Origin of the sequence: Foliimonas ilicis (assembly GCF_039939195.1) — a bacterium.
GTDB lineage: Bacteria > Pseudomonadota > Alphaproteobacteria > Rhizobiales > Rhizobiaceae > Foliimonas > Foliimonas ilicis.
The window spans coordinates 1-111,610 of record NZ_JBDUUH010000006.1 but is presented as its reverse complement, the minus strand read 5'-3'; the positions used below and the strand labels follow the sequence as shown (position 1 = coordinate 111,610).

The following is a 111,610-nucleotide window of genomic DNA, read 5'->3' as shown; positions in this document are numbered from 1 at the left end:
AGCTCACGGAAATGCCGGAACATCAGCACTAACTTGAACGAATATCGAATTTATGTTGGGGCAGTCGAACAGGCTGCCCCTTTTTCTGGAACCCATTCGCAGCTTGCGCACCTCCAAGTCATCCAGCGTACAAATTATGACCTTTTAGCGCTCTTCAGCCAGCGACCCCGTGGCGCGAATGGCGCCCATTGATTAAAATGCCAGATAGATTGTTTTCCGGCATTCGATGCATCCGAAGAGGGCCGCCCAATGAAACGCATGTTTGTTGCGATCGCATCCTTCGGCGCGATCCTTGGGACGAGCAATGCGACGTCGCTTATGGACCGTGATCCCGACGCGATTAGCGACAGCCTCGCGAAAGCTCGCGGTCGCGGCATTCTACTGTGCAGGTAACTTCCGCATTCGCCACAACGTCGTTGATCTCGTGTGGGACATTTTGCAATTGAAGACGGGCATTGACCCGGACAGTGACACAGGCAAACGGCTTCGAGCCGATCGGGCAAACGCTATTGAGGCGGTCGCAAAGAATGAAGTGCGTTCCTTTTGTGAAGGAGTACTCGTGGACTACGGCCCTCAAGGCAAATCTATTGCAGGACTTGTAAATCCTCGCTAACCGCAAAAAAAGCGCCAGCCAGCCCCTTTTCTTATCTCGGCTCGTTTTGCAAACAAAGATAAGTAGGGTCGAACTCCGCCAGGGTGGAGAGTCGATCCCATGAACGGATTATGACCGTTCCATTCTTCGCGCTGATCAAGCCGGTGCGCCTCAGGGATTGCATCGATCGGTTGAGATGGACAACAGAAATGCCAAGAATATCGGCAAGCTCCGTCTGCCTGAGTGGCAGATCGAAACTGAGCTCCGTGGTTTTGCCAACGATCTGAAGTCGCAGAAACATCTCGCAGAGGAGATGAGCCAAGCCGGCGTCCGCCGACAATCGGCCCATCGCGAGAATCCACTCACGGTGGATCGAGGCATCAATGACCGTGTCCAGCTAAGCATGCGGCCAAGATGGGGAACGGTTTCCGTTATCTTCCTGACAGTCTGATGATCCATGTAAGCCACACGGCAGTTTGTCATTGCAACGAGACCGTGAGGGATGGTTTTCAGCAAAAATCCGTGAAGGTCGGCGAAATCACCCGGCAGGCTAAGGGCTGTGATCTGCCGTGCACCGGATTCCAGGACTTTGAAACGACCGGCAATGCCTTCCAGGATCAATTGACAATAGGTAGGCCTACTTCCGTCAACAACAATGTCGGACCCGGCATTAAAGGTCTTTTCGCCGGAAAATGAACCCAGCAACAAAGCCTCTTCATCTGACGACAGCGTATCGCGACGATTAAGTTGAAGCAGTAAAGAACGCATGGACAACCCCTTCATGGGCGAACCGCAAAGATTCGTTTGAAGCGGGTCGGCATTTGTTCGTACAGGTAGAAAGATACGCGCAAGGTCATCCTACGCGCTTTATGACGATTGGCCATGTCTATTCGCAAAGAATCAATCCCGGCATAACAATTGTTAATGCCAAGCGGCTGCCTCCGTATTTTACTAGAATAAGGAGGACGTCAGATGAGAACGAAACGCTCTGTAGAGGAACTTATTGAAGCCTATATGCAATCCCGGTCTCGGACTGCGAGTCCTGTTTCGGTAACGCAGGCAACGCGCGCCATACTGGCGCTGTGTGAACGGTCAGACGTCCTCGATGAAAATATTCTGCGAAATCGCATCGCGGAGGTAGCAATTCGCCATCAATATGCTGTGCACTTTGATCGCGAGAAACTGAAGCAACCTCAAATCTAGAGCACTTCCGTTTTCAGTTGCAAAGATGCCTGGAAGATGAATCGTCCATTGGCATCACGTACTTTAACCCAAAACAGCCGGTCGTTTCCATCGGGCAATTTTTCAACTGCTATGGAGGGCAAGACCGCTATCGCTTCTCTGCGCATATCATCCAAAGACGCGCATTCCATGCCTGTCGCATCGTCTGTGTATTCCTCACCGTCATGTATATCGAAATAATAGCGCATCGTGTGTTTCCGATCCGTCAAAACGACAATTAATTCACCGGTTCATCACCACTTGGGCTGCTGCCCTGCATTTCTCCACCTGAACCGGTGTCAGGCGTCGGATCTTGATCGACAGGAGCAGATTGTGGCGCTTGCGTTCCTTGCCCTTCCTGCTGCTGCTGAGTGGGCTCGTTGCAGCCCGATAGCAACAACGCAACAAATCCAACTGCTACTCCACGTTTCATCGTCATTCCTCCATGCCCTGCAACGGAGATGAACGACGGCAGTTCCAAAGTTTCTGAACGCAAAAAAGTGCCGCCGACCCCTTTCGGAGCGGCGGGCGCATTCCAGTGTTAATCTTGGTTCCGCCAAGTTTACGGAGCGGTCAGGCCGCCTCAGCTAATTGAACCTGATTGCGACCAGCAATTTTTGCCTTGTAAAGCGCAACATCGGCGGCCTTGAGAACGCTTTGAAAGTCGTTAAAGTTTAGATTGGTACCAGCGATCCCAGCGCTCAACGTCACTGTCAGTGCCGCATCAATGTGAGAAAAATCCAAACTGGAGATGCGCTCTCGAATTCGCTCGGCAGTTGCTGTTGCGGCTTCTATTGAAGTTGATGGCATCACGATCACCATTTCTTCGCCACCAAAACGTGCCACAAAATCCGTACTCCGAACAGACGTGCTTATAGCCGCCGCAACTTTGACCAGAACCTCATCGCCTACGTGATGACCCCACCGATCATTGACACGCTTGAAGTGATCGACATCGAGCATCACCAACGCTGCAGGTTTCGATGCCGACGAAGTGGACGCGAATATCGGCAATGCCCGGATTTCGAGGGCTCTCCGATTGGCCAGTTTGGTAAGCGGATCCGTGCTCGCAGCATCCTCCAGTGTTCGTTTCAGGCGCATTCTATTGCGCTCATTGTCCAGAAAATACCCCAAGACAATCACGCCTATGACATTGGCTGCAACAATCGAGACTAGTATTTCAGCGGAAACCGGACCGGATAAAAAGCCGCTAAGAAGAAACAACAAAAGAGGTCCGGCAGAGCCAGCTAACCCCAACACAGCAAGTCGCAGCCATTTTCGACGAAATAGACGTTTAGGCAATTGGGTGACCGCAACCGCAGCGAGCCCTGTCAATACGATCCCAATCGCACCAAACATTGCTCCGTCACCGCCAATTACCAAACGGTAAACCACCAGTACCACACCTGAAACTGCTGCGCCGATTGGACCGCCATAAGCTGCGGCTACCACAACCACGATTGTCCTGGCGTCGGTGATGCGTCCGGACGTTAACGTAATCGGGTCACTCATCGAGACGACGCCAGCGATTGCGAAGAGTGCGCCAATCGCTGCACCTTTTGCAATTCCTCGTGGGAGGTGGCCAACAACCCATGCAAAGCCGAGCGCGAGAAGCGCCGCATAACCCAGACTGCGTACCAAGCCCAAAATAAGGTGTGTCTCGTCCATCAATTTATCCGTACAGATTCAGTTTCCGACAAGCGGATTAAAAAGCTTCCTGTCCGAGCAAGAGGAGCTGACATCTGAGTTGCCACAGACTTGACCGCGGCGCACTATAATCTTTTTGATGGCGTTTGGTTCGGCCCCGTAAACTGGCGGCCCTTTCACTTCTCGCTACTTGAAAGGACACAGTTCAATTCGAGCACATCAGACAGGTGGCGTCGCACTTCCTCGGTTTCGCCGATCAACTGCACAAGCGCAACAGCTCGGGCGCGTCGTTGTTCAATGCTTTCCATAAGAGGTGGAGCTGATTGGTTGAAAAGAATCTGGATCAGATCATCGTCCGACAGTTCTTTGCCGAGCCTTGCCCGGATTTCGTTGAGCGGCATTGCTTCTATCCCTTGGGGCGAAAGCATGCTAGTCGCTCACAGCCGACAATGCCCTTAAAAGGTTGCCGATAAACTACTTTATACTAATTTCGATAAGGCATGGCGCATTTTTATGCGTGCTCGTGAAATTTGATCCACGGTAAGATTCAGACAGAGATCAACTTCGTCCATCTCCGGAAGTCTTAGACCACGCATTTCCCGCTTTGCTACATCCAATGCATCGCACAGTCTGTTCGGACTAGCGTCGATTTTTACATTGCCGGTCATTGAATCTCCAGTGCACAGCAACAAAGCCGGAGGATATTGGTTCCAAAAAGGATATGTCATTTGGTACAACGAAGTTGCGAAAATCATGAGATATTGATTCGTGGCGTATTCGCTACAGGAAGCCCGGTACCTACTTAACCCCAAAACCCGCCGGGCCTCTCTATCACATTGCTCTGCACTGCCCAACCGTTGATGTCCTGCAGACGCAAGAACGCCCGCCAACCCCTTTCGGAGCGGCGCGCCTGTAGTATATTGCGATTGCTGCTTCACGGCGGCAAGAGACCCGGAAGCCTAAGCCCCCAAGCGGATGCACCGGGTCTCACCTAATCGTGCTAAATTCGCGTGGACGCGGATTTTGTGAGGGCCTGAATAAGTTTTTCCTGGTCATGCTCTCCCGCAACGAAAAGACGAACCAGTTCTTCTGCACGTTTCCGCCTGGTTTCCTCGGTTTCGGCATGTCGCGCAGTCATATTGAAGATGGATTCCAGGAGATCCGCGTCACTAGGCTGATTTCTACGTCTTGCAGGGAGCGTTTAAGTGGCATTGTGACCCCAATATCTGGCGGGAACACATCCCATTTCAGGAGCTTTAGATTACAAGTTTCTTTTCGATCCACCAGACCCTGACATCGATAAAAGAACACGCGCCTTGCGCACTTCATCGAAGGCTGGATTGAGACAGACTTCCGCATCACCAAGTTCGGGTCGCACAACCTCTCGAATTAATCGACGCGCCTCATCCAGTGTGTCGCATAACTGCAGAAGTCGAGTGTCAATCTCTGAATTTTCGGCCACCGGTGTCTCCTGTGTGACCAGAAAACCAGACAGATCAGTTTACGTTCCCCAATCAGACCGGTGATAGCTACGTCATTTGATACAGACCGGTTTCGCTGTCTACGCTATTGTTTTATTGCTGCCTCGACCACAGCACGAGACCCGGCTGACGAGCCCCAAGCTTGCGTTGCCGGGTCTCACCCTTTGCCAGATTCCGGCTAAAACGTAAGCGGCAACTGATGGTACATGAGATACATCAACGACAAAAACACGCTGATGATAACCGCCAGCGAGGCAAATCGGCGAATGAGCCGAATTTTGCGGGTACGTTCTCCGCTCCAGTCATATCGAGAATTGTAAGCCATGTTTCGTTTCTATCCCGGACAGGGTCCTGCCTTCGGATGATGAACAGAGCGTGAGGCTCGGTTGCACTGCATCAACCGTTCTGACTTCGGCCAGGGCTACACCCGGACCGAGCGCGGTGGCCAAGGACGGATACGCCGTGGTCCAGTGTTAGGTCAGCCTAACCTTGATGTCGCTATCACGTTGAGAAAACGTTAAATTCTCCGTTTGCCGTCTTTCAGCTCTTTGTTTTCGGGTAGATTTGCAACTCTTGAATGACGTGTGTCACATGTCGGAAAACTCATCCTCACCCAGGACGGGACGACAGTGCGCGTTATGATCGACGCCGCCAGATGAAGCAGTCCATCGCAATGATCCAGGTTCAAGGCAGTGTCGATGCCGCGATATCCAGGCATGATGGGAAAATCCCTTGGACTGCGCTCGGGCGAGCTTCAGCTGCTGCCCGTCTATTCGGCTGCTAATTTGTCAAACCGTTTTTCGTCCCTGCAACCAACTTTGCAAGCAAACATTGTGCTAGCGAGCGTATTACTTTCGCTGAAGACGTCGCTTGACGATATGCAGATATTTAAAGTGAAGGATAAATGATCTCACGGCGCAAATATGATGGCTGGGAGGTGGAGCTTGGCAATTCGCCGGTCATCGGGACAGCCATTCATGCCGGGTCGCAACTGCGGAAGGATTGGCGGGAACTGATGTGTATTTCAGATTCCGACAGGTTGCGCGAGGAGGACCCATTCACCGACAGTCTCATCGAAGATTTTCCCAATCGGGTTGTTGTTCACCGCTCCCGGTTTGAGGTTGATTTGAATCGTGCCCGAGCAGATGCTGTTTATCAAAGACCTGAGCAGGCTTGGGGTCTTCAGGTGTGGTCGAATCCGCCGGACGAATCTTGCATTTCGACCTCATTAGGATTCCACGACGATTTTTATAATCGGCTTGAAAATATCCTTTCCGATATCGAGGCGCTTTTCGGAAAGTTTGTGGTGATCGACGTCCACAGTTACAACCATCGGCGAGCTGGACCCAACGGCCCATCGACTGCTCAGGAAATAGCGCCCGACGTGAACATTGGAACGTACTCCATGGACCGAAAACGTTGGTCGTTTGTTGTCGATCCATTAATTGAAATACTAGGGAACTTTGAATTTCGCGGGAGACCGCTAGATGTTCGCGAGAACATCGCCTTTTTCGGGAAAGGAGAGCACACGCGTTTTGTCCATCACCGATTTCCGCAGACCGGCTGCGCGATCGCCGTCGAGTTTAAAAAGGTCTTCATGGACGAATGGACCGGCGAGCCTGACGATGGTGCCATCTGCGAATTGCGCCGGATGCTGGCTGCAACTGTGCCGCTGTTGGAGACAACATTGTTGGCGGGCCGATGAAACCCGACCTCGTTTCATCTGCTCAACCGATGATCACCGACATCAAGCAAGAAATCGCCGCGCTGATTTCTGAAGGCAAACCGATCCGTCGCGATTTGCCCGATGGTGGTCGGCTTCACATTGATCGGCCGCTTCCGTTTCTTTGTGTGCATATTGGGCTGGAACCGACCGCAGCACGCGACGTGGTCTCTTCCAATGCGTCTTACCTGTTCACTTCCGACGCCACCCTTGCAAAAGAAATTTGTTGCCTGATCTCACGAATGCTCACTGAGCATTGTCACGCATTTCTGCTGCTCGATTTCGGCGAACTGGAAAAAGACCGCTTCCTTACCGATGACGCGCCGGTTTTGACCGCTTTTGAAATCGCTGTCACGACGGGAAGCAGCGCCCCTGAACATGCTGCAATGGAGGCGTTCACGGCTGCCGCCGTAGACCGAAAATCTAAATACCGCACACCCAGAATCGAGAAGCTGCCGAACCATTCGGTCCATGCGACCACTCCATTGAGTGGTCTGGCAGGCGTCTCGACCCTCACCGTACGTTTTGCGCCGATTTATCGTGTTCCCGGACACGACGGGATTTATCCGGATTTAAAGGACCGGGTCGTCGCCAACATGATGGATTCGGGGCTACGCGCAGTAGCCGCTTACGTCGAGGCCAGTGGATTGAAAGCGCCGGCGTCCCATCGTTCGCTTGGTCGCCGGGCGTTCATTGATGCCGTCACGCGAGCGGACCGCGCCATGGACAAGGTGGCTCGTGCTTTCGACCTCTTGCTTGCTGTGACACCCATCAATTCGGAAGCCGCATGGGGAGAGTTCGAGGCTGGTCGATACAGTGAGACACCAACGTTCCTCTACCGTCCCCTGGAATTCGAAGTCTCCGCACAAAAGAGAAAGCTCTTCGCGATATCACTCGACCAGTTGGAAGACCCCCTGCTCACGGAGCTATATCTGGAAAAACAGCAGGAACTAGATCTTCAACTCTCGATGATCGCTCTGCGCGAAGCACCTAAATTTGTCGAGATCGGCCGCGCCGTCTACGGTGCGGTGGAGCCAGAACTTCTTCATGTCGCGACAGCGATACTGGAGGATGAGGCGATGCGGGACAGGGCAAACAAACGGAAAACCCTGCTCATTGATTGCAATACGGTAGCTACAGCGGCGCGTGAGATGATCAGCGACTATAGACGGATGTATCCCCGTTTCGATGCGAGTATCGAAATCCGTAGCGATCTTCCAACTGGCCTTCTTGTTTCCGCTAACCGCTTGTTGGTATCACGGGCGACTACCATGCCGGCTGAACGCCTTGCAGCGCTTCTAAGCCACGAGATCGGCGTTCACCTGTTGACCTATTATAACGGCTCCGCCCAAGGTCTACACATCCTCAGTTCCGGCCTTGCCGGCCATGAGGGCATGCAGGAAGGACTTGCTGTATTCGCAGAATATCTCACTGGCGGTATGACACCCGAACGCCTTCAGCTGTTGGCGGCGCGGGTAGTGGCTTGCAACGCGATGCTTAAGGGCGCTATTTTTCCAGATACCTTCAGGTTACTGACAGCCGATTATGGTCTTGACGAGCAAAGGGCATTCAATGTCGTGCTACGGGTCTATCGGGGTGGCGGCCTCGCCAAGGACGCCATCTATCTTAGGGGATTGCTGGAGGTTTTGAGCCACCTCAAAAACGGCGGCAGCCTCACGCCTTTCTGGATGGGCAAGATCTCGGCAGGGCATTTTGCTGCCGTGGAAGAGCTGCGGACGCGAGGGCTTTTAAAGCCTCCGGCCATCCAGCCGACATTCCTGGCGAGCAATACGGTCAGGCAAAGGTTGAAGAAAGCTATGGCAGGGCTAACACCCATGGATATGATCGAGACATGAGGAAGGACTATGCGCATTGCGTTCTTCGTAAATTCCGTCGAGGGCGAGACCCCGGCATATACGACGACTTCGTTGGCCATTGCGGCGCAAGCCCGTGGCCACTCCGTCGTATACGTGACCCCGGGAGATTTTGTGCTGAAACCCGACGACAGTCTGGCGATTCTTTGCGTTGAGGCGCCCACGGCCAGACATGTGGAAAAATTCGTAGAGGCGCTAAAGGCCGCTTCGGATCGGCGAAGAACTTATAACGCCCCCGACATCGACATACTCTTTTTGCGAAGCGACCCCTCACTCGACGCCGCGGACCGCCCTTGGGCCGCCTATGCAGGCGTGTTGTTTGGTCGGTTGGCGGCTGAGCGTGGCATCCTGGTTGTCAATGATCCCGATGGATTAGCGATTGCGCAAAACAAGCTCTACTTGCAGAGCTTTCCTGAGCAGGTCCGACCACCGACCCTTATCTCGCGCGATCTTAGCGAGATTCGTGCCTTCGTGAAGGATCACTCGCAGGGTGTGATCATCAAGCCGCTTCATGGATCGGGAGGCAAAAACGTCTTCCATGTTGCCAAGCCGGACGATTCTAATCTCAATCAGATTGTCGAGGCAACAAGTGCCGAAGGATACCTCATCACCCAAGCCTATCTAACAGAGGCTAAATCCGGCGACGTGCGACTTTTCCTCATGAATGGAGAACCCCTCATAAGCGGTGGCAAATATGCTGCTCTCAAGCGAGTACCGGCGAAGGGAGATATTCGCTCCAACATTCACGCATCTGGCACAGCCCGAAAAGTAATAGTTACGGACTCGATGCTGTCCGTGGCGGCGACAGTCCGTCCCAAGCTACTCGAGACAGGGATGTTTCTGGTCGGGCTCGACATCGTCGGTGACAAATTGCTGGAGATAAATGTCTATACACCAGGGGGCCTGGGTAGATTGACGAAAATGTATGGCGTGAATTTCGAGGAAGCCGTCATCCTATCTCTCGAAGAAAAACTACGAATCCGCTCGTCATATGGTCGCGCGTTAACGAATGCGCGTCTGGCAACGCTCTGACGAGGCGCGCTCGGGTGTTGTCACATTGTCTGAATTAAGGCGCTGAAGGACATCGCTCCGGTTCGCAGATGAATTGAAGCGCGACGGCCTTCCATTCAACCATGGCGTTGCGCCGTATGGGCGTAAGATAAACTGTCTGGTGGTTTCCATCTGGTGGAGAAAAGTTACCGTCTCAAAAGGATGTCGAGGGCGCCATAAAGTCTATTCCAGACTGCACTTTATCTGACGTCGCATGAGTTTGCAGGTCAGGAGAAGTGGCACATCGCGTCTCTCCTCAACAAGATAAAGGCCCGCATGTCCAATGGACGTACGGCGACTTGTTGGCCCAGTGTATCACAGGACGACCTAACCGCTAAAAGCGACGCTAAGGACGGCCATTATCCCGGCAGAAGCGAGCGAAAGGCAGACAAGGCAGACCAACGGTTACTCCCCGAGACGCCTGTCGATATAAAGACGGCGGTAGACCTCCGAGTCCCGCGGCACTTCGCGTCCAGAACGTTCGATCAGGAGCTTTATCGCGAAGGCATTATCGCCGAGATCCCCGTAATAGGCTCTCGCGGGAGCCGCCTCGCCCAAATCGGTTGCGGTCTTGAGACGCCTGTTTGCCGATTGGAGGATTTTATCTGCCTGATCGTCTGTTATGTCGTCGTAGAATCCTCGTTCAGCCAGACGGTGAATGTAGGGCGTCGCGATCTTGCCGCTGTAAACTGCGAGGTCCATCAGCCAGGGATTTCCCGCAATGTTCCGCGACCACGGGTCGGCGCCCGCGTCGAGCAGCATTTCGAAGCCCGTCAGATTGCCGTCGAGCGTTGCGCCCAACGGAGGAGCCGCGTTTTCCGGTGGATAGTGGTTCGGGTCGCCACCATGCTTCAGATAGAGCGACAGCGCTTCGTTGGAGAAGGTGCTGTCGCGCCGGTCCTCGGCCTCTATCAATAACCCGCGATCAGTCAGAAGCCGGTAGAAGAATGTCCAGTGAACGACCTGCGAAGACGAACTATCCGGATCGATGAGGGCATGTGGATCGGCGCCCGCTTCGAGCAGTGCGTTGATTGCCTTCAGGTTTCGGTATCGAAGTGCCGCCGTCAGGAGAGTCTCGCCGATGCGAGGCCGGTTGGGATAGGACCGGTCGATCTCCGGACCCAGCGCTCGCAAAGCATCCACCTCCGGTGCGTCGCCGGCGGCTATGCGCAGCGCCATGTCCCGAAGCGGCGCGGGCGCAAGAGCGAAATCGAGCATTGCCATCTCGCGCCGTTCTTGTTCTTCGGTCGGCCTCGAATTCGAGGACGGCTGGATAGACGCAAGAAGCAAAGCAGCGATAAGGGCGGTGGCGGCGACAAGAAAAACGAGCCGATATCGTCGATAGATGCTGGTTATGAATTCAGGCGTCATCGTCCTTATCGTATACGCTCATCAGTCCTCCGCCAAACAACGTCATTCGAGGACATCAGCTATTGCCGTTCGTACTCCGAAACCTGACGGTCTCTTTTCCACCCCGTTGCGGACACGCAAGTCCGTGAAGGCAACCGGCGCAGCGGTCGAGCGATAGGCGCCATTTCAATTATCGGCTCGGGACTGGTCGAGGTGCGATTATGCGGCCTGGCGTCTGGCGGCGAAAGCGCCGGGTGGTGTTCCGACGTGGCGCGAAAAGGCCATGCTGAATGAACTGACCGACCCGTAGCCGACGCGCCGCGCGAGTTCGGCCATCGCGATATTGCCCCTCACCAGCATGTCCTTTGCCACTGCCATCCGCCAAGCCGCTACATATTCCATGGGCGTTGATCCGACCTCGCCGCGAAAGCGGTCAAAGAAGGTGGAGCGCGACATGCCCGCTGCAGCGGCCAGGCCTTGAACAGACAGGCTTGCACCGAGGTCTGCATGGATCTGCCGCAACGCCAGGGCAAGTTGGGGATCGCCAAGGCCGCGGAGCAAACCGGGTTCTGCCATAGTGCTTTCGGCGGAGCGCAAAGCCTCGACCAGCAGCAGTTCCAAAAGCCGCCCGAGAACCATGTCGCGCGCGGCACGATCGCTTTGCGTCTCTTCCTGGATCATCTGAACGAGCGCGATTAAGCGTTTGTGCGCGGGTGCATGGATGACCGCCGGCAGGAGCGAAACGAGCATCTCCCGGTCAGGCGAGGCAAAGCTGCAGTGGCCCACCAGACACCGCACATCGGTCGGTGCTTCCTGTTCGCCCAGGCTGAACATGCCCGGGCCGATCTCCAGCGGCAGGTGCGGGGCGCCACTTGGTGGCGGATTGATGCTCGACATCGCGAAATCCAAGACTTCCGGCACCAGCACGAAGTCTCCCGTTTCAAGGACAAGCGGCGCACAGTCCCGAATGGTCAGCAGGCAGGTGCCCTCGACCATGGCGCAGTAGAACGGGCTTGCCATGTTTGTACGCTCGACGCGCCAGCGGCCGGCGCCGTTGACAAGCTTGGCGATCGAGGGTTCCGGCTTGAGCAGCGCGACAACACTGGCAAGCGGGTCAGTTGTCGAAATAGCCACAATCCGGACTTTCTCTGAATAATTATAGACTTATGAATATAGAAAGTCCGACAATCTTTGTCCATCTCTCGTCGTAGCAACGACAGGAGACACACCAATGCCCAAAATTCTTATCACCGGCGCTTCGTCGGGCTTCGGTCTCGCGACTGCGGAACTGTTCCTCGCAGAAGGATGGGAAGTCATCGCAACCATGCGCACCCCGGCGGCCCACACAATGGCGGTGCACCATCGCCTGCACATCTTGCCGCTCGACGTCACCGATGCAGCAAGCATCGCGCAGACCGTCGCAAACGCCGGCGATGTCGACGCGCTTGTCAACAATGCCGGGGTCGGCATGCTGAACGTGCTGGAAGGCGTAGACACCGCCAAAGCCCGTGAACTTTTCGAGACCAATGTCCTCGGCGCGATGGCCTTGACCCAGGCTGTCTTGCCGGGCATGCGCACGCGCCGTGCCGGCGTCATCGTCAACGTCAGTTCCAGCGTCACGCTGCGCCCCTTTCCGGCACTGTCGGTCTACAGCGCCAGCAAGGCCGCCATCAATGCGTTCACGGAAAGCCTTGCACTCGAGATTGCGCAATTCGGCATCCGCACGCGGCTTGTCCTGCCGGGGTCGGCACCGACGACCGCCTTTGGAATGAACGCCGTGAGGCGCATGGGAATGAACGTCCCGGCGCCCTATGAGGCTTTCGTACAGGACTATGTTTCAATGATGCGCGGCTCGACTGAGAAAACAGAGGCCGAAGACGTAGCACGGGCAGTATGGCGCGCCGTGACGGAGCCGGATTCGCCAATGCGCCTACCCGCAGGTGCCGATGCTGAGACAATCTTCAGCCAGACAGCCACCCAGGCCGACAACTGAGCGGAATGGTCTTGTTGACCCGGTGCCGCACAGGGGCGCCAAAAGGATGACAACACATGAACAATCTCATCGATCTGTCGCACTCCATACCAACGCCCCAGGCCGAATTGACCGTGGCCTATGCCCCGATCACCCTGCCCTTGGCCGGACGCACCCCCCTTGAACTGCGCCTGACCGGCCCGGCCAGCGGCGGCGCAATGCCAATCGTGCTGCTGTCGCACGGGGCCGGACCGTCAAAGTATATTCCGTCGAAAGATGGATACGCCCCTCTGGCGCAGTTCTGGGCTGAACGCGGTTTCGCCGTGATCCAGCCAACCCATGGAAATTCTCCTGTAGGTGGCCTGCCGAACGACGCTCCCGGTGCGCCTTACTTCTGGCGCCAGCGTGTATCCGAGATGAAGGCAATTATCGACCATTTGGATGAAGTGGAACAGCACGCGCCAGCAATAGCGGGTCGCCTCGATCACCGGCGCATCGCGGCTGCCGGCCACTCTTTTGGCGGCCACACGGTTAGTCTGCTTCTCGGCGCGGAGCTTGCGGGGGAGAGCTTTGCCGATCCGCGCATATCGGCGGGCGTTCTTTTAGCAGCACCGGGGCGTGGTGGCAGCGAGCTCACCGCGCAAAGTGCGGCACGCTTTCCATTCTTCGACGTCGATTTCGCGCACATGACAACCCGCAGTGTTGTAATCTGCGGCGCGGACGACAACCCGCACTTTACGTCACGCGGCCCGGAGTGGCACGCGGATGCCTTTTACGACAGCTGGGCGATAAATCTTCTGCCGGGCGCATTAACAGAGTATCCAAACGTGCAGGCGCTGCATGATAGGCTCGCTGCCGATCCGGGAGTGCAAAAGGTGCTTGCACGCGAGGCAGGAAACTGAACTTCGAAAGGTTTTCAAGACATGGCGAGCGGCATCCATCACTTTACGGGCATCACAGCCAACGTGCAGGCCAACGTCGATTTCTACGTTGGCTTCCTCGGCCTCAGGCTCGTGAAGCGAACCGGAGGTTTTGCGGACGCCGAGCAGTTGCATCTGATCTATGGTGATGAACTAGGCAGCCCCGGCTCGTTGCTGACTTTCCTCGTCTGGGAGGCCGCCGGTCGTGGTCGCACCGGCATAGGGCAGGTTTCGGAAGTTGCACTTGCCGTGCCGCCAGCGTCCATCGGCGATTGGGTAACCAGGGCGCTCGCCAGCAGCATTCCGTTCGAAGGGCCTTCCCGCGAGTTCGCAGAAACGGTTCTTCGGTTGAAGGACCCGGACGGGCTGATCGTGAAGCTGGTCGGCGTCGACATGCCCACGCCCGCTCCATGTCCAAATACGCCCACTCGACTGCGAGGCGTAACGGTCCTTACCGACAAGGCAGCGGAAACTGCTCAGTTCATGACACGTTTCGGCTACAGGAACGACGAGCGCGTCGGCATGACACAGCGTATGGCTTCCGATACCGATATCGTCGATGTCAGGGAAGTTTCGGGCTTTGTCCCATCCGTGCCGGGAGCCGGCGTGCCCGACCACGTGGCTTTCCGCGCGCGCGACACCGATGCGGTCAGGTCCATGCGGCTTTCGCTCAAGGATCACGGGCCGACCGAGGTTCACGACCGCAAATATTTCCTGTCGCTCTATGTCCGAGATCCCGCCGGCATTCTTATGGAATATGCCACTGATGGACCGGGCATGACAGTCGATGAAGCGCCCGACAGACTCGGCCAGACCCTGTTTTTGCCGCCGCACGACGTGGACCGGGCCGAAGATCTGCGGGCCATGCTGCCGCAATTCGCCCTCCCAGGCGAAGAACGCTTTCCCCCGCGCGAACTGCCCTTCATTCATCGTTTCAACAGGCCGGAAAATCCGGACGGCACGACCTTAGTACTGCTGCACGGGACGAGTGGCAACGAGGCGGATTTGATGCCGATCGCGCGCCGTATTGCGCCGAGCGCTGTGCTTTTGGGCGTACGCGGTCGAGCGACCGACGACGGAACCAATCGCTGGTTCCGCCGGCTCGATGACGGCACTTTTGACCAGGCGGATATTCGCAGCGAAGCCGAAGCTTTCGCAGCTTTCGTTGAAGGCGCCGTGGGCGGTTACGGTCTCGATACGAATAGACTTGCTTTCCTTGGCTATTCCAATGGAGCAAATTTCTTGGCGGCCGTAATTCAACTTCACCCAGGCGTCGTCAACCGTGCAGTTTTGCTGCGTGGCATCCAAGTCGTGGAGAATCCACCCGCTGCGGCTCTTTCGGAAACGAGAGTGCTCGTGCTGAATGGAAGATATGATCGCGTTGTCTGTGGTGCGTCGGCTCTAGCGGGCGCCCTGAGGGCTTTCGGCGCAGACGTCGAATCCGTCGAACTCTCGACCGACCATAAACTCGCCGCGGCAGACGTCACTGAGGCAGCTGGGTGGGTTTTGCGAAAGCTCTCGCGCACCCTACCCGCTTAACGCGACGATTACAAAACCAGCACTCGAAGGTTTATAATAGATGTTCGGCATCAATGCAGGATCGTCGCGTCACGAGTGCGGGCATCTCGTATGAAATCCATGATGCTGTAGTTGACGTCGGCAGCCTCTGCTGGGCGGGTTCCAATCCTGCAGGATAGTTACCGGGCTTACCTTCAATCCGCGGGACCAATAATCTCGGCACCAGCACGATCAATGTCGGCTGTTACTGACGTTGAAAGGCATGTGGCGAAACCGACGTCATGGAATTCACACAAAATCTGCGAAAACTTCCGCCTCGCTGGACCGAAGAACAGATCTGCGGTGCATTCCGTTTAATAATTGCGGAAATCACAATTCATTGAAACGCTTTACTGCAATTAACGGCAATTGTCGTTGTTGCTAGTGATGCTGCCACGGAATTTCAATCTGGCCTGGAACCCGAAGAGCAAAGCTTCATGCTCGAATATAGAGGCCTGCATAACGTCACATCAATGGCTGCGAAAGCGCGCCAGAACATTGATTTCCGAACGTCTTTTAGATGCGACGAAGACCACAGTGAACTATGACGAGTAAAGACCGTGAGCCAGTTTCAACCATATCTGATCTCCCTTCTCGTAGGTCTCGGCATCGGCGTGATCTATGGGCTTGTTTCAGTCAGGTCGCCGGCCCCACCAATCATAGCGCTATTGGGATTGCTGGGCATGCTCGCAGGCGAAGCTGGCGTCCAGTGGCTGAAAGGCCATTCAAGCTTTGTGCAGTCACGTCTGCACGAAAAGTCCTTCGCGCATCACGCCTCCGATAAGGCGGCTAACAAAAGCGACGCGGCCTGAGACAAATCGTTTTTTCAAAGCACCAACAGGAGAAAATTAATGTCAAGCAAACTTGAAATATTGACACCTCAGAACAGCCAAGTCCTTTTTATCGACCAGCAACCGCAGATGGCACTCGGCGTCCAGTCAATCGATCGCCAGCTCCTGAAAAACAACGTCGTCGGGCTCGCGAAGTCGGCAAAAATCTTTGATATTCCGACTAGCATCACCACGGTGGAGACGGAGTGCTTCGCTGGATATACCTATCCTGAACTACTTGCCGTCTTCCCTGAAACTCCGATTCTCGAACGAACATCGATGAACTCATGGGATGATCTGAAGGTACGTGAAGCGCTAGCCGCCAACGCTGCCGATGGACGCAAGAAGATCGTCGTATCTGGCCTGTGGACCGAGGTCTGCAACGTAACCTTCGCCCTGTCCTGCCTCGCTGACACCGACTACGAAATCTACATGGTGGCCGACGCTTCAGGTGGAACCTCGGTCGATGCGCACAAATACGCAATGGATCGCTTGGCGCAGGTCGGCGTCGTCCCCGTCACTTGGCTGCAAGTGCTCTTGGAATGGCAACGCGATTGGGCGCGGAGCGACACTTACGACGCTGTCATCTCCGTAGTGAAAGAGCATGCCGGCGCCTACGGCATGGGTGTCGATTACGCCTACACAATGGTTCACAAGGCTCCCCAGCGCGTGACCCACGGCCCGACCCTCGCTCCCAAATCGGCGGCCTGACCGACGCGATAAGGTGGTTGGTCTGACGCCTCCGTCGGACCAACCACCTGCTCGGCGGATGAAGCAAATCGGGGTGAAACGCAATGCTTTCAACAAACGGGATCGGATCGATGTCGCTCAGAATTGAGAAGAACAGTCCCATATCGGGTGCTGTACGCTTCATCTCCTATCTCGGCCTTTGCGCGGCCTATCTCCAAGGTGGGTTGGTCAAACTGACCGACTTTCCCGGCGCTATCGCTGAGATGACGCATTTCGGGTTAAATCCGCCGGCGCTGTTCGCCGCTCTGGTGGTCGTTCTTCAACTGTTAGCACCGGCGATGATCCTTACTGGGTTCTGGCGATGGCTCGGCGCACTCGCCCTTGGTGGTTTTACACTGCTTGCAACCTTTATTGCATTGCGGTTCTGGGAGTTGCCGGACGGACAAGAGCGCTTCATGGCCGCGAATTCATTCTTCGGGCATCTAGGTCTGGTCGGTGGTTTCTTACTCGTCGCTTGGCTCGACCTGACCGAAAAGTCGTCTCGGACGACTGAGCAGGCCGGGAGGAACGTGCCATGAAGTCCCGCCAGTATTCCGTTCGGCGCATCGACACCGGCAATGTCAGCGATCGGTCGGATTCTCGCGCATCGCGCAAATGGCGTCATCAGCAGGCTGCTGGCGTCTCCGTTCTTCGACGTCACCTTATCTCGCCATGCTCAGTTTCAGCGTTTGGGCCAGCGATGTCTATCGCTTCCGCCAGCCCTGGCGTTGGCAGATCCCATTCTGGGGCCCAACAAATAGAAACAATCTGACTTCCGGCTACCGCGTGACCGCGTGGGCAAGAAGGAGAATGGAAAACATGGTCCAAACCACACGACGCCAAACCATCGTGGGCGCTGCCGCTACGGCCGTCTTCTTATCAAATCGATCGTACGCAAAGGACAACGCCATGCGCGATGCGGATCTAATTATCGTCAACGCCAAGGTGACGACCCTCGACCAACAAAATCCCACCGCTGAGGCAATTGCAATTCGCGACGGGCGTTTTTTGGCGGTGGGCTCAGAGGCCGAGGTCCGAGCGGCCGCGCCGAACGCAGAGATAATCGACGTGAAAGGACGGCGGGTCATTCCGGGGCTCATCGACAGCCATACCCATATCATCCGCGGGGGACTGAACTATAATATGGAGCTGCGCTGGGATGGGGTGCCGAGCCTGTCCGAGGCGATGACGATGCTTAGGGCACAGGTCGACCGCACGCCGGCCCCACAATGGGTGCGCGTGGTCGGTGGCTTCACAGAACATCAGTTCGCGGAGAAGCGCCTGCCGACGCTGGATGAAATCAACGCTGCTGCGCCCGACACGCCGGTTTTTATTCTCCACCTCTATGACCGTGCACTGCTGAACGCTGCCGCGCTGCGTGTCGTCGGCTACACAAAGGATACGCCCAATCCTCCCGGCGGCGAGATCGTTCGCGATGCCGCCGGCAATCCAACTGGCCTTCTCCTGGCGCAGCCGAACGCCACCATCCTCTATGCGACGTTGGCCAAAGGGCCGTCGCTGCCGCCCGAGTATCAGGTCAATTCTACGCGGCACTTTATGCGCGAGATCAACTCGCTCGGGGTGACCAGCGTGGTCGATGCAGGTGGTGGCTTTCAAAACTATCCCGATGATTACCAGATCATCGAGAAGTTGCACGCTGATGGCCAGATGACCGTTCGCATCAGTTACAATCTCTTCACCCAAAAGCCCAAGGAGGAGCTTGCAGACTTCTCCTCGTGGGTAAAGCAGGTTTCCCCGGGCCATGGCGACGACACCTATCGTCACAATGGAGCCGGCGAGATGCTGGTCTACTCCGCAGCGGATTTCGAGGATTTCCGTGTTGAGCGGCCTGACATGCCGCCGAATATGGAATCCGACCTCGAGCCGGTCGTGCGCCTGCTGGCTGAGAACCGTTGGCCGTGGCGGCTGCACGCAACCTACGATGAAACGATCAATCGGGCGCTTGACGTGTTCGAGAAGGTCAATCGTGACGTGCCGTTCTCAGGCATCAACTGGTTTTTCGATCACGCTGAAACCATCAGCGACCGTAATATCGACCGGATAGCGGCGCTCGGTGGCGGCATAGCCGTCCAGCACCGCATGGCTTTTCAGGGGGAGTACTTCGTTGAGCGCTACGGGGTGAAAGCGGCTGAGCGCACACCCCCCATCCGCCGCATGATGGAGGCTGGCGTGCCAGTTGGCGCCGGAACCGACGCAACCCGTGTGGCTAGCTATAATCCTTGGGTGTCTCTTTCCTGGCTGGTGACCTCAAGAACCGTCGGAGGCCTTGCGCTCTACCCGCAGCACGCCCGCCTTGATCGCGAGACGGCGTTGCGTCTGTGGACCGAAGCGAACACCTGGTTCTCAAACGAGCAGGGCAAAAAAGGGCAAATTATACCCGGGCAACTGGCCGATCTCGCTGTGCTTTCCGACGACTATTTCTCGGTAGCAGAAAGCGACATCGTCCACCTGCGGTCCGTTCTCACCATCCTGGGCGGCGAGGTCGTCCATGGCGACGGCGATTATGCTCCCCTTGCACCAGACCTCCCTGCGCCGATGCCGGACTGGTCGCCGGTCGCGACCTTCGGCGGCTATCACAAGACGAATGAAGCCCGTGCCAAGCTGGCGATGAACTGCAGTTGTGTGAATAACTGTGCGGTGCATGGGCACGATCATGCGGCAGCTCTTGGCACGCAAGCACCGGCTTCGGATGCCCGCACGTTTTGGGGCTCTTTCGGTTGCGGCTGCTGGGCGGTCTGACATTGACCGTGGTTTGACGGCTGGCGGTCTCGGTGCGCGCCGTCTGCAGTGCGGGCGGTTACGGAAACAAATTTGATGAAACTGATCTGCCAAGGGTGGACAAAAGGAGCCGGCATGACTTCGCCGCAACAGACAATTCCCGGCAATGAGACGACACGCGGACCGCTGAGCTATCCGGTCTTTCGGGCGCTATGGATCGCAACGATCATCTCTAATGTCGGCACATGGATGCATGATGTCGGCGCAGGCTGGCTGATGACATCGCTTTCGCCGAGCCCCTTAATGGTCGCCCTCGTGCAGACAGCAACGACTCTACCGATGTTCCTGCTTGCCCTTCCGGCCGGGGCACTGGCCGACATCGTTGACCGACGGAAGATGCTGCTTTCCGCGCAGATTCTTGGTCTGGTCGCCGCAGCAAGCTTGGCGTTCCTTACTTTAAACGACCTTGTCACTCCCGAGGTCCTGTTGGGCGCGACCTTCATACTCGGAGTCGCCGCGGCACTTAGCGCGCCGGTGTTCCAAGCGATTGTACCTGAACTGGTGGATAAGCAGGCCTTGCCGGATGCGATCGCGCTGAACAGCCTTGGCGTCAACATCTCGCGCGCGATCGGGCCGGCGCTCGGCGGTGTTATCATTGCCTTTGCCGGGACACCGGCCGTCTTCGCTTTAAACGCCCTTTCCGTCATGGCCGTGCTATTCGTGCTGTCTACCTGGAAACGTCCTGAAACCGTTCATACGTTGCCCTCAGAGCACTTCTTCGGTGCGCTGAAGGCGGGATATCGTTATACGCGCCATTCTCCTGCGATGCGTCTGGTCGTGATCCGGGCCATTGGGTTCTTCATCTTCGGAAGTGCACTCTGGGCAATGCTGCCGCTCGTCGCCCGGCGTGGGCTCGGGCTCGACGCAGCCGGCTATGGCGCTCTCCTTGGATGTATGGGTGCAGGAGCGGTCGTAGGTGCGATCCTTCTGAAGCGGCTACGGAAAAAGATTCCCGCCAACACAATTTCAGCCGGGGCGACGCTACTCTTCGCTTTGGCTACGTTGTCGCTCGCTCTTGTCGCCAATGCGTGGATCGCCGGAGCGGTCATGTTCGCAGCCGGCCTTGCTTGGATCGGCATGATGACATCACTGAACGTGGCAGCTCAAATGGCCTCGCCGGGATGGGTGAAGGCGCGCGCGCTTGCTGTCTATCTGCTCGTTTTTCAAGGATCAATGACCGGAGGCAGCATTCTCTGGGGCTCGCTCGCCGCCAGCAGTAGCGTCTCCACAGCTCTCGTGATCGCGGCCATTGGACAAGCGATAGCCCTACTGTTGGCTTTCCGTTGGCGCCTGCCGCAGGATTCGACCACCGATCTGGCACCCTCAAACCACTGGGCGGAGCCTGTCGTTTCGGTTCGACCCGCGGACGATCGTGGTCCGGTTCTGATCGAGATCGAGTATCGTATCGAACCTCAACGCCAAGCCGAATTCGTGACGGCCCTGCGCGGATTTCATCCTGCACGACAGCGTGACGGCGCGATCCGATGGGACGTCTGGGAAGACGTTGCCGAGCCAGGCAAGGTTGTCGAGGCTTTCATCGTCGAAAGCTGGCTTGAGCATCAGCGTCAGCATGCGAGAGTGACCCGCACCGACCAACTGAATCAAGAGGTTCTGCGGGCGTTCCATATCGGTGATCACCCACCCATCGTGCGGCATTTGTTGAGACCACTCTGATCGACCAAATGCTGACGCAGTCGCAAAGGTTTAACCCTCTTGCCTTGCAAACATTGCAGCTTCGACCGTCCGGATGCTTGCGAATCTGGTTGCGCACGAATGATCTGAAGAAACAAGAAGTCCGCTAAAAAGCCTACGGCAACAGCATATACTGGAAATCACAATGGAATGGCATGCATTAGAAGCCCGGGATGCTTTCGTGAACGGGATCCGTATCCATTACCGCATTGGCGGCACAGGCAAACCCCTTGTGCTGTTACATGGGTCGCCGCAGACTTCTTTATCTTGGCGAAAGCTGGTTCCATTGCTTCCCACCGACCGCACGATCGTTGCTCCTGACTTGCGCGGATATGGTCGCAGTGACAAGCCCGAACTGGGCTACGGAATTCTGATAATGGCGAAAGATGTGCGCCAGCTTGTCGAAGAACTTGAGCTTGGAGCGGTAGATTTGGTTGGGCATGATTTGGGAGGAATTGTCGCCTACGCCTATGCTGCCCAGCACATGTCCGATGTGCGCCGGCTTGGTGTTATGGAAGCACCCATTCTCGGAGTACCGTCGCCAACGCTCGACACTATTCTGGCAAACTATTGGCACTTTGGTCTCTATGCCCATCCGCGCTTGCCTGAGCTTTTGATTGCAGGCCGTGAGCGCGCCTACCTTACAGAGTTTTTTCAGACCTATGGAGATATCGGAGCGATCGAGACCGAGGCTTTGGTAGAATATGCCCACCACCTTGCTTCTCCCGGCGGGATCAGAGGTCTGGTTGGGGTCTATCGTGAGGTTGAAAGCGAACTGCCGACACTCGCTCGCCTGACGGAAAACAAACTGACAATGCCGGTTTGGGCGGTAGGTGGCGATCGGTCAATGGGTATGGGCCCCTACGAACAATTCCAACACCTTGCTGACCAAGTGTGTGGTGGCGTAATCCATGAATCCGGGCATTGGATCATCGAGGAACAGCCCTCGCAGGTCGCCAAAGCACTTAATAGTTTTCTTCGTTAGGTGAGGACGTAACGAACAGAACCTGATTAGGAGGCTGCTGCGATGCAAAAGTAAAAAATCGGGCAGCCGCTGTATGATGTGCAATGGATTTTATGCGATCGAATCCTCTCCGATTTTGTTTCGAAACGATACTTTGGCGTGCCTCTCGAGACCAAAAGGTCGGTGAATTTGGCGGTCGCGGCGGAGACCGTACTTGCTTAAGATCGACGGCAGCGTGATCGGCGGTGCGAGCTTTCTCACCTTAAAACCTAAATGCCGGCAGGTTGCCGTGAATGATACTCAGTTAGATCAAATCAGCTTCAGGATGTAGATCCGACGGCATGTTCTGTTCGAAGAATTTTGAGAACACTGCAATACGTGGTGGCAGTTTCTGATACGGAGGATAATAGAGCGTAAGCCAAAGCTGCGGCGGAACCCATTCTTTGAAGATATGCACCAAACGGCCACTTCGCAGGTGTTCCGCGATGTTGAAGCCCGGCAGCAATGCTACGCCTAATCCTTCCGCAGCCATATCAGCGAGAAACTCGCCGCTGTTAGCACTGAAGCCACGTCCGGCGGATACGTTGATTGTCGAGCCGCCATCTGTGAGTATCCAAGACTCGCGTTTGCTTTCTCCACTATATGCGAGACACTCATCCGGCTTTAGTTCGCTTGGATGGCTCAATGTGGCAAACCGACTGCCGGGAGCTGCTACGAGGATCCTCGGGATAGCGCAGATCTTTCGCCAAATTGTGTATTTGTCGGATGGCTGAAGCGAAATGCGTATCGCAAGATCGTAGTCGTCTAAGACGATGTCCACCAGCTCATCTGCCAGAGATACCTGAAAGCTCATCTTAGGATAGAGTTTTTGGAACTCGGCTATGATGGTCGGCAATATCGTTTTGCCAAGCCACACTGGAGCGGTGATCCGCAAGCGTCCCTCATCCACCTTGTTGGCGTTCATTACGTCGCGACGAGCTATCTCAAGCGCATCAAAAGCAGGCTTGATCTGTGCGGCGTAAACTGCGCCATCGGTGGTGAGCGATACCTGTCGCGTAGTTCGGACGAACAACTGCACTCCGAGATCTTTCTCGAGCGTGGCGATTGCGCGCGTGACGGCCGCAGGCGTCATGTCTAGTTCACGCGCTACTTGCGCGAAATTTTTCTTCTCAGCTGCGACGAGAAACGTCCGAAGGACTTTGAAATTGTTCATATTGTTTCACAATCAGCAATTCTTTCGTGACGATTATTGCAATTCTGTCACGGCCTCATTGCGCCTATATTGGTGACCACAAACACATCCACCGACCCGTCGGCAATAGTTACGCTGTGTTGAAAAGGATGTGGTGGTCAGTTGAATTCGTCAACTAAATATAAAAATATTTTCAAGGCAAACTATGGCCGGTTCAAGTGAAGTTATAGGCATGGTGAGCCTAATTGCTCCTGTACTAGAGCCGGTGGCATTAGGCCTCGAGTTTTTTGGCATTGCTGTCATCCTCATCGGCGTTGTCCTGGCAACTGCTATTTACGTTAAGGATAGCTACCAAATTTCTTCGGAAATAGCCTACGTGCGCTACCGAGCAAATTTAGGCCGCGGGATTTTGCTGGGGCTGGAGATACTTATCGGCGCCGATATCGTCGCGACAATCATATCTCCTTTGACGTGGGATAGCGTCGGGCTGCTTGGCCTCGTCGTAATCATTCGAACCTTTCTGAGCTTCTCACTCGAAGCAGAGATTGACGGAGAGTGGCCGTGGAACCGCCAGTCGCGGGAGATCCTCAAATCTCATCGCAGCCGTTCCAAAGGAACTGATTGATACTCAACGAACATCACAACCAAAAGGGACCACTATGACCGATACGAGATTGGACAAGAAGTTTGCGAACCACGGTGTGCCTTGGGAAACCGGCTTTGGTTACAACCAGGCGATTCAGGTCAAGGATACGATTTACCTGTCAGGACAATTGAGCCATGACAGCGAAGGTAACTTTATTGCTCCGGCAGAACTTGATGGGGATGGAAGACCCGTCAACTACAACCAAATGGAGCCGCAGATTCGCCAATCATACGTGAACGCCAAAAAGCTCCTCGCCAAATTTGGGGCAACGCTGGACGATGTAGTGGAAGAGGCTTTGTTCGTTCTGGATATGCCTGCGGGGTTCGCTGCCGCTGCCAAGGTTCGCAAGGAGATGTATGGTAGCGAAGTACCTGGATGCGCGAGCAGCATCGTTGGCGTATCCACGCTGGCTCAACCGGTGCAACTCGTCGAGGTCACGTTCCGCGCGGTGATCGATCGCTCCGTAAACTGACCCCGATCATCTCCCACCACCCAGCATTGTGACCTACGCGCCTCCGCGGGAATGGGCGTGATCCGTGACGTGCTGGGAAGTTCGCTGGCGCTCTCGCCTCCAACAGCCTGCTCGTCATTTCTATTTGTGGATGCCTTAGCCCCACAGAGTCGCAAAAGCGAATATTTGAAAGAGATGTCATGTCCAGAATTGACGCGAATCCAGACAAACCCACAATCGTTCTCGTGCATGGGGCATTTGCCGACTCGTCGAGTTGGAACGCTGTTATCGCCAATCTCCAACGCGATGGATATGCAACCGTGGCAGTCGCTAATCCACTGCGAAGCCTGTCCAACGACGCGCGCCAGGTTTCTGATGTCATCGCCAGTGTCGAAGGCGCAGTCGTGCTGGTTGGTCATTCCTACGGCGGACAAGTCATCTCCAACGCGGCGAGTGGGAATAACAACGTCAAATCGCTAGTCTACGTCGCCGCCTTCGCGCCGGATTTCGGCGAAGCTGCGATTGAGCTCGCTGGCAAGTTTCCGGGCGGAACGCTTGGTGAAGCCCTCGCCCCCCCGGTCCAGCTCACCGTTGGTGGCGTTGACCTCTATATCGATCAGGCGAAGTTCCACGATCAATTCGCTCACGATGTTCCGCCCGAGGTGACTGCGCTGATGGCCGCCGGCCAACGGCCTATTGCTGAAGCGGCACTGACGGAAAAATCCGGTGAGCCAGCTTGGAAATCGCTGCCATCCTATTTTGTTTACGGTGACGGCGACAAGAATATACCAGCCATGGCCCTACAGTTCATGGCCGACCGCGCCGGCTCAAAGCGAACGGCCGTGGTTGAAGGTGCATCACATGTCGTGATGGTCTCGCGACCGGAGATTGTCGCGGACCTGATTAAGGAAGCTGCTTGGTAAGGTTGTTGTAGATAACGGATTCGCGCAACGGGCCTGCGCCCTTCGCTTCGATTGCGTTCGGCGGCGGGCACGATCGGTGCAGATCTCGAGGCGGTCGTGCATGAAGTGGATGCAAAAACATTATCACTTGATGCGGCCCAAAGGAGTGACAGCAAATGCACGTGGACCTCATACGCCGTCATGGGCTCATACCCCATCCAGAGGGAGGTCATTATCGGGAAACGTTCCGTCTTCCTGTGGGGCCGGATGGCCGGTCGGTTATGACAGCAATCTTATTCTTGCTCGCCGAAGGCGAGCGATCCCACTGGCACCGGTTGGATGCATCCGAATTGTGGTTGTGGCATGCCGGCGCGTCTCTGACGCTAAGGATCGAATCAGAAAGTGAAATCCACTTGGGCGATCAGATAGGCGAAGGACAGCAGCTGCAGGCGTTAGTCCCGGAGAGAAAGTGGCAAGCGGCGGCTGCAGAAAGCGGATGGGTTCTTGTCAGCTGCGTTGTTGCGCCTGGCTTCGAGTTCAAAGGCTTTGAACTGGCGCTGCCAGAATGGGCTCCATCAACAGCCCTTGCACATCAAAACATGGAGTCGATTGGATGAGCAGACAAAAACAAAATAACTGGCCAGAATTGCCTTACGCCGGTTGGGCGCAGACATGCAGCGCACTGCATCTCTGGACTCAGATCGTTGGCAAATATCGTTTGTCTCATACTCCATGGGACAAGCATTCGTGGCACGTCACACTATACGTAACGCCCCGTGGTCTAACGACAGGCCTCGTGCCTGATGGCGAAATCGGTATCACTTTGACGTTCGATTTTTACGACCACGTTCTTATCGGCGAAAACAACGGCGTGCGTGACAGCTTTCCGCTGGAAGAAATGAGCGTCGCAGAGTTTTTGGACCGGACGACAGTCCTGGTCACAGGGCTGGGCGGGAGCATGGCCATTCACGGCACGCCGAACGAAGTCCCGGACCCGGTCCCGTTCGCTGAAGATACCGCGCTGCGACCTTACGATAAGGAGGCGGTTGCAAATTTCCATCGAGCATTGGTCAGGATCGACCGAGTGTTTAAACGCTTCAGTACTGGGTTTTTAGGAAAGGTCTCGCCGGTCCACCTGTTCTGGGGCTCCTTCGATCTGGCAGTGACGCGGTTTTCTGGCCGCAAGGCGCCGCGCCATCCAGGCGGTGCGCCGGCGCTGCCCGACGATGTCGCCGTAGAAGCTTACAGCCACGAGGTATCCTCGGCCGGATTCTGGCCCGGCGGCGGAGGCGTGGACGAGCCGATGTTCTATTCATACGCCTACCCGGCCCCGTCTGGCTTTGCCGACAGATCGGTAGAACCGGAAGCCGCGCGGTTCGATGAGACATTGGGCGAATTCCTTCTGCCCTACGAAGCAGTGCGGAACAGCGAGGATCCCGAGGGCGATCTCATGCGGTTCCTGCGCACGACCTATGAAGCAGCCGCGGATACAGGTGGATGGGACCGGCAGGCCCTCGAATGCGAATCCGGGATGCCGCGGGTGCCACGCAAAGTGCAGGACTGAACCAAACGTTACGGCAAACTAAAACGAAAGCGGAGAACTTCTATGAGCTGGAGCCCACAACCCGATCCCAAACTTGGCGACCGCGCAAGCGCTGAGGCCATCGAAACGCTGATCGTGCCACGCGCGGTCGATCTGGGGGAGATGATGGTTCGTCGAGCGTTGCCGTCGACCAAGCGCCAGATGGTCGGCCCCTTTATCTTCTTCGATCAGATGGGACCGGCAGAGTTTCTGACCGATCAAGGCATAGACGTTCGTCCGCATCCGCACATCAACCTCGCGACGCTGACCTATCTCTTCGAAGGCGAGATACTGCATCGTGATAGCCTCGGTACCGAACAGGCCATCCAGCCCGGCGCAGTCAATTGGATGCGCGCGGGGCGTGGAATTGTCCACTCGGAGCGCACCAGTCTCGATCGGCGCCGCGACGGACAGCGCCTGTTCGGCATTCAGACGTGGATGGCACTGCCCGAGGACCGGGAAGAGGACGATCCGGCATTCCTGCATCACGGCGCCGAGGCGCTGCCACTGATCGACGCGGACGGCGTGAAGGCGCGGCTTATCGCGGGAAGTGCCTTCGGCGAGACATCGCCATTGCGAACCGCGTCCCAGACGCTTTACGCCGACGTGCAACTTGCGGCCGGGCGATCGATGCCGATCGACCCCTCCTATGAGGAACGCGCGCTTTACACGATTTCAGGCGAAATCGAGGTGGCTGGCGACAGCTTCGAGCCGGCGCAGCTCCTAGTGCTGCGCCCAGAAGATCCGATCACCATCAAGGCAAAGTCAGACGCACGCTTCATGCTATTCGGAGGCGCGCCGATGGGCGGCCCCCGCTACATCTGGTGGAACTTTGTCTCATCGCGTCTTGAGCGGATCGAGGCCGCCAAAGAAGAATGGGCACGCGGTCGCTTCGACACGGTACCGGGTGACGAGGCGGACTTCATCCCGCTACCCGAAGATCATACGCAACCGCGCCGTGCGACAGGTGGGGTCAATTATCCCTGATCGAGAAGCGATCCAGATGGCCCCAGGATGCCGAAGAGCTTTATTTTTCGGGAGAGTCAGTGCCATAGTTATGGCTAGAAGATGATGGCCGTTTCCAGGTCACTGTCGAACAGAGAGGTCACTAGGAACCCCTACGCCATTGTTGCGCAGTGCGTCCGCGGCCTCCGTGGTGAGATCACGCACACCTGCCACGATCGCGTTGAATGCGCTTCAGGGAGCTGACAGCCCGATGGTATTCTTCATCAGAAACCTTCTCCTCGAACTCGACGCCTGAGTTGCTCTCGATTTCGTGGATTGCGACGTAGATCAGCGAGGTTTGTGGCTTGGCGCCTTCCCAATGTCGACATCCGGGCGGAAACCATATGATGTCGCCGGATTGTAGCTCGACGGCCTCACCACCTTCGACCTTTGCCAAACCGGCACCCTTCGTCACGATCAGGGTCTGTCCCAAGGAGTTTACCTTCCAGGGCGTCCGCGAACCGGGCGAGAAGTTTACGGTCGCCCCGGCCAGACGGCTTGGGACCTCGCGGCGAAAGTAGCCGCTGATAATTACACTGCCGGTAAAAGTCTCTTCCGGGGCGTTTACGGCTGTCATGGTGTCAATACGATCATTCTGCATGATCAGGTCCTTTTCTTCAAATCGAAGGGTGGAATCGCAAGGCTCGCGAAGCCGAACACTGGACTAAACTCAGGCGTAGTATTCGGGACGATCGATATCAGCGAGAAGGCCGATTTCCCGCGGAGTCCAACCAAGTAACGCCTGGGTTTTCTTGCTCGAAGCGACACCCGCGCCGGTCACCCATGTTGCTAGGCCGCCAAAATGCGCTCTGGCCTCCTCAAGGGTCAGCGAGGCCAAAGGGATATTCCGTTCGCACTATGCCACGAGTATAAAAGTGACAAACGCGATTGATGGAAAAGGCCTCAAACTTCCCGTCGACGAGGCACAAGTCTAGAACTGCTATCGCCTTACAGGAAATCGGCAAGATCGAGCGCACCCTGTTCATGCTCGACTGGCTGGAAAATCCGTCGCTTCGCCGACGCTGCCAGGCCGGGCTCAACAAGAGTGAACAGCGTCATGTGCTCACCCACGCAATCTGCACGGTCCGGCAAGGCTGTATCATTGATCGCAGCCACGAGGCACAGCAATACCGCGCCTCTGGACTGAATCTCGTCATCGCAGCAATCGTCTACTGGAATTCCACCTATATGGCCGACGCCGTGGCCCATCTGCGATCAACGGGCGAATTCGTTCCGGATGACCTCCTGGCTCACACGTCGCCGGTAGGATGGGAGCATATCGCCTTCTCCGGCGATTTTCACTCGGATCGCGCCGCGTTGGCAACGAACCGAAAGCTGCTCAACCTCTCGTCCAAAAAGCGGGCGGCATGACGACGTTCCTCACCCGTTCACCCTTGGAGTTGTTTAGCGTACTTTCAACGCGATGCCCTCTAGGGGTCAGAACAAGATGGGGTGGTTGCCGTCCTCCCCTAACGGCATCGCAATGTGCCAAGTTGATGTGGTGTAGGCCACAGGACGGAGAAGACGGCAAGATGAAAGATATGATGATCGGAGTGGATCTGGCAAAGAACGTTTTCCAGCTACATGGTGCGTCGATGGCAGGCGACATGAAGTTCCGCAAGAAGCTGTCGCGAGGGCAATTCTTGCGGTTCATGTCGCAACAGCCGCCAGCGCTTGTGATCATGGAAGCCTGCGGCAGCGCCCATTTCTGGGCGCGCGAGTTGGTCAAGGTTGGCCATGAGGTCAAGCTGATCGCGCCGCAATATGTGCGCCCTTTCGTGAAGCGACAAAAGAATGACGCGGCCGATGCCGAGGCAATCGCCATTGCGGCGCGTCAGCCCGAGATGCGTTTCGTCAAACCCAAGACGCCGGATCAGCAAGCTCGAGCGGTTCTGTTCCGGGCGCGCGAGCGTACCGTCCGCCAGCGAACGGAATTGGTGAACGCTCTGCGCGCCGTTCTTTACGAATATGGGCAAGTCATTCCGCTCGGGATCGGTCATATCAAACGCGTTGAGGCGATTGTCGAGGATACCGAAATTGACCTGCCCGAACTTGTGAGGGAAGAGTGCCGCGATCTTCTGGCCCAGATCGCAGAGAAGTCGAACTGGATCGAGGAGAAAACCAGGAAACTCGCAGAACTGTCCCGACAGAGCGAAGTCGCGCGCCGGCTTCAGACCATGCCGGGCGTGGGACCGGTGATCGCACTGGCCGTCGAGGCTTTCGCGCCAGCGATGGAAAACTTCCGGTGCGGCCGAGATTTTGCCGCTTGGCTCGGTCTCGTTCCCCGGCAGTTCTCGTCAGGCGGAAAGGAGCGGCTCGGCCGTGTATCGAAGGCCGGACAGGCCGACATCCGCAGGCTACTGATCATCGGTGCGATGGCCCGCGTTAGGTGGGCGAGCCGCAAACCGCCTGCGCAAGGATCATGGCTTTCGCGGATGCTCGCCAGGAAGCCGAGAATGCTGGTGGCGATCGCACTGGCAAACAAAATGGCTCGGAAAATATGGGCCATGCTGACCAAGCAGGAAGATTATCGAAACCCGGCCTCGGCTGTGACGGCGTGACAGGAAGCTGACCGCAAATAGCCAGCGCCGGCAAGGAGGTGTGAGAAGTCGATGACCTGAATGGGCGCATGATCGAACCGATCGGGATTGGGAAAACCAGTACAGCTCTTGGAGCTCAGAACTCGGGAACAAGATTTGGACCTGATCCGCAGATCACCATACTGGCCAGCGGCTTCTGAAAGTGCCGCGAGCGAAGGCCTGACAGAAGACCGCACTCGATCGCACGCCAAAAAGGTCAGAAACGACTTGCACAACGGACGGCAACCACAGAAGAGCAGTGCGAAATCGTACGCTAAGGTCGAACGGATCACGAACTCATGCGGCTCGCCGTAGCCCAGCCGGGAGTCTCAGCGATCGGAAACCTTCCGGCAGATGCTGCTCGCTGTCCCAGGTGTAGATGCCGGTCAGATTGATGTGTTCCCAACTCAGTGGCGAGATGTGCCTGAGCAGTTGATCAGGAATTTCGAGACGCACACTGCGTAAGTGCGTGACGGCCCGTCGATATAGATCGTGTTCCAGTGTACGATCGCGCTGACAACGAGGTTGAGACCGGAGGCGCGGAAGGCCTGACTTTCGAACGATCGGTCTCGAATCTCTCCGCGCTCGTGGAAGAAAACGGCACGCTTCAGCTTATGCGCGGCCTCTCCTTTGTTGAGGCCGGCTTGGCAACGCCGACGCAATGCCGGGCTCGAATACCATTCGATCATGAACAGCGACCGCTCGATGCGACCGAGTTCCCGTAGCGCCCTTGCGAGTTGGCTTTGCTTTGGGGATGCTGACAGCTTCTTTAGAATCGTTGACGGCACCACGGACCGCGCCGTGATCGACGCCGCCAAATGGAGCAGATCGTCCCAATGGTCGAGAATCAGAGTGGTGTTGATCGGTGCTCCGATATGGTTCGACAGTGCCGGATATGTATCGCCCTTCTCGAACGTGTGGAACTTCCTGTCCTTTAGGTTCCGCAGTCGCGGTGAGAACCGCTTTCCGATCAGGGTAAACAGCCCGAAGACGTGATCGCTTGCACCGCCTGTATCGGTGAAGTGTTCCTGGATGTCGAGAACCGTGTCCTGATCGAACAGTCCATCGAGCACATAGGCCGCCTCGCTTTCGGTGGGGCTGATCGGCAAGATGCTGAAGTAGCCATACTGGTCGGACAAATGGCTGTAAAACTTCGAGCCCGGTTCGCTACCGTAGTGCAGATTGACGTCGCCGCGCTTTGCGGCTCGGTCGCTCGCGCGGAAGAATTGGCCATCTGACGAAGATGTCGTGCCGTTGCCCCAGAGGCGAGAATGCGGATGTCGGGTGTGCGCATCGGTGATGCATGCTTGCGCGGCACGATAGGTCTCCGACCGGGCGTGGAATGTGCGCATCCAGCCGATCTGGTGAGCGCTGATGCCTTTGGATGCGCTCGCCATTCGCTTCGGACCGAGGTTGGTTGCGTCCGCCAGCACGCCGGCCAGCATGGCCGAGACGTTTCTCGGAATGTCACCCGTGCGGACGTGCGTGAAGTGATCGGCAAAGCCGGTCCAATCGTGCACCTCCCTCGAGAGGTCCGGCACCTCAACCATTGGGTACATATTTCTGATCGCAGCATTCAGCTCGTCTGCGGCGGCGGGGACTTCGCCGGTGGTCGGCGTTACGATTAAGGTACCAGCTTCAAGGCGGACACCTTCGAGCTTTCCGGACCGTGCTCTGTGCGCCAGACGCTTCAGGTTGAAGTCGAGCATCTGACGCGCTTCGGCAAGCCAAGCCGCGCCATCACCTTGGACGCCCAATCCGATCCGATCCTCTTCCTTCATCGTGGCGAATGTCGACCGCGGCATCAGGTACTCGTCGATCGGTCGGAAGGATCGGCTGCCGTCGACCCAAATGTCGGCAGATCGAAGTCTGTCTCGCAAGATCGCGAGCGTCGCAATCTCGTAGAGACGGCGATCAGGCTGTCCCTGTTCGACGATAAGCCGACGATCAGCTTGGCTGAGGTGGGTTAGCGGGACGCGATCTGGAAGTGTCCGACGCTTCTCGGCATAGATCCGTTTCAGCAGCGAAATTGCCGCAAGGAGCGGATCGTGTCGCCGTGCGGATTGGAACGAGAACGCCTGCAGAAACGAACCGGCATATTTGTTGACGGTCGCATATTGCTCAGCCGCCAGAGTCAATGACGATGCCTCGCTGTTCTCGACCATCGACTCAAGTTCAGGCTTCATTCGGAGCAACCGGTGCCAGCCAACTTCTTGATCGAGGACCTCCAATGCATTCTGGCCGTAGTCGTTCGCCGATTGCAGGGCTGTGATCGTGTCGAGGAACATGCGCAGCGCCTTGGCGGTATCGGGCCTGCAATCCATGTGCCGTTGTTTCTTACGGTTGCTGGCCTGAGAGAACAGCCTTCCCATCAGCTTGATGAACATCGTCACAGCATCGTCGGTGAGCTTCTGGCTGAGTTTGATGACCTGCGCCACGATCAGCGCGTGCCGGCGGCTGGCATTGAAGTCGTTGGCCAGCCATGCCGGCGTGGCGTTCCCTTCACGGATCATTTGATCCCATCGTCCCGATGAAATCCGCATCTGCAATCTCGGATCGATCTTCAGCGTGCGCAGAAAGGCAAGCCTGTCGGTCAGCCCGACAAGGTTCGACGCACCAGGCGCATCCGGTGCCGATCGCAGCCAATGAAAGCGCGTCTGGCCGATCGACGGATCAACCTCTAACAGCCTGTCCAATGATTGAAGTGCATTGAGCGGAATGTCTTCAATCAGAGTTCTCTCCGCCTGCCGGCGGGCTAAAGCACGGCCGGCAAGGCCGATGCGTTCGATCGTGTCGATTGCGGGCAGAAGAGATCCACGTTCACGCAATGTGGTGACAATGGAACTGGCTATCGCAGCACCGTCGTTGGACATCGCCGCCGTCCGAACTGCGGCCAATAGCGCGGCGCGACGATCTTGCACCGTCGCGCTTCTCATATTCAGATACGCCATCAGGCGAGCCGTGTGATCGCGACGAGTTTCTTCACGGCGGGCATAGAGCGCAAATGATTCTGGGTCGGCGCTGATTTGGTCAGCTACATATCTGAGCATCGCGCGAGGCGGGGCCTCTTCTGCTCCGAGCACTCGGCCCGGATATCGCATCAGACATAGCTGAATGGCAAAGCCGAGCCGATTATGCTCACGCCTCCGCGCTTCGATCTCCAGGCGATCCGCCGGTGACAACGAATAGTGTCGGATCAGGCTGTCCTCATCGACTGGTATGTCGAAAAGCTTCCGTCGATCCTGCTCTTTGAGAAGCTTCCGCTTTGCCATCTTTCATCCCTATGCGCGACTATCTGGCAGAAGCGTTGTCGAGTCGGGCAAAAGAGGAAATCAAAACTGACGCGTCGCGATAACAATCCACAGGGATCGGACGCCGCTGATCCATACGCCGTTCATGGTCCGTTCGACCTTAGCGTACGATTTCGAACTGCTCTTGTTCTGACCCCAAATTGCAGCCATTGCCAACGAAGTCTTCAACTCCTCCATCGCCGTCACGCACCTCACGGACGAGCAATTGTCGAACAGCCTCCTGGGCGCCGGGTTGCCAGCATCGCTAGCCGAACTGCTCGTCGCCATGGATGCCGATACGCGCGCCGGGGGCGTCGATATCGTCACCGACACTGTTGAACGTCTGACGGGGACGCCGGGGCGCAGCCTGCGCGAGTTCCTGACGAAGACCGCGCCACTCTGACTGCCGTTGGGTGGTCACCAATGCCAAGTTGGCGTTCGACCAGGCCTTCGTCGGTGTCATGACCACCGGCGCGATCATCCTGATCGTTTTGTCCTTCGTGCTGGCCCTGACCTTCCGGTCCAAGCAGGGCGAGCCTGACGTGGCGGCCTGGTCGCATTGACCATAATGAGATGGCGCACCCTAAGGGTGTGCCGTCTCGTCCATGTCCGCTTATCGTGCCTCCTCTCCAAAACCGGACTGGCAGGTAGCCACCCGATTGTGTTGAAAAAGTCCGGCGCGATACTTTGGATGGGCTTAGCCGTCCCAAACATAGAAATTTCATCCTCTGGCGCTGGAAATTTCTGGCTTCTAATGACTCTTCCGCAAAAAGCGAAGAACGATATTCTCAGCTGGACGTCAGCGCAGCTCAGTCATCAAGCTAGCCGGACTTTTTCAACACAATCCACCCCATGCCTGCCGTTCACAGCCAAGGCCTAGTTTCCCAAAAGCTGCCAGCCGTGGTCATTGAACGATGTGAGCCACCCGCCGCAGTACGGGCATCGGACGGGAAATGATCGAGGTGCGATTTACGCGGCTTGGCGTCTGGTGGCGAACGCGCCGGGGGGCATTCCTACATGCCGCGAAAAGGCCATGCTGAATGAACTGACCGACCCGTAGCCGACGCGCCGCGCGAGTTCGGCCATCGCGATATGGCCCTTCACCAGCATGTCCTTTGCCACTGCCATCCGCCAAGCCGCTACATATTCCATGGGCGTTGATCCGACCTCGCCGCGAAAGCGGTCAAAGAAGGTGGAGCGCGACATGCCCGCTGCAGCGGCCAAGCCCTGAACGGACAGGCTTGCACCGGGGTCTGCATGGATCTGCCGCAGCGCCAGGGCAAGTTGGGGATCGGCGAGGCCGCGGAGCAAACCGGGTTCTGCTATCGTGCTTTCGACGGAGCGCAGGGCCTCGACCAGCAGCAGTTCCAAAAGCCGTCCGAGCACCATGTCGCGGGCTGCACGATCGCTTTGCGCCTCTTCCTGAATCATCTGAACGAGCGCGATCAGGCGTCCCTGTGCGCGCACATGGATCACCGCCGGCAGGAGCGAAACGAGCAGTTCCCGGTCCGGCGAGGCAAAGCTGCAGTGGCCCACGAGGCACCGCACCTCGGTCGGTGCGTCCTGTTCGCCTAGGCGGAACGTGCCAGGGCCGGTCTCCAGCGGCAGGCGCGGGGCGCCGCTTGGCGGCGGGTTGATACTCGACATGGTGAAATCGAAAACTTCGGGCACCAGCACGAAGTCGCCCGCTTCAAGAACCAGCGGCGCACCGTCCTCAATGGTCAGCAGGCATTTGCCCTCGACCATGGCGCAGTAGAACGGGCTTGCCATATTCGTGCGCTCGACGCGCCAGCGGCCACCGCCGGTGACAAGCTTGGCGATCGAGGGCGCGGGTTTGAGCAACGCAACGACGCTGGCGAGAGGGTCCGCCGTCAAGATTCCCATAATTTCGGACTTTCACTGAATCAATGTGGATTTTTGAATATAGAAAGTCCGGATATTTTTGTCCATCTCTGGTCGTAACAACGACAGGAGATACCAATGCCCAAAATTCTGATCACCGGCGCGTCGTCAGGCTTCGGTCTCACCACGGCGAACCTCTTCCTCGCACAGGGCTGGGAAGTCATTGCGACCATGCGCGCGCGCCGGACCGGCGTCATCGTCAACATTAGTTCCAGCGTCACGTTGCGCCCGTTCCCCGCGCTGTCGGTCTACAGCGCCAGCAAGTCCGCACTCAATGCATTCACCGAGAGTCTGGCCCTTGAGACGGCGCAATTCGGCATCCGCACGCGGCTGGTCCTGCCAGGTTCAGCCCCGACGACCGCCTTTGGAAAGAATGCTGTCGCGCGCATGGGGATGAACGTCCCGGCGCCGTATGAGGCTTTCGTGCAGGACTATCTTGCAACGATGCGCAGCTCGACCGAGAAAACTGAGACAGACGACGTGGCACAGGCCGTATGGCGGGCCGTGACCGAGCCGAATGCCCCGATGCGCCTGCCCGCTGGCGCCGATGCGCAAACAATCTTTGCCCATACAGCTGCTCAGGCCAACAGCTGAGTGCACTGGCCCTGTGGGCCGACAGTGCGCAGGGACGTTAATAAGGATGAACAAAATGAATAATCTCATCGATCTATCGCGCTCCATCCCAACGCCTGAGGCTGTGTTGACGGTGGCCTATACCCCTATCATCGTGCCCATGGCGGGACGCACGCCGCTTGAACTGCGCCTGACCGCCCCGGCCAGCGGCGACACGATGCCAGTCGTGCTGCTATCGCACGGCGCCGGTCCGTCCAAATATCTGCCGTCAAAGGATGGCTATACACCCCTGGCGCAGTTCTGGGCCGAACGCGGTTTCGCAGTCATTCAGCCAACCCATGGCAATTCTCCTGTCGCCGGCCTGCCGGAGGAGGCACCCGGCGCGCCCTATTTCTGGCGCCAGCGTGTGTCCGAGATGACGACAATTCTCGACCGTCTGGATGAGGTGGAACGGCAGGCTCCGGCGATAGCGGGTCGCCTGGATTACGGACGCATCGCGGCTGCTGGCCACTCGTTTGGTGGCCACACGGTCAGTCTGCTTTTGGGCGCGCGGCTTGCGGACGAAAGCTTTGCCGATCCGCGCATATCCGCAGGCATCCTGCTGGCCACACCGGGTCGTGGTGGCAGCGATCTCACCGCGCAAAGTGCCGCCCGCTTCCCGTTCTTCGACGTGGATTTTACGCATATGACAACGCGTAGTCTTGTGGTCTGCGGTGCAGACGACAACCCGCATTTCACGTCACGCGGCCCGGAGTGGCATGCAGATGCCTTCCACGACAGCCCGGGAGCCGAGGCTCTGGTCACAGTGCATGGCGTTGGTCACGGGTTGGGCGGCATTGCCGGGTTAGACGCAAAGGAAACCGAAATTGAAGCGCCCGATAGTCTCGAAGCGACGCGGCGCCTCAGTCTGTCCTGGCTCCACACCGCATTTGGCGTTGATGTAGATGCCTGGCCGTCTTCAATCGCTTCACTCGAAGGAACCGCAAGCACATTGGCGCACGTAACCCTCGCTACCAACTGCCGAAGCTGCATATCCCCTTCCCATCCCTCCCTGGCTGTCGGTCAGCCTTCGACCCCCGTGCCGCCTGTTTGACCGAAACGATCCCTCGCCTAAAATAGACATTGTTATCGTCGGTAAGTTCACCGGTACTCAGAATCCGCATTTAAGGACGGTGGCCATGCCCGACGATGAAGGTGTTTCCTACGGTGTCGGTCTGGCACGACTGCGGCCAGGTATGTCCACATCGGACGTTGCCGCAGCTCTGGGGGCACATTGGCGAACGCCTGCGCCTCACAAAGGCGGCATCGTCGATACTCTTGAGAACAGTCACGGCGTTGTCGTGCACCTCGACAAGAAAGAGGCCATTGGCCGTGTCTCGTTCGACTGGCGCTTCCAGGCCATTCCGATCGAGGGAGTTCAGATGGGAATGACCATGGACGAAGCGCGCAAGGCGCTTCCGGACCTGGAGATCGGCGACGATTTCCCGATGATGCGCGGAGTTCGTGAAGGGGTTAGGAAATTACCCGATGGCGTGCTGATGCGGGTGCGTTTTACGCTTGAAAAGATCAATGCCATATCATTCAGCGCGAACGACGCCGAATATCGCGAGGCTTACGCGCCGCCTTACGCATCGCCGAGCGGACGCCCCGGCGCTCCCTTTGCCGATGTCAATTTCAAGCTAATTGTCTTGTCCTCTCTTGTGGAGAGGAAAGCACTCAATCTGGGAACGCCGCAGGATCTTGCATCGCATGTCCTGCAGCGCGACGTCGATCTTGAGGAGGAGGGCTATGACCTTATGCCCGAGGTGCTGGACTATCTGGCGCGCTATCCGTTGACCGAGGAAATGCTAGCTCAGGTGGATTCGATTAGGTTCGATGCGGGCAATAAGCTCTATCGTTTCGCATGGCATTACTGGGGAGGCGCAGACGACACTTTCGACGTGTCCGACATGGGCGGTATCGACCTATGCCCCAATATAACCAGCGTCTCGGCAACATCGATGATCGAGCGGACCGATATCCGCAAGCTGTCCCCTTTGGCTCACCTGACGCATCTCTCGATTTCTACCGCCGTCGACAATCTGGAGGCGCTTCGCGACCTGAAAGCTCTCAAGCAGCTTCGGTTGCTCGACAACAGGACCTATGCCGACGCAATGACGCCTGCGCATCCGACGAGAGCCTTGTTCGAGGAGGTGAAGACTGGCGGCGTCACGGTCTGGCTCGGTCCGAGTTCGTGGACGGGCGACCGTCCGCCACCATTCGAGTAAAGCCTTCTGGTGATCTGCCTCATCGGACGCACATGAATAGCTGACCACAAATGGCGGTGATGCCTTATGTGAAGATCGCTATCTGGACAGCGCTAGCCCAATTGGTTCTGATAGGCCATGGCAAGTCTCGTAAAACCGTTCGCTGTAGGGGTCCTGGTGATCGCCTGTGCCCTGTTGATCGGGTTGGCAATGTATGCGGCCTACTATTTCTCGATAGGTCGTCTGATCGCTTCGTTTTTTGACGCTGGGGACAGGTCTCTGTGGCATCTTGTCCTGCACATCGCCGGTTTCGTGCTTGTCTACATCGCAATCGGATATCTCGGGATGGCGGTGTGGCGCCGCTACGGCCTGGGCGGAAGCTAACGCCGGAAAACACCACAGAAGCGCGTTTCCCGCAGGAAGCAACAAATCGGCTTGACAATTCATGCTAGTGAGTGTTCACTATCAATATGAAACCGACACAGAAAAAACAGCGCGTTGGCGCCGATGAGCGCAGAGAACAGATTCTGGCCGCTGCTCTCACCGAGTTCAGCCAGAAGGGTCTGCACGGCGGCTCGACCGTGAATATCGCGCAGGCTGTCGGTATCTCGCACCCAAACGTGTTTCGGCTCTATCCAACCAAGATTGACCTGTTCACCGCTGTTCTCGAACAGGCTTTCGCCACTGTTGCCAGGACCATGCTGAAAACCGGCGAAACGACCAAAGACGAACCTCTTCAAGCCATGGCGAATGCGTGGGGCGTCCTTATGGACGACCGAGAGCTAATGCTGATTTTGCTTCAAGGCTATGCAGCGTCCGCAGATACTAAAGTTCGAGAACTGATGCAGGGCTGGACGCGCGATGTGTTCGAGCGAATGGAGGCCCTGCCCTCGGTTGGGACCGACCTGGCCCACGACTTCTTTGCGGCAGGGATGCTCTATATGATAGCCGCCTCCATGGATTTGCCGGCCCAGACCAACAAGGTCGATTGGATTAAACGCTTCCTCGAATCTGGTCGCTGACTGGCAAGGAAGCCCCTTTTTATTTGCGTGGTTAGATAGTGACCACTCACTAGCATGAGCTAAAGCATGAACGATCATTCAACCCAACTGACCTCGCTACCATCGGAACCATCCGCTCTCAAACGCAGCCTCCCCCGCTGGGTCGCCATGACCGGACTGTCCATGTCCATGTTTCTGATCGTCCTCGATGCGACGATGGTCAATCTCGCTACCGTCGCTATCCGGGACGGGCTGGGGCTTTCAGCCACAACGCTGACGATCGTCGTCAATGCCTACCTTGTCACCCTGGCAGGCCTTCTGTTGCTGGGCGGCCGCCTGTCAGACGTTCTCGGCGGCCGTCGCATCTTTCTGGTGGGCATGGGCATCTATCTGTTGGCATCCATTTTCTGTGCCGTAGCCCTCGACAGTTCGATGCTGATCACAGGGCGTATTGGTCAAGGCGTGGGAGCGGCCCTCGTGGTGCCTTCCGCCCTCGCTCTGGTGCTCGATCTTTATAACAGCCCCTCTGAACGCGTGCGGGCCATGGGCATCTGGGGCGCTGTTTCAGGTACGGGCAGTCTCGTGGGTGTTTTCCTTGGCGGGATGTTTACGGACATGTTCGGATGGCCCTCGGTCTTCTGGGCTCCAGTACCGTTCTGCATCGTCAGCGCCTTCATTGTGCTTCGCGCTGTTCAATCCGGAAAAGGACGCGCCGGCTCCTTCGACACCCCGGGTGCCGTGACCATCACACTCGGAATCGGATCGCTTGCATTCGGCATTATCTATGCCGCCGAAGCGCAGTGGGCCGCACCCGGCGCATTCGCCGCAATTGCTGCTGGTTTCGTGTCCATAGCTGGCTTTGTCGCGATTGAACGACGCGCTTCTCATCCGCTGGTGCCACTGGAGATTTTCCACAATCAAACCGTCGTCGCAGCCTGTCTGGTTGTACTGCTGATGGGGGCGACGCTGGCGGGATTGTTCTTTTTTCTTCCTCAGTACCAGCAACAGATTCTCGGCATGGACGCGCTGACAACCGGCATGTCGCAAATTCCCCTTGCACTGATGACCATCGTCGGTAGCGGCGTCGCACCTGTGCTGGCTCGCGTCATGGGTCTGCCATCTGCCCTTGCGGCCGGGATTACCGTGCTTCTCGCCGGCTTCCTCATCCTGGCCTTCAACCCGGCCACGACCGGCCTCTCAATCCCCCTGATGGTAGCATTCATCCTCATCGGAGGCGGTCTCGGCGTCGGGCTTGTTAACGGCATTGCACTCGCTGTTCGAGACGCATCAGAAGGACAGTCCGGGCTCCTGAGCGGCTTGGTGAATACAGCACAGCAGATCGGTGGCGCCCTCGGTATCGCTCTTATCGCTGGCATCGCCATCGGAGCCGGGAGCGGCGAGATCGATTTCACGGCTGCATTCGCCGGCCAAGCCTTCCTCATCCTCATCGCGCTGGGCCTTGCCCTCACCGCGATCGTCAAATCGCGGCGCGAACCGAATGCGCTCGATCCCTTCTGAGCCCTCGTCAGAAACACATTCCACACTCAACCAACGAAAGCCTCTCTCCATGTCCACCCCTTCGATCCTAGTCACCGGCGCGAGCGGCGCAATTGGCTCGACCCTCGTTCCTGAATTGCTGGCCCGGAATGCGACAGTTGCCACCATGTCGCGTAACCCTGCCTGGTCACTCCCGGGCGCACGTAAGATTATCGCTGATCTTGGCGATGAAAATGCACTCCGGAGTGCATTGGAAGGTATCGATGTTGCCTTCCTGAACAGCCCCTCGGGCGAAGACGCAGCCACCTTGCAGATCAGATTCGCGAACCTCGCCAAGCAGGCCGGCGTGACAAAGCTCGTGCTGCTCTCGCAGTACGGCGCGCGGGAGGTTTCGCCAGTCCGGTTTCTACGCTGGCACGCCCGCGTCGAGGATGCTGTGGCCAAGCTCGAGTTCGACCTCACCGTTTTGAGGCCAAACCTCTTCATGCAATCCCTGCTCGCATTTGCTCCAACAATTGCGAATGGCGCCTTCGCGGCTCCGATCGGCATCGCCGCCGTGAGCACCCTAGATGTGCGCGATATTGCAGCTTCGGCGGCTACTGTTCTGACGGGAAGCGGTCATGAGGGAAGAACCTATACTTTGACGGGTCCGCGCGCTGTAACCCACGCCGAAATGGCGCAAGCAATCGGCGAAGCGACCGGACGCAACATCACCTTCCACGAAATCACACCAGATCAGTTCGCCGGCGCTTTGCAAGGCTACCTGCCGGAGTGGCAGCTTGCCGGGCTGGTCGAGGACTATGCCCATTATGCGCGGGGCGAGGCATCCGACGTGCACACAAGCGTCGCCGAACTGACCGGCCATGAACCGCGCGATATTGCCGACTTCGCCCGCGATCACGTCGCTGCGTTCGGCCGAGCCTGACACCCAACCCCGAAAGGACCCAAGATGATCTATCATTGCATTCGCATGAGCATCAAACCCGAAGTTTCCAAGGAACAGGCCAATGCCATCCTGGAACGCATGCGCCGAGAAAGCGTCAGCAACCCCCTCGTACGCTCATTGGTCATCGGCCCTGATTATGGGGGCGAATTTGACTATGGTGCCATCACGGCCGTTGAGAATCTTGCCGATTATGAGGCCATGATGAACGATCCAACGCATCGCGAAATCGATCGGATCGGCCTGCCTCTTGTCGAGAAATTCATGTCATTTGACATCACCGACGATGCCGATCCCGATATGAATGCAAAGATCGCTAATATCCATAGGCGGCGTTACCAGGCGATGCCTGACGTAGCAGGTCTGGTTTCTGGTCTGGCTGGCTATAGCGGAAGTTCTGCGCCAGCTTCAACTGGCATTTCTAGCAAGTCGCGCTGAAGCGACGGCTTCACGACCAACTTCTAAATCAATCTCTATCGCAATCACCTTGTCGGGAGCGTCGTTTTTCGGCGAACGCCTCCGGCATGGCTAAAGGGCCTCATCCCATGAACTTTTGCAAACGGACGCTGATATCTTCGACCATTACCCTGGCGTTTCTCGCCAATATACCTGCCGTCGCTCAAGGGCAGGACTGGCAGTTTGAAGCCGGTGCCGGTGTGATTTGGAGCCAGCAGGCATATGGCACTTCAACGACCAGCCCAGTTCCGATCATCGACTTTGACAGCACCTATTTTCGGGTGCGAGGCGACGCCGCGGACCTGAAGCTGCCGTGGTTTTCATCGGAGACCCTGAACGTCTCGCTGAGATCCCGCTACATGTTCGCCGAGGGCTACAAGCCCGGTGATGCCGACATTCTGGACGGCATGGACCGTCGGCGAGCCGCGCTTTGGAGTGGACCTGCTATTGAGTGGAACACACCTCTGGTAGATCTGAGCGTTGAAGGCATGTTCGAAGTGTCCGGCGACAGTGAAGGCAGCCGGATCAAATTGGCCGCATCGCACACGTTTTTCCTCAACGGGATCGGCCTGACCCCGAGGGTTGGAGCCACCTGGCTCGATTCAAACACCGTCAACTACTATTACGGCGTTCGCCCCGAAGAGGCGACAGCCACGCGCGCTGCCTACGAAGGATCGTCAACGATCAATTTTGAAGCAGGTATCAGCGCCTTTCACTCGCTTGGCGAAAACCACCACGTAATGTTGGACGCCAGCGTCACCAGAGTTGGTGACAGCATTGCCGACAGCCCGATCACTGTCGACAAGACCCTTGCCTCCTTCATGTTCGGCTACGCCTACAAATTCTAACCCCTTCAGAAAACGCGCTCTACGTTCCAAACTTTGGTTGTTTGGGCGCGGCTCGTATCTGCCACCACGAAAGGTTTTCCATCATGCAGACGACCAAATTCCGAAATGCCCTCTACTTTCCCGCATTGGCCTCGCTCTACGCGCGCCTCGACACACCGGCAGAAACCGTTTTGCGGGTCGTGTCGGGAGTTGCCCTCGTGACCCACGGCTTTCCGAAACTGATGAACCCTTTTGGAGCCGTGGAAATGGTTGAAGGGCTGGGATTCTACCCGGGCATATTCTGGTCACCACTGCTCGCGGCGACCGAGTTTTTCGGGGGCATCCTCATTGCCCTGGGCCTCTTCACGCGTCCGGCTGCGGCAGCAGCGACCATCGTTCTGCTGGTCACTGTCTGGTTTCACTGGATCACATTGGGCCAGGGATATGCCGGAGCCGAGAAGTCGATTCTCTGGGCCGCGATAATGGCCTTCCTTGTCATCCGCGGCGGTAACGCGCACTCGGTCGATGCACGAATAGGCAGACAGTTCTAGAGCGACACACCCGTTTGCTCCATGAGACCAAGCGCTTTCAAGCGCTTGGTCTCAGGATACGAGGGGCGGGCCACACTCGGGCGTCGAGAAAACCTGTCGAACCAGCCCTGAAGCTTCATGCATTCAGATGGAATCGGCACGTCGTAAAAGTCGGCCACATATTGCAAGGTGGCCATCGCAACGCAATCGGCCACAGTCACCCGATCGCCGGCAATAAATTCATCCTTGCCCATCATACGGTCGATGAGCCGAAGCTGATCGAAATACCGCGCCGCACAGATTTCAGCGACCTCCTGGCTGGTTCGCACGATGCCGTGGCCGAGGACGCTTCCATGTCTTGCCCATAATCCAAAGAACGTCAGCGCTTCATCGAGCATATGGACGAACTGCCGGGTGCGAGCCCGGGCGGCCGGTGTGGCGCCTAGCATGTCAGGGCCGGAGGCCGTGTCTTCCAGATATTCGAGGATGGCGAGTGACTGGCCGACGACCGTACCATCATCGTCTTGGAGAATTGGCATCGAGCCTGTCACAGTCAGGCCCTTGACCGCCTCCGGCGGAAAGCCCGCGTTCCTGTCCGGCTCGCCATACAGGACAAGCTCAACATTGGAGGGCTCTTTTTCGGCCAGATAGATATTGAGGCGCTGCGGATAAGGTCCGAAGGCGAAGTTGTAGAGCGTGATGGGCAATGTTTCGATCTCTATGTTGTCCTGCGTGTGGCTTGTTAATGCTAGCTCGCGGTCGCAACCCAACCGCGGAATGAGAACGCAGCGTAGAACAAGGCTGGGTTTCGAAAGCCCGCTTCGACCAACAACGCTTCCTCGTCGGCAGAGGGCAGGAGCGGCAGGCGTTCAGCCATGCTTTTTGCGGACGCGGCGGCGACTTTGGGGTCGAGCGCGGCACGATTGGCGAAGGCGGCCGATCTCGCCAGCCAGCGTTCGGCCTCGTTGTCAGGCGCTGCGTGATGGGCGACCACGAGAACGCTGCCGGGTCTTAGACGGCAGCAAATTTCCCTGAGAACATGCAACCGCGCGTCCCGGTCGAGAAAATGGAGTGTGAGCAGGCATGTCGCGCCATCGAAAGGACCGCCTGGAGCTTGATCGACCGTCCCAGGCAAAAGTTCTATTTGCTCGGCAAAGGGCTTGATCGTCTGCCGGGCAATGTCGAGCATGGCTGTGGAAGGGTCGACACCGACAAAACGCCAACCGGGCTGCGCCAGCGCCATAGCCTTTAGTTCCAAACCGCCGCCGGCGCCGACGACCAGAATGCGGGCGGCATCCGGCGCACGCTCGGCAAGGAGGAGCGCCACCATCCGGTGCAGGTCCAACAAACCTGGCACCTTCTTTGGCGTTTCCTCGGCATAGGACGCGACAGCAGCCGGGTTCATGAACGGGTTCACGTTGGCGTTCATGCCGCTGCCTCGAAGGCCAGCGAACGATGGATCGCCATGGCGGCCATGACACCATCGGCGCAGGCAAAGGTGACGTTGTGCGCGATTCTGGTAATATCGCCTGCGGCGAACACATTCGGCACGCTGGTCATCTGCATCTCATCGACCTTGATCATCGGTCCAAGTGGGCCTGCCTCGATCGCGCATCCGATCTGTTCGGCAATAGCGCTGTTGAGATGATGGCGTGGACCAATGAACAGCGCGTCGAGCAGGCGGGACCGACCACCGGCCAATTGGATCTCCGAAAGGGTATGACCTTCGCCGGTCAGCCGCTCGACGGGTGCAGCCTCGATCTGAACGCCGCGGCGTTCTAGATCTTCGCGTGCTTGCTGGTCGATCTGGCTGCCATCGAGGTAGAAAGTCGTGGGGCCCCATTCCGAGATAAGTGCTGCCTGATGAACCGACATGGGGGTGACGTTGAGAACACCGAGATTCTGACCGGCAAACTCATAGCCGTGGCAATAGGGGCAATGGATGACCGACGATCCCCAGCGTTCCGCCAATCCGGGTTTATCGGGCATGATGTCGGAAATGCCGAAGGACAGGAGCAGCCGGCTCCCATTAATTATTGCCCCGCTCCATAGGGCGAGCGAAAAGGTGCCTCTATTGTTGCAGGCATCCGCGGCGGCATCTTTGATGAAAGTCACCGTTGGATAGGCCGCGACCTGCTCTCGCATTGTATCGAGCATGGCTTTGGGATTGCTCCCGTCCTGAGCGAAAAAGCCGTGCGATTGTGCGGCGAACCGATTTCGGGGTTCGCCCGTATCGAGCACGCAGACCGTCTTGCGGGCGCGCGCCAGATACATGGCGGCGGAGAGGCCGGCAAAGCTGCCGCCGATGATGATGGCATCGTAGTGCATGAAAACCTCCAGCGATCAGATTTCGGCCGGAACCGGAACGACCGGCACAGGCTTTGCCGGGCCGCGCATGACGACGAAAGCGAAGAGAACCGCCATTACCGCGACCCCGGCCCACATGGCTTGCTGCCAGCCCTGAACGAACGCTTCCTGCGCTGTCCGATAGAGGGCATCGGCATAGGGAAGCCCTTGCTCGACGATGGCCATGGCATTGGCGATATTCTGGCTAGCGGCTGCCGCCGCATCGTCGGGAAAATCCGATAAAAGCGGCGCGATCGCGCTGCCATAGCCAGCCGCGAACACCGCACCGAGCAGTGCCACACCAAGCGAAGTGCCCAGCTCACGAGTCACGTCATTGAGCGCGGATGCCACGCCCTGCTGTTCGCGCGGCAGAGACGAGGTGATGGCTTCGGTCGATGGCGCCATGGCGAGACCCATGCCGATGCCCATTGTGATCATGCCAAGAAGCACCGAAAGGTAGCCGCCATCGACTGAAACGAGCATCGCCATGAGTGCGAGGCCGGCGCCACCGAGTAGAACACCGCTGGCAATCGTCGCCTTGGGGCCAATCTTTGCGGACAGTCGCGGCGCAACTCCGGAAAAAATCATCATCAAGAGCGCCATGGGCATCAGTCCAACCGTGGCGAGCAGGCCCGACCAGCCAAGTACAGCCTGAAAGAAGGGATAGAGGACGATGAACACGCCCGCCTGAACACCGAACCAGGTCATCAGTGATACTGAACCGCTCGTCAGGCTGCGCTTTCTGAATAGGCGGATATCGAGCAGCGGTTCGGGGTGACGCAATTCCCACCAGATAAATGCACCAAACGCACCGACGCCAAGGGCTAGACCGGCAAGCGTTTCAGGAGCTGACCATCCGATCGCGGGGCCTTCATGCAAAGCGAAGCTGGCACCCATGATGGCGACAAGCGACAGGACCGATCCAACAGTATCGAACCGATGGGGCGAAAACTGGCGTGAGTTCGGGACTGCGCGCAGCGCCATCACGGCCGCAACGACGGCCAAGATGGCCGGTAGGGCGAACAGCCAACGCCAAGACAGAAAGTCAACCAGCACGGCGGAAAGGAACATGCCCAGAATACCGCCTGCACCGGCAACGCCCGTCCATACACCAATAGCTTTGGAGCGTTCCTCGTCAGGGAAGACCGATGTGATGACCGAGAGCGTCACCGGCATGATCATTGCCGCGCCGACGCCGCTCATAAACCGCGCGGCGAGCATGATTTCGGTATTGGTAGCCAGGCCCGACGCGATGTTGGCAATACCGAAGACACCGAGACCGATCAGCAGCACTGGCTTGCGGCCCCACCGATCTCCGACCGCGCCGAGCGGCAGCAACAGGGCTGCGAGGCTGATCGCGTAGATGTTGATCATCCAGAGAACCTGGCTCTGGGAAGCACCCAGATCGAGGGCGAGGTGCGGTTGCGCGACGTTGAGCCCGGTCACTGCGGCGATCACGGCCATCAGCGCGATGCAAACGGTAATCAGAATGCTTCGCCGTCGGCGAGGATCGTGAACGGTGGGGTCGCCCGATTCAACCGAGGATAGAAGGGGAGGAAGCGAGGTATCGAAGCTGGACATAATGGCACCCAATAATGTATCAGTTGATGCTACATAACAGGACGCCTATTATGTATCAATAGGTGCTACATAAGATTGTGCACGATGGTTGACGGTGAGGCCCGCAAGGATCGGATCAGGAAATGAACAAGGACACCAGGTTATCGGACGTACTGCATGTGCTTTTGCACATGGGCCAGGTTGATGAGCCCTTGACCTCCGACGTCCTCGCCAAAAGCATGGGAACCAACCCGGCTGTGTTTCGCAGAACGATGGCCGGCCTCCGTGACGCCGGCTATGTGAGATCGGGAAAAGGTCACGGTGGAGGATGGCAATTGGCGCGACCTCTGAACCAGATCACTTTGCTAGACGTTTACGAGGCTCTCAACCGACCGAATCTATTTGCGATAGGCAATCGGAATGACCATCCGGATTGTCAGGTACAGAAGAACGTCAATGTTGCACTTTCCAGCACGATGACACAGGCAGAGGCTTTATTCATCAGGCGGTTCGGTGAGCTGACGCTCGATCAGCTTGTGCCAAGACGACCAGCATCAGGCCGCAACGCTTCGGAGACAAGTGCAACGTGAGAATATCGAAAGGCGCCGCAGGTATAGAGCTGATGATAGGCGGTCGAGACCAGCCCAGCATCTCAGCCTCGGCAATGTGTGCGTCGCGGTCGTTTCGCGAAATACGGCCGGGAGTACCTCTCTGTAACGAAGCCGCGTCCGGAACTGACAGCCGCCGGTAACGACGACGATTGCGTAAGGCTGGCCAGCTTGTTGTCGATCGTCAATCAGGAGGTCGGTGCTGCATTCCTGCCAAGGACGCGAGCAAGAAATGCGTGGGCATCACTGGATGCTCTTACACAGCGTTCAGAGCTCCTTGCAAGCTAATCGCCAATGCTTTGACACTCGATACCGATTAATTGTCCGCAGGAAACTCAATGTGCGGCACGAGTTCGCGTAGCACGCTGCGTAGCAGTGGACGGATGGCAATCGTAGCGGGTGATGCAGCGCGATCGCGCGCTGTAATGATAGACACGTCGCGTGCGATGACTGGCTCTGTCAGCGGCCGCGCCAAAATTTTGCGACCGTTGAGCCCGGCAAAGGCATAGGTTGGTAGAATGGCAACTCCAGCACCATTTTCAACGAGTGCCAGCGCGGTGTGAATCTGATGGACTTCGAGATGCGGTCGAAGGGCAAGCGCGGCAGATTCAAAGCCGAGCTCTGTGAGAAGACGGATATTACTCTCCCTCGTCAGCGCTATGATAGGAATGTCGCGCAGCGAGCGCCACGGAATCTCGGAATGTGTACTGAGTTGGTTGTCGGGCTGCATGAACAACATCAGGCTGTCTCGCAACACGCGTTGTGTTTCAATACCGTCTTCATCCTGGGCGAATGTTCCCACCCCCAGATCGCTCAGGCCGGTCCGTACCTTTGTCACGACCGCGTCAGCGGCTACGTCCTCAATTCGGATGCGCAGAGTTGGATAAGTCTCTTTCGCTATCCGCAAGAGGCGCGGGAGCACTGTAGCGCCAATCAATGGAGGAGCAGCGATTCTTACCAATCCTGTGCGCAATTGGCCGAGATCGCGCACCGCATCCACCGAGCGCTCTATCTCCGCGAGCCCCGCAAGCGCACCGGCTGCGAAAACCCTGCCAGCTTCCGTCAGCTCGACACGGCGCGTCGTACGGTCGAACAATCTCGTGTCGAGCAGGGTTTCGAGATCCCGGATAGCATGGGAAACGCCGGCCTGGCTGGTGTGGAGACGTTCGGCGGCGCGTGAAAAGTTCCCCAGTTCAACCACCGCCTGGAAACATTGTATCTGTCGAATGCTAGCCATGCCTGAATTCATATCACACTGCGCATGAATATATATGGAACTCGTAGGTTAATGCATAAAAAATTTTGCTGCTTACTACGCTGCAGGTCGACTGCAGTAAATCGGTATCAGAAAAATTCATACCTAAGCACGTGAGCCCGTTTCGGCTTGGAAAAGGAAACGACGTTCGTAAGAAAACGCGCCGCGGAAGACGTTAGGAAATAGCATGAAATACACGCGCAAAGATGCAAAAGCTCATTCAAGGGCCACCATGAAGGGCGTGTGGGCAGCCGCTAACACGCCCTTTAAAGAGGACGGCAGAATCGACGAGAGCGGATTCCGTCAGAATATCGATCATTGGATCAACGATCTGGGCATCGACGGATTGTTCGTCGCCGGAAAGCAGGCCGAATTCTTCTCTATGTCGCTCGACGAGAGAAAGCGCATGTTCGACGTCGCAGTCGATGCGGTCGGCGATAAAGCGCAAACAATTATGTCCTGCTCCGACCAGAACTTGGATATGGTAATTGACCTCGCTAAGCATGCACAGGCCGGTGGCGCTGATTACATCGTGGTTCATGCGCCTGTGCTGAGCTTCTTTCGCGCACAGGACGAAACGCTACTACGCTATTACGAAACCATTGCCGAAAAGGTTGATATTGGCATCGCACTATGGTCGCATCCAGATAGCGGTTATCTGATGAGTCCCGAGCTCTGCAGCCGCCTTGCCGACATCGAAACGGTCGTTGCAATCAAATATTCCGTACCGCGGGATATGTACAAAAAGCTGACGCAGCTTGCCGGCGACCGCATCCTGATTTCGACCGCATCGGAAGACGAATGGCTCGACAACGTCCTCGAGCTCGACTGGCAGCTTTATCTGTGCTCCTCGCCGCCATACACATTCCAGACGAAGGCAGACCGCCGCATCCGCGCTTATACCGATCTCGCTTTCGCAGGGAAGGCTGAGGAAGCCCGCGCGTTACGCGACAGCCTTAAGCCGGTGCGGGACGCGTTCGGTAAAACGCGCCCAGCCGAAAAGCCGCATGCGCATCAAAAATATTGGCAGGAGCTGCTCGGTCAGGTCGGTGGCCCCGTGCGGGCTCCGTTGCTCGAACTTACCACGGATGAGAAACGGGTGACCAAGCAGGCCTTCGAGACCTGTGGCCTGGAAGTCAATTGAACTGGAAAATAAAGGGAAAATTTAGATGGCTAAACTGGGTGCCTTCAATCTGCAGAAGTGGATCGACGAACATAAGCATCTGTTGAAGCCGCCGGTTGGCAATCAGCAGATTTGGAAGAATGCGGATCTCATGGTGACCGTGGTTGGCGGACCCAACCAGCGGACTGATTATCATGACGACCCGGTCGAAGAGTTTTTCTACCAGCTTAAGGGCGATATGCTCCTCAAACTATATGACGGCAAAGAGTTCTATGACGTGCCGATCAAAGAAGGCGAAATCTTCCTCCTGCCGGCACATGTTCGACACTCTCCCCAGCGTCCGCAGGAAGGATCGATCGGACTGGTGATCGAGCCGGCACGTCCCGAAGGCGCGCTCGATGCGGTCGAGTGGTATTGCTTCGAATGCCAGGGCCTGGTGCATCGAGCCGAAGTTGACCTGGAATCGATCGTCGACGACCTTCCGCCGATTTATGCGAAATTCTATGCGGACGCAAAGCTGCGGACGTGCTCGCATTGCCAAACCGTACACCCGGGCAAGGCGCCGCCGGAAGGCTGGGTCTCGCTCTGACAGTCGAGCAGACCGTTATTTCAATCAAAACAACAACAATGGGGAACGGAATGAAGCTTTCAAAATGGATTCTGGCGTCCGCCTTTACCTTGAGCTCGGTCGGGCCTACCCTCACACAGGATGCTGTCAAGATCGGTGTCATCACGACTCTGTCGGGGCCTGGTGGTTATCTGGGACAAGACGTGCGCGACGGCCTAAAACTCGCGATTGATCATGAAGGCGGAAAACTAGGCGGTGTGCCGGTCGAACTGGTTGTCGAGGACGACGCCGCCAAGCCGGCCAATGGTCGCCAGATCGCCGAGAAGTTCATGGCCGACGACGGCATCAAGCTGTTTACAGGTATCATCTTCTCAAATATCGCGGGCGCTACGGTTCCAGATATTGTAGACAATGATGCGATTTACATCAGCGCCAATGCGGCTCCGTCGAACCTGGCCGGCAAGGAATGTCACCAGAACTATTTCGTCGTTCCATGGCAGAATGACTCGTTGCACGAAGCCTCGGGGCTTGCAGCCAAGCAGCTCGGCTACGACCGCGCCTTCGTTCTCGCGCCCAACTATCAGGCAGGCAAGGATGCGCTGAATGGTTTCAAGCGCACTTTCGAAGGCGAAATCATTGGCGAAATCTACACGCAACTCGACCAAACCGACTATGCTGCAGAAATGGCCCAAATTCGTGCCGCAAAGCCCGACGTCGTGTTCCAGTTTCATCCGGGCGGCCTGGGCATCGCCTTCATGCGTCAATATCAGCAAGCCGGACTGCTCGGCCAGATTCCCATGGTTCTTTCTGAGCCGTCCAGCGATGCGGTTGGCCTCAAGGCGCTTGGAGACGCCGCGATCGGCCTGATGGTAACGTCGCATTGGAGTCCAGATTTCAACAACGCGGCAAGCAAGGAACTGGTCGCCAAGTGGAAGGAAGCCTATCCGGACCGTCCACTGACCTATTACGGCACGCAGGGCTATGATGTTGGCAAGCTGATCGCCTCAGCGCTCAAGGTTACCGGTGGCGTGGACGACATATATGCGGTGCGGGAAGTTCTGCGCAAGGCGGATTTCGAATCCGTTCGCGGCAATTTCAGCTTCGGCCCCAACCAGCATCCTGTCCAGGACTGGTACTTGCTCGAGGTGGTTGAAGGTCCTGACGGCGTTCCCACGACCGTGACGCGCGAAAAGCTCGTCGAAGACTATGGCGATATCTATGCCGCCGACTGCCAGATGTAAGGTGCTGTTGCGGGTGTGTCGCTCGAGCCGCGGCGCACTCGCCTAGCTTTCTGTCGCATTTCCTTAGTTTTCCAAGTTATCTTTGATAGGTCCGATGACGCTCGTTATAGAACAACTTCTCAACGGGCTGCTTTACGGGATCATGCTTTTCCTGATGGCAGCCGGCCTGACCCTCATCTTTGGAATCATGGGCGTTATCAATCTCGCCCACGGCTCGCTTTACATGGTCGGCGCCTTTATCGGGACTTGGGTCGCTCAATATACCGGTAGTTTCTGGTTAGGCCTGCCGGCGGGCTTGCTTGCAGCTACGGCGACCGGCTTTCTCATCGAACTCGGCGTCATACGGCGGCTTTACAACCGTGATCACCTCGATCAGGTTCTCGCTACCTTCGCCTTGATCTTGATTTTCAACGAACTCATTGTCCTGATGTTTGGACGCCAGCCGCTGTTCGTACAGATGCCGACAGGTCTGAGCGCTCCGGTCGAACTGCTCCCTGGACTGTTCTACCCGGCGTATCGTCTGCTGACGATCGTCGTGGGTCTTATTGTCGCCGCCGGGCTGTTCTTGCTGATAGACCGCACCCGGGTAGGAATGCTCGTACGCGCTGGGTCCACGAACCGCGACATGGTGCGTGCGCTCGGGGTCGATATCCGCCTTCTCTATACCGCAGTGTTCGGGCTGGGCGCTCTTCTTGCGGGGCTTGCAGGCTTCATGAACAGTCCGATCCTTGCGGTTCAGGTAGGGATGGGCGAGCAGATCATCCTCGCCACTTTCGTCGTGGTGGTCATCGGTGGGATAGGTTCAATCAAAGGCGCGTTTATCGGCGGTCTGACGCTGGGCGTTCTTGATACCTGCCTACGAGCTTTTCTTCCTGGTCTGCTGCGCCAGATCATGACGGGTCCAGAGGCCGACGCGCTTGGTGTCGGCATTGCTTCCATGGGTATATATCTTCTGATGGCGATCGTGCTTTTGTTTAAACCTAGAGGTCTTTTCCCGGCGGGAGGTGCGTGATGCGCGTCTGGATTTCCGCCGCTCTGATAATCATATGCTTCGTTGCTGTCCCTTTTGCGGCCGACGCCATTGGCCAATCAGCGCTGACTAGCTTGGTCGCTCGCGTCATGATCTACGCTATTGCTGTCGCCAGCCTAAACCTCGTGATCGGCTATGGCGGCATGGTTTCGTTCGGTCATGCGGCCTTTTTTGGTATCGGCAACTATGTAGTCGGTATTCTATATGCCCACTACGCTGATGGCAGCCTTCTGTTCGGATTCATTTCCGGGACTAACCAACTCCTTATCACGCTGCCGGCCGCAATATTCGTATCGGGCCTCGCGGCCCTGATCATTGGCGCACTTGCGCTGCGAACCGGCGGCGTTCAGTTTATCATGATCACGCTTGCATTCGCCCAGATGGTGTATTTCTTCTTCGTGTCCCTTCAGGGTTATGGCGGTGAGGACGGCATAATCGTGCGGCAAGCCAACACACTGTTTGATCTCAACCTGCGCGATCGCACAACGATGTACTACGTCATCCTCGTTGTGACTGTTGCCTATTTCGTGTGGCTTTGGCGCGTGGTGAATTCCTCTTTTGGCGCTACCCTGTCCGGCATTCGCCAAAACGAGGAGCGCATGACGGCAATCGGCATCGCGCCTTTCAGGTACAAGCTTTACGCGTTTGTTCTGGCCGGCATGGGCGCAGGCCTTGCAGGTGCGCTGCTTGCAGTGTTTATGCGCTTTGCAAGCCCTGACACACTGCACTGGACCAAGTCCGGCGAGTTGATGGTGATGCTCATTCTTGGTGGCGTCGGCACCTTCTTGGGCCCGCTGTTTGGCGCAGGAGCGTTCCTCGTCCTGCAATCCTACCTATCCGCCTGGACGGAACACTGGCAGCTTGCGCTCGGCCTCGTTCTCCTGGTGATCGTGCTGGGCACCCGTGGGGGCATCCTCGGGCTGATTGCTTTTCTCCGCGAACTGTTCCGGAAACGGGGGGCCACATCATGACCGTCGTTCTTTGCACAGATAAGCTGGTCAAGCGGTTTGGAGGTCTGCTCGCCACCGACAATGTCGACCTCACGGTGGAGGAAGGCGAGATTCATGCGGTGATTGGACCCAACGGCGCCGGCAAGTCGACGCTTATCAACCAGCTTTGCGGAAACCTGCAGCCGAACGAAGGCCGCATCTTCATGGGCGGCTCGGATGTCACAATGACGGCACCCGCCGAGCGAGTCAGGCGCGGACTTGGCCGTACTTTCCAGATCACCAGCCTGCTCGGAGAATCCACCGTGCGGCAAAATCTGAGCATTGCCTTTCAAGCGCGCCTTGGCAATACTATGCGTATCCTTGACGCGTTTTCAAAACACCGCGAGGTCTGGCAGGAAACCGATACGATGCTGGCGCAAAGCCCATTGGCGCACAGGGCCGATATCAAGGCCGAAAACCTGTCCCATGGCGAGCGAAAGCAGCTCGAACTCCTGATGGCGCTGGCCGGAAAGCCAAAGGTGCTTCTGCTCGACGAGCCAATGGCAGGCCTCGGCCACACCGAAAGCCGCGATATGGTCGAAACGCTTAAAGCGCTGCGCGGTGCGGTATCCATGCTGCTTGTCGAGCATGACATGGATGCCGTCGCTGCTATGGCGGATCGCGTTTCCGTCCTGGTTTACGGCAGGATCATCATGACGGGCACCATGAAGGAAGTCAGGGAAAGCGCCGCCGTGCGCGAAGCCTATCTCGGCGAGGACATCGAATAATGCTGAGTGTAAACGGACTACAGGCCGGTTACGGTCACTGCCAAGTGCTTTTCGACGTGTCTTTCGAGGTCAAGAAGGGCGAACTCATCACGCTCATGGGACGCAACGGGATGGGTAAGACAACCTCGATCAAAACGATCATGGGTCTGGTATCGGCGCGCGGCGGGAAGGTAACCATCGACGGGAAGCCTGCAACGCGGCTTGCGCCCGAACGGGTAGCGCGCCTCGGCGTCGGCCTCGTGCCTGAAGGTCGCCAGATTTTCTCCAAGCTCACCGTTCGTGAAAACCTGGTGGCTACAGCGGCCGATCGAGATAAAAGACAGGATTCTTGGACACTGGAGAAGGTTTATGACCTTTTCCCTCGTATGCGCGAGCGAATGCACCAGATGGCCAACACACTATCGGGGGGCGAACAGCAGATGCTCGCGATCGGCCGAGCGTTGATGACCAACCCGCGCCTGTTGATTCTTGATGAGGCGACTGAAGGTCTCGCGCCGGTGATCCGCGCCGAAATCTGGGAAGTCATCCGGCAGTTGCGCAAAGCGGGTCAGTCGATCTTGCTTATCGACAAGAACATTGCGGTTTTGAAGACGCTTGCCGATCGTCATTTCATCATCGAGCGCGGTAGAACTGTCTGGTCCGGTACTGGCGTAGATCTGGAACGGGATTACGACAAGGTCCATTCCTATGTCGGCGTTTGAACGCATATGCCTCATTGGCTGGGGTGCGATCGCCCAACGGGTCTGTGAACTTCTAAGAGAGCGCAATGCGTCTTGCAGGATTGTGGGCGTTGCTGTCCGTGATGCCGAACGTGATCGTCCGGCCTTTCCGGATGGTGCAATGCTGCTGATTGAGCCGGCGAAGTTAATGCAATGCGCGCCAAGCCTGGTCGTCGAAGCGGCTGGTCGCTCAAGCGTGAAACCGTGGGGAGAGGCGAGCCTGCGGGCGGGTCTTGATTTCATGATTTCATCCACTTCGGCGCTGGCTGAGAACGACGTGCTTCAACTCATGACAGACATCGCCGAACGGAGCGGTGGGCGTATCATCGTGCCGCCGGGCGCGCTGGGAGGAGTAGACGCCTTGTCTGCAGCCAGCCGTGTCGGCCTCGACCGTGTGGTGCATCGCATTGTGAAGCCGCCGGCGGCCTGGAGAGGCACGGCTGCCGAACAGGTTTGCGACCTGACTGCGTTGACGGATGCAATGGTATTCTTCGAAGGTAATGCAGCGCAGGCGGCATCCGCATATCCGCAGAATGCCAACGTCGCGGTAATCACCTCCCTCGCCGGCGTCGGGTTTGAAAAAACCCGTATCGAACTGGTTGCCGACCCGGACACACAGCGCAACGTGCATCAGATTCATGCCGAGGGCGATTTCGGTGTACTCGATGTTCGGCTTGAAAACCTGCCGCTGAAGACCAATCCGAAGTCATCTGAAATGACAGCGCTCAATCTCGTGCGCGCCATCGAGAACCGCTCCAACAAGCTCGTTCTTTAAGCGGGGTTGTACCGATGTTTGATCTGCCAGGGGATTTTATCGCCATGACTGAAAACGCTGTCACAAACGCGTTAGGATCCCTTAGGTTGATCGAGGAAGGCAGCTGGCTTCGCGCGCAGCTGAATGCCGATTACGACGCGCGCGCCACCGTCGGTGAACGATTTGCCGACGAAATGAAGGCATATCGTTACGCTTCGCAGGCGCAGCGGGAGTGTTGGCTGCGCCATGAGGATGTGGTCTATGACGAGACCAGCGGTCAGACGCTTGACATCTATGGCTCTGTCGGCGCGATCACCCCACAGCCGGTGTTTCTTTTTATTCACGGCGGCTATTGGCGCGCCCTATCCAAGCACGACTCTTCAATGATGACGGGGCTTTTCGCCCAACACGGTATCTCCACCGCAGTAATGGATTATTCGCTGGCGCCCCACGCATCGCTTCACGAGATCGTACGGCAGGTTCGGGCTGCTGTACGCTTCCTGTTCGATCACGGTGGGCGCTTTGGTCTCGATCGATCTGCGATTCATATCGGGGGCAGTTCAGCTGGCAGCCACCTCGCCGCTTCGGTGTTGACGAACGGCTGGTTTGACGAAGGCGGGTTGCCAGTTCAAATGATCCGCTCTGCTGTACTGCTCAGCGGGCTGTACGAGTTGTCGCCCTTGGCCGCTGCCTTTCCCCAGGAATGGCTGTCGCTTGATAAGGCGGACGTCGTAGCCTTGAGTCCTATCCGTCATCTGCCGGAGGAAGGATGCCCAGTGCTGATTGCATGGGCAGGTTCTGAGCCCGCAGGTTTCAAGCGCCAATCCCGTGCCTTTCACGACGCTTGGATGAAGCGAGGCTTCGTCGCGCAAGCTCTCGAGATCAAAAACCGCAATCATTTTGATCTTCTGCTGGATCTGGGTAATGCTGATACGGCGCTTGGCCGCGAAGCGTTGAGGATGATTGCCGCTAACTGATTTGACTTATTGCCGGCAGCCCTTTGATATGCCTCGAAGCAGTCTCGTAGCTTCAATCGATTTGGTGGGACACGTTCTTGACCACCATGTAGTGATGCAGGCCTTCCGCACCGCCCTCACGACCGAGGCCGCTTTCCTTTACACCACCGAATGGCGTTTCAGCCACGGAGGCTTCGAGTGTGTTGATCGAGATATTGCCTGCCTCGATACCGTTTATGAGCCGTTCAACATTTGCGGCCGATCGCGTGAAGCCGTAGGCGGCAAGGCCAAATGGCAGGGAATTCGCCTTTTCGATCGCCTCATCAAGCGACGAAACCGGATTGAGCAGTGCGATAGGCCCAAATGGCTCTTCGCTCATCGCGCGTGCATCGTCCGGGAGTTCGGCGAGCACCGTCGGCGGGAAAAAGTAGCCCTTGTTGCTCTGCCGGCTTCCACCTAGCAGCACCTGCGCACCTTTCGCACGTGCATCTTCCACCAAGTCTTCCAAAGCCGCGATACGACGGTTATTCGCTACAGGCCCCATTTGACTTGCAGAGTCCATACCGTCTCCGCAGCGGATCGACGCGGCTTTGGAGAGAAACGCCTTCTTAAAACTGTCGTAAACGCGTTCATGCACGAAGAAGCGCGTCGGCGAGGTACAGACTTGACCGGAATTGCGATACTTGCGAATTGCCGAGGTCACACCTGCAGCTGCTGCATCCGTATCGTCGCAAACGATCACGGGTGCATGGCCGCCAAGTTCCATAAGCGCTGGCTTCATGTATCGCGCGGCAATCTCGGTCAAATGCTTGCCAACCGATGTCGATCCGGTGAACGCGATCATCCGGATTTCCTGGCGGGGGATCAGGAACTCGGAGATCGTCGCGGGAATGCCGAAGACTAGATTGAGCACACCCGCTGGTAAACCCGCATCCTCGAACGCCTTTGCGACGTGGATCACGCCGCGCGGGGTTTCTTCCGAAGCCTTGATAATGATAGAGCAGCCCGAAGCAAGCGCGCCGCCAATCTTGCGGGCAGGCTGACTCATCGGGAAATTCCACGGCGCGAACGCAGCAACAGGTCCGATGGGCTCGTGCAATACGATGTAACGAATGCCAGGAGCACTGGGTATAACGCGTCCGTAAAGTCGCACGCTTTCGCCCGCATCCCACTCAAAGAATTCGGCGCCACGCTGGACTTCCCGCCGTGCTTCGCTCAATGGCTTGCCATTTTCCAATGTGATGTCGCGTGCAATCTCTTCCATACGTTCGCGCATCAGAGCCGCAGCATGCAGGATTATTTCAGCCCTCTTGGAAGGCGGCGTCCTGCTCCAGATCTTGAAGCCATCAGCCGCAGCAGATAGTGCGTCATCGAGATCGGCTGTGCCCGCTACGGCGACCTGCCCAACGACTTCTTCCGTCGCGGGATTGATCACGGGGATTTTGTCGACAGTATTTCTCCAGTATCCACCAATATATAGCCGGATGTCTTGGTCCGTTGGCATGGACGGTCACCTTTTATAGGAATGCTCGCAAGAATTGGCGCTGTCTTGCCAATGACCGAGAGATGCAGGAGGATCGTCCATGCCGCAATCCTCATAAATAGAATGAATTGATAAGCCGTTCTTATGAAGAGTGGCGATGTAGTTTGCGCCAGCTGAAACCGCGACCGCATTGCTGCGGCCCATGCTCTCGTGCGCCATACCGACAGCCTCATTTATGGGAATTTCCAATAGATATATCGTTCCATCGACGATTATCGACAAGAGTTGCTTCTGTTCTCATTCCCAGGACCGATGAGTGTCGCATTGCATCCAAATGAGTAATCCGCGCGACACGATCAACAACAAGAATCCGGGGGCTCCATGAAATCCACACGTCTGCTTTGCATCGCAAAGGCCACTGTTCTTTCGTGCGTCGTTCTGGCTGCCAGTTCTGCAATGGCCGAGGGCACGGTGAAGATCGGCTTCATCACAACGCTGTCTGGTCCTGCCGGCTATCTCGGCGAAGATGTCCGCGACGGCTTCAATCTCGCCGTCAAGGAAGGCAATGGCACCTTAGGCGGCGTCGGGGTCGATATCGTCATTGCTGATGACAATTTGAAGCCGGCAACGGGGCGTCAGCTCGCTGACCGTTTTCTCTATGACGAAGACGCCGACCTGATCACAGGTCTCATTTTCTCCAACGTTGCGGCGGCGGTGATCCCCGAGGTGCTCGACGCCGGAAAGATCGTTGTCAGCCCCAATGCCGGCCCCTCCGAGTTCGCGGGAGCCGCCTGTAACGCGAACTACTACGTTATTTCCTGGTTGACCGACAGCATGCAAGGCAGTGCCGGCCAGAACGCCGAAGCGCTCGGCTACAAGCGTGCAATGGTTCTTGCGCCGAACTATCAGGCGGGAACGGATGCAGTCGAAGGCTTCCGCCGCTTCTTCAAAGGCGAGGTAGTCGAGGAAATTTATACCAGTCTCGACCAGACGGACTTTTCCGCCGAAATGGCCCGCATCCGCGCGACTGCTCCGGACGTCGTCTTCCAGTTTCAGCCCGGCGCGCTCGGCATTGCCTTCCTGCGCCAGTATCATCAGGCGGGTCTTTCGAACGCCATTCCTATGGTTGTTGCCGAGCCGTCGCTCGACCACGCCATATTGCGCGCAGTAGGCGGTGTCGCAGAGGGTCTGAATGTTTCGGGTTCCTGGAATACCGATCTGGATAACGAAGCAAACAAGCATTTCGTGGCGTCCTTCCAGGAAACTTTCAATCGCATCCCGACGATGTATGCTGCGCAAGGTTACGATACAGCCCGCGCAATTGGCGCCGCACTGGCGCAGACCGGCTCAGATCTCAACGACACGGAGGCATTTCGCGCGGCCATGCTTAAGGCCGACTTCGAATCCGTTCGTGGCAACTTCGCCTTTGGTAAAAACCAGCATCCTGTTCAGGATTGGTATGCCATGCGCGTGGAGAGCGACGGCGATGGCGGCTTCCGGCTGGTGACACGCGAAAAGATCAACGAGATGTATGGCGACGCCTTCGGTCAGCATTGCGCCCTGGACCCTTTAGAATGATCTATCGTCGCACCCATCTCGCCGAACTGGGACTGCACCTGGAGCAAATCCAACTGCAGGATGGCACGCTCGTTACCTGCATTCCGGACCTCGGACCGGTTCAGTGGCTACACGACCAGCTTTTGCGCAGCCCGACTGATCCGACGCTGCGCAACGCCAACGATCGTGCCCCGTCCGGCATGCTAAATCTCAGTTTCAACATCTATCTGATCCAGTCGAGTGCGGGGACGACATTGGTGGATACCGGGATCGGCAACAACAAGACGCGTAGTGACCGCCCTGCCTGGCATCAGTTGCAGGGGCCATTTTTAGAGATCCTGCGGCAGTTGGGCATCAGCGCCATCGATGTCGATCTGGTGATCAACACCCATCTTCATGCCGATCATGTCGGCTGGAACACGATTGCGGACGGCAATGATGGCTGGCAGCCTACTTTTGGGGCTGCAACCTATGTTACCTCCTGCGCTGAACTTGAGGCGCTTCGGGCGAGGGTCGAACAATCCGACAATCCCGAGACGCTGCTCCATGGTGCTTGGGCCGACAGCATCCGTCCAATCGTTGAAGGCCCGGGTTATCGGACGGTAAAAGCAGGTGATATCGTATCAGGTCTGGAATTCATTGCGCTTCCGGGACACACGCCGGGCATGCTCGGCTTATTGTTTGAAGTTGGCGAAGACCGGATCGTGTTTTCAGCCGATGCTATACACCATCCGGTCCAACTTGGTCTGGGCACCGGGGCATCGAAGTTTTGCGCCGATCCCGCACGCTCGATCGCGACACGTGTGGCGCTGTTGGAACGCTGCGTTGGAGAAAGGCTGGTAATGGCTCCGTACCATTTTCCGGCACCAGCCTTTGGGTATATCTCACAGGCAACAACCGGGTTTGAATTGGTGCCATTGGACCTTTGTTTCTAGATGTGTCAGGCGTGGAATAAGGACCCTTTAGTGACCGACGGGCTCCTGCTGTGAAGGGAAAATACCGTCATATCCGTCAACGTTCTCTGAAATCTCAGCGTTCAGCTAGCCGAGTACGAAGGGGCTAACGATCCGAATGGTCACATCGCGCTCCAGATGTAGATTGTAAGTGTGTTTTGCTCGGCTGCACCCCCGCGGCGAGATCATAAGGCAAGATCGTCACGCCAACTCGGGAGGGAATGGGCATGTCTGTGCGTCGCGCCCGGGTTGTAGAGCGTGTTCTGACACGACTGAAATTCCGGCAACTCCGACTTCTGGTCGCCATCGTGAAATTCGGCAATATCCAGAGGGCTGCACGTGAGGTTAATGCGTCTCAACCCGCTGCAACCAGAATGATCAAAGATCTGGAACTCGATTTCGAGGTCAGGCTTTTCGAGCGGACCAATCGAGGGATGGTTCCGACGGTCTTCGGGGAAGCGCTGGTAAGGCACACCCGACTCATCTTTGCCCAAGTCGCGAATGCAGCGCAGGAACTGGCCGACATCAATGAGGGTACCAGCGGACGGCTCGTTGTCGGAACACTTCTAGCGGCTTCAACGCAACTACTGCCGGTGGCGATAGACATACTGGTGGAACAACGACCCAATGTTGCAATCAAAGTTGTCGAAGGAACAAACGAAATTCTCATGCCCGCACTGCAGTCCGGAGAGATCGACATGGTGGTGGGACGCCTTTCGACCTACAGACATCGCGCCGAGATCATTCAGGAGAAACTTTTCGACGACAAGGTGATTGTGGTGGGGGGTGCCCGCCACCCTCTGGTGGGCCGTGCCAATCTCACCTTCGATAAACTGAAGCCCTTTGGATGGATTCTGCCCCCCCCTGAAACAAATCTCCGCCGTCAGGTCGACAAGTTCTTCGTCGAGAATGATCAGTATATGCCGCCAGTGATTCTCGACTCCGTATCATATCTGACGAATCGGACGGTCCTGCAATCGCGCCACTTGATCGGCATCATGCCGAGCCAGGTACCTGCACAGGATATAGCGACTGGTTTTCTGTCACACATCGACTGGACGATTCCATTTGGTTCGGGGCCTATCGGCGTTTCCTATCGCTTGCACGGCGAACTGAGTCCCGCAGGCAAAGCGTTCCTGAAGGCTTTGCGAGAGGCAGCTGCCAAACTTCCCATAAACGTAGCCATTTGAAATCTGACGTAGCTGGCGAGACGTCCTTGAGCGAGGTGCGTCGCCGTTAGAACGACGCAGTCTGTTCTGAAGCCATCTCCCCTTCGCGAAAACGCGTATCAATTCGGTCCCGCCCGAAATGGGTGTCTTTGGCTGTCGGCCGCACGATCAGATATCAGCTTTTCGGATATCCAGTTTCGGTAAAAATGCTAACCGTGATCCCTCCCCGCGCCATAGTCTACCAAAGTAATGGTTCCAAATTAACTGATGGCCGACCCCGAGAGGATCGAAGCAATGTACGAGAACTTAAATCTCTCCAAGAACTCATCAATTGTGAACTGCAGTATAAAACGAACTAGGATATTGTCGGCTTGGAAATCGATAGATGACAGAATTCGACGGGCTGTGACCATCTCGCTGATGAGTTTATCACTTGTGACAGGCGCTGCTGCGGTAGAAGCGCAGCAGCCCGACCCTGCGTCCTATGGCCTTGATCCTGCGACCGGCATCTTCAAACATCCCCAGGCAGCACCATACTACACCTACAGTGGTCCGCGACCGTTCGAGGGGAGTTTGGAGCAGCTCGAAAGCGAGACGTATATCAAGAATATGAAGGTAGAAGCGCATTGGCCCATAGTGGTCAAGCCTGGCCATTCCTGGCAGCACACTGTCGACATGGACGATCATCGATATATGTTCCACTACTATCGTCAAATTCTGAATATCTACGACATCACCGACCCGAAGAATATGAAGATTGTCCTCGAAAAAACCTACGAGGATGGGGATTGGTTCGGTGCTGCGTCGATCGCCTACAACGAGAAGCTCGACAAATGGATCATGATCCAGTCTTTTGAAGTCCCGCGATCCATAGGCGGGCTAAAAGGCAAGAAGTATGATGACCCGAAGGCCGTCAAGGCAATCAAGGCAGCTGAAGCATTCCGTGGAGTGCGCATATTCGAATTGGTGAGTATAACCGAGTGGAAACAGATTTCAGAAATCAGTACCAACACGCTCAATCCGCATGGAAAGCTGCAGGAAGGCTCAGGTGCGCTCGACGTGCCGAACTACAACGGCGGCAAATATGCATTCATTACCGCGGCTCCCGACAATACATTCACCAACATTGAGTACCCAAATTACATCTACTCTCCGGCTCAGATGATCTTGGATGTCGAGGATCCCTACAATCCGAAATGGGTATCGACGTGGTGGGTGCCGGGTCAGCGCCTCGGCGAGGAAGAATACTACAAGGGATGGCGCCAATACGGCAACCGGGTTTCCTGGACTGCAGCCCGCTTGCCGATTTCAACACCTGTGCCCATCGAGGATGGCGGAAAATACGGCTACACGGTCATGGGCGGCCTGGGCTTTCACATTCTCGACCTGACTGACCCATCCAATCCTACTGCCGTGGGCAGTGTGGACCTACCGCTCAATGCCGGCGGCGTTGAAGGAGACAACGTCGATGTTGCCAGAGTGCAAACACGGGGAATCGCCCTGGCCAATGGCTATCCGATGAACGAAGATTGCTACGAGCCCTACAAGGACATTTTCCTGATCGACGTCAAGAACCCAACCGAACCGGAAATCATTTCCGTTTTGCCGCGCCCAACGCCTCCTGAAGAGGCCTCGTTTACGGATTACTGTCAGCGCCGTGGCAAGTTCGGTCCGAAGCGTCCGACGCCCGCCTTCTCGCCAGGAGAGGCTCATGAGAATCTGGCCATCTACCCGTTCAACAATGCGGGCGTCCAGGTGTTCGATATCACTGATCCAACGAATGCCGAGATCGTCGCCTATTTCGTGCCGCCTATGACTGACGACCTCAACGATCCACAATCCTACATTACGCCAGTAGAGAGTATTTTCGTCGAATGGGATAGAAATCTTATCTGGGCTTTTGCAAATTCAGGCATGTACCTGCTTAGTACAAAGGCTCTCGGAGAACCGAACTTTGGCCTTGGCGGACTCGTTCAGGATTAGACTGTTTGCGGGACACAGACTGAGATCAACGTCTGAGGGGAATCGAAGCGTTGTCAGAAATGGCGACGCTTTGATAGTGCAGCATAAATCCGGCTCTGTTGCAAAAATCCCGTTGATGTCAGAAAGAGCGCCTAAGATTTCCGCGAGACTATTGATGAGCGATTTCAAGTGGCGTCATTTTCAGGATGAGATGGTATTGCCGCTATGGGTCAGCTATCGCGCCCTTGAGCAAATCATGGGCGAACGGCGTGTGCCAGTCGATCATTCCACGATTTTCGTTGGGTTCAGAGATATGCACCAGAGATTGAAAAGCGGCTGCGCTGGCACTGGCGCCGGCCGCATTCAACGAGTTGGCGCGTGGACGAAACCTATGTGAAAGTCCGCGGACAATGGACATACCTTTACCGGGCCGTCGACAAATTCGGCAACACGATCGATTTCTATCTGTCCCCGACCCGCAATGCCAAAGCGGCCAAGCGCTTTCTCGGCAAGGCCTTGAATGGCCTGAAGGACTGGGAAAAGCCAACCATCATCAACACTGACAAGGTTCCGACTTATGGCATTGCCATTGCGCAATTGAAGGCCGAAGGCAAATGTCCTGGAGACCTTGTGCACCGGCAGGTCAGATATCTGAACAATGTCGTTGAGGCCGATCACGGCAAGCTGAAGCAACTGATCAAACCGGCGAGAGGGTTCAAGACGCTGAAAACGGCCTATGCGACGATCGAAGGCTTCGAGGTCATGCGCGCTTTGCGCAGGACAGGTCTAGCATTCGGTCGTTGACTGCGTCCAACGCGGCGAGATCGGCGTCAGTGGCGTGCAGTATGATGTGTTCGCCGATTCCCGTTTCAACGATGCGTCTAAAACCCTGCACGTCACGGAAACCTTCGACCGAAACGACGCCTTGGTGAAAGGACAATAGTCTACGAACAGCTTCTGCATGACCGTCAGCGACAATTGCGCCGCTTTTAGGCCGCGTTTCAACAAGGCCAAAGGCGCGCAATACACCCAATGCTTCCCGTACCGTGTTTCGTGAAACTCCTGTCTCTGCGCAGAGCTCGCGTTCAGTTGGAAAGGGATTGCCGACTTGGAGACCGCGGGATTTATTGGAACCACGACGATTACAGTGCCAACCCCGCCGTGTCTCGATATCTCAGAACCCGGCAAATGGGATGGGACGTGACAGACTTCGGCAGCGGCGACTTTCAGAAGCGAGGACTGACCATCCTTTGCCTGCGAAACGGTATCCAAAATGATCCTTGTGAACGGTCTTATGCGGAAAAACTGCTTCTGGTCGGGGAGATGCAGGAGACGCCCTTCCACTTCCATAAGTTCAAGCTTGAAGACATCATCAACGCCGGCGGCGGAAATCTGATGATCGAGTTTCTGCATCCAGAAAATGAAAAGGCACCCGTCTCAGTGCAGGCGGACGGTCAGGTGATAGAGCTCCGTCCCAAAGTGCCATTTCGTTTGCGCCCGGGCCAAAGTGTTACGGTTGAGAGGGGAGTGCATCACCGATTCTATGGAGAGAAAGGTACTGGGCAATGCCTTGCCTGGGAGGTCAGCGCGGTCAACGATGATCTGACAGACAACTACTTCCTTGAAGATCTAGGCCGGTTTGCTTCCGTTCAGGAAGATGTCGATATAGCGACGCCTCTCTGGAGCGAGATCCCGTTACTATCATCCTAGAAGTAATGATCGGCGCGTGGCTCATATCCGGGTATTCAGTCATGAAACATGGGCCGTTCCCCTGAGCTTTTCCACGAAGCTGTCTCGGCGACCGACCCTGCTGCCGCTATCGTGGCAAATCTGGCGCCTCGCCCTGTATGCTACCCCATATCCATGACGACACCTGCCCGGTCTGTCACCGTGATTTCAGCGAAATTCCCGGGACGAATCTCAAGACCCATGTCGCGGAGGAGATTGCACGGCTCGTCGGGCGATCCGAGCGGCTCAACGAACTTGTCGGCGAGCGCAAGCAGGTGCAGGATCAGATCGCGCAAGCCGAGCGCGCACGGAGCGCCGACCAAGCTCGTGCCTTGCCCCAGACCGAACTTACCAACCATCAGCAGCGGCTTGCGACCTTGCGTTCGGCCAAACCCGAACTTGAGGAACTAGCCGGGCTAGCTCGGCAGGGAGCACAGCTTCGCGATCACCACGCCGCGACCGTCAGCCGGACCGGTCAAGCTCGGCTCCGCGTTTCGACCAGCGGCGAGATCCGGGCGGCCCTTGCGAACCTCGCAGTCACGATCGGCGCGCCCGAGGTCACTGACGCCGAGCCTACACATGACGTGCTCTCCCGATTACTGACCGCCGCCGAGGCCGTGCGCGATACCGCCAAGAAGCAGGCTGAAGATCGCCAATCGCCTGCGCGTCGCCGCCAGCGAGGCACGAACCTCGATAGTCGGCCGGGTGTTCAACGACCGGCTCAACACAATTTGGCGTGATCTCTTCGTCCGGCTCGCGCCCAACGAGCCCTTTGTGCCCGCATTTGTCTTGCCGTCGAAAGACGGCGATCCAATTTCTGCGCTACTCGAAACCGTGCATCGGGATGGCGGCACCTATGGCGGTCCGGGTGCCATGCTGAGCGCGGGCAATCTCAACACTGCCGCGCTGACCCTGTTCCTGGCGCTCCATCTATCGGTCAATCCCGACCTACCATGGCTGGTGTTGGACGATCCGGTTCAGTCGATGGACGAACTGCATGTCGCACAGTTCGCCGCGCTGTTGCGAACGCTGGCGAAACGCGAGGATCGCCAGATCGTTATCGCGATCCACGAACGGCAGCTGTTCGATTACCTAACGCTCGAACTCAGCCCAGCATTTCCTGGCGACAAGCTTATCACCGTGAGATCAACAAGTCGGCCGAAGGCTCGACCGAATATTCGACAAACGTGCTTGGCTTCGAGCCCGACTGATTGGTCGCCTGAGCCTGCCGATCCTGGCGGCGGTCAGAGCGGAAAACGGCGTCTTGAAGTCTTTTTGACGGTTGAGACCGGAACGATCGAGCGGCCGCATCGCCCCGGATGGTGGGAAGACCAAGCCGCCGACCGGCAATGACCCCTACCTTATCTATCGGTCGACGGTTCCGATTGTCCGCAATTAGGCCGTGCCGGGTGACCTGAGCCGTGCAACGGCCATCGAATGGCCCGCAATGATGTGATTAGATTACATTCCCGGAAGGAAGGCCGTCAGCAACCCGCGCTGGTGCTGTGCGGTAATGTTAAGTGAGGTTTGTAAAAACCGCACAGCCTGTCGATGCCATTTTATGTCCGATAAGATTGCATTATCGGACGTCATGCAATAGGCTTGGAAAATGACCGTTTCAGCGCGCAAAACCGCAAAAACCGGCCGTCTGCACGCTCACCTCGATCACAGGGCGCATTCTGATATGTCGGCTTCGCAACCTCCTGCCTCCGGCAATGCGTCTGATCCGTCGGCCGATGATGCGTCGGCCGACGCTTTGCCGGACATCGTCGATGTCGTCATGGCGATGGGCGAGCTGCCCAAAAATGTCCCCTCGCCTCTTCCGGCACATCCGACGGGCCAAAATCGCCTGGCCGGGCATCTCGACGCGCTGGCCGATCGCGCCCGCGATTATGTCGAGGCCGCGAGCTCGGCCAACACGCGGCGCGCCTACGCCGCCGACTGGAAGCATTTTGCCGGCTGGTGCCGCCGCCAGTCGCTTGACCCGATGCCGCCGGATCCAAAAATTGTCGGGCTCTACATCACGGCGCTTGCCTCCGGAAATGCCGCAGCCGGCGCCGTAGGTGCGGCCTCAGGGAACAAAAAATCCGTTTCGACGATCGAGCGCCGCCTGTCGTCGCTGAGCTGGAATTTTGCGCAACGTGGCCACGCCCTTGACCGGAAAGACCGCCATATCGCCACGGTGATGGCCGGCATTCGCAATTCCCACGCCAGGCCGCCGGTGCAAAAAGAAGCCATTTTGCCCAACGACCTGATTGCCATGCTGGAAACGCTCGATCAGGCGGGTTTACGCGGCCTGCGCGACCGCGCCATGCTGCTGCTCGGCTTTGCCGGCGGCCTGCGCCGCTCCGAAATCGTCGGGCTCGACGTCGGCCGCGACCAGAGCGAGGACGGTCGCGGCTGGATCGAATTTTTTCCCGACAAGGGACTGCTGTTGACCCTGCGCGGAAAAACCGGCTGGCGCGAGGTCGAGATCGGCTACGGATCCACCGATGCCACCTGCCCCATCGTCGCGACAGAGACCTGGCTGAAATTTTCCCGCATCGCGCGCGGGCCGCTGTTCCGGCGCGTTTTGGGACACGGCAAAAATGTCGGTCCCGACCGGCTGAACGACAAGGAGGTCGCCCGCCTCGTCAAGAAAACAGCACTTGCCGCGGGTGTTCGTGGCGACCTTTCGGAGGGCGAGCGCGGCCAAAAGTTTGCCGGACATTCGCTGCGCGCCGGGCTGGCCTCGTCGGCTGAAGTCGATGAGCGCTACGTGCAAAAGCAGCTCGGACATGCCTCCGCCGAAATGACCCGCAAATACCAGCGCCGCAGGGATCGGTTCCGCGTCAATCTCACCAAGGCGTCAGGGCTGTAACCCCCCTGCCCTGCCGGATGCGGTGTGGGTCCGAGAGCGGAGCAGTTTCCCTTACACCGTGCGACCCACGCTGGTGTGATGCCTCTCTCGGGCGAGTTCAATGAATCTGCGCTTCACCTTTTCGAACAATGCCGGGGGAATAGCGCCATAGTAGCCGCTCTCTGTAGCAGTCGGCCGAATATCCGGACCTGGCCAGACAAAGCGGTTGCTTTCGGTCAGTACGATCCACGAACGATCGTCATCCAGTCCCAACCTGTTTTTCACAGGCTGCGGGATTTCGACAGCGTCCGTGGGATTGTCAGGGGCAGCGTGTGTTACCGGAAGCACCCGAACGACCGGCGTGCCGTCTTCCTCCACCGTGACGATGGCCAGCACCACACACGGGCGATCCTTGTCGCCCTCTTCACGTCCTTCAAGATGTTGCCACTGCCAAAGATAGGAATAACGGAAGATGTAACCGACTTTGATTTCAGTCGGCAGCATGCGTCACGAGCTCGTCGTCCAGATGCTCGTGGCCAGGCGCCATTTCCGAACGCTCGACTTCGCTGATCTCGGCTGCGCTCAGTTCATTTGTCATCTGAACGCGGCGGTCCCGTTTCGACAACCGAACAAAATCCTCATAGGCCATCAAGACAGTCCTGGGCCGGCCATTCTTGGTGATGATAACGGGGTCCCGAACGGCGGCGTCTTGGTAAGCACCGAAATTCTTGGAAACTTCAGCGGCAGTAACAGTTGAGGTCATGACGATCTCCTTTGTTCCGTAATATACGGAAATGCCGCAATTCCCGCAAGTTAATTTCGTAATGAGGGGGCACAGACGCTCCGCCAAGCAATCGTCGACTGATCGAGGCGTCGACGGTCTCACGGTCGAAGAATAAGCTACCGATTGGCCCTCCGCCGGTCTGCATCAACGGAAACGGCGCCGGGCTCCCAATCCGGCGCGTCTCTGAGGTGGCTATATATCTTCATAAACTGTAGTTTATACCTTACATGTCCCCATGACGATATTGAAGCAGACCGCCACTTTCCAAAAGTGGCAAAGGCGGCAATTGCCATGCGCCTGCATCGTCTCGCATCTGGAAATCCTGGGGACGTCGCTCCGGTCGGAGAAGGTGTTAGTGAATTGCGTATTCACTATGGTCCCGGCTATCGCGTCTATTTCCAAAATCGCGGCGAAACTATTGTCGTGCTTTTGTGCGGTGGCGACAAAAGTACACAGGAAACTGACATTAGAGCGGCCAAGCGGCTGGCCTCAGAATGGAGTGAAGACAATGGCTGAAAAAATTCTCGATTTTGATCCCGCAGAGATGCTGGATTCAGATGAGGCAATCGAGGCGTTTTTGTCTGAAGCAATGCAAACGGGCGACGCAAAGTTCATTGCATCTGCATTGGGTGTTGTCGCTCGATCCAAGGGCATGAGTAAAATTGCCCGACAGACCGGACTGGCCCGCGAGCACCTTTACACATCGCTCAGTGAAAACGGTAACCCTACCCTGGAAACCACGCTGGCTGTTATGAAGGCTCTGGGCTTTCATCTCGAGCCTAAACACAATGTTGCAGCCTAACCTTTTGAGCGGACTCCTGTTACGACGATCCGGTTGGCTCAAAGTTCTGGCTGGAGCCCTCTCCCACCGCGACGGCTGAAGAGAGCGTCAGATCTAGGTCAGTTCCCCCAGGCCTTGAATGATTTCAACAGATGAAGCATGGCGCTTGGTCGCGCATATGAAACCTCTCTGGGGGTGACATTTGAGTCTTGTCCGCGCATCGTGACAGGATGCTTCTCTATATGGCGAAATGACAAGCCATCCGCATTACTTTTGGGGATTTCAATATTTTCGGGTACGGGATCTGCATAGTATGGCGAAAGCAAAGAAAAAGACATTACCAAATGACTTTGAGGAATTGCTGAAGATCGGCGATTTTACGGCGATCAAAGCCGTGTTCGAGACAAGCGACGTCAATGCGCGAGGAGGTGTCTTCAAGAGAACCGCTTTGGCTTTCAACGAGCTTCCTGATGACGTTGCGCGATGGCTGGTAGATCAGGGCGCCGGCATAGAAGCAGCAGGCAATTATGGCGAGACTCCATTGCATGACCGTGCTGGTCACTGGCAGGGAAAGATCGATATCTTGCTGGAACTGGGCGCGGATGTGAACAGCAGCGATACCAGGGGTGATACTCCGCTTCATAAAGCTGCTTCAGTCGGCAATGTGCAAACGGCCCGGATTCTGCTTGAGCACGGTGCCCGCATTGATGCCACCAACAATAGTGGCCTGACCCCATTGGAGCTTGCGCTTCAACGGTGCAGCAATGCGAAAATCCAGCAGATCGCCGAAATGGCAGAATTGCTGTTGGCCGCACAGCCGCACCAGCAGACGGGCCTCCGTTCGTTTGCCTCACGTTTTCTGGGACGAGGTCAGAAAGGTGATGATCGGATTTCCTCGAAAATGCGGGATTTTGTCGAGCGTATCGGGACGGACTTCGAGTTCCACCGCAGCGGCTTCAATCCAGAAAGCCGGGATGCAACCAGTACTGCACTCGAGAAGCTTTATGCCTTGTTCGACGTCTCACCTGTACCGCGCCGGAGCGTGCATGATGGCAAGTCACCCATTGTGGCGAAGGCAGCCAAATGGGAGGATCGGCATCAGGAATTGTGGGAGCTGCTGGTCCCTTCGAGCGGATCGGCGAACACCGTGCAAGGGGAAGTCATCCGCATTTCAGGACGCATTGCCAGGGAGCTTGATGGCAATGGCGGCACAAACTGGGATGCGGAGTTTAAGCAGATGGCGGCCGCGCTGCTGACGCACCTCGGTTCCGGCAAACCTCTGCCACCCTCTGAGCTGAAAGAGGCGACGACAATCGTCAGTGAGGTGAAGCGGAAATACGGCGATACTCGGCGGTTATGCGAGTTGGCTGTCGAGTGGGTGGCGCTGAACCCAAAGCCAGCCGCACTCCCGGCACCTTCATACAGCCGCTGACAGCGCCACATAACGCTGATAATCAGTGCCAATTACCGATCAAAGTCACAGCAACTGGACCCGTTCCGTTTAAAAACCCATATTACAATCAATGTTCACATACGGATGGCCGGTGACGTAGACTTTGAGGTCAGCGAGTTCCCTATTTCCAGCAAAAGCCCCTTGATGAGAAAAGCTGATAGAGCACGGGCATGAAGCGATAACCCAGTGTTCTCTGGCATTGCAAAATAGTGAAGTCACTTACCCTCAGGATTCATTAGAATGGAGATTTTGATTAATGCACTGGTTGTTTGCTGTCGGAATATTGGGTTCACTTCTGGTTGTTTCTGCTGTGTTCTTTCTGAACAAACCACCGGAAGGTCGAAACCGTTTCGGGGTAAAGGCGCCATCTGTGAAATTCGTATCCGCGGTACAAAGATTCTTTTCTAACTACTTCAACTTCACGGATAGAGCGAGTCGCTCTGAATTCTGGTACGCGATGCTTTTTTATGTGGTGGTCTGCTTCCTGTTGGGGCTTGTGAATGTTCCTGACATTCTGGTCTCGTTATTTCTCCTCGGCACCTTGATACCGTTTTTTTCCGTCACGGCCCGCCGTCTGCACGACACAAACAGAAGCGGATGGTTTCAGCTCGTGTCGTGGTTTGCGCCTGTTGGCACGATCATTGCTGTGTTGTGGTTTAGCGAACCGCCGCGCGATTAATCAGTCGCCGGATCAAGCGCAGGATTTCGCTCTCTACTCCAAACGACCCAAGACGTTTCTCTTCCTCAATCCGGCCATCTTAACACACTTGCGATCGCAGCCGTGGCCATGTCAGCGCCATCACAAGTTATGCCCGCCCGGTTTGAAATCCCTTAGGCGCTAGCATGTGCATGCGCTGCCCTTCAGGCCAGTAAATCAGAAAGCATGCATCGCCGAATTCCTTCGTCTCGCATCGTAGCTCGACAGCTTCGTTCCGGACGATGGCAATGCCGTTCTTCGCCGCCTGATCCCTTAGTAGCCTTTCCAGGTCAGGAGGGACTTCGATCATCGACATTTCCGAGAGCGGCAGCCGTTGATCGATGAACGGATATTCGCCGTCAGGCAGATTGACTGTCATCCTATCCTCCTTACACCGCGTTCCCAGCATGCTGTGAATTGCCTGTCAGAATATCAGAACATATACAGAACATTTATTGCTCCTTAGGACATTCAATGCCATTCTGACAAAAATCGACACAGCTAATGATTCGGATGGGTACGCATGCCTAGCAGGAAACATACAGAATTCTCCAGGCTCAGGCAGAAAGCTGCCATGACAATTGAAGAGGCGGCCGATTTCCTGGAGGTTTCCCGCCGCAGCGCATATCGGTACGAGGATGGCGGGAGAGTCCCCAAGCTCGCTCTTCGGACGCTGCGAGAACACGTTGAAAGACAGACAGTGAACCTTGGAGATCCGAGCTTTCGGTTCATCGACTTGTTCGCTGGTATTGGCGGTTTGAGACTCGGCTTTGAATCGGCCGGCGGACGGTGTGTTTTCACTTCCGAATGGGATGGTGGTGCGCGCAAGACCTACTCATTGAATTTTCGCGACAACCACGAGATCGGGGGCGACATATGTGAGTTCTCCGCAGACCCGTCGAAGGTTCCAGAACATGATGTGCTTCTTGCAGGATTCCCTTGTCAGCCCTTTTCTATTGCGGGCGTTTCCAAGAAGAATTCACTGAACCGCCCGCATGGCTTTCTGTGCGATACGCAAGGAACCCTGTTCTTCGATACGGCGCAGATCATCGCCCATCATCGCCCGGCGGCCTTCGTCCTTGAGAACGTCAAGAACCTCGAACGCCACAATGGCGGGCAGACGTTCTCTACGATCATGCATGCTCTGGAGGAGGAGCTGGGCTACCACGTCCAGCATCGCGTCATCAGTTCGGAGCCGTGGGTTCCGCAGAAGCGAGAACGTATTTTCATTGTCGGGTTCCGCGAGCCGACCGACTTTGACCTCGCAGCGCTTCAAATCCCCAATGCAAGCTCTGGTCCGAAGCTCGGCGATATTCTCGAATCGCATGAAAATGTCGATCCAAAATACACGTTAACGCCTCGTCTGTGGCAATATCTCCAGGACTACAAGGCGAAGCATCAGGCAAAGGGCAACGGATTCGGCTATAGCCTTTTCGGGCCAAACGATGTCTCGCGCACTCTGTCCGCCCGCTATTTCAAGGACGGATCGGAAGTTCTGATCGACCAGCCGGGCAAACGGCCTCGCCGCCTGACTCCATTGGAATGCGCGCGATTGATGGGCTTCGACCGGGGCGACCGCCGCTGGCGAATTGAAGTTTCCGATACGCAGGCATATCGGCAGTTCGGCAATGCTGTCGTCGTTCCGGTCGTGGAGTTCGTTGCCAAGGCAATCGAGCCTTACATCCGTCAGGCTATTACTGCTGCACAGAACAGGCCGCAGAAGGCGCGCACCGTGTCAATCATCACCCGGCCCGATCGCGCGGCCGTGGCGGCATAGGTGCCCGACGTAGTATCCCCGGAAGTCCGCAGCCGGATGATGGCCGGCATCCGGGGCACTAACACGAAGCCAGAACTGACGCTGCGGCGCGGCCTGCACGCGGTGGGATTTCGGTTCAGGCTGCATGACAGGACCTTACCCGGAAAACCGGACGTGGTATTTCCGCGTTATCGGGCTGTCCTTTTTGCCCATGGGTGTTTCTGGCATGGCCACGACTGCCATCTTTTCCGGCTTCCCTCGACCCGGGCAGACTTCTGGTCTGCGAAGATCGACAGGAACCGGGAGGTTGACCGGAATGCCGTCGAGGGGTTGCTCCGGCTTGGATGGAGAGTTGGTGTCGTCTGGGAATGCAGCCTGAAAGGTCGCACGCGGCTCGACCTTGCAGATGTCATTGATCATTGCGCCGACTGGCTGCGGAGCGAAGCGCCGACACTGGAAATCCGGGGGACATGAATGGCTATCAGGCGGGGACTGCTTTCGGAGCATTTCGAAGGTGTTGCGGTCAAGCGGCTGGCTGCTGTCGATGCCAACCCGGACTCTTCAAACCAGCATGAAGTCACGGGATCTGAGCCACTGCTGAGAATTCTCGGCAGCGAGGATCGCAAGTTTCCCAGAGGTGGAACCGATCATCGTTTTCCCGCCACCTACATCTGGCTGGGTGGAGAGCAGGAGGCAATGTCGGAAGAAGGCTTTCTGTCATGGTACGATTCGCGCCGGAATCAGCCGAAGCGAAGCGCCGAATGGCGGCTCTACTACCAGAGCAATGCCGTCACCGAGTTGATGAAGCCCGGCGATGTTCTGTTCCTTGCTCGCAAGCCAGACGGCCATGTCCTTTTCATCGTGACACCCGACGAAAGCACCATAAGGAACCAGCTTATCTGGCTCTTCGGGCTGGACGATCAGATAGGCATGAAGTTCGAGTCGCACGAAATTGGCGATGGCAACGATGCCGAACTGGACTTTGCAGCTCGCTACATCCTTGACGAGCTTGGTATCGAACTGGAGGAGAAGGAGGCAGACAAGCTCGACCGCCTGATCGAGAAGTTCGGCCTGAAATTCCCGACGACCATCGTTTTTTCCGGGCTGGCACGGTCCTCCCTACCGGAAGTCAATGCCCGTGACGATCCGGACGAGGCATTGTTACTATGGATGGAACGGGAAGAGCAGCTTTTCCGCCGGCTTGAGAGGCGTATCGTTGCCGAGCGTATTGCGCAGGGCTTCACGCTCGATGACGGGGCCGACGTGGACGGATTTATCGCGTTCTCACTCAGCGTCCAAAATCGTAGGAAGGCGCGTGCCGGAGCCGCCCTTGAAAACCACATCGCAGCAGTACTCGAAGCAAATAAGATCAGATTTGCCCATGGTGTCGAGACGGAAAACAGAAACAGACCGGATTTCCTGTTTCCAGGCCAGCTCGAATATCGCGACGCTGCCTTCCCGACCTCACATCTGACAATGCTCGGCTCAAAATCCACCGTTAAGGATCGCTGGAGGCAGGTGCTTTCCGAAGCCGTCCGCATCGAGCAGAAGCACCTCCTCACCCTGGAGCCGGGCGTTTCTGAAAATCAAACTGATGAGATGCGCACCAAGCTGCTGCAACTCGTCGTCCCTCGCAAGCTTCATCAGACCTACAGGCCAGCCCAGCAGGCTTGGCTAATGGACGTTTCCCGATTTCTTGGACTGGTAGCCGCGCGCCAGTAGGCAGATCAGAGAACCATGCTCGAGCGACCGACGACGCGCGGCATTTCCGAGCCAGAGATGCTCAGCGGACGGTACATGTCGGTGCCGTTGATATTCACTGCCTTTTCGGACCCATTAGCTTTCACGTGAAGGACGCCTTCCTTGTTCGTGTGGTCGGGCATACAGGATTTCTCCTGTCAGCAATCCTGGCGCAAATGGTTCCTATGCTCCAGGCGCCAAGGCCTGGTGCGTCGGCCTTGGTGGTCTCGACGTTGTTTGGCCCGGCGCAGGCGTTGGTTCGTTTCGTGAACACGATCTTCGGCGTACGCCGTCATCCGCTGTTCATCAGGATCTGACGGCGATTTTAACAGAACCTGAAGTCGTGGTTATCGGTGCTTGCGGACGACAAGCGGGCCAATTTTCAGGCTGCAGCACAAGCTCAGCTGGCCGTCAGTTTCCTGCACGCACTTCAGCCCGAAGCTGACGAGAAGGCAGCGGTGTGAGCTTCGGCATTACGAGCGGTCGTCACTGTCGGTGGCGACCAGCTGATCCGTTTTCTCTGCTGCCTTGGAGGTTCGGCAATGTCAGCGCCCGGCCTTCTCCTTATCGACGGTGTGAGCATTTGGATTGGTTTCGCTATGGCTTGCGCTGGACAAAGAAGAATTTGTCTCTTGACCCATCAATCTTCTGGCCACCGCTTCGCAGCCAGGAGATATCGCACGTGGTATTGCAAGGACGAGCCAGCAGCCGGAAGCCGATATCTCGCGATTGATTTGCGCACAGACGATGGCTTTGGTGTTGTAACGGGGCTAGATTCCGCGCGCTCTGGCGACGTGGCGCGCTGCCATTGCCATACACCTTCCGTCAGAGTTTCCGGCGACCCATCTGCTTGCTCGATGAGGCATGTCTGACCGGAGATCGGCTTCGCCTCGATCGTCCTTCCGCAACGGCAGTCGCAGATTTCTTACCCCGGAGCCCTGCGGTCTCCTCCTCGCACACTAACAAATCTGCGACTTGCCGCCCTCCATTTCATTGCGGCCTACTCAGGTGCGGTCCGATCGTCGCCGGTCTTTGCGACAGCCATCGAGGCCGCGATGGGCGCGGCCCGAACAATCGAAAGGAACACGACAATGGCAACCATCGGCACTTTCACCTCCACCAACAACGGCTTCGCCGGCTCTATTCGTACCCTCGCCCTCAACGTCAAGGCACGCATCGCCCGGGTCGAGAACGCTTCCGAGAAGGGGCCGCAGTTCCGCGTTTACGCGGGTAGCGTTGAACTTGGCGCAGCTTGGCAGAAGACTTCCGAGCAGGGCCGCGACTACCTCTCCATCAAGCTCGATGATCCAAGCTTCCCTGCTCCGATCTACGCAACTCTCGCAGAGGTCGAAGGCGAGAATGAGCTGCAGCTCATCTGGTCCCGGCAGAACCGGGACTAGCACACTGAAGGCTCCGCGCACTGCGCGGGGCCTTTCCCGGCAAATAATGCAATGCTGTATTTGCTGTATCAATGCTCGGGGATTCATTCAGCGAGAGATCGAAATAGCCGAAAATACTCGATCCTGTTCGACGAGTGACCTGTCTCGCAAATCAGTAGACCTCATCGTAGAAGCCTTGCGCCATCCGGTGACAATTACCCAGCGCAATATGCCGCGTCTCGTACTTCCCAACATCGAAGATTACTGGCGCTTAAGCGACAGCCTGATGACCGTGTCCGTCGGCACACTCCGGCATGCAAAAACAACCTGCTCGACGAGTTCGAAGAAGTGGTCGACACCTATAAGAATAGCGACGAGCCTGGGCCGTGAGCAATTATGACAGCTGAGAGACTTGATGACGCGCGAATGGACAGCGTAACAGCCTGGTGTTGGCTCGAGATCTTGGAGCCGATGGTATTGAAGACGCTTTGTTACTCAGTGTGGCGCTGACAGACGACGAAAGCGGTTTTGCCTGATACAGGTTGTCATATCGTTGCGACGGAACCAGATCGCCCTTCCACACCGAAGTGGCGGGTTGCCAGCAGTGAAAACGATCTGCTCGTCGGCGCGCATGAGCAGCACTTCATACGGCTGTATCAATGGCCGTGCGGCCAGTTGCTTTGAGCGCGTTCGCGACGACCCGCGCGACTGAAGACTGCGGCTGACCTGGTCGATCTCGATCGTGGTGGTGCCGCATCTTCGTGAGACGTACTCGGCCGTCTCGATATCGTTGATGGCCGCAAACGAAATCCAGCTTGCGCTCTCGAACCATTTGCTGGACGCATCGCGACCCCCATAGGTTTCGCGCAGCTGGCCGATAGATTGATAGATCATGGTGAGCGTGATGCCGTATTTGCGTCCCGCGTCCCGCGCCGTCTCCAGAATCCGCATGTAGCCAAGTCGAGCGACCTCATCGAGAAGGAACAGAGCCCGTCGCTCGGTTCCCCCACCGCGATTGTAGATCGCGTTGAGGAAGGACCCAATCACGACACGTGCGAGGCCAGCATGTGTCTCCAATGTTTTCAGGTCGATATTGATAAACACATCTGTCGTTCCCCGAGCGATATCCGCCGTCTGGAAGGTAGACCCCGACACGAGCGCCGCATAATTCTGATAAGAGAGCCAGTGTGTTTCCTTAACCGCATTTGCGTAGACGCCGCTGAAGGTTTCAGGCGTCATATTGACGAAAACGGCCACGTTCTCTTTCACGAAATCGGATTGCGAATTGTTGTAGATCTCCTGCAGTCGCTGACGAAGCTTTGGCTCAGGCTCAGCAAGATTGGCGCGTACTTGGCGAAGCGTCTGCTGTTCTGGTGGTATTCGCCCTGACAGGCAAACGTCGGCGATGATTGCCGTCAGAAGTTGTAGACTTGATGCCCGAAAAAAGTCATTCCGGGCGCCACTGGCTTGGCCGCTATCGCTCATGATCCATGATGCAACCGACGCGATGTCCTCTTCCTTTGTGCCGCCGTACTGGCCAAGCCAGTCGAGTGCGTTGAAGCCGGTCGATGGCTCGCGCGGGTCAAGAATACGGATGCGCCGACCAGCATTTTCCCTGTGTTTCGATACCATTGGAGCAACTTCATTCGATGGATCGAGCACGATGAGGGAGCCGCCCCATTTGAAGGCGGTTGGGATCGTCACCGAGGTGGTCTTGAAGCCACCCGATCCGGCAAAAACGATCCCGTGGGACGATCCGAACGAACCGTCGAAGCAAAGGAGCGGCGATCGCCCCCCTGACCCCCATGTCTCTTTTGTGTCAGCCCGGAACGAGATGCCGGCAACGCTGTCGCGGTCGACGCGATATCGTTCGCCAACCACGATGCCGCCTGCACAGGAAAACAGTTTCTCGGCCTGTGAAAGTTTCATCCAATTGGCTTCGCCATGCAGCGCACGCTTGCCGATAATCAGCTTTGGCGCAGCGCGTGCAAAGGCGGCATTGCCGACCACCGCAACGCGTATTGCAAAGCAGCCCGAGATCAACGCTGCCGCCGCGCCGACCATGGTCGCAGGATCAACGTAAGAAAGCGCCGACTTGCCTGCGGGCACCTGGCCAGAAAATTCTGACAGCCGCATCGCTTCTCGTGTACCAGCAATGATGATGATCCCCGCGTTCCCGACAACCGCGCTCCAGCCGGCAGCGCGAATGCCAGCCGCTCCCGCGGATGCAAACAGGAAAATCAGACCGATCGTTGCAGCCGCCAGGTAAGGTGCAGCGATGCCAGACCTGCCCAACATGAGCTTTGCCGCTTCTGTTTTCCCTAAGTCGGCCAGCCACGTCTCCATACCCGTCATGGAGAATAGTGTAATGGACATCAGTGTCACTGGGACAATAGCCAGAGCAGTGCTATTCGGTTTCACGTCCGAATGCCTCTGCCCCGATAACCGCCAGCCGTACCCGTTCGCTTTCGTCGACCTTGAGGCGCTGCCCAAGTTCAATGAGGGCGCCGAGCAAGACCGCACGTTTCTCAAAGCGGAGTCCCGCCTTCACGATCAAGCCCCCGAGCTCGATCTTGTCGCGGGTATCCTTCTTCCGTGCGTCGTTGATCGCATTCCTGCTCATCCGCTCAAGCCTCGCCAGCGCTGCCTTGAACCGCGCCAGACGCGAGCGTCTTGGGATGCCCTTCGCCAGAGCCGTCCTCCCCTGCTCCCTTCTTTCCGGTCGGGCCGGGGTTGGCTCCGCAAAAGCGTTTTGCCAGTTCCTCGAATGCTACCAGGAGATCTGCTTCCTCGATCTCGATATTGCCAAGGCCGGCTCGCAAGGCGACGCGTCCAATGCGCTCGGCTTCTCTCGTTTCCGCCTGTTTGAGCTGTTCTTGGAGTTTGGCGATCTCTTTGCGGATCTTGGAGGCTGGCTTCTTCATCTGTGGTTGTCCTCAATTGCTACTGCGGGTCGTTCACAGCATCAGACTTCTTCAGATCGGCGTGCCGATCCACTAGCAGAAATGCGAGTAGGCGCAGCCTAGGCTTTTGGGAATGATCCCGACCGTTCCGAAGGAGCGGATCCAAAGGGCGCAATTATACGTCGCGGCTGCGACGTCTTGTTTTCGAGCTCTGAGCGCTTCCGCGCCCGACGAACACATCAAACTTGTCGTTCGGAAGAAGTGTCGCTACCCATGGCTGTCCCGCATTTCTCAGTCAGCATCGTCGCTCGCGGCTCCGGCCGTAGCGCCGTACTGTCGGCAGCCTACCGGCATTGCGCCAAGATGGATTACGATCGCGAGGCGCGCACGATCGATTATCGCGCCAAGCAAGGCTTACTCCATGAGGAGTTTGTTATTCCTGCCGATGCACCGGAATGGCTGCGTCAGATGATTGCTGACCGCACGGTATCCGGTGCCTCTGAAATTTTCTGGAACAAGGTCGAGGGTTTTGAGAAACGCTCGGATGCGCAGCTTGCAAAGGACGTTACGATCGCGCTGCCCATCGAGCTCTCCGCGGCACAAAACGTCGAGCTCGTTCGGGATTTTGTTGCCAAGCACATCACGGCCAATGGTATGGTCGCGGACTGGGTCTTTCATGATGTGCCCGGCAATCCACACATTCATCTCATGACCACTTTGCGGCCGCTGGCGGATGACGGGTTCGGCGCGAAGAAGGTTGCGGTGACAGGGGCGGACGGCAACCCACTCCGCAACCACGCCGGCAAGATTGTCTACGAGCTTTGGGCAGGTGGGCTCCACGACTTCAACAGTTTTCGAGACGGCTGGTTCGCCTGCCAGAACCGCCATCTGGCATTGGCCGGGCTCGACATTCATGTTGATGGCCGTTCGTTTGAAAAGCAGGGTATCGACCTCACCCCGACTATCCACCTCGGTGTCAGCACGAAAGCAATTGACCGCAAGGCGGAGGCAGTTGAGGAGAAAGCCGCCCTCGAGCGGGTGGAGCTGCAGGAGGAGCGCCGCGCCGAAAATGCGAGGCGAATTCAGCGCAATCCTGACATCGTGCTGGATCTGATCATCCGAGAAAAGAGCGTCTTCGACGAGCGTGACATAGCCAAGATCCTCCATCGCTATATCGACGATGCGGACCTGTTTCAGAGGCTGATAGTGCGCATCCTGCAAAGCCCTGAGACATTGCGGCTCGATGGGGAGAGAATCGACTTTGCCTCAGGTCTGCGTTCACCTGCAAAGTACACGACGCGGGAGCTGCTCCGGCTGGAAGCAGAGATGGCAAATCGTTCGATTTGGCTTTCGCAACGGTTCGCGTTCGGCATTCGCCATTCGGTGCTCGCAACAACGTTCTCGCGGCATGATCGTCTGTCACACGAGCAGAAGATGGCGATCGAGCATGTTGCGGGGGAGGCGCGCATCGCTGCCGTAGTCGGTCGCGCCGGCGCCGGAAAGACCACGATGATGAAGGCCGCCCGCGAGGCTTGGGAAAGAGCGGGTTATCGCGTCGTCGGCGGCGCGCTTGCAGGTAAAGCAGCAGAAGGCCTTGAGAAGGAAGCCGGTATTGCGTCGAGCACGCTTTCTTCCTGGGAGCTTCGCTGGAACAAGGGGCGAGAACTGCTGGACAGCAAGACCGTCTTCGTTCTCGACGAGGCCGGCATGGTGTCGTCGCGGCAGATGGCGCTGTTCGTCGAAACGGTGACCAAAGCCGGCGCCAAGCTCGTTCTTGTCGGCGATCCCGAGCAGTTGCAGCCAATTGAAGCAGGTGCGGCCTTCCGTGCAATCGCAGATCGAATTGGCTATGCCGAGCTGGAAACCATCTATCGTCAGCGCGAGCAATGGATGCGGGATGCATCTCTTGATCTCGCCCGCGGTAATGTCGGCAAGGCAATCGAAGCTTATCGCGCCAATGGCAAGGTGATCGGCGCTGAACTGAAGGCCGAAGCGGTCTCGAACCTCATTGCTGACTGGAGCCGCGAGCACGATCCGGCAAAGTCGTCCCTGATTCTTGCGCACCTTCGCCGCGACGTCCGGATGCTAAACGAGCTCGCGCGAGCCAACCTCATGAAGCGCGGGATCATCAAAACCGGTTCGAATTTCAAGACAGCAGATGGAAACCGCAACTTCGCCGCCGGGGACCAGATAGTCTTTCTGAAGAACGAGGGTTCGCTCGGCGTCAAGAATGGCATGCTGGCTAAGGTCGTCCAAGCAGCCCCCGGCCGAATCGTCGCTGAGATCGGCGATGGCGAGCGTCGCCGCCACGTTTCGGTCGAGCAGCGCTTTTACAACAACGTAGATCACGGTTATGCAACCACAGTGCATAAGAGCCAGGGTGCCACCGTCGACCAGGTCAAGGTGCTCGCATCGCTCTCGCTTGATCGTCACCTCACCTATGTCGCGATGACGCGCCACCGCGAGGACCTTGGCGTTTATTATGGGCGCAGATCCTTCGACAAGGCGGGTGGCTTGGTGTCGATTTTGTCCCGCAAAAATACCAAGCAAACTACCCTCGACTATGCTGGGGGCAGTTTCTACGGACAGGCACTGCGCTTTGCCGAGGCGCGCGGACTGCACATCGTAAATGTGGCGAGAACCATCGCACGAGACCGTCTCGAATGGACGGTGCGGCAGAAGAACAAAATTAGCGACTTCGCCCGACGGCTCGCAGCCATCGGTGCCAGGATTGCCCTCGCAACGAGCAAGGCGAAAGCGATTGCCGATAGCGCAAATGGGGCCAAGCCCATGGTCGCAGGCATTACCACGTATTCCAAATCAATCGACCAGGCAGTTGAGAATAAGCTCGCGCTCAATCCGGCGTTGAAGAGGCAATGGGAAGAGGTGTCGATCCGCTTTCATCACGTCTACGCACGGCCGGAAGCAGCCTTCAGAAAGTTAGACTTCGACGCGATGCTGCGTGATCAGGTGACCGCCACGAAGACGATCGCGAAGATCACCGCACAGCCGGAAGCGTTTGGCGCTCTCAAAGGCAAGACGGGTGTTTTTGCTGGCAGCACGAGCAAGTCTGACCGCGAGCGCGCGCTCAAGAATGTCACGCCACTCGCCGATAGTATCAGCGATTATTTCCGCGAGCGGCGCAAGGCAGAACGGTATAGCCACTCCGAGGAACGCGCCTGCCGCAGAAAGGCTGCTCTGGAGATTCCTGCCCTGTCAGCCAATGCGATGAGCGTGCTCAAACGGGTGCGTGATGCGATCGATCGTAACGATCTGCAGTCGGCTCTTGAATACTCGCTTGCGGACAAAGTGGTGAAGGCGGAGCTCGAAGGTTTTACCAAGGCGGTTTCAGAGCGGTTTGGAGAACGCACCTTCCTGCCGCTTGCAGCCAATGACACGACCGGTCAGGTGTTCAGCCAAATCACCGCCGGTATGAACGCCACGCAGAAAAGCGAAATGCAGCAAGCCTGGAATACGATGCGGACGGTGCAGCAGCTGTCGGCCCATGAGCGCACCGTGACGGCACTGAAAGCATCCGAGGCAATGCGTCAGACCAAAACGCAAGGAATCACCCCCAAATGACGGTTTCATTTCGAAAGCCACTGTCGTCTTCGGCCAAAAGGAAAATCCTGGCGATCTGGTTAATCGGCGGGATTTTGGCCACCATGGTGACGATCGTAAGCTTCGGGATCGCTGGCTTCAGGGTCAACTTGACGCCGAGCGAACCTATTGGCCTGTGGCGGATTATCTCGCTGGACCGCGCTGTGCGTAACGGTGATCTGATTTTCGCTTGCCCTCCAGACACAGACGTCATGCGCGAGGCGCACGCACGCGGCTATCTTCGCCATGGGCTTTGCGCTGGCGGTCTTGCCCCGCTCATCAAAACGGTTGCAGCGATGCCCGGTCAGGTCGTCGCGATCGGCGACGAAGTTCACATTGATGGACGGCCGCTACCTAACTCCCAGCTAGCGCTTAAGGACGCCCACGGTCGGCCCATTGTGCCGCATCGTGGCGGCATCGTTGCGCCAAGCGACGTCTATCTGCATTCCAATTTTCCGGGTTCTTTTGACTCGCGCTACTTCGGTCCGCTCCCGATCGAAAACGTCCTCGGTCTTGCTGAGGAGGTATGGACCTTTGCGCCGTGATCATCTTCGCTTCATGTGGCTCATCGCGATCTCGGCGGGAATCGGCTGGGCTGGTTGGAGCGGAAGCGTCCTCCTGCTTCCATTGGCTGTAGCGTTCCCCGCGGTCTGGTCCCTCGCGAGATCGCGGTTGCAGGCGGCCAGTGTATCAGCAGCCTACTTCCTTGCAGCCTCGCGTGGATTACCGCAGGGTGTGGTGAACTTCTATTCGTCCGATATCTGGCCCGGTCTGCTGCTTTGGCTGATCGCCTCGGCCGCGTTCGTGATCGTGCATGCGGCACTTTGGACGAGCAGCAACGGATGGCGACGAGTGGCCCGCTACCTGTCCGCATCTATCGCCATGGCAATCCCGCCCTTCGGGATTTTGGGATGGGCTCATCCGGTTACTGCGGCCGGCGTTGTGTTTCCGGCCTGGGGGTGGTGGGGCCTGATTGCGATGACAGCCGGCCTGGCGTTCATGACGACACGCCATTGGCCGGCTGCAGCCCTCGCCATAACTGGCTTTTGGCTTTGGTCCGCTGCTGAATGGACAACACCGACACTACCAGCGTCGTGGCAAGGCGTCGATCTGGAATTGGGCGCGTCATTGGGGCGTAATACCAGCCTTGTGTGGCAAGAAGCGCTTATTGAGTTCGTCCGCAGTCATCCGCCTGGATCGACGGTCGTTCTTCCTGAAAGCGCCCTTGGATTCTGGACTCCGACCATCAGCCGTCTTTGGCAGACGAGGCTTGCGAAAACGGGGATTACCGTCATCGCCGGAGCTGCGGTCGTCGACGACGGCGGGTATGACAATGTGCTTGTGACGATATCGTCTGATAGCAGTCACGTTCTCTACCGCGAGCGCATGCCTGTTCCCGGATCCATGTGGCAGCCATGGAGGAGCTTGATTGGAGGAAGCGCTGGCGTCCGAGCACATTTTTTCGCAAACCCAGTTGTCAGCGTCGGCAGGGTGAAAGCTGCGCCATTGATCTGCTACGAGCAACTTCTCGTCTGGCCGATCCTGCAATCCGTTTTCCATCGTCCCGACGTCATCGTCGCGGTTGGGAACGGATGGTGGGCCGCAGGGACCTCGATCATCGCAATCCAGCGGGCAAGCAGTTCGGCATGGGCACGGCTGTTCGATCTGCCACTCGTTGTTTCGTTCAATATCTGATCTATGAAGTTCGCATGTTGAATGCAGCGTTTATCAGATCACCAACCGGTGTCACGCTCTCGCCGAGAACGATGGGCATTGAAGTCCGTCATCAGAATGCCGCTCCGTCCAGATCGACGGCATCTGGATCCTGAGCCGTTTTACCCTTCGCCTTCTGCCTGCGCAGTGTGGTCGCGAAAGACCGTCCGCGCCGCGGCTGGCGTTCGACAATCAACGCTAAGCCTAGATCGTCTTTGCGTATGTCAATCAGGTCGGCCAGTCGGTCCACGAGACCAAGCACAATCAGTATATCGGCGAGCGTGCCGATTCCGACACCGGGGTCTCCCTTTTCCAAGCGCGAGACGGTGCTCGGTGATGTGCCCGCTCGCACCGCCAGATCACTCACGGCGATTCCGCGCCGCAGACGAGCGCCACGGACGTCTTGCCCAAGCCTTTCTAAGGCGGATTTTGATTTTGGCGATCCCATAGGAACTGTCCAGATACGACAGATAAAAACAGTTATCATGTCATATATGACTAGTTGATGGATCCGACAAGGGGCGTCGGGTGACGGAAATGACGACTACCGCTCGTCGTGAAGTCATAATGTGGAATGACCGAGATTGGTGGGTATGCGGTCAACCTGATACCGCGCGAAGATCGGCAACAGCCTGTTGCGTTTCCTTAGGCATGTCAGGCAGTCTTCCATCTGCAATAGCTGCGGTCATAATCTTGGTGGCAAGAGCCGTTTTCTCTGCTGGATGCTCCAACCAGTAGCTGGCAGGAACGTGCGCAAGGCTCGCCAACAGATCACCCTCGAAAAAGTCGCCGGGGCGAAATGGGTCTTCAGCCAAGCGTTGCAGCATGCGTGGAACCAGCCATTCCAAACCTATTCCTTGTCCGACAGCCAGCCGTAGCTCCTCGTCGGTCAACGTGTTCAGGGGCTTTCGACGGAGGGCATGACAGGCGCGAACGACATAGGAATCGAGCGTCGGTTCGCTCCACCTCTCTCCGTCGATTTCCTCCAGCGTGTGCTCACCCGTGGTTTTGGATCGACGCTTGGCGGATCGACCCATCCGAGCTCTCCATTATTATTGCCGTTGGAGAACCTACTTTGCGTGATAGCACAGTGTCGAGGGTCCCCAAAACGTCGCTTCTCAACTAATTGAAAATGCCCCCGTGACAGGCCTCGCCCCTCAATTTCGAAATGCAGACGCTACACGTCGATATGAACAATCTTTCCCGTCGCTATCCAGGAAAGATCATAACGTGGAACGGCGAGTAAGCCGGACCCCTGCCCCACCGCCGTTTTCCGGTATGAATTCTACACCACCAGCCTCCAAGGCACGCCGTAGCGCGTCAATCGTCACCTTGTTGGCTCGAATTGCACCGGATATCGGCTCCAATCGCTTGATAGTAGCGATTGAAACTTTCGACCGATCAGAAAGTGTCTTTTGATCCCACTGCAGCAATGCACGGGCAGCGCGGACCTGATCGCTCGTTAAATCAATCATACCAGAAGTATCATTTGATGCCATAGGGCTTGAAAGTTTACCTAATCTAGTTTAAACCTCGGATGTTCACTCCAATATTGGCATCCGGGCGGAGCTATGCGCGCCCGAGGTCTTTATTGGCGTGAGTGGCCGAACAGGGTGCGCGAACACCCCGCTCGACCTAACCAGACCTAAGCTATCATGGAGCTCGGATCATGGCTGATTCCGACAATACCATGACTTTGCCCTCCGTCACCTACCGGTTGCGCAGGAAGCGAAGTCCTGTGGACAAAAGGCAAGCGGGCGCTTCTGATCGGAATGAGCGCTCGGCTGCCGATCCGGTGGTGGCGCTGCTGCATGAGTGGCGAGAGGCACATCACGCTGCACTTCTTCTTTGCCGTCTTCAGCAGCGTTGCGAAACGCGCCTGCTGAAAGCGAACGCGGACCCAACACAGAACCGGATCGGCTATTCCACGGCCCGCTCGTTGGAAATTGACGCCGTGGACGCGGAACAGCGCCTGCTCGATGCAGTTGCGACGACGCCCGCGCACAGCCTGACAGGTGTGATGGCGAAGTTAGAGATCATTTCTGGCGGCGGTGGTGGCGAAAATAGCGAAGTCCCGGACGCTTTTCCTTGGCCACAGCTGCGTTCGGCGCTTGCCGATTTGCGGGATATCGCTGCACGCGAGGGGGATCATTCTGCCTCCGAAAAGAAAAACAAATAGCCATCAAACGGATGTCCGGTCGCGCCGAAAAGAGGCCGCGCCCGCGCCAATAGTTCACGACAGAGGGAGAAGAGAATGAACAGTCGATTTCGCAAGCTGGGAGGAGCCCTGTGGATAGCTTTCGCATCCTTTATTCTGGTCGCTGGTAGCAGCACCGCTAATGCCGAGACGACCAAAGAGCGCATCTTGCGGGAAGGCAAGATCGTCATCGGGATTCACAATCGCTCGCCTTGGGGGTTTCGCGATGAAAAAACTGGCGAAGCGACAGGCTGGCACCCGGATTTGCTGAAAGCCGCTTTCTCCAAACTCGGTGTCGATGAGCTCGACATCCGCGTTACCGAATTCGGAGCTTTGGTTCCCGGTCTGCTTGCCGGCCGTTTCGACGCCGTTGCTTCGGGGCTGGCAATCACTCCTGAACGCTGCCAGCAGGTTCTGTTTGGAATGCCCGATCTCAAGGTTCCGGATGCCGCGGTCGTTGCCGCCGGAAATCCGAAAGAAATTCACGGCTACGCGGATATTGCAGCACAGGCAGAGATCATCATGGGTGCCGGACGCGGAAGCGTGGTTGCCAGAAACGCCATCGAGGCGGGTGTCCCGAAAGATCGTATGCTGCTCTTTCCCGATATCGAATCGAACGTTTCTGCACTCCGCGCCGGACGTATCGATGTTGCGGTGCTTTCTTCGCCGACGGTGATCGGTTTGCTTTCCGGGCGCACAACTGACGGCATAGAACGCGCCCTTCCCTTCGATGTCGCGGACGAGCAAGCCAACTTTGCAGCTATCGCATTCCGCAACGACGATGGCGATTTGCGCGCCCTGTATGACGAGCAACTGGCTGGGCTGAAGGCGGACGGGACTCTAGCGAAGATCATGGACAAGTACGGCTTTGGCGGGCCCGAGTCCGTCCCCGACACGGCAACCGCCGAGTCACTGTGCGGGGCGCGTAAATGAGCCTTCTCGATATATGGGTCGGTATCCTGCATGGGCTCGACGTCACGGCAAAGGTGACGGGATATGGTCTGCTTTTCGCAGTTCCCTTCGCACTTGTTTTTGGCGTCGCCCAATACCTGACCACCGGCATTACACGGTTCATCGTTACCTGCGTCATTGAGTTCTGGCGCAGTTCGGCGGTCATCATCCTGCTGTTCGTCTTCTACTACGCGCTACCCATCGCCGGCATCATGCTGTCTGCTGTGACTGTCAGCGCGATGGTGCTGGGGCTAAATATTGGCGGCTATGCCAGCCAGGCGGTTCGCGCCGGCTTGCAGTCCCTGGATCGCGGCCAAAAGGAAGCGGGACATGCACTTGGCCTTTCGCGATCGATGATCCTACTTCTGATTGAACTCCCACAGGCTCTAGTGACGATGAGTCCGACGTTCATCAATCACTTCATCCAGCTCGTGAAGGCAACGGCCCTCGTTTCACTGGTGACGCTTACAGACATGACGTTTCGGGCCAAGGAGCTCGCGCAGATGGAATACAACCCGGTCGGTATCTACACCTCCCTGCTGCTTGCCTACTTCGTTGTCTGCTACCCAATCGCAATCCTGGGGAGATGGCTTGAAACGCGAATCAGTTCAGGAAGGGAGCTTGGTCGTGGGCTTTGATTTCACATTCGCGCTTTCGACCGTGCCGACGATCATTGGTGCTATCGGTACGACATTGCTGGTTGCTCTGGTCAGTTGTTTTGGTGCGGCAGGCCTGGGTTTCGGGTTCGAGATGCTGCGACGCTCGGGAGGGCCAGCCGGATTTGCCGTTCGCTTCCTGATTGACTTTATCAGGGCGACACCGATCCTGGCGTGGCTGTATTTCCTGTATTTTGTGCTGCCTTTCTACGGCATCCGGCTTGGTGCGCTCACTGTCGGTATCCTCGGCTTGAGTGTTTATTTCAGTGGATATCTGGCTGAGGTTTTCAAGGCAGGGATCGATGCCATTCCGAAGGGGCAGAGAGAGGCGTCGAGAGCGGTTGGGCTCAGCCTCATAGACACGATCTTCTTCGTCATCGCCCCGCAGATGCTGCGCAACATTGCAGCGCCGTTGGGCAACTATTTCGTGTCGATCCTCAAGGCGACGCCCTATCTGGCCGTCCTTGCCGTCCCGGAAATGCTGGGCCAAGCCTTCGACATCGCGTCCGACACTTATCGGTATGCCGAGCCATTGGCTGTTGCTGGCCTTCTGTTCCTCGCTCTCGCGCTGGCAATCTCACTTGCCGTAAAACGCCTCGAAATGCGGCTTCTCGGGGCTACACGACGCTGAACTGACTTTCACATCAATCTAATCAAGGAGTTTCGATGCAAGAACAGTCTTCGAACATGGCTGCAAAAATTCATGCCCTCAACAAATGGTACGGCAACTTCCACGTGCTCAAAGACATCAACCTCGCGGTTGAGTCAGGCGCGCGTATAGTCATTTGCGGGCCGTCGGGGTCAGGGAAATCCACGCTGATCCGATGCGTAAACGGGCTTGAGACTTATCAGGACGGATCGATCGAACTTGGTGGCGTGACACTTGGCGAAAACGCCAAAAAGTCGGCCCTTGCTCGTCGCGGCACTGGAATGGTGTTCCAGAATTTCAATCTTTTCCCACACCTGACAGTGCTATCCAATTGTACGCTCGCCTTACGCCGCGTCCTTGGAAAGTCGCGTGAGGAAGCAGAAGAGATCGCATTTTTCTACCTCGAGAAAGTGCGCATTCCAGAGCAGGCCGAAAAGCACCCAGCGCAATTGTCAGGCGGTCAGCAGCAGCGCGTCGCGATCGCACGCGCGTTGTGTCTCAGCCCCCGGCTCTTGCTGTTCGATGAACCTACTTCGGCCTTGGACCCGGAAATGATTAAGGAGGTCCTCGACGTGATGGTGGATCTTGCCCGTGATGGAACGACAATGATCTGCGTAACCCATGAAATGGGATTTGCCCGTGAAGTCGCAGACCGGGTTATCTTCATGGATGAGGGTCGGATTGTGGAGAACGCGCGACCTGATGAGTTTTTCCGAAACCCAAATCATCCCCGCGCCCAACTGTTTCTCGAAAAAATACTCCACTGAGGTGATACGCGAATGAATGCTGCATCACGAATTTGGACACCGATCGATTATGATGTCGAAGGCAAGCAATGCGATTGTTTGAGATTGCCGTTCTCATCCGATCTATCTGCGTATGGCTTCCTGCCGATACCGATATCGTGCATCAAATCCGGGCCAGGACCAACGGCCCTTTTGGTGGCGGGAAGCCATGGTGACGAGTACGAGGGCCAGGTAGCTCTAAACAACCTGATCAGGGAACTGGACCCTGGCGACGTTAATGGCAGGATAATCATTCTGCCGGCGCTTAACTTTCCCGCGGTCGAAGCGGGGCGCAGGGTGTCGCCGCTGGATGATGGAAATCTCAATCGCTTGTTTCCTGGTGATCCATTGGGTTCACCGACGCAAATGATTGCGCACTATGTCAGTGAAATCCTGATTCCGTTGGCGGACGTTGTTGTAGATCTGCATGCCGGCGGTCGCTCCCTGGACTATCTGCCGAGCGCTTTGATCCGTGCTGGTCGAACTCCGGAAGAAACGAGAAGCCTCCTCGAATTGGCCAAGGTGTTCGGGGCGCCAGTAAGTTCAATAAGCGACGGCTCAGGCGGAGGCGGAGCGACAACGTTGGCAGCCACTGCGCAGCAATTAAATGTGCCAGCAATTACTGCCGAGCTTGGCGGAGGCGCGGCGTTGTCCGACAAAGGGAAAGACCTTGCCGAACAAGGTGTTCGGCGAGTGTTGAAGCGCTTCGGTATCGTCAAAGACGCTGCAACGCAACGTATGTCAGCAGTGACACGATTAATGAAGGTGCAGGGGCGCGACGCTTTTACCTACGCGCAAACCAATGGAATTTTTGAGCCTGCAGCTGGTGTTGGTGAGACTGTCATCGAAGGTCAGTTGGCAGGCAAGATACATCCCATCGGCTGGCCTATGCGGGATGTAGAAATGATCCGCTTCAAACAGTCCGGCCTGGTTGCATGTCGCCGAGTCCCTTCCCTAGCTAAGCCAGGCGATTGCCTGTTCAAAGTCATGGCCGATTTGAATGCCGACGCGGGCGTCGTGGTTTGAGGCAATGGCTTTGCCAAAGAGCAGAGCTTTCTGAGCATTTATTAACGACAACGGGCGGGAGCTTTTGCTTTATATTTCGATATCGTGTTTTAGAACATGTTCGCGGCCAACGCGTCCGTTGAGTGTTTGCCTGCAATCGCGGAATCCGCAGCGCAAGTAGAGACGGATGCTCGGATTTCCTTCGTTCACGGACAACATGAGAAGCCGGATATCGGGACGGTTTTTGATTACCCAATCACTGGCCAGCTTCAGTCCGGCCGATCCATACCCCAAACCTTGGTAGGCACGATCCACTCTGAAATTATGCAGCGTGACTGCGTTGCTGGGTGCCCAAGCCGGCAACGCTGATTTTTCTCGCAGGACAAAGAACCCAACGACTTTGTCGTCTGAGGCAATCGCAAAGGGGTGATAAGCGTCAGGATGCACACTGGCTTGCATCACTGAAAATATCTCATTCAGGCTGCCGCCGGCGTACTGTTCCTGGTCGGGCTCGAGCTCAATCGATCTGACAACATCTAGTCGCGATAACCCAAGGGATTTTAGGTCTACACCCATGACGACCGTTTTTGCCTAATATGACGTTGCTGCGCTTTGGCAGACGTTGGAACTCGGACGTCTGTCGTCAGCTCTTCAGAGAGAATCGGCGCACGCACCGCCGTTACCAAACCACCGACTCCTCGATCTGATAGGCGTCTCGTGTACTTTCGAGTGCTGTTGGCGTTATATCGATCAGCAGACCTACTATTGGGCCGTCGGCTTGCTGGAGAATTTCTCCAAGTTCAACGACATTCCATCCCAACGCCTTAAAACGTTGTGGCCAAAATGCTTCGCAAACGACGCTCAGCTGGCGAATGTTTAGCCTTAAGCACGCCTCGAGCAGGGCACAAAGTACGATCCCAGCCGCCCGCGAGCGGCTACCAGATGTGCGTAGTGATGGAGCGACAAAGAAGCGCGTCCATTCATAGACATGCTCCCCCTTTGGTGGATTGCCGCGTGCAAGCACCGGATAGACATCAGCCAACAGATGCGGCTTCGTGCTTGGTACGAGCCGGGAGCCTCCAACCACCTCTGAATTCAGATCAATGCCCAGCAGATAGATCGCATCTCGTGTGTCAAACGCATCGATCTCCATGTCGATAGGTCTGGAGATTTCGTCCCACCCACGCTCCGCGACATATATCCGGTGACGTAGTCTGAAATACTTTTCGAGGTAACTCTTGTATTTATTTCTGTTTGCCCAGTCGACAATGTGAACTCGAAACATTGGCGCGCCCTCCGAGATTGTTTTACGGCGCTGCCTTCGAAAATCAGAATACCTGAATTTAGCGATAGCTATATTTGGATCTCCTGCCGGCGGAGGGCTTCCGCTACCGCGTGCGTCACATTGAGAACATCGAGCTTTTCGCGGATGTTGCGTATGTGTGTTTCTACCGTGTGCCTCGAAATTCCAAGAATACAGGCGATATCCTCCGTGCCCTTCCCCTCCGAGCTCCACTGAAGAATCTCTCGCTCTCGCGAGGTAAGCGAGGGGCGATGTTGACGAGGCGAGTTGTAATCCAAATCGCACACTTTTCTGTAGGCCTGGACACAAGCGACTTCGACCATGGGCAGTGCGGATGGCGACAAATCAATGTTGTCACCTGCCGCTGTGACGACCGCCGGTCCACAAAGTGGTGTGTGAATTGGTACGCAAGCACCATCCAGCATGCCAAATTCGCGCGCTTCGTCCATCACGAGTCGGCCGCGCGGATCCATATCGCCACGCTCTAGTTCACTCCAGAAGAACGCTCTCCCAGTACGCCTGCTGGTCCCTGCACAAGGGTCATAGAAGTAGTGACCTCGCTGATTGTATCGCGCATGCCATTCCGCTGACCAACCGTTACAGAGAATTTCGCGGTGCCATTGCCGATCGTGAGCAACGGGCAATCGTGTTATGAGAATATCACGCAGACCATGCTGCATTAAAAGTGCATGCAGTCGTTCCAAGACACCTTGAGGTGACGTAGCCCGTTCAATCTGTGAGATTGTGCGGAGAACCTCTGAAATGACCGCATGATTCATAAAACTATTTCAACGCATGAGAAACCGTCGTACACTCAAGGTGAAAAGACTATCCCGTTGCTGTCGAAACGCTCAACGCTGTTTGGCGCGAATGTTCATTATAGTTTTCATATTTTTATAATTCTTCACTGCACTCGGCCAATGGCGCGGCAATATGTCAGATTAATACTCGTGTGCGTTTTCGGTCTTCAGGCTTTGTGCTGATGACGGAGTTGCAGGCGGGTTAAGAATTGTCGGTTGGTCTGTCACCTTCAGGTGACCTGTGTGCAGAATGATGGCTAATTAATTCACACGGTTCAACTTCCAACGCCTCCGCCAAAACCTCGAGCGTCTCCAGGGTGGCGTTGCGCCGACCGGCTTCGACGCCGCTCAGATATGCGCGAGAACGACCAGAGCGGAAAGAAAGCTGCTCTTGAGAGAGCTTCTTTTCCCTTCGTAGGCGCTGCACATTTAGACCCAAGAGGTCGCGAAGTTTCATGCGAGAAAGAAAGCGGCATGTTCACTTTAGTGCGACACCCTATAGTGAACATTTTGCATTGACAGTTGGTTGTCCGGCTGTTTTTAAGAGTGCAGGAAATGAACGTGTCCCAACCTTAGGAGGAGTGATGGGTCGTCGTCCTTTCGCATTAATATTGCGCAAGTTTAGCCGATATTTATATCCACCAATCTCTTGCGATACACGGCATTCAATTGTTCGCACGACTGGAGTTTGCCAATGACCGCACTCAGTAGAATTGCGGGCTTTGTTTGCATACGCTGTGGCGCGAAATACGCTGCCGATGTCCATATCGACTCCAAGGGTTGCCCGATTTGCCAAGACACCGCACCGGCGAATCTCCAACCTGTGTATCCTGGTACAGGGGCAAACCTCACTGCGTTGCAGAAGCCAACTAACGCCTCGCTGTGGCGACACGCTACATACCTGCCTTGCCGGGCGAACGACGCCGTATCGTTGGGCGAGGGGGACACCCCGCTCCTGAAAGCTGAAACAATCGGGCAGATTCTAGGTGTGCCCTATCTGTCCATAAAGGATGAGGGCCGAAACCCTACCTGGTCTCATAAGGATCGTTTTTCCACGGTCGCTGTGTCTGTCGCACGCATCCAGGGAGCTAAGGTGATAGCAACGGCCTCGTCGGGAAATGCTGGTGCGTCGCTTGCTGCTTACGCTGCGCGAGCGGGGTTAAGATGTGTCGTCGCCACCTTTGCGGGAACCGCGGGACCGATGCTTTCGCAAATTAGGCGCTACGGTGCGACGGTTTTGCCACTGGTCAACAAGATGGATAGATGGGCGCTTCTCGCGGAAGGCGCAGCCCAACTTGGATGGTTTGTTACATCTCCTTGCTATGCTCCGGTTGTGGGAAGCCATCCCGTCGGAATAGAAGGCTACAAGACAATGGCTTACGAGATCATTGAACAATCTGATGGAGAGGTTCCAGACTGGTGCGTTATGCCGGTCTGTTATGGAGATGCACTCGCCGGCCTTTGGCTTGGCTTCAAGGAGCTTTTTGAGGCAGGACACATTAGCCGGCTCCCTAGGCTGGTGGCAGCAGAAGTGCACGGTTCTCTTTCAGATGCCCTCTCGCGAGGCGTGGACCGCCTTGATGAACAGCGCATTTCGTTTGAAACGCTGGCAGTATCGATTGGGACTCCGCGCAGCACTTACCAAGCGCTAAACGCAATAAGAGAGTCGTATGGTTGCGCCGTGCCGGTCAACAACGACAGCCTTTTGGAACTGCAGAAGCTGCTCGCAAGTAGCGAAGGCGTATTTGCTGAACTCGCGTCAGTAACGCCACTTGCCGCCATCCGGGAGTTGCGAAAACAGAATGTGATCTCTGCTGAAGACCGGGTCGTTGCCATCGTCACTGCAAGTGGTCTTAAAGACCTTGACCGCTCAAACGATCCATCCAGCACATATCCAACTTTTCCAACGATTAAAGACGCGTGGCATTCACTCAAATCCGAACAAGGCAGCTTGTCCAGCATTTAAAGGGATGGAGAGCTGTGGCCGTGATCAATCTGGCGAGATGAATTCACATCCTCTAGCCGTCGCTGCGCCCACGCAAAACGTGTCCATTCCGTTTCGTCGGCTGGGGCTATGTGGCGGAGCGTGATCGGTTCAACCGGTATTTTGGATGGCCAACCACTCAAATTGGCCAGCCACATATCGTTGTAGATCGTATCCGAATGCCGATGGCCTTCATCGGGCATAATCACTGCGACGCGTGCCGAGCGCTCTTTCTTGGCTACCCATTGTGCAACAAGGGCGGCGGCTCCGCTTGTCGGGCCCATAAACAGCCCGTTTTCGCGATATAAGGCATGTGCCGATTGGTAGGCGGGATGGGCACCAACCCAGTGTATCTCGTCGATGAGTTCATGGCGAACGTTCTCAGGCAGCACACTGTTGCCCAATCCCCGCAACATCCGCTTTCCAACGGGTTGTCCAAAGAGAATGCTTCGGTGCGTATCGACTGCAAAAACCTTTAGCTCCGGAAAGATCTGTCGCAAAAACCTGCCAGTGCCACAAAGCGACCCCCCGGTCCCCACGCATCCAACCAAGCAGTCAATCTGTCCGAGCCTTCGCACCAGAAGCTCGGCAAGATTGGCGTATGCAAGCCAATTGCCATCGCTGTCGTATTGTCGTGTCCAGAAGCTTCCCGGATTTTCTGCAAGAGTTGAGGTCAAGTATGTCAGCCTTCCGGTTTGATTTCCGTCACCCAAAGGATCGGCAATTGCGGCGACGTTTGCCCCGAGGCGTTCTAGGCGAGCTTGATATTTTTGATCGATCAAGCTCGAGGCCGTCACAAGAGTAAGCGGATAGCGGCGAGCGGCCGCAAGCAACGCGACAGCCATACCGAACGTCCCTGATGTCGTCTCGACAATGTGCGTTCCAGGCGTCAATTCACCTGCCTTCTCTGCGCGATCAAGAATGTAGCGCGCGGGCATTAGCTTCATTAACGGGAAAGCGGCAGCGACGAGATTGGGCGCAAGGGTTGCCAGACGCGGTGTCTCAAGAAAGCGGAAATAGTCAGCGTCAAGGAGCATTTTCGAACGCCTCCTCGGTATTTACGGAATGGATTTCGGCGTCTTTGAAACCGCCATCGCTCATCGATTTAGCGATTTCGGAAGCTTTGGCCCGAGCATCTGTCGAAGTCGCGTCCAACAATATGCCAATCAGCGAGCCGCTGTGAGCAACCTGCACACCGCACGCTCCATGATGTCGTGCAATGTTCAAAACGGTGTCAAAGCGCGACTTCGGTAGATAGCGTTGACTGATTTGAGCGCTGACTGTCGAAGCACGGCCCAGCAGGAATGGGTCTTGGCACGCAATCGATCGTGCGACCAATCCTCGTAATGTGTGGAAGGTTTGAATTTCCTCAGCATTATATCGTGCGCGGGGCATTGCAATCGTGTCGACCGGCTTGCCATCAGATGCCTTGAACCCAACGGAAATAAGCGGTGGCAGCGGCCCGTTGAAGTGCTCGATGATGGAGCCATCGCGATGCGCGAACAAAATGGCTTGATCTTCGTAGGTTATAGCGTCACTGGCGCCCTCGGCAGCCACTGCAAGCTGGCAGATCGTGGATCGGCGCAGTTTGATGCCGTGCGCGGCGGCAACGGCCCGTATCGCCGCAACCACATCGGCGGTCGACGAGCCATACCCGTGGCCGACCGCTATCGAGCTTGTAATGGTAAGTTCACCGCCGATTTGCGAACAAGCCATATGCTTGAGCGTCAGGCGGGCTGCCTTCTTCGCCTTCGTTCTATCGGGCGGGATAACGTCAATGCGCGCGTCGGCCGAAGGTTTGAATTTTGCAAGCGACCGAATTCGATCTAGCGGAAGAGTTACGAGTCCTCGTTGCAGCCCCCCGCTGGCGTTTTCAAAAACGCCTTGCACCAGCTCCCCGTGATGAGCGGTTGCCTGACCTGTTCCTACTCTGTCCGAGTGCTGTGCCGTCACTTGGCTTGTTAGATTTTCTGAAATGACCACGTCAGTTCCGATCTCAGACTTATCTCGAGGACCGAGAGCGTGAACTTGAGGATGGGAACTGTCACTCGCTGTTTTCAGGTATTGAAGGCGTTAACTTCGAATCTCTGCCCTCATTGAACTACGTCGCATCGCCGGAAAAAACGGATTCACCAACTGATAAACTGCCTAACAACATTCAAATTTTCAGCGTTGGTAGGGAAACCACCACTTCGAGTTTTTTTGACGTCAACGGCGGACGGCGAAGATTTCGGCCGCGGTGGGGCTGAATAGTCGCGCGGCGGACTATGCGTTCACATCGTTCCTCGCAGATTCAGAAACATGAATTAAGCTGGGCGCCTAACGCAATGAAATTCGCCGCCAGAGACCCGCGGCGCAAAGCAGCGCCTTAAAAATAAAAGGGGATGGTACCCGACCCCCGACCGGGAGAGTAATGCGGGAGTAAAGATCTGATCGGGAAAGCCGCCCGGTCCAATGCCGGGCACATTTTGTAAGGGTTTTCCGCCGAAGTGTGGGTCGTGAGTATCGCGCGCGGGGGATTAAGACGCTGCGGTTTGAACGGCGATCCTTCTTCATCCGGTTTCCGCCCAGGTTTATTAACCAGTGCTATTTTCCGCGTCAGGGCTGCAACCGGTGTTGGCTTTCGATCACCGTGTTCAAATGAGGTTTTCTGAGAAATCGCCAAGCCCCGCTGATGGAGATGGAACGGGCGTATCAGGGTGCAGGTTCCCGGTTTTGTCCGGCTAGAGTTTGCGTTCGCGATGCTGCAGTCCGACGACATCACGAACGCTGTGAAGCACTTCTGGAAATTGGACTATTTCAATGTGACCTGAGCGACACTGTCTTTATAATCCTCCTTTGGGTCGCCCATGCCCAAAAACATTTTCACGCCTGCAACAACACTGGATGCGTCTTTCCAGATTTCTGCTTCGGCGGGTTCGAAACGCAGTAGGCAAAGCTTGGGATCATCCTTGCCTTGTTCGAACCATGCCGCAACAAATCGGTTCCAGAGTCGATCAATGACAGCGCGATCATTGTCGATCTGCAATTTGCCCTGAACGGTGGCAAAGAGATCATGGCCTTTTGAAGCGTAGATCAATGTTGCTTCTGTAGGTCCAGAAGCGCTTCCGGCAAGTTCTGCATCTTTGGCAGTGAAAAAGTAGATTACGTTCCGGTCGCTATCGAATTGAGCGGTCATGGGACGTGGATGGACCCCTGCCACACCAATCATTGCGGTCATATCGGACCTGATGGAATCCCAGAATTTTTTCGCGAAGTCTTGATCGTTTGACACGGCTTGTCTCCTTTGAACGGGACAACGCCATGTCGGTATCAAGGTTGCATCAGGCTTCGAGCATTTCTTGAGTGCGCATGGACAGCCGGAATAAACGGCAACACTTCGGCCCGAGTTATGAAACGGCGACGGTCGGACCGAGGCCCCGGAGCGGTCATTGCCGTATTCTGCGACCGCGCCATAAGATGAACAGCCCGGATAAAACAATCATCACGGAACCTACAATCATCGGCGTATCCAACGCCTCACCGAAGGCAAGCACTCCTAGCGCAAGGCCAAACAGCAAGCGCGTGTAGCGAAATGGTGTGACTACCGAAATCTCGCCAGAGCGCATAGCCTTCATGAGAGCAGAATAAGCGATCGTTCCGAACGCAACCGCTCCGATCAAGTTTACGCAGCTCTGCCCATCAGGGAGAATGAAAGGCTTACCCTCCCATGCGCCATAGGCAATGCCGGCTACCGTGATAGCAAGATAGCCATAGAAACCTAGAGTGGCTGTTCCCAGGGAAGCTGGCGCTGCACGGCTGGCGAGATCACGAGCGGCAAAACCAAGCATTCCAATAAGTGCCAGAATTGAGAGCGCAGAGAAACTATCGGTGGTCGGCCGCAATACCACCAGCACACCGGCAAGTCCGAACAGTATGGCGCTCCACCGGCGCCAACCGACTTTCTCGCCGAAGATAACAGCGGCTCCCAGCACCACAATGATCGGTGTAGCTTGCAAGATGACGGTGGCAGACGACAATGTGGTCAGGGCCAACGCTAAAACGTAAAATAACCTCGCTACGACTTCGAAGCAGAACCTCCATCGCATGGTAGGTGAGAAGGCGTCAGGCGAGGCGAGTTTCGCACCTGTTGCTGCTGCGGCGCACCAGAAGACCAGCATACCCCCAAGTCCGAAAAGGATCAGCAACTCGCCAGTTGGCAGATTTGCAGCAGCGGCCTTCACGAGGCTGTCTTCCAGTGCAAATGCGAACATCGCAAAGATCATCCACAAGCTTCCGCGAAAATTTGCGGAGCTGGTGTTGCTGGACTGAGGCTGTGGGAAGATTCTCGACATTTGCATGCGATTCCTTGATGTCGAGACAAACCGGAAGCCCCGCACGTCCTTTGTGCCGGAATGCACGGTGCCTGATCCCTAGTCCAGAAGAATGCGGAAGATTGCTAACTGCGCTTTTGCGCTTCTTCGCCAATTTTCTGGTCGTCTGTCGCATCGCGATTGAGTTCGCGCTCTGCGGCCTTGTCGGCTAGCTTCGCCGCCTTCTTGGCTGACTTTGCGCGTTCGCGCTGCGTTCGTTCGAAGTCGTAGTTTGGTTTTTTGGCCATAAGCGTCTCCTGTGAAGGCTGTTGGTAAGGCGCTCGACCGCAAATGCCAACCCCGTGCGCTTTGGCACGGTCAGAACGGCGGGTTGAAGAGGCAACTGCTTACTGAAATTCGGGCATCGTGGAAGTCCAGATTGCTAGTCCAACGATCGCGACGAATATCCAGAACAGCGAGTTGACCAGCATCCTGACCAATCCTCGGTTTTCGTCCTTCGACACCTCAAGGCGATCCGAGACCCAATCGCCGGGAGCTATAAATATCCAGAGAATCGCGTCCCAAAGCTTCCGCATGTATCATCATAGCAATGCCGGGCTTTAGAAACGAGCGGTGCCGCCTCTGTAATTCGCTCCAGTGATTTTCAGAGCGATAAATCAGGAGCGTGGGGCCACCAAGAGTCACGAAATCCGTCGCCAGAGAACGGCGCGGCGCAAGGCGGCGGCATGAGCGTTCAGATCTCTGCGGTTCGTCTCACACGCTAGAGGCAAGGATTAAAAACAGGAGGCCGCTCTACCTCCAGCAACTTATCTATGTCTTGAGTAAGTGCGTCTCCGCCCCTCTCTCTTCCAATTTCGTACATTCGCAGATGATCAGAGGAAGGTGCGCACAAATCCCGTTGGTTTTCGCGCGACAGGCCAACTAGATATTTATCTAGGTGCGCCCGCGTGATTTCGGAATTTCGAAAGATAAAGGCTTCCATTCGATCGACATTGGATTGAAATGTCTGAAAGAATTTTGCATCGCGATTTGCGGTGCCGCATTCCTCGACAATTCGCTCTAGCGAAGCGTAGACCATCCATACGCACATCACCGCGCCATGGGGATCCGGCTTATCTTGCTGCGCATAACTTGTGTGCGTCGAAAAGAGCGACATCAGCAGTGATGCGATCAGAGTCTTGAACATAGTGCCCCCATCTGCTCCCAGACCTTCGCCATGTTTATACGCGGGTCGCCTTAATAAAGGGGTAGCGGCAGAGTTGAGCCGCACATTAATTCAGCCCGAGGTGAGGAATGCGCCTCCGATCTAGGCGTCGTGAGCGCAAGCCGGCCAATGATGATCAGGGGAAGCCGTTCGATACGGCGACGGGCAACAGTTTCAGGGGTAGAGGACCGTGCAGAGGCCCTGCTTGCGCATCTGTTTCCCCGCACGTAGGATGTCCCTTTAGGCTAGCAAATTGAGTCTTCAAACCGCGAGGGCGCCAACCGCAAAAACGATCATCTGACCGCACGCTCCGTGCCAACCGCGAACAGTTCATGGCCGGTTGCAACAAACAGTCTTACGATTTTATGGCTTAGGCGACACATTATAGGATTGGGCACATGGCGCTTAAATGGATGGACAATATATAGGCAGACGAGCCTCAAACTGAGTAAGAGGTGATCAGCGCAAGAACCCATCGCTTTCGAACTCTTCCCAGCCCTCTGGTTTCTGATCAGACATGTCAGATGTCTGACTGCCTTTACCGCCCTTTTTGGCCCGCGTCAGGGCTGCCTTTCCTGCTGCTCGCCGCCTATTCTCTGCGGCTGTCAATGCGTCTTCCTGACGCCAGACCGTAGCCAGATCGCGGTCGAGTACATCCTCGATGTGACGGGGGTCGAACACGTGGAACGTTATCTTCCTCGCGCGCCCACGAAGTTTCACAGTACGTGTTCCGGCGCTTTGCAAGCGCCCGTCATTGAGCCACCTATGCCGCTCGGTCGTGGAAATCGCCAGGATGTCCTCAACCTCACGGGGAATTACCGGCAGTGTCTCAGCGCCCTTGATTACTTTTGACACGATCGCCGACATGGTCGGAAAATCTTCAACGGCGTCCTCCGGTATGCGCAAGATGAGCACGCCGGCTTCCAAGTTCAGCAGCTTTTTCGCCGCCGGGGGTAAGTGAGCACGTGCCTCGAGAAGAATTCCCTTCGCTCGAACTGACGACCCAAATGTGGCAGAAGGCGACAGCTTCCACTCTTCCACTCGCAGTATAGATTCGTCTATTTTTCGGCGTGGCGGCATGAGTCATAGATATGTCGCTCTTTCCATTGAATTCAACAAGCTCGAAAAACGCTTCTAGGGCTCTTTCCCCACGCAAAACTGCATGCGAATGGTCTTGTGATTTCCTAGCTGTAATCGGTCGATCGACCATGTTTGGAAACCTTACGGGTTCAGCAGGCTTGCACCGGCTAGGCCTCTGTCGGTAGACGACCCGACAGGTCACCAAAGTTTACGGCTCGGAGCCAGCTTTGCGCCAATCTCCTCCTGTTTCCGGGCTTGGTGGAACAATAATTGGATGCGCCGGTTGGGCTTCGGTGTTCTCTGGTTGTGTAGCCAGACGATTGCGGTCGCACGACTAGAAGTTTCATACCGCGTTAACCCCTACTCTAAATGCAAAAACGAGCATCTTCCTTCGGAACCTTAGTATCAACGGCGTATTGTTGGCTCATGAAAACACGTCCGCCTTCGTTAGACAGTAGCCATCCAGAATATCTCACCGCTTGCGCGGAAGCCCTTGACGACGCCGTGCGCGAGTTAGTTGATCTTGCCATCGTATCCGGCTGGGAACCAGCTGCCGTATTTGCTTCGCTCGTTCAAATCGTGAGGAACCAGAGGCACGCATACACTGAAGACCCCGACCCGGCGGATGATTGAACAATCACATCTAATCAGGAGGATTTGCTATGTCTGAAACTGAAAATAATCGAGAGACCGGCGCACGCAAGCCAGAGGAAGTTAAGGAAAATAAAAAAGGCGAGTTTTCCGAGGATGCTGCAACCAACAAAAAGCCCGCTCATGGCCAAGGGTTGTCGCGACCTCCGGATGAGGTCAACGACAAGACCCATCAATCAGACGGCGTAAATCCGAGTGCTGGTGAAAAAGGTAACGTTCCTATCGAGAAGACGACGGGTGCCGGTCCTGGAATCGCTGCGCATTCAAAGGATGCAAGCATTCCGTCAAAAAAAAATCATAAGCCATCGTAAGAAGATTATCCGCAACCCAAAAAGCCCACCGCGCCTTTCGGGAACGGTGGGCAAGCTCTTTTCGGCCAAAAATTATTTGGTGACGAAAGCCTCCACCAGGGCAAGCCAGTGAGGTCGCAACAAAGGCCGACTGTGAAGGCTGTAATGCTTCGTGTCTAGACCAGGCATGCTTGAGCTAACGCTTTCTGATGAGGAACAAGGGCGATTGGCGGTTTTTCGCATTTCCTCAACTTGTAAGATAAGGCCGCCGTCCAACTAAACAGAAAGTTGACAGTGAGGACGATCTTCTCTATTAACGGAAAATCGATATTTTCTTGCTGAGCTTTGGTTGCCGCGCACTTGGCACTGCGCATTGAACAAACCCTCCCTTCAAAACATCGCTAACACCATCTGCTGCGCAGTCGCGTGGCGGTACTTCAATATTGCTATGAAAGGGTTTTTCATGACCACTGGCACAGTTAAATGGTTCAATTCCACTAAAGGCTTCGGCTTCATTCAGCCCGATAATGGCGGCGCTGATGCGTTCGTTCATGTCTCGGCCGTCGAACGCGCTGGCATGCGCGAAATCGTCGAAGGCCAGAAGATTGGCTACGATCTCGAACGCGACAGCAAATCGGGCAAGATGTCGGCTTGCAACCTGCAGGCTGCTTAATTGGTTTTAGCCGTCGCGTGACCACGGATGTACTGGCACACTGACAGCTCGAGACCAACAAAGGTCAGGCAACATGCCTGGCCTTTTTTTATGCTGGAAACACAGCGAATGATGCGGAAATCAGATGACAGAAACACAGAGCAAATCCCGACAAAGAGCTGAAATTGCATTTGGTGATGTAACGTCTCAGTTCTTCGCACGCAGCCAAGCCTTCGAAGAGATAGACATGTTGGCGCAGGCCCGTGACGAAAAGACGATGCGGCTACGTGAGGCGCGCAAAGCGAAAGAGGCGGCCGAACTTGCCATAACGGTAAAGCCCGCTACAAAAAAACGTACAAAAACTCCAGTTTCTTAACGGCAGCGTGCTCACATCGATAGTTCGAACGCTATTCTTTGGCGGCTACCCATTAAGTCGCATCAGCCTCGAAGGCTCTCAGCTCGAACGCGGCGTCTGACTTCCATCGCTTTGGTAGATAAGACCCAAGTTTTCTGGAAAGGTTGATTGCTGCTGCGGCGGCCAGCGCGCCAAGAGGCTTGATGTGATGCTCGAAAAACCCTCCGCCCGGTTTCAGCTATTCGATTATAGACCCGGTGTCGACCTGCCACGCCGGACCCGCCTCTAAATACACGCTTACGCAGAGGCGGTGCCCTTGATGCTGAGCCTGCCTTGGCGACAGCCGTGCTCGACCGCCCACATAGCGGGGTTGAGCGAATCGTCCGGCTGCGGTTGCAGAATTTCGACTGGAATTGCCACCAATACATTGTTTCGCGTTCTACAAAGGCAGAAGTGGGGACGCCCTACGCTCGATCCGCGAACGGCTGGACACCCTCGAAGTCGAAAATGCGAGCCTGCGTGCGCAGGCCGAAGGCTTGGCATAGAGCACTCAAAGGCCCGTTCGGACGGTGCGGCTCACAAACACTAACTCGCCGCTGCACACACCAATCAGAAGGTAATACTACGGCAAAAAAGCCTTAGAATCACTTGATGGTCAATCGCGTGGATGACCATACAGAGGGCACGGGACAGCCGAAGTTGAATGTTGCGATGACCCACGCTTAGAAGAACCATACTGTCTTGAAGCGACACAATCGGCTCTCCTTGATTGCGATCATTCGCTGCCTAGATTCTTAAATATGGTGGCTGAACAAAACACAGAATCGTTCACAGCAATCGCTGCGCCTTTGCGGGAAATTCCTCAAAGCTTGAGGCCCGATACTGTGGACGATGTCGAGCGCCTGCTGGGCGGTCGTACGCGTGATATTCGGCTGAATGGCGAACTCGGCGGGCTCTTTCTCGAACGCTCCTGGCGGCAGACTGCGAAGATCATTCGCGCCTGGATGGTCTGGGTTATCATCCTCGACGTGCTGACGTTGGTCCTGTACGCAATATTGCTTCCGGCCCAAACCGTAGCACTGATGCTGCTCCCCGCCTCGATCCTTCCGCCAGCGGCCTTTGTCGCCGCAGTGGCTTTTCGCAAGCGGCGGAGCTTTTGGCTGCAAGGCGTGGTCCTCACGACAAGTATGTTTTTGATCTTGCTGTCTGTCGCTCTTGTGGGCGTCAGTGCCGGTGGCGAGTTTTATGAGCGACACTTGACGATCATGCTCTTCGTGGCCGTCACCGCCATTGTTATTTTTCCTGTTCCGCTGCCGTGGGCAGGCACGGTCGCGGCTACTGCTCTTAGCCTCTACCTTTTTTTTCAATTGCAAAACCCGGACATCGAGGCAGGAAGTGCTTTGGCAGGTACACTATTTTTCGCAAGTGGAATGGCTGCCACATTAGTTGCTCGCCGCACCGCGACCATCCTTGCGCAGAAGACGTTCCTGCTTGAGTTACGAGATCGAATTCGGCTTACTGACCTTACCGAGGCTAACGCGAGGCTTGAATCACTTGCACGGACCGATCCACTGACGGGTGTAGCGAACCGGCGGGCCATGATCGAAACACTTCACCGGTTTTGGGAGAATGACAGCGTACCGAGAAACGGCGCGGCGATGCTGATGTGCGATGTGGATGATTTCAAGCACCTTAACGACAATCTAGGGCATGCCGAGGGTGACCGGTGCCTGGTGAAAATTGCAGGGATCATGCAGAGCTGTATGAGAAGCGATCTGGACCATGTCGCCCGTTTCGGAGGCGAAGAGTTCCTTGTCTTTCTTCCTGGATGTGACGACCGGGAGGCCTGTGCCGTCGCAGAGCGTATCCGCGGCCGGGTAGAAGCTGCATTGCTTTCGAATCCTACATCTCGCGTGGCACCCTACGTCACTCTCAGCATCGGGGTAGCGACAATGAGGCGAGGCAACAACCTGATGTCGGTAGAGGAACTGCAGCGCCGAGCGGACGCTGCGCTCTATCTTGCAAAGAAAAAAGGTAGGAACTGCGTGATTGTCGAAGCTGTGAGCAGCGCCTCAGACCCCGAATAATGTTGGATTCCTCGGTGTGGAAAGTTACTCTGCGCGCCTTGGAGACTTGTGGGAACTATCTCGCGGGCTATGAGTTACAGTAAACTTAAGCGGCACTCCGGGGCAACTATCCAATGAAGAAACCGTCGATTTCACGCGTTGATATTGACGATGAAAAGTTCGGTAGCCTGCAAAAATCCCCGCTTGGCCGCGTTGGTGGCGGCGCCCTGGACTTTGAAGAGTTTTTCGAGAACGGTACTCTCGCGCTTCACATTATTGGGCCGGACGGCACTATCCTCCATGCCAACAAAGCGGAACTCGACCTTATGGGATATTCTGCTGAGGAATATTTCGGGCGCCGCATCGCTGACTTCTATGTCGATCGCCAATCCATCAATGACATACTGGCGCGCCTGACTCGTGGCGAGAAGATTGACAAATATCCCGCCCGTCTACGCGCAAAGGACGGCTCTATCAAGCATGTTGAAATCACGTCGAGCGGACAGTTTCAACAAGGTCAGTTCGTCAATAGCCGGTGCTTCACCGTTGATGTCACTGAACTGACACGCGCACGACAAGACCTCACTCAGAAGGACGATCAATTCCAGCAAATCCTGGATAGTCTTCCCGTCGCCGTTTACACGACGGACAGCCACGGTAGAATCAATTATTTCAATCGTGCTGCGGCGGAGTTCGCCGGTCGCGAGCCGGAAATCGGCAAGGATGAATGGTGCGTCACGTTCCGTCTGTTCACTGCGGACGGTCAGAGACTCCCTCACGCCGAGTGCCCCATGGCAATCGCGCTACGGGAAAATCGCCCAGTACGAAACGTTGAGGCAATAGCCCAGCGCCCGGACGGGACGTTTTTTCCATTCCTGCCCTTCCCGACGCCGATACGGGATGCGAACGGCAATCTCGTTGGCGCCGTGAACACGCTGGTCGACCTCAGCGACCGTAAACGTATAGAAGATGCTGGGCAGCACCTGTCGGCTATTGTTGAATCGTCGTTCGACGCGATTGTCAGCAAGAATTTGGATGGTGTCATTACCAGCTGGAACCGTGGAGCAGAACGCTTGTTCGGGTATTCGGCTGATGAAGCGATCGGCGAATCGGTAACGTTACTCATTCCGGAAGACCATCAAGACGAAGAGCCCCGCATAATGGAGCGTATCAGGCGTGGGGAGCGGGTTGAGAGCTTCGAGACCGTGCGTCAGCGCAAGGATGGCAGCCGGATACCGGTTTCTCTTACGATTTCTCCAGTGCGCAACGCTGCGGGACGCATTGTCGGGGCGTCCAAGATCGCTCGAGATGTTTCAGCTGCCCGAGAAAGCGAGCACCGCATCAGGATGTTGATGCGGGAGGTCAACCATCGCGTGAAGAACCAATATTCGGTAATTCTGTCGATGATCCGTGAGACCAACAAGCGCTCGGAAAATCCTGACGACTTCGAACGTCAGGTCCGGGAGCGGATAATGGCGCTGGCGCGCTCCCACGACCTTCTTGTTTCGGCAGACTGGAAGGGTGCTACGATACTCGAACTGCTCATGGCGCAGGTCAAGCCATTCGGTGATGAAGACCGGATCGCAGTGTCAGGACCGCCATTCACGCTAACCCCAAATGCTGTGCAGTATCTTGGGATCGCGTTTCATGAACTGGCCACCAACTCGGCCAAATATGGTGTGCTCTCCGCCAACAAAGGCGAAATCTCAGTGGCGTGGGAGGTGGATGAGACCCCCTCCGGCAAGCGCATCAGGTTAACTTGGAACGAGACTGATGGGCCAATGGTGCAATCGATCGCAAATAGCGGTTTCGGCACCGTAGTTTTGAAGCGCGTCACACCACAGGCCGTAAGTGGTACGGGCGATCTACAGTACGGTCCAAATGGCGTTGTTTGGACGCTTGAAGCACCGATGGCCTATGTTGAGGCTTCAATCTTTAACGAGGACATTGCATAATTCGTAGCTTCGCAGCGGCTCGCCAGCCGAATGCTGCGGGAATCAGCGTCAGGCTATAAGCTCACCTCCATGGCATCCTCGCTGTGGATCGAGTGCATTGCTACCGTGCGCTGAGAAGCAGACAGAAATTCTGATGGTGACAAGCGGCTCGGCCTCCTTGCCGAAGGCAAGCGAAAAGCGAAGCTTGTCACAGAACGCACAAACCGAAGAGTCTCTGGTGCCAGAGCGGCTGCTCCCAGCACCATCGTACTGTGTTGGCTGCTTCTCTCTAGAATAGCGTCGACTATGGCTCCGCCTCAGCTTACGTGTGGATCACTGTCTAGCTGTGGACCGGGAGAGACCAGTGCTTTTGGGTCTCGCGACAACAGTTCGTGTTTTTCTGCAAAGGCGACATATAGATCGCGCGCGGTCTCGGGTTCGATCTCACCGCGAAATGATGCGCGACAGGCTCCGAGGGCTTCCGAATGCGTGGTTTCTCTCAACGATGCTGGCCACTCAGTGAGATGATGGTAGGCGTCCATCACGTTGCGAACCTCTGCCGGAAAGCCAAGGCCGACAAGAATGGAAACAGGTTCTCTGAACGTATCGGGCTTCATCTTTCTCTCCTTCCCAATCTGGATATTGGGGGCACCGGTGCGCGAACCGGTGCCTCCGCGACAGGGTTTGCGTTAAGCGGCCTTCTTCTGACCTTCGATCTGCGGCGTCGAGGCAAAAGATGTTAACGGGGCTGCACTCTGGATGGAGATTTTCCGTGGCTTCAGTTCTTCCGGTATCTCGCGAACCAGATCGATCGACAGAAGACCGTTTCGCAGATCGGCTCCGTTGACCCTCACATGGTCAGCGAGCTCGAACCGATGTTCGAACGGCCGGCCAGCAATGCCCCGGTGCAGATAGCCGTCTGCGGACGTCTCTTGTTTCTTGCCGGTGACAGTTAGCAGATTGGACTGAAAGGTGAGATCAAGATCATCCTGTGCGAAGCCTGCCACTGCGATCGAGATCCGGTAACTGTCGTCACCAGTCTTAACGATGTCGTAGGGCGGCCAGTCACTGATCGCACGGGCGCGCTGGGCGTTCTCGAGGAGATTGAAAACCCGATCGAAGCCGACGCTTGACCGGAACAGCGGTGCATAATCGTAAGATGTTGCCATAGCCATATCCTCCTTGAAGCAACATGGTTAAGGACGCGCCGATAAGCGGTGCGTTCCTGCAAAGCCAGCCCTTCATCAGCGGCTGGCAGCAGTCGATTTGGTTTTTCAGATTCTTGGTTTCAAGAGCAACTTGAGAAAAAATTGGGCTGTTTTTCAACTTTCGTCTATCGGTTTGATCCAGCTTGGTAAAACGGCAGCACTATCCTGGACCTCGAACGCGTCGTTTTAGATGGACGAAGCAGATTATTATCAGAAATCTACCCCATAAATTCCCTCTAAGCGACCAGCGTCGGTTGATCGAAGACAACCTGCTTTCAGTGGAGCGGCGAGCGTAGCCTATCCGATCAGAGGTACTTAGGCAGCGCTGAGCCTAGAAGCGCTGACTTTCTTGTGGTTTGGTTCGCAGCTGGGGGCAGCGCTGTCACGCTCAGCCCAATCGAGAGGAAGTGTGCGACAAGGCATCGGCCTGTCGAGTACAGTTAGTCTCCAGAACTCCGATAAGGTGGGCTCGCGTTGCCGATGTGCCCCCAAACAAATCAATCAGCGCTTCTGCCTGTTTACGTTTCTCATCACCGCCCTCGCGCTCGGATGTGACCTGATTGAAAAGCAACTGAATCAGTTCAGCGTCAGAAATATCTGGATGCTCAAGTTTGGCTTTTTGAAGCGGCAACGTACCCTCCCAAGGCGAGAGCAAATATACGCTGGCAGACGGTCCTCGCTATTCCGTTGACAGTTAAGGATAGTACCACACTCACTTTTTACCGCGAGTTTCCGCCAACGCAATGCGGATTTTTAAGCGGACTCCTGTGATTTCGTCGACAGTCAGTCCCGCGCCCAGATCGGATCATCCATTCAGGGCGCGCCATTCCACGTGTGAGGCGCCATGCTGAATCCAGAACATGGCACAGTGCCAAAAGCTGACTGTCATCTGGGGGTCATGTGAAGCCGCCAGCGAGTCCAAATGCTATTTTGCGGGCTGATTTGGGCTGCTGCCGCGCGCCGCTCCGCCCAGCCCCTGTGGGCGGACGATTTGGACCACTCTTGTCAACCGGCGCGGAATTCTGACCCCATATCGGCGTCCAATATTCACCCCCTGTAGACGATCAGCGCTTGGCCTGCCCGGCGCTGGCCGGGGTTGCAGAGGGTAGGCCAAGTGCGGGTGATAGGTA

At 56.4% G+C, this 111,610-nt stretch carries 118 protein-coding genes and 4 pseudogenes (1 of these 122 cut by a window edge); 78 read left to right on the top strand and 44 right to left on the bottom strand.

Annotated features, from left to right (window positions below):
* Together ABFT80_RS14640 and ABFT80_RS14635 are read left to right on the top strand one after the other, a co-directional pair.
* On the top strand, positions 1-32 hold the end of the coding sequence (locus tag ABFT80_RS14640) for a PRC-barrel domain-containing protein (protein ID WP_347972670.1). The gene continues 265 nt to the left of window position 1, outside the view; only the last 32 of its 297 coding nucleotides appear in the window; the start codon falls outside the window, past its left edge; its stop codon occupies positions 30-32.
* A gap of 217 nt (positions 33-249) precedes the next feature.
* Positions 250-393, top strand: a complete 144-nt coding sequence (locus ABFT80_RS14635; protein WP_347972669.1) for a hypothetical protein — start codon at positions 250-252, stop codon at positions 391-393.
* A 251-nt stretch (positions 394-644) separates the two neighbouring features.
* Here the strand turns inward: ABFT80_RS14635 and ABFT80_RS14630 are convergent.
* The 5 genes and pseudogenes from ABFT80_RS14630 to ABFT80_RS14610 form a co-directional block, all read right to left on the bottom strand.
* Positions 645-1,360, bottom strand: a pseudogene (locus tag ABFT80_RS14630) (Crp/Fnr family transcriptional regulator).
* A 431-nt stretch (positions 1,361-1,791) separates the two neighbouring features.
* Complete coding sequence (locus ABFT80_RS14625; protein WP_347972668.1) at positions 1,792-2,022, bottom strand: DUF6894 family protein; 231 nt, start codon at positions 2,020-2,022, stop codon at positions 1,792-1,794.
* Between the two features lie 29 nt (positions 2,023-2,051).
* The gene (locus tag ABFT80_RS14620; RefSeq protein WP_347972667.1) at positions 2,052-2,246 is read right to left on the bottom strand and encodes a hypothetical protein; all 195 of its coding nucleotides are present in this window, start codon (positions 2,244-2,246) and stop codon (positions 2,052-2,054) included.
* 140 nt (positions 2,247-2,386) lie between these two features.
* Complete coding sequence (locus tag ABFT80_RS14615; protein WP_347972666.1) at positions 2,387-3,481, bottom strand: GGDEF domain-containing protein; 1,095 nt, start codon at positions 3,479-3,481, stop codon at positions 2,387-2,389.
* 155 nt (positions 3,482-3,636) lie between these two features.
* Positions 3,637-3,861 (bottom strand): hypothetical protein, encoded by a 225-nt coding sequence (locus ABFT80_RS14610; protein ID WP_347972665.1) that lies wholly within the window; start codon positions 3,859-3,861, stop codon positions 3,637-3,639.
* Between the two features lie 1,796 nt (positions 3,862-5,657).
* Here ABFT80_RS14610 and ABFT80_RS14605 point away from each other — a divergent pair.
* Genes ABFT80_RS14605 through ABFT80_RS14590 form a run of 4 tightly spaced genes read left to right on the top strand, consistent with a single transcriptional unit; the run spans position 5,658 to position 9,570 of the window.
* Positions 5,658-5,849: a hypothetical protein gene (locus ABFT80_RS14605; RefSeq protein ID WP_347972664.1), complete on the top strand. Its 192-nt coding sequence runs from the start codon at positions 5,658-5,660 to the stop codon at positions 5,847-5,849.
* The gene (locus ABFT80_RS14600) at positions 5,846-6,646 is read left to right on the top strand and encodes an N-formylglutamate amidohydrolase (RefSeq protein WP_347972663.1); all 801 of its coding nucleotides are present in this window, start codon (positions 5,846-5,848) and stop codon (positions 6,644-6,646) included. Before ABFT80_RS14605 ends, ABFT80_RS14600 begins: the two co-directional genes overlap by 4 nt.
* Positions 6,643-8,520: a flavohemoglobin expression-modulating QEGLA motif protein gene (locus ABFT80_RS14595; protein WP_347972662.1), complete on the top strand. Its 1,878-nt coding sequence runs from the start codon at positions 6,643-6,645 to the stop codon at positions 8,518-8,520. Before ABFT80_RS14600 ends, ABFT80_RS14595 begins: the two co-directional genes overlap by 4 nt.
* Positions 8,521-8,529: 9 nt before the next feature.
* Positions 8,530-9,570 carry a glutathione synthetase gene (locus ABFT80_RS14590; RefSeq protein WP_347972661.1) on the top strand — a complete coding sequence of 347 codons (1,041 nt, stop codon included), beginning with the start codon at positions 8,530-8,532 and terminating at the stop codon, positions 9,568-9,570.
* A 423-nt stretch (positions 9,571-9,993) separates the two neighbouring features.
* On the opposite strand, the gene ABFT80_RS14585 is transcribed toward ABFT80_RS14590, so the two are convergent.
* Positions 9,994-10,959, bottom strand: a complete 966-nt coding sequence (locus tag ABFT80_RS14585; RefSeq protein ID WP_347972660.1) for an ankyrin repeat domain-containing protein — start codon at positions 10,957-10,959, stop codon at positions 9,994-9,996.
* Positions 10,960-11,157: 198 nt separating this feature from the next.
* Positions 11,158-12,072, bottom strand: coding sequence for a helix-turn-helix domain-containing protein (locus tag ABFT80_RS14580; protein ID WP_347972659.1), 915 nt, complete (start codon positions 12,070-12,072; stop codon positions 11,158-11,160).
* Between the two features lie 97 nt (positions 12,073-12,169).
* On the opposite strand from ABFT80_RS14580, the gene ABFT80_RS14575 reads away from it, so the two are divergent.
* The 9 genes from ABFT80_RS14575 to ABFT80_RS14535 all read left to right on the top strand — a co-directional run bounded on the left by ABFT80_RS14575 (position 12,170) and on the right by ABFT80_RS14535 (position 22,422).
* The gene (locus ABFT80_RS14575) at positions 12,170-12,931 is read left to right on the top strand and encodes an SDR family oxidoreductase (protein WP_347972658.1); all 762 of its coding nucleotides are present in this window, start codon (positions 12,170-12,172) and stop codon (positions 12,929-12,931) included.
* A gap of 56 nt (positions 12,932-12,987) precedes the next feature.
* The gene (locus ABFT80_RS14570) at positions 12,988-13,812 is read left to right on the top strand and encodes a dienelactone hydrolase (RefSeq protein ID WP_347972657.1); all 825 of its coding nucleotides are present in this window, start codon (positions 12,988-12,990) and stop codon (positions 13,810-13,812) included.
* Between the two features lie 21 nt (positions 13,813-13,833).
* Positions 13,834-15,369 (top strand): VOC family protein, encoded by a 1,536-nt coding sequence (locus ABFT80_RS14565; protein ID WP_347972656.1) that lies wholly within the window; start codon positions 13,834-13,836, stop codon positions 15,367-15,369.
* 578 nt (positions 15,370-15,947) lie between these two features.
* On the top strand, positions 15,948-16,199 hold the full coding sequence (locus ABFT80_RS14560; RefSeq protein WP_347972655.1) for a DUF1427 family protein: 252 nt from the start codon (positions 15,948-15,950) through the stop codon (positions 16,197-16,199).
* 39 nt (positions 16,200-16,238) lie between these two features.
* Positions 16,239-16,928, top strand: a complete 690-nt coding sequence (locus ABFT80_RS14555; RefSeq protein WP_347972654.1) for a hydrolase — start codon at positions 16,239-16,241, stop codon at positions 16,926-16,928.
* 110 nt (positions 16,929-17,038) lie between these two features.
* Positions 17,039-17,485 (top strand): DoxX family protein, encoded by a 447-nt coding sequence (locus ABFT80_RS14550; RefSeq protein ID WP_347972653.1) that lies wholly within the window; start codon positions 17,039-17,041, stop codon positions 17,483-17,485.
* A 280-nt stretch (positions 17,486-17,765) separates the two neighbouring features.
* Positions 17,766-19,706, top strand: coding sequence for an amidohydrolase (locus tag ABFT80_RS14545; protein ID WP_455189943.1), 1,941 nt, complete (start codon positions 17,766-17,768; stop codon positions 19,704-19,706).
* Positions 19,707-19,820: 114 nt separating this feature from the next.
* A complete protein-coding gene (locus ABFT80_RS14540) occupies positions 19,821-21,419 on the top strand; it encodes an MFS transporter (RefSeq protein WP_347972651.1) in 1,599 nt (532 codons plus the stop codon).
* Positions 21,420-21,582: 163 nt separating this feature from the next.
* Positions 21,583-22,422 (top strand): alpha/beta fold hydrolase, encoded by an 840-nt coding sequence (locus tag ABFT80_RS14535; protein ID WP_347972650.1) that lies wholly within the window; start codon positions 21,583-21,585, stop codon positions 22,420-22,422.
* Between the two features lie 283 nt (positions 22,423-22,705).
* Here ABFT80_RS14535 and ABFT80_RS14530 read toward each other — a convergent pair whose 3' ends face one another.
* Positions 22,706-23,614 (bottom strand): LysR family transcriptional regulator, encoded by a 909-nt coding sequence (locus ABFT80_RS14530; RefSeq protein WP_347972649.1) that lies wholly within the window; start codon positions 23,612-23,614, stop codon positions 22,706-22,708.
* Between the two features lie 184 nt (positions 23,615-23,798).
* Here ABFT80_RS14530 and ABFT80_RS14525 point away from each other — a divergent pair, with 184 nt between their 5' ends.
* The 6 genes from ABFT80_RS14525 (at position 23,799) to ABFT80_RS14500 (ending at position 28,161) form a co-directional block, all read left to right on the top strand.
* Positions 23,799-24,218 carry a DUF1622 domain-containing protein gene (locus ABFT80_RS14525; RefSeq protein WP_347972648.1) on the top strand — a complete coding sequence of 140 codons (420 nt, stop codon included), beginning with the start codon at positions 23,799-23,801 and terminating at the stop codon, positions 24,216-24,218.
* Between the two features lie 34 nt (positions 24,219-24,252).
* On the top strand, positions 24,253-24,711 hold the full coding sequence (locus tag ABFT80_RS14520) for a RidA family protein (protein ID WP_347972647.1): 459 nt from the start codon (positions 24,253-24,255) through the stop codon (positions 24,709-24,711).
* A gap of 179 nt (positions 24,712-24,890) precedes the next feature.
* The gene (locus tag ABFT80_RS14515) at positions 24,891-25,613 is read left to right on the top strand and encodes an alpha/beta fold hydrolase (protein WP_347972646.1); all 723 of its coding nucleotides are present in this window, start codon (positions 24,891-24,893) and stop codon (positions 25,611-25,613) included.
* A gap of 155 nt (positions 25,614-25,768) precedes the next feature.
* Positions 25,769-26,209 carry a cupin domain-containing protein gene (locus ABFT80_RS14510; RefSeq protein WP_347972645.1) on the top strand — a complete coding sequence of 147 codons (441 nt, stop codon included), beginning with the start codon at positions 25,769-25,771 and terminating at the stop codon, positions 26,207-26,209.
* Entirely contained in the window at positions 26,206-27,156 is a 951-nt protein-coding gene (locus ABFT80_RS14505) for a DUF5996 family protein (protein ID WP_347972644.1), read from the top strand. The genes ABFT80_RS14510 and ABFT80_RS14505 overlap by 4 nt, the downstream gene beginning before the upstream one ends.
* 42 nt (positions 27,157-27,198) lie before the next feature.
* Positions 27,199-28,161, top strand: coding sequence for a pirin family protein (locus tag ABFT80_RS14500; RefSeq protein WP_347972643.1), 963 nt, complete (start codon positions 27,199-27,201; stop codon positions 28,159-28,161).
* A 175-nt stretch (positions 28,162-28,336) separates the two neighbouring features.
* On the opposite strand, the gene ABFT80_RS14495 is transcribed toward ABFT80_RS14500, so the two are convergent.
* Together ABFT80_RS14495 and ABFT80_RS14490 are read right to left on the bottom strand one after the other, a co-directional pair.
* Positions 28,337-28,780: a cupin domain-containing protein gene (locus ABFT80_RS14495; RefSeq protein ID WP_347972642.1), complete on the bottom strand. Its 444-nt coding sequence runs from the start codon at positions 28,778-28,780 to the stop codon at positions 28,337-28,339.
* A 69-nt stretch (positions 28,781-28,849) separates the two neighbouring features.
* Positions 28,850-29,017, bottom strand: coding sequence for a hypothetical protein (locus ABFT80_RS14490; protein WP_347972641.1), 168 nt, complete (start codon positions 29,015-29,017; stop codon positions 28,850-28,852).
* A gap of 50 nt (positions 29,018-29,067) precedes the next feature.
* Between ABFT80_RS14490 and ABFT80_RS14485 the strand changes: the two genes are divergently transcribed.
* Together ABFT80_RS14485 and ABFT80_RS14480 are read left to right on the top strand one after the other, a co-directional pair.
* Positions 29,068-29,550, top strand: a complete 483-nt coding sequence (locus tag ABFT80_RS14485) for a Tn3 family transposase (protein ID WP_455189942.1) — start codon at positions 29,068-29,070, stop codon at positions 29,548-29,550.
* Positions 29,551-29,711: 161 nt separating this feature from the next.
* Complete coding sequence (locus tag ABFT80_RS14480) at positions 29,712-30,740, top strand: IS110 family RNA-guided transposase (protein ID WP_347972640.1); 1,029 nt, start codon at positions 29,712-29,714, stop codon at positions 30,738-30,740.
* A 315-nt stretch (positions 30,741-31,055) separates the two neighbouring features.
* Here the strand turns inward: ABFT80_RS14480 and ABFT80_RS14475 are convergent.
* Positions 31,056-34,030, bottom strand: a pseudogene (locus ABFT80_RS14475) (Tn3 family transposase).
* Positions 34,031-34,301: 271 nt separating this feature from the next.
* On the opposite strand from ABFT80_RS14475, the gene ABFT80_RS14470 reads away from it, so the two are divergent.
* Both ABFT80_RS14470 and ABFT80_RS14465 read left to right on the top strand, forming a co-directional pair.
* Positions 34,302-34,451 (top strand): hypothetical protein, encoded by a 150-nt coding sequence (locus ABFT80_RS14470; protein WP_347972639.1) that lies wholly within the window; start codon positions 34,302-34,304, stop codon positions 34,449-34,451.
* Positions 34,452-34,479: 28 nt separating this feature from the next.
* On the top strand, positions 34,480-34,611 hold the full coding sequence (locus ABFT80_RS14465) for a hypothetical protein (RefSeq protein ID WP_347972638.1): 132 nt from the start codon (positions 34,480-34,482) through the stop codon (positions 34,609-34,611).
* 406 nt (positions 34,612-35,017) lie between these two features.
* Here ABFT80_RS14465 and ABFT80_RS14460 read toward each other — a convergent pair whose 3' ends face one another.
* Positions 35,018-35,932 (bottom strand): AraC family transcriptional regulator, encoded by a 915-nt coding sequence (locus ABFT80_RS14460; RefSeq protein WP_347972637.1) that lies wholly within the window; start codon positions 35,930-35,932, stop codon positions 35,018-35,020.
* A gap of 96 nt (positions 35,933-36,028) precedes the next feature.
* Between ABFT80_RS14460 and ABFT80_RS14455 the strand changes: the two genes are divergently transcribed.
* The 10 genes from ABFT80_RS14455 to ABFT80_RS14410 all read left to right on the top strand — a co-directional run bounded on the left by ABFT80_RS14455 (position 36,029) and on the right by ABFT80_RS14410 (position 44,044).
* Positions 36,029-36,544, top strand: a complete 516-nt coding sequence (locus ABFT80_RS14455) for an SDR family NAD(P)-dependent oxidoreductase (RefSeq protein ID WP_347972636.1) — start codon at positions 36,029-36,031, stop codon at positions 36,542-36,544.
* Positions 36,545-36,599: 55 nt separating this feature from the next.
* The gene (locus tag ABFT80_RS14450; protein WP_347972635.1) at positions 36,600-37,616 is read left to right on the top strand and encodes an alpha/beta hydrolase family protein; all 1,017 of its coding nucleotides are present in this window, start codon (positions 36,600-36,602) and stop codon (positions 37,614-37,616) included.
* Positions 37,617-37,701: 85 nt separating this feature from the next.
* Complete coding sequence (locus ABFT80_RS14445) at positions 37,702-38,790, top strand: DUF7256 domain-containing protein (protein ID WP_347972634.1); 1,089 nt, start codon at positions 37,702-37,704, stop codon at positions 38,788-38,790.
* A 117-nt stretch (positions 38,791-38,907) separates the two neighbouring features.
* Positions 38,908-39,153: a hypothetical protein gene (locus ABFT80_RS14440; RefSeq protein WP_347972633.1), complete on the top strand. Its 246-nt coding sequence runs from the start codon at positions 38,908-38,910 to the stop codon at positions 39,151-39,153.
* Between the two features lie 86 nt (positions 39,154-39,239).
* Positions 39,240-39,791: a TetR/AcrR family transcriptional regulator gene (locus tag ABFT80_RS14435; protein WP_347972632.1), complete on the top strand. Its 552-nt coding sequence runs from the start codon at positions 39,240-39,242 to the stop codon at positions 39,789-39,791.
* A 66-nt stretch (positions 39,792-39,857) separates the two neighbouring features.
* Complete coding sequence (locus tag ABFT80_RS14430) at positions 39,858-41,288, top strand: MFS transporter (RefSeq protein ID WP_347972631.1); 1,431 nt, start codon at positions 39,858-39,860, stop codon at positions 41,286-41,288.
* A 49-nt stretch (positions 41,289-41,337) separates the two neighbouring features.
* Positions 41,338-42,192, top strand: a complete 855-nt coding sequence (locus ABFT80_RS14425) for an SDR family oxidoreductase (protein ID WP_347972630.1) — start codon at positions 41,338-41,340, stop codon at positions 42,190-42,192.
* Between the two features lie 24 nt (positions 42,193-42,216).
* Complete coding sequence (locus ABFT80_RS14420) at positions 42,217-42,648, top strand: Dabb family protein (protein WP_347972629.1); 432 nt, start codon at positions 42,217-42,219, stop codon at positions 42,646-42,648.
* Positions 42,649-42,734: 86 nt separating this feature from the next.
* Positions 42,735-43,514 carry a MipA/OmpV family protein gene (locus ABFT80_RS14415; protein WP_347972628.1) on the top strand — a complete coding sequence of 260 codons (780 nt, stop codon included), beginning with the start codon at positions 42,735-42,737 and terminating at the stop codon, positions 43,512-43,514.
* A gap of 83 nt (positions 43,515-43,597) precedes the next feature.
* Positions 43,598-44,044 (top strand): DoxX family protein, encoded by a 447-nt coding sequence (locus tag ABFT80_RS14410; protein ID WP_347972627.1) that lies wholly within the window; start codon positions 43,598-43,600, stop codon positions 44,042-44,044.
* Here ABFT80_RS14410 and ABFT80_RS14405 read toward each other — a convergent pair.
* Genes ABFT80_RS14405 through ABFT80_RS14390 form a run of 4 tightly spaced genes read right to left on the bottom strand, consistent with a single transcriptional unit; the run spans position 44,041 to position 47,950 of the window.
* Positions 44,041-44,730 carry a glutathione S-transferase family protein gene (locus ABFT80_RS14405; protein WP_347972626.1) on the bottom strand — a complete coding sequence of 230 codons (690 nt, stop codon included), beginning with the start codon at positions 44,728-44,730 and terminating at the stop codon, positions 44,041-44,043. The genes ABFT80_RS14410 and ABFT80_RS14405 overlap by 4 nt on opposite strands.
* 41 nt (positions 44,731-44,771) lie before the next feature.
* Entirely contained in the window at positions 44,772-45,452 is a 681-nt protein-coding gene (locus ABFT80_RS14400) for a class I SAM-dependent methyltransferase (RefSeq protein WP_347972625.1), read from the bottom strand.
* The gene (locus ABFT80_RS14395; protein ID WP_347972624.1) at positions 45,449-46,351 is read right to left on the bottom strand and encodes an NAD(P)/FAD-dependent oxidoreductase; all 903 of its coding nucleotides are present in this window, start codon (positions 46,349-46,351) and stop codon (positions 45,449-45,451) included. Before ABFT80_RS14395 ends, ABFT80_RS14400 begins: the two co-directional genes overlap by 4 nt.
* 15 nt (positions 46,352-46,366) lie before the next feature.
* A complete protein-coding gene (locus ABFT80_RS14390) occupies positions 46,367-47,950 on the bottom strand; it encodes an MFS transporter (protein WP_347972623.1) in 1,584 nt (527 codons plus the stop codon).
* A gap of 122 nt (positions 47,951-48,072) precedes the next feature.
* Between ABFT80_RS14390 and ABFT80_RS14385 the strand changes: the two genes are divergently transcribed.
* Positions 48,073-48,519, top strand: coding sequence for an Rrf2 family transcriptional regulator (locus tag ABFT80_RS14385; protein WP_347972622.1), 447 nt, complete (start codon positions 48,073-48,075; stop codon positions 48,517-48,519).
* A 334-nt stretch (positions 48,520-48,853) separates the two neighbouring features.
* Here ABFT80_RS14385 and ABFT80_RS14380 read toward each other — a convergent pair whose 3' ends face one another.
* On the bottom strand, positions 48,854-49,786 hold the full coding sequence (locus tag ABFT80_RS14380; RefSeq protein ID WP_347972621.1) for a LysR family transcriptional regulator: 933 nt from the start codon (positions 49,784-49,786) through the stop codon (positions 48,854-48,856).
* 193 nt (positions 49,787-49,979) lie between these two features.
* Here ABFT80_RS14380 and ABFT80_RS14375 point away from each other — a divergent pair, with 193 nt between their 5' ends.
* The 9 genes from ABFT80_RS14375 (at position 49,980) to ABFT80_RS14335 (ending at position 57,921) form a co-directional block, all read left to right on the top strand.
* Positions 49,980-50,936, top strand: a complete 957-nt coding sequence (locus ABFT80_RS14375; protein ID WP_347972620.1) for a dihydrodipicolinate synthase family protein — start codon at positions 49,980-49,982, stop codon at positions 50,934-50,936.
* Between the two features lie 25 nt (positions 50,937-50,961).
* Entirely contained in the window at positions 50,962-51,504 is a 543-nt protein-coding gene (locus ABFT80_RS14370) for a 3-hydroxyanthranilate 3,4-dioxygenase (protein WP_347972619.1), read from the top strand.
* A gap of 50 nt (positions 51,505-51,554) precedes the next feature.
* Complete coding sequence (locus ABFT80_RS14365) at positions 51,555-52,724, top strand: ABC transporter substrate-binding protein (RefSeq protein WP_347972618.1); 1,170 nt, start codon at positions 51,555-51,557, stop codon at positions 52,722-52,724.
* A gap of 94 nt (positions 52,725-52,818) precedes the next feature.
* Complete coding sequence (locus tag ABFT80_RS14360; protein WP_347972617.1) at positions 52,819-53,736, top strand: branched-chain amino acid ABC transporter permease; 918 nt, start codon at positions 52,819-52,821, stop codon at positions 53,734-53,736.
* Complete coding sequence (locus ABFT80_RS14355; RefSeq protein WP_347972616.1) at positions 53,736-54,725, top strand: branched-chain amino acid ABC transporter permease; 990 nt, start codon at positions 53,736-53,738, stop codon at positions 54,723-54,725. The genes ABFT80_RS14360 and ABFT80_RS14355 overlap by 1 nt, the downstream gene beginning before the upstream one ends.
* Positions 54,722-55,471 carry an ABC transporter ATP-binding protein gene (locus tag ABFT80_RS14350; protein ID WP_347972615.1) on the top strand — a complete coding sequence of 250 codons (750 nt, stop codon included), beginning with the start codon at positions 54,722-54,724 and terminating at the stop codon, positions 55,469-55,471. The genes ABFT80_RS14355 and ABFT80_RS14350 overlap by 4 nt, the downstream gene beginning before the upstream one ends.
* Positions 55,471-56,172: an ABC transporter ATP-binding protein gene (locus ABFT80_RS14345; RefSeq protein WP_347972614.1), complete on the top strand. Its 702-nt coding sequence runs from the start codon at positions 55,471-55,473 to the stop codon at positions 56,170-56,172. Before ABFT80_RS14350 ends, ABFT80_RS14345 begins: the two co-directional genes overlap by 1 nt.
* Positions 56,159-56,965: an aspartate dehydrogenase gene (locus tag ABFT80_RS14340; RefSeq protein ID WP_347972613.1), complete on the top strand. Its 807-nt coding sequence runs from the start codon at positions 56,159-56,161 to the stop codon at positions 56,963-56,965. Before ABFT80_RS14345 ends, ABFT80_RS14340 begins: the two co-directional genes overlap by 14 nt.
* Before the next feature lie 14 nt (positions 56,966-56,979).
* Entirely contained in the window at positions 56,980-57,921 is a 942-nt protein-coding gene (locus ABFT80_RS14335) for an alpha/beta hydrolase (RefSeq protein ID WP_347972612.1), read from the top strand.
* A 52-nt stretch (positions 57,922-57,973) separates the two neighbouring features.
* Here the strand turns inward: ABFT80_RS14335 and ABFT80_RS14330 are convergent, their stop codons facing one another.
* Both ABFT80_RS14330 and ABFT80_RS14325 read right to left on the bottom strand, forming a co-directional pair.
* The gene (locus ABFT80_RS14330; protein WP_347972611.1) at positions 57,974-59,404 is read right to left on the bottom strand and encodes an NAD-dependent succinate-semialdehyde dehydrogenase; all 1,431 of its coding nucleotides are present in this window, start codon (positions 59,402-59,404) and stop codon (positions 57,974-57,976) included.
* A gap of 6 nt (positions 59,405-59,410) precedes the next feature.
* A complete protein-coding gene (locus ABFT80_RS14325; RefSeq protein WP_347972610.1) occupies positions 59,411-59,665 on the bottom strand; it encodes a hypothetical protein in 255 nt (84 codons plus the stop codon).
* 99 nt (positions 59,666-59,764) lie between these two features.
* Between ABFT80_RS14325 and ABFT80_RS14320 the strand changes: the two genes are divergently transcribed.
* From ABFT80_RS14320 to ABFT80_RS14300, 5 genes and pseudogenes are all read left to right on the top strand, one after another.
* Complete coding sequence (locus ABFT80_RS14320) at positions 59,765-60,961, top strand: ABC transporter substrate-binding protein (protein ID WP_347972609.1); 1,197 nt, start codon at positions 59,765-59,767, stop codon at positions 60,959-60,961.
* A complete protein-coding gene (locus tag ABFT80_RS14315) occupies positions 60,958-61,875 on the top strand; it encodes an MBL fold metallo-hydrolase (protein WP_347972608.1) in 918 nt (305 codons plus the stop codon). Before ABFT80_RS14320 ends, ABFT80_RS14315 begins: the two co-directional genes overlap by 4 nt.
* A 245-nt stretch (positions 61,876-62,120) precedes the next feature.
* Positions 62,121-63,083, top strand: coding sequence for a LysR substrate-binding domain-containing protein (locus tag ABFT80_RS14310; protein ID WP_347972607.1), 963 nt, complete (start codon positions 62,121-62,123; stop codon positions 63,081-63,083).
* Positions 63,084-63,467: 384 nt separating this feature from the next.
* Positions 63,468-65,045, top strand: a complete 1,578-nt coding sequence (locus ABFT80_RS14305; protein WP_347972606.1) for an LVIVD repeat-containing protein — start codon at positions 63,468-63,470, stop codon at positions 65,043-65,045.
* 185 nt (positions 65,046-65,230) lie between these two features.
* Positions 65,231-65,828, top strand: a pseudogene (locus tag ABFT80_RS14300) (IS6 family transposase).
* On the opposite strand, the gene ABFT80_RS14295 reads toward ABFT80_RS14300, so the two are convergent.
* Positions 65,785-66,195, bottom strand: a complete 411-nt coding sequence (locus ABFT80_RS14295) for a FadR/GntR family transcriptional regulator (protein WP_347972874.1) — start codon at positions 66,193-66,195, stop codon at positions 65,785-65,787. The pseudogene ABFT80_RS14300 and the gene ABFT80_RS14295 overlap by 44 nt on opposite strands.
* Here ABFT80_RS14295 and ABFT80_RS14290 point away from each other — a divergent pair.
* The 4 genes from ABFT80_RS14290 (at position 66,078) to ABFT80_RS14275 (ending at position 69,612) form a co-directional block, all read left to right on the top strand.
* A complete protein-coding gene (locus tag ABFT80_RS14290) occupies positions 66,078-66,734 on the top strand; it encodes a D-lyxose/D-mannose family sugar isomerase (RefSeq protein ID WP_347972873.1) in 657 nt (218 codons plus the stop codon). The two genes, ABFT80_RS14295 and ABFT80_RS14290, sit on opposite strands and share 118 nt — an antisense overlap.
* Positions 66,735-66,871: 137 nt before the next feature.
* The gene (locus ABFT80_RS14285) at positions 66,872-67,492 is read left to right on the top strand and encodes a hypothetical protein (RefSeq protein ID WP_347972605.1); all 621 of its coding nucleotides are present in this window, start codon (positions 66,872-66,874) and stop codon (positions 67,490-67,492) included.
* A gap of 34 nt (positions 67,493-67,526) precedes the next feature.
* A complete protein-coding gene (locus tag ABFT80_RS14280) occupies positions 67,527-68,105 on the top strand; it encodes a hypothetical protein (protein ID WP_347972604.1) in 579 nt (192 codons plus the stop codon).
* Between the two features lie 331 nt (positions 68,106-68,436).
* A complete protein-coding gene (locus ABFT80_RS14275; RefSeq protein WP_347972603.1) occupies positions 68,437-69,612 on the top strand; it encodes a site-specific integrase in 1,176 nt (391 codons plus the stop codon).
* A 51-nt stretch (positions 69,613-69,663) separates the two neighbouring features.
* Here ABFT80_RS14275 and ABFT80_RS14270 read toward each other — a convergent pair whose 3' ends face one another.
* Both ABFT80_RS14270 and ABFT80_RS14265 read right to left on the bottom strand, forming a co-directional pair.
* A complete protein-coding gene (locus tag ABFT80_RS14270; RefSeq protein ID WP_347972602.1) occupies positions 69,664-70,095 on the bottom strand; it encodes a plasmid maintenance toxin (PemK-like) in 432 nt (143 codons plus the stop codon).
* Positions 70,082-70,354 carry a type II toxin-antitoxin system Phd/YefM family antitoxin gene (locus tag ABFT80_RS14265; protein ID WP_347972601.1) on the bottom strand — a complete coding sequence of 91 codons (273 nt, stop codon included), beginning with the start codon at positions 70,352-70,354 and terminating at the stop codon, positions 70,082-70,084. The genes ABFT80_RS14270 and ABFT80_RS14265 overlap by 14 nt, the downstream gene beginning before the upstream one ends.
* 312 nt (positions 70,355-70,666) lie before the next feature.
* Here ABFT80_RS14265 and ABFT80_RS14260 point away from each other — a divergent pair, with 312 nt between their 5' ends.
* The 4 genes from ABFT80_RS14260 (at position 70,667) to ABFT80_RS14245 (ending at position 73,288) form a co-directional block, all read left to right on the top strand.
* Positions 70,667-70,891: a type II toxin-antitoxin system RelE/ParE family toxin gene (locus ABFT80_RS14260; RefSeq protein WP_455189941.1), complete on the top strand. Its 225-nt coding sequence runs from the start codon at positions 70,667-70,669 to the stop codon at positions 70,889-70,891.
* On the top strand, positions 70,884-71,177 hold the full coding sequence (locus ABFT80_RS14255) for an addiction module antidote protein (RefSeq protein WP_347972600.1): 294 nt from the start codon (positions 70,884-70,886) through the stop codon (positions 71,175-71,177). The genes ABFT80_RS14260 and ABFT80_RS14255 overlap by 8 nt, the downstream gene beginning before the upstream one ends.
* A 292-nt stretch (positions 71,178-71,469) precedes the next feature.
* Positions 71,470-72,588, top strand: a complete 1,119-nt coding sequence (locus ABFT80_RS14250) for an ankyrin repeat domain-containing protein (protein ID WP_347972599.1) — start codon at positions 71,470-71,472, stop codon at positions 72,586-72,588.
* A 277-nt stretch (positions 72,589-72,865) separates the two neighbouring features.
* Positions 72,866-73,288, top strand: a complete 423-nt coding sequence (locus tag ABFT80_RS14245) for a DUF805 domain-containing protein (RefSeq protein ID WP_347972598.1) — start codon at positions 72,866-72,868, stop codon at positions 73,286-73,288.
* Positions 73,289-73,415: 127 nt separating this feature from the next.
* On the opposite strand, the gene ABFT80_RS14240 is transcribed toward ABFT80_RS14245, so the two are convergent.
* A complete protein-coding gene (locus ABFT80_RS14240; RefSeq protein ID WP_347972597.1) occupies positions 73,416-73,685 on the bottom strand; it encodes a hypothetical protein in 270 nt (89 codons plus the stop codon).
* A gap of 321 nt (positions 73,686-74,006) precedes the next feature.
* Between ABFT80_RS14240 and dcm the strand changes: the two genes are divergently transcribed.
* The 3 genes from dcm to ABFT80_RS14225 are packed head-to-tail and all read left to right on the top strand — an operon-like array spanning position 74,007 to position 76,784.
* A complete protein-coding gene (gene dcm, locus ABFT80_RS14235) occupies positions 74,007-75,083 on the top strand; it encodes a DNA (cytosine-5-)-methyltransferase (protein ID WP_347972596.1) in 1,077 nt (358 codons plus the stop codon).
* On the top strand, positions 75,084-75,536 hold the full coding sequence (locus ABFT80_RS14230) for a very short patch repair endonuclease (protein ID WP_347972595.1): 453 nt from the start codon (positions 75,084-75,086) through the stop codon (positions 75,534-75,536). It abuts the gene before it with no gap.
* Positions 75,537-76,784 (top strand): type II restriction endonuclease, encoded by a 1,248-nt coding sequence (locus ABFT80_RS14225; protein WP_347972594.1) that lies wholly within the window; start codon positions 75,537-75,539, stop codon positions 76,782-76,784. It abuts the gene before it with no gap.
* Between the two features lie 5 nt (positions 76,785-76,789).
* On the opposite strand, the gene ABFT80_RS14220 is transcribed toward ABFT80_RS14225, so the two are convergent.
* Entirely contained in the window at positions 76,790-76,945 is a 156-nt protein-coding gene (locus tag ABFT80_RS14220; RefSeq protein ID WP_347972593.1) for a hypothetical protein, read from the bottom strand.
* 192 nt (positions 76,946-77,137) lie between these two features.
* Here ABFT80_RS14220 and ABFT80_RS14215 point away from each other — a divergent pair.
* Together ABFT80_RS14215 and ABFT80_RS14210 are read left to right on the top strand one after the other, a co-directional pair.
* Positions 77,138-77,266 (top strand): annotated as a pseudogene (locus tag ABFT80_RS14215) (antirestriction protein ArdC); the annotation flags it as partial.
* A 627-nt stretch (positions 77,267-77,893) separates the two neighbouring features.
* Positions 77,894-78,202, top strand: a complete 309-nt coding sequence (locus tag ABFT80_RS14210) for a DUF736 domain-containing protein (protein WP_347972592.1) — start codon at positions 77,894-77,896, stop codon at positions 78,200-78,202.
* Between the two features lie 474 nt (positions 78,203-78,676).
* Here the strand turns inward: ABFT80_RS14210 and traG are convergent, their stop codons facing one another.
* The 3 genes from traG to traC are packed head-to-tail and all read right to left on the bottom strand — an operon-like array spanning position 78,677 to position 81,105.
* Positions 78,677-80,602: a Ti-type conjugative transfer system protein TraG gene (gene traG, locus ABFT80_RS14205; protein ID WP_455189940.1), complete on the bottom strand. Its 1,926-nt coding sequence runs from the start codon at positions 80,600-80,602 to the stop codon at positions 78,677-78,679.
* Positions 80,589-80,804 (bottom strand): type IV conjugative transfer system coupling protein TraD, encoded by a 216-nt coding sequence (traD, locus tag ABFT80_RS14200; RefSeq protein WP_347972591.1) that lies wholly within the window; start codon positions 80,802-80,804, stop codon positions 80,589-80,591. The genes traG and traD overlap by 14 nt, the downstream gene beginning before the upstream one ends.
* Positions 80,805-80,808: 4 nt before the next feature.
* Positions 80,809-81,105 (bottom strand): conjugal transfer protein TraC, encoded by a 297-nt coding sequence (gene traC, locus ABFT80_RS14195; protein ID WP_347972590.1) that lies wholly within the window; start codon positions 81,103-81,105, stop codon positions 80,809-80,811.
* 252 nt (positions 81,106-81,357) lie between these two features.
* Between traC and traA the strand changes: the two genes are divergently transcribed.
* From traA to ABFT80_RS14180, 3 genes are read left to right on the top strand one after another with little or no spacing between them, the layout of a single operon-like run.
* Positions 81,358-84,666 carry a Ti-type conjugative transfer relaxase TraA gene (traA, locus tag ABFT80_RS14190; protein ID WP_347972589.1) on the top strand — a complete coding sequence of 1,103 codons (3,309 nt, stop codon included), beginning with the start codon at positions 81,358-81,360 and terminating at the stop codon, positions 84,664-84,666.
* The gene (gene traF, locus ABFT80_RS14185) at positions 84,663-85,229 is read left to right on the top strand and encodes a conjugative transfer signal peptidase TraF (RefSeq protein ID WP_347972588.1); all 567 of its coding nucleotides are present in this window, start codon (positions 84,663-84,665) and stop codon (positions 85,227-85,229) included. Before traA ends, traF begins: the two co-directional genes overlap by 4 nt.
* Positions 85,219-86,379, top strand: coding sequence for a conjugal transfer protein TraB (locus ABFT80_RS14180; protein ID WP_347972587.1), 1,161 nt, complete (start codon positions 85,219-85,221; stop codon positions 86,377-86,379). Before traF ends, ABFT80_RS14180 begins: the two co-directional genes overlap by 11 nt.
* Before the next feature lie 91 nt (positions 86,380-86,470).
* On the opposite strand, the gene ABFT80_RS14175 is transcribed toward ABFT80_RS14180, so the two are convergent.
* Both ABFT80_RS14175 and ABFT80_RS14170 read right to left on the bottom strand, forming a co-directional pair.
* A complete protein-coding gene (locus ABFT80_RS14175) occupies positions 86,471-86,845 on the bottom strand; it encodes a helix-turn-helix domain-containing protein (RefSeq protein WP_347972871.1) in 375 nt (124 codons plus the stop codon).
* A gap of 151 nt (positions 86,846-86,996) precedes the next feature.
* A complete protein-coding gene (locus ABFT80_RS14170) occupies positions 86,997-87,434 on the bottom strand; it encodes a contact-dependent growth inhibition system immunity protein (protein ID WP_347972586.1) in 438 nt (145 codons plus the stop codon).
* Positions 87,435-88,066: 632 nt separating this feature from the next.
* Between ABFT80_RS14170 and ABFT80_RS14165 the strand changes: the two genes are divergently transcribed.
* The 6 genes from ABFT80_RS14165 (at position 88,067) to ABFT80_RS14140 (ending at position 92,661) form a co-directional block, all read left to right on the top strand.
* The gene (locus ABFT80_RS14165; protein WP_347972585.1) at positions 88,067-88,576 is read left to right on the top strand and encodes a hypothetical protein; all 510 of its coding nucleotides are present in this window, start codon (positions 88,067-88,069) and stop codon (positions 88,574-88,576) included.
* A 75-nt stretch (positions 88,577-88,651) separates the two neighbouring features.
* Complete coding sequence (gene ehuB, locus ABFT80_RS14160) at positions 88,652-89,527, top strand: ectoine/hydroxyectoine ABC transporter substrate-binding protein EhuB (RefSeq protein WP_347972584.1); 876 nt, start codon at positions 88,652-88,654, stop codon at positions 89,525-89,527.
* Positions 89,524-90,183 carry an amino acid ABC transporter permease gene (locus tag ABFT80_RS14155; protein ID WP_347972583.1) on the top strand — a complete coding sequence of 220 codons (660 nt, stop codon included), beginning with the start codon at positions 89,524-89,526 and terminating at the stop codon, positions 90,181-90,183. The genes ehuB and ABFT80_RS14155 overlap by 4 nt, the downstream gene beginning before the upstream one ends.
* Positions 90,173-90,832 (top strand): amino acid ABC transporter permease, encoded by a 660-nt coding sequence (locus ABFT80_RS14150; protein ID WP_347972582.1) that lies wholly within the window; start codon positions 90,173-90,175, stop codon positions 90,830-90,832. Before ABFT80_RS14155 ends, ABFT80_RS14150 begins: the two co-directional genes overlap by 11 nt.
* A 35-nt stretch (positions 90,833-90,867) precedes the next feature.
* Positions 90,868-91,617, top strand: a complete 750-nt coding sequence (locus tag ABFT80_RS14145; RefSeq protein ID WP_347972581.1) for an amino acid ABC transporter ATP-binding protein — start codon at positions 90,868-90,870, stop codon at positions 91,615-91,617.
* 12 nt (positions 91,618-91,629) lie between these two features.
* Positions 91,630-92,661 (top strand): succinylglutamate desuccinylase/aspartoacylase family protein, encoded by a 1,032-nt coding sequence (locus tag ABFT80_RS14140; protein ID WP_347972580.1) that lies wholly within the window; start codon positions 91,630-91,632, stop codon positions 92,659-92,661.
* A 69-nt stretch (positions 92,662-92,730) separates the two neighbouring features.
* On the opposite strand, the gene ABFT80_RS14135 is transcribed toward ABFT80_RS14140, so the two are convergent.
* The 4 genes from ABFT80_RS14135 to ABFT80_RS14120 all read right to left on the bottom strand — a co-directional run bounded on the left by ABFT80_RS14135 (position 92,731) and on the right by ABFT80_RS14120 (position 95,200).
* Positions 92,731-93,216 (bottom strand): GNAT family N-acetyltransferase, encoded by a 486-nt coding sequence (locus tag ABFT80_RS14135; RefSeq protein ID WP_347972579.1) that lies wholly within the window; start codon positions 93,214-93,216, stop codon positions 92,731-92,733.
* Between the two features lie 103 nt (positions 93,217-93,319).
* On the bottom strand, positions 93,320-93,925 hold the full coding sequence (locus ABFT80_RS14130) for an acyl-homoserine-lactone synthase (protein WP_347972578.1): 606 nt from the start codon (positions 93,923-93,925) through the stop codon (positions 93,320-93,322).
* A 68-nt stretch (positions 93,926-93,993) separates the two neighbouring features.
* On the bottom strand, positions 93,994-94,722 hold the full coding sequence (locus tag ABFT80_RS14125; protein WP_347972577.1) for a helix-turn-helix transcriptional regulator: 729 nt from the start codon (positions 94,720-94,722) through the stop codon (positions 93,994-93,996).
* A 223-nt stretch (positions 94,723-94,945) separates the two neighbouring features.
* Positions 94,946-95,200 carry a helix-turn-helix domain-containing protein gene (locus ABFT80_RS14120; protein WP_347972576.1) on the bottom strand — a complete coding sequence of 85 codons (255 nt, stop codon included), beginning with the start codon at positions 95,198-95,200 and terminating at the stop codon, positions 94,946-94,948.
* 237 nt (positions 95,201-95,437) lie between these two features.
* On the opposite strand from ABFT80_RS14120, the gene ABFT80_RS14115 reads away from it, so the two are divergent.
* Positions 95,438-96,709, top strand: a complete 1,272-nt coding sequence (locus ABFT80_RS14115; RefSeq protein WP_347972575.1) for a threonine synthase — start codon at positions 95,438-95,440, stop codon at positions 96,707-96,709.
* On the opposite strand, the gene ABFT80_RS14110 is transcribed toward ABFT80_RS14115, so the two are convergent.
* The 8 genes from ABFT80_RS14110 to ABFT80_RS14075 all read right to left on the bottom strand — a co-directional run bounded on the left by ABFT80_RS14110 (position 96,706) and on the right by ABFT80_RS14075 (position 103,324).
* A complete protein-coding gene (locus tag ABFT80_RS14110) occupies positions 96,706-97,764 on the bottom strand; it encodes a PLP-dependent cysteine synthase family protein (RefSeq protein WP_347972574.1) in 1,059 nt (352 codons plus the stop codon). The two genes, ABFT80_RS14115 and ABFT80_RS14110, sit on opposite strands and share 4 nt — an antisense overlap.
* Positions 97,754-98,710: a GHMP family kinase ATP-binding protein gene (locus ABFT80_RS14105; protein ID WP_347972573.1), complete on the bottom strand. Its 957-nt coding sequence runs from the start codon at positions 98,708-98,710 to the stop codon at positions 97,754-97,756. Before ABFT80_RS14105 ends, ABFT80_RS14110 begins: the two co-directional genes overlap by 11 nt.
* Before the next feature lie 811 nt (positions 98,711-99,521).
* Complete coding sequence (locus tag ABFT80_RS14100; protein ID WP_347972572.1) at positions 99,522-100,001, bottom strand: pyridoxamine 5'-phosphate oxidase family protein; 480 nt, start codon at positions 99,999-100,001, stop codon at positions 99,522-99,524.
* A 154-nt stretch (positions 100,002-100,155) separates the two neighbouring features.
* Positions 100,156-101,061 carry a DMT family transporter gene (locus tag ABFT80_RS14095; RefSeq protein WP_347972870.1) on the bottom strand — a complete coding sequence of 302 codons (906 nt, stop codon included), beginning with the start codon at positions 101,059-101,061 and terminating at the stop codon, positions 100,156-100,158.
* Positions 101,062-101,165: 104 nt separating this feature from the next.
* Complete coding sequence (locus tag ABFT80_RS14090; protein ID WP_347972571.1) at positions 101,166-101,327, bottom strand: hypothetical protein; 162 nt, start codon at positions 101,325-101,327, stop codon at positions 101,166-101,168.
* Between the two features lie 99 nt (positions 101,328-101,426).
* A complete protein-coding gene (locus ABFT80_RS14085; protein WP_347972570.1) occupies positions 101,427-101,615 on the bottom strand; it encodes a hypothetical protein in 189 nt (62 codons plus the stop codon).
* 185 nt (positions 101,616-101,800) lie between these two features.
* A complete protein-coding gene (locus tag ABFT80_RS14080) occupies positions 101,801-102,226 on the bottom strand; it encodes a hypothetical protein (RefSeq protein WP_347972569.1) in 426 nt (141 codons plus the stop codon).
* A gap of 477 nt (positions 102,227-102,703) precedes the next feature.
* Positions 102,704-103,324 carry a hypothetical protein gene (locus ABFT80_RS14075; protein ID WP_347972568.1) on the bottom strand — a complete coding sequence of 207 codons (621 nt, stop codon included), beginning with the start codon at positions 103,322-103,324 and terminating at the stop codon, positions 102,704-102,706.
* A 662-nt stretch (positions 103,325-103,986) separates the two neighbouring features.
* Between ABFT80_RS14075 and ABFT80_RS14070 the strand changes: the two genes are divergently transcribed.
* The 5 genes from ABFT80_RS14070 (at position 103,987) to ABFT80_RS14050 (ending at position 109,293) form a co-directional block, all read left to right on the top strand.
* The gene (locus tag ABFT80_RS14070; protein ID WP_347972567.1) at positions 103,987-104,286 is read left to right on the top strand and encodes a hypothetical protein; all 300 of its coding nucleotides are present in this window, start codon (positions 103,987-103,989) and stop codon (positions 104,284-104,286) included.
* A 442-nt stretch (positions 104,287-104,728) separates the two neighbouring features.
* Complete coding sequence (locus ABFT80_RS14065) at positions 104,729-104,938, top strand: cold-shock protein (RefSeq protein ID WP_347972566.1); 210 nt, start codon at positions 104,729-104,731, stop codon at positions 104,936-104,938.
* A gap of 124 nt (positions 104,939-105,062) precedes the next feature.
* Positions 105,063-105,293: a hypothetical protein gene (locus ABFT80_RS14060; RefSeq protein WP_347972565.1), complete on the top strand. Its 231-nt coding sequence runs from the start codon at positions 105,063-105,065 to the stop codon at positions 105,291-105,293.
* A 779-nt stretch (positions 105,294-106,072) separates the two neighbouring features.
* The gene (locus ABFT80_RS14055; RefSeq protein WP_455189939.1) at positions 106,073-107,359 is read left to right on the top strand and encodes a GGDEF domain-containing protein; all 1,287 of its coding nucleotides are present in this window, start codon (positions 106,073-106,075) and stop codon (positions 107,357-107,359) included.
* 113 nt (positions 107,360-107,472) lie between these two features.
* Complete coding sequence (locus ABFT80_RS14050) at positions 107,473-109,293, top strand: PAS domain S-box protein (protein ID WP_347972564.1); 1,821 nt, start codon at positions 107,473-107,475, stop codon at positions 109,291-109,293.
* A 296-nt stretch (positions 109,294-109,589) separates the two neighbouring features.
* On the opposite strand, the gene ABFT80_RS14045 is transcribed toward ABFT80_RS14050, so the two are convergent.
* The 3 genes from ABFT80_RS14045 to ABFT80_RS14035 all read right to left on the bottom strand — a co-directional run bounded on the left by ABFT80_RS14045 (position 109,590) and on the right by ABFT80_RS14035 (position 111,111).
* Positions 109,590-109,889, bottom strand: a complete 300-nt coding sequence (locus ABFT80_RS14045; RefSeq protein WP_347972563.1) for a DUF982 domain-containing protein — start codon at positions 109,887-109,889, stop codon at positions 109,590-109,592.
* A gap of 72 nt (positions 109,890-109,961) precedes the next feature.
* Positions 109,962-110,441, bottom strand: a complete 480-nt coding sequence (locus ABFT80_RS14040; protein ID WP_347972562.1) for an Hsp20 family protein — start codon at positions 110,439-110,441, stop codon at positions 109,962-109,964.
* 427 nt (positions 110,442-110,868) lie between these two features.
* Positions 110,869-111,111 (bottom strand): hypothetical protein, encoded by a 243-nt coding sequence (locus ABFT80_RS14035; protein WP_347972561.1) that lies wholly within the window; start codon positions 111,109-111,111, stop codon positions 110,869-110,871.
* Positions 111,112-111,610 lie beyond the last annotated feature (499 nt).

What these genes read in the sequence shown, in the direction of transcription:
- ABFT80_RS14635 (WP_347972669.1), top strand. Translation starts at nt 250, where the DNA reads ATGAAACGCATGTTTGTTGCGATCGCATCCTTCGGCGCGATCCTTGGG.
- ABFT80_RS14625 (WP_347972668.1), bottom strand. Translation starts at nt 2,022, where the DNA reads ATGCGCTATTATTTCGATATACATGACGGTGAGGAATACACAGACGAT.
- ABFT80_RS14620 (WP_347972667.1), bottom strand. Translation starts at nt 2,246, where the DNA reads ATGAAACGTGGAGTAGCAGTTGGATTTGTTGCGTTGTTGCTATCGGGC.
- ABFT80_RS14615 (WP_347972666.1), bottom strand. Translation starts at nt 3,481, where the DNA reads ATGGACGAGACACACCTTATTTTGGGCTTGGTACGCAGTCTGGGTTAT.
- ABFT80_RS14610 (WP_347972665.1), bottom strand. Translation starts at nt 3,861, where the DNA reads ATGCCGCTCAACGAAATCCGGGCAAGGCTCGGCAAAGAACTGTCGGAC.
- ABFT80_RS14605 (WP_347972664.1), top strand. Translation starts at nt 5,658, where the DNA reads ATGATGGGAAAATCCCTTGGACTGCGCTCGGGCGAGCTTCAGCTGCTG.
- ABFT80_RS14600 (WP_347972663.1), top strand. Translation starts at nt 5,846, where the DNA reads ATGATCTCACGGCGCAAATATGATGGCTGGGAGGTGGAGCTTGGCAAT.
- ABFT80_RS14595 (WP_347972662.1), top strand. Translation starts at nt 6,643, where the DNA reads ATGAAACCCGACCTCGTTTCATCTGCTCAACCGATGATCACCGACATC.
- ABFT80_RS14590 (WP_347972661.1), top strand. Translation starts at nt 8,530, where the DNA reads ATGCGCATTGCGTTCTTCGTAAATTCCGTCGAGGGCGAGACCCCGGCA.
- ABFT80_RS14585 (WP_347972660.1), bottom strand. Translation starts at nt 10,959, where the DNA reads ATGACGCCTGAATTCATAACCAGCATCTATCGACGATATCGGCTCGTT.
- ABFT80_RS14575 (WP_347972658.1), top strand. Translation starts at nt 12,170, where the DNA reads ATGCCCAAAATTCTTATCACCGGCGCTTCGTCGGGCTTCGGTCTCGCG.
- ABFT80_RS14570 (WP_347972657.1), top strand. Translation starts at nt 12,988, where the DNA reads ATGAACAATCTCATCGATCTGTCGCACTCCATACCAACGCCCCAGGCC.
- ABFT80_RS14565 (WP_347972656.1), top strand. Translation starts at nt 13,834, where the DNA reads ATGGCGAGCGGCATCCATCACTTTACGGGCATCACAGCCAACGTGCAG.
- ABFT80_RS14555 (WP_347972654.1), top strand. Translation starts at nt 16,239, where the DNA reads ATGTCAAGCAAACTTGAAATATTGACACCTCAGAACAGCCAAGTCCTT.
- ABFT80_RS14550 (WP_347972653.1), top strand. Translation starts at nt 17,039, where the DNA reads ATGTCGCTCAGAATTGAGAAGAACAGTCCCATATCGGGTGCTGTACGC.
- ABFT80_RS14545 (WP_455189943.1), top strand. Translation starts at nt 17,766, where the DNA reads ATGGTCCAAACCACACGACGCCAAACCATCGTGGGCGCTGCCGCTACG.
- ABFT80_RS14540 (WP_347972651.1), top strand. Translation starts at nt 19,821, where the DNA reads ATGACTTCGCCGCAACAGACAATTCCCGGCAATGAGACGACACGCGGA.
- ABFT80_RS14535 (WP_347972650.1), top strand. Translation starts at nt 21,583, where the DNA reads ATGGAATGGCATGCATTAGAAGCCCGGGATGCTTTCGTGAACGGGATC.
- ABFT80_RS14530 (WP_347972649.1), bottom strand. Translation starts at nt 23,614, where the DNA reads ATGAACAATTTCAAAGTCCTTCGGACGTTTCTCGTCGCAGCTGAGAAG.
- ABFT80_RS14525 (WP_347972648.1), top strand. Translation starts at nt 23,799, where the DNA reads ATGGCCGGTTCAAGTGAAGTTATAGGCATGGTGAGCCTAATTGCTCCT.
- ABFT80_RS14520 (WP_347972647.1), top strand. Translation starts at nt 24,253, where the DNA reads ATGACCGATACGAGATTGGACAAGAAGTTTGCGAACCACGGTGTGCCT.
- ABFT80_RS14515 (WP_347972646.1), top strand. Translation starts at nt 24,891, where the DNA reads ATGTCCAGAATTGACGCGAATCCAGACAAACCCACAATCGTTCTCGTG.
- ABFT80_RS14510 (WP_347972645.1), top strand. Translation starts at nt 25,769, where the DNA reads ATGCACGTGGACCTCATACGCCGTCATGGGCTCATACCCCATCCAGAG.
- ABFT80_RS14505 (WP_347972644.1), top strand. Translation starts at nt 26,206, where the DNA reads ATGAGCAGACAAAAACAAAATAACTGGCCAGAATTGCCTTACGCCGGT.
- ABFT80_RS14500 (WP_347972643.1), top strand. Translation starts at nt 27,199, where the DNA reads ATGAGCTGGAGCCCACAACCCGATCCCAAACTTGGCGACCGCGCAAGC.
- ABFT80_RS14495 (WP_347972642.1), bottom strand. Translation starts at nt 28,780, where the DNA reads ATGCAGAATGATCGTATTGACACCATGACAGCCGTAAACGCCCCGGAA.
- ABFT80_RS14480 (WP_347972640.1), top strand. Translation starts at nt 29,712, where the DNA reads ATGAAAGATATGATGATCGGAGTGGATCTGGCAAAGAACGTTTTCCAG.
- ABFT80_RS14460 (WP_347972637.1), bottom strand. Translation starts at nt 35,932, where the DNA reads ATGGGAATCTTGACGGCGGACCCTCTCGCCAGCGTCGTTGCGTTGCTC.
- ABFT80_RS14455 (WP_347972636.1), top strand. Translation starts at nt 36,029, where the DNA reads ATGCCCAAAATTCTGATCACCGGCGCGTCGTCAGGCTTCGGTCTCACC.
- ABFT80_RS14450 (WP_347972635.1), top strand. Translation starts at nt 36,600, where the DNA reads ATGAATAATCTCATCGATCTATCGCGCTCCATCCCAACGCCTGAGGCT.
- ABFT80_RS14445 (WP_347972634.1), top strand. Translation starts at nt 37,702, where the DNA reads ATGCCCGACGATGAAGGTGTTTCCTACGGTGTCGGTCTGGCACGACTG.
- ABFT80_RS14440 (WP_347972633.1), top strand. Translation starts at nt 38,908, where the DNA reads ATGGCAAGTCTCGTAAAACCGTTCGCTGTAGGGGTCCTGGTGATCGCC.
- ABFT80_RS14435 (WP_347972632.1), top strand. Translation starts at nt 39,240, where the DNA reads ATGAAACCGACACAGAAAAAACAGCGCGTTGGCGCCGATGAGCGCAGA.
- ABFT80_RS14430 (WP_347972631.1), top strand. Translation starts at nt 39,858, where the DNA reads ATGAACGATCATTCAACCCAACTGACCTCGCTACCATCGGAACCATCC.
- ABFT80_RS14425 (WP_347972630.1), top strand. Translation starts at nt 41,338, where the DNA reads ATGTCCACCCCTTCGATCCTAGTCACCGGCGCGAGCGGCGCAATTGGC.
- ABFT80_RS14420 (WP_347972629.1), top strand. Translation starts at nt 42,217, where the DNA reads ATGATCTATCATTGCATTCGCATGAGCATCAAACCCGAAGTTTCCAAG.
- ABFT80_RS14415 (WP_347972628.1), top strand. Translation starts at nt 42,735, where the DNA reads ATGGCTAAAGGGCCTCATCCCATGAACTTTTGCAAACGGACGCTGATA.
- ABFT80_RS14410 (WP_347972627.1), top strand. Translation starts at nt 43,598, where the DNA reads ATGCAGACGACCAAATTCCGAAATGCCCTCTACTTTCCCGCATTGGCC.
- ABFT80_RS14400 (WP_347972625.1), bottom strand. Translation starts at nt 45,452, where the DNA reads ATGAACGCCAACGTGAACCCGTTCATGAACCCGGCTGCTGTCGCGTCC.
- ABFT80_RS14395 (WP_347972624.1), bottom strand. Translation starts at nt 46,351, where the DNA reads ATGCACTACGATGCCATCATCATCGGCGGCAGCTTTGCCGGCCTCTCC.
- ABFT80_RS14390 (WP_347972623.1), bottom strand. Translation starts at nt 47,950, where the DNA reads ATGTCCAGCTTCGATACCTCGCTTCCTCCCCTTCTATCCTCGGTTGAA.
- ABFT80_RS14385 (WP_347972622.1), top strand. Translation starts at nt 48,073, where the DNA reads ATGAACAAGGACACCAGGTTATCGGACGTACTGCATGTGCTTTTGCAC.
- ABFT80_RS14380 (WP_347972621.1), bottom strand. Translation starts at nt 49,786, where the DNA reads ATGAATTCAGGCATGGCTAGCATTCGACAGATACAATGTTTCCAGGCG.
- ABFT80_RS14375 (WP_347972620.1), top strand. Translation starts at nt 49,980, where the DNA reads ATGAAATACACGCGCAAAGATGCAAAAGCTCATTCAAGGGCCACCATG.
- ABFT80_RS14370 (WP_347972619.1), top strand. Translation starts at nt 50,962, where the DNA reads ATGGCTAAACTGGGTGCCTTCAATCTGCAGAAGTGGATCGACGAACAT.
- ABFT80_RS14365 (WP_347972618.1), top strand. Translation starts at nt 51,555, where the DNA reads ATGAAGCTTTCAAAATGGATTCTGGCGTCCGCCTTTACCTTGAGCTCG.
- ABFT80_RS14360 (WP_347972617.1), top strand. Translation starts at nt 52,819, where the DNA reads ATGACGCTCGTTATAGAACAACTTCTCAACGGGCTGCTTTACGGGATC.
- ABFT80_RS14355 (WP_347972616.1), top strand. Translation starts at nt 53,736, where the DNA reads ATGCGCGTCTGGATTTCCGCCGCTCTGATAATCATATGCTTCGTTGCT.
- ABFT80_RS14350 (WP_347972615.1), top strand. Translation starts at nt 54,722, where the DNA reads ATGACCGTCGTTCTTTGCACAGATAAGCTGGTCAAGCGGTTTGGAGGT.
- ABFT80_RS14345 (WP_347972614.1), top strand. Translation starts at nt 55,471, where the DNA reads ATGCTGAGTGTAAACGGACTACAGGCCGGTTACGGTCACTGCCAAGTG.
- ABFT80_RS14340 (WP_347972613.1), top strand. Translation starts at nt 56,159, where the DNA reads ATGTCGGCGTTTGAACGCATATGCCTCATTGGCTGGGGTGCGATCGCC.
- ABFT80_RS14335 (WP_347972612.1), top strand. Translation starts at nt 56,980, where the DNA reads ATGTTTGATCTGCCAGGGGATTTTATCGCCATGACTGAAAACGCTGTC.
- ABFT80_RS14330 (WP_347972611.1), bottom strand. Translation starts at nt 59,404, where the DNA reads ATGCCAACGGACCAAGACATCCGGCTATATATTGGTGGATACTGGAGA.
- ABFT80_RS14320 (WP_347972609.1), top strand. Translation starts at nt 59,765, where the DNA reads ATGAAATCCACACGTCTGCTTTGCATCGCAAAGGCCACTGTTCTTTCG.
- ABFT80_RS14315 (WP_347972608.1), top strand. Translation starts at nt 60,958, where the DNA reads ATGATCTATCGTCGCACCCATCTCGCCGAACTGGGACTGCACCTGGAG.
- ABFT80_RS14310 (WP_347972607.1), top strand. Translation starts at nt 62,121, where the DNA reads ATGTCTGTGCGTCGCGCCCGGGTTGTAGAGCGTGTTCTGACACGACTG.
- ABFT80_RS14285 (WP_347972605.1), top strand. Translation starts at nt 66,872, where the DNA reads ATGCTACCCCATATCCATGACGACACCTGCCCGGTCTGTCACCGTGAT.
- ABFT80_RS14275 (WP_347972603.1), top strand. Translation starts at nt 68,437, where the DNA reads ATGTCGGCTTCGCAACCTCCTGCCTCCGGCAATGCGTCTGATCCGTCG.
- ABFT80_RS14270 (WP_347972602.1), bottom strand. Translation starts at nt 70,095, where the DNA reads ATGCTGCCGACTGAAATCAAAGTCGGTTACATCTTCCGTTATTCCTAT.
- ABFT80_RS14265 (WP_347972601.1), bottom strand. Translation starts at nt 70,354, where the DNA reads ATGACCTCAACTGTTACTGCCGCTGAAGTTTCCAAGAATTTCGGTGCT.
- ABFT80_RS14260 (WP_455189941.1), top strand. Translation starts at nt 70,667, where the DNA reads ATGCGCCTGCATCGTCTCGCATCTGGAAATCCTGGGGACGTCGCTCCG.
- ABFT80_RS14255 (WP_347972600.1), top strand. Translation starts at nt 70,884, where the DNA reads ATGGCTGAAAAAATTCTCGATTTTGATCCCGCAGAGATGCTGGATTCA.
- ABFT80_RS14250 (WP_347972599.1), top strand. Translation starts at nt 71,470, where the DNA reads ATGGCGAAAGCAAAGAAAAAGACATTACCAAATGACTTTGAGGAATTG.
- ABFT80_RS14245 (WP_347972598.1), top strand. Translation starts at nt 72,866, where the DNA reads ATGCACTGGTTGTTTGCTGTCGGAATATTGGGTTCACTTCTGGTTGTT.
- ABFT80_RS14240 (WP_347972597.1), bottom strand. Translation starts at nt 73,685, where the DNA reads ATGACAGTCAATCTGCCTGACGGCGAATATCCGTTCATCGATCAACGG.
- ABFT80_RS14225 (WP_347972594.1), top strand. Translation starts at nt 75,537, where the DNA reads ATGGCTATCAGGCGGGGACTGCTTTCGGAGCATTTCGAAGGTGTTGCG.
- ABFT80_RS14220 (WP_347972593.1), bottom strand. Translation starts at nt 76,945, where the DNA reads ATGCCCGACCACACGAACAAGGAAGGCGTCCTTCACGTGAAAGCTAAT.
- ABFT80_RS14210 (WP_347972592.1), top strand. Translation starts at nt 77,894, where the DNA reads ATGGCAACCATCGGCACTTTCACCTCCACCAACAACGGCTTCGCCGGC.
- traD (WP_347972591.1), bottom strand. Translation starts at nt 80,804, where the DNA reads ATGAGCAGGAATGCGATCAACGACGCACGGAAGAAGGATACCCGCGAC.
- traC (WP_347972590.1), bottom strand. Translation starts at nt 81,105, where the DNA reads ATGAAGAAGCCAGCCTCCAAGATCCGCAAAGAGATCGCCAAACTCCAA.
- traA (WP_347972589.1), top strand. Translation starts at nt 81,358, where the DNA reads ATGGCTGTCCCGCATTTCTCAGTCAGCATCGTCGCTCGCGGCTCCGGC.
- traF (WP_347972588.1), top strand. Translation starts at nt 84,663, where the DNA reads ATGACGGTTTCATTTCGAAAGCCACTGTCGTCTTCGGCCAAAAGGAAA.
- ABFT80_RS14175 (WP_347972871.1), bottom strand. Translation starts at nt 86,845, where the DNA reads ATGGGATCGCCAAAATCAAAATCCGCCTTAGAAAGGCTTGGGCAAGAC.
- ABFT80_RS14170 (WP_347972586.1), bottom strand. Translation starts at nt 87,434, where the DNA reads ATGGGTCGATCCGCCAAGCGTCGATCCAAAACCACGGGTGAGCACACG.
- ABFT80_RS14165 (WP_347972585.1), top strand. Translation starts at nt 88,067, where the DNA reads ATGGCTGATTCCGACAATACCATGACTTTGCCCTCCGTCACCTACCGG.
- ehuB (WP_347972584.1), top strand. Translation starts at nt 88,652, where the DNA reads ATGAACAGTCGATTTCGCAAGCTGGGAGGAGCCCTGTGGATAGCTTTC.
- ABFT80_RS14155 (WP_347972583.1), top strand. Translation starts at nt 89,524, where the DNA reads ATGAGCCTTCTCGATATATGGGTCGGTATCCTGCATGGGCTCGACGTC.
- ABFT80_RS14145 (WP_347972581.1), top strand. Translation starts at nt 90,868, where the DNA reads ATGCAAGAACAGTCTTCGAACATGGCTGCAAAAATTCATGCCCTCAAC.
- ABFT80_RS14140 (WP_347972580.1), top strand. Translation starts at nt 91,630, where the DNA reads ATGAATGCTGCATCACGAATTTGGACACCGATCGATTATGATGTCGAA.
- ABFT80_RS14135 (WP_347972579.1), bottom strand. Translation starts at nt 93,216, where the DNA reads ATGGGTGTAGACCTAAAATCCCTTGGGTTATCGCGACTAGATGTTGTC.
- ABFT80_RS14130 (WP_347972578.1), bottom strand. Translation starts at nt 93,925, where the DNA reads ATGTTTCGAGTTCACATTGTCGACTGGGCAAACAGAAATAAATACAAG.
- ABFT80_RS14125 (WP_347972577.1), bottom strand. Translation starts at nt 94,722, where the DNA reads ATGAATCATGCGGTCATTTCAGAGGTTCTCCGCACAATCTCACAGATT.
- ABFT80_RS14120 (WP_347972576.1), bottom strand. Translation starts at nt 95,200, where the DNA reads ATGAAACTTCGCGACCTCTTGGGTCTAAATGTGCAGCGCCTACGAAGG.
- ABFT80_RS14115 (WP_347972575.1), top strand. Translation starts at nt 95,438, where the DNA reads ATGACCGCACTCAGTAGAATTGCGGGCTTTGTTTGCATACGCTGTGGC.
- ABFT80_RS14110 (WP_347972574.1), bottom strand. Translation starts at nt 97,764, where the DNA reads ATGCTCCTTGACGCTGACTATTTCCGCTTTCTTGAGACACCGCGTCTG.
- ABFT80_RS14095 (WP_347972870.1), bottom strand. Translation starts at nt 101,061, where the DNA reads ATGTCGAGAATCTTCCCACAGCCTCAGTCCAGCAACACCAGCTCCGCA.
- ABFT80_RS14090 (WP_347972571.1), bottom strand. Translation starts at nt 101,327, where the DNA reads ATGGCCAAAAAACCAAACTACGACTTCGAACGAACGCAGCGCGAACGC.
- ABFT80_RS14085 (WP_347972570.1), bottom strand. Translation starts at nt 101,615, where the DNA reads ATGCGGAAGCTTTGGGACGCGATTCTCTGGATATTTATAGCTCCCGGC.
- ABFT80_RS14080 (WP_347972569.1), bottom strand. Translation starts at nt 102,226, where the DNA reads ATGTTCAAGACTCTGATCGCATCACTGCTGATGTCGCTCTTTTCGACG.
- ABFT80_RS14075 (WP_347972568.1), bottom strand. Translation starts at nt 103,324, where the DNA reads ATGCCGCCACGCCGAAAAATAGACGAATCTATACTGCGAGTGGAAGAG.
- ABFT80_RS14070 (WP_347972567.1), top strand. Translation starts at nt 103,987, where the DNA reads ATGTCTGAAACTGAAAATAATCGAGAGACCGGCGCACGCAAGCCAGAG.
- ABFT80_RS14065 (WP_347972566.1), top strand. Translation starts at nt 104,729, where the DNA reads ATGACCACTGGCACAGTTAAATGGTTCAATTCCACTAAAGGCTTCGGC.
- ABFT80_RS14060 (WP_347972565.1), top strand. Translation starts at nt 105,063, where the DNA reads ATGACAGAAACACAGAGCAAATCCCGACAAAGAGCTGAAATTGCATTT.
- ABFT80_RS14055 (WP_455189939.1), top strand. Translation starts at nt 106,073, where the DNA reads ATGGTGGCTGAACAAAACACAGAATCGTTCACAGCAATCGCTGCGCCT.
- ABFT80_RS14050 (WP_347972564.1), top strand. Translation starts at nt 107,473, where the DNA reads ATGAAGAAACCGTCGATTTCACGCGTTGATATTGACGATGAAAAGTTC.
- ABFT80_RS14045 (WP_347972563.1), bottom strand. Translation starts at nt 109,889, where the DNA reads ATGAAGCCCGATACGTTCAGAGAACCTGTTTCCATTCTTGTCGGCCTT.
- ABFT80_RS14040 (WP_347972562.1), bottom strand. Translation starts at nt 110,441, where the DNA reads ATGGCAACATCTTACGATTATGCACCGCTGTTCCGGTCAAGCGTCGGC.